This is a genomic window from Tistlia sp. (assembly GCF_040905785.1).
In the GTDB taxonomy this organism is placed as follows: domain Bacteria; phylum Pseudomonadota; class Alphaproteobacteria; order Kiloniellales; family DSM-21159; genus Tistlia.
This window is the reverse complement of the sequence record NZ_JBBDQW010000066.1, coordinates 1-94,632: the sequence shown is the minus strand read 5'-3', so window position 1 is coordinate 94,632 and position 94,632 is coordinate 1. Positions and strand designations below refer to the sequence as shown.

81 protein-coding genes and 1 pseudogene are annotated in these 94,632 nt (G+C 69.4%); 53 read left to right on the top strand and 29 right to left on the bottom strand.

Annotated elements, in window-relative coordinates:
- Positions 1-85: 85 nt before the first annotated feature.
- Positions 86-796, top strand: a complete 711-nt coding sequence (locus tag WD341_RS15240) for an ABC transporter ATP-binding protein (protein ID WP_368426334.1) — start codon at positions 86-88, stop codon at positions 794-796.
- A 21-nt stretch (positions 797-817) separates the two neighbouring features.
- Here the strand turns inward: WD341_RS15240 and WD341_RS15235 are convergent, their stop codons facing one another.
- The 7 genes from WD341_RS15235 to WD341_RS15205 all read right to left on the bottom strand — a co-directional run bounded on the left by WD341_RS15235 (position 818) and on the right by WD341_RS15205 (position 8,662).
- Complete coding sequence (locus tag WD341_RS15235; RefSeq protein ID WP_368426333.1) at positions 818-1,801, bottom strand: winged helix-turn-helix transcriptional regulator; 984 nt, start codon at positions 1,799-1,801, stop codon at positions 818-820.
- On the bottom strand, positions 1,798-3,423 hold the full coding sequence (locus WD341_RS15230) for a long-chain-fatty-acid--CoA ligase (RefSeq protein ID WP_368426332.1): 1,626 nt from the start codon (positions 3,421-3,423) through the stop codon (positions 1,798-1,800). Before WD341_RS15230 ends, WD341_RS15235 begins: the two co-directional genes overlap by 4 nt.
- Before the next feature lie 178 nt (positions 3,424-3,601).
- Positions 3,602-4,411: an enoyl-CoA hydratase/isomerase family protein gene (locus tag WD341_RS15225; protein WP_368426331.1), complete on the bottom strand. Its 810-nt coding sequence runs from the start codon at positions 4,409-4,411 to the stop codon at positions 3,602-3,604.
- Positions 4,412-4,422: 11 nt separating this feature from the next.
- Entirely contained in the window at positions 4,423-5,958 is a 1,536-nt protein-coding gene (locus tag WD341_RS15220) for an AMP-binding protein (protein WP_368426330.1), read from the bottom strand.
- 34 nt (positions 5,959-5,992) lie between these two features.
- Entirely contained in the window at positions 5,993-6,811 is an 819-nt protein-coding gene (locus WD341_RS15215) for an enoyl-CoA hydratase/isomerase family protein (RefSeq protein ID WP_368426329.1), read from the bottom strand.
- Positions 6,812-6,865: 54 nt separating this feature from the next.
- On the bottom strand, positions 6,866-7,627 hold the full coding sequence (locus WD341_RS15210) for a Phenylacetic acid catabolic protein (RefSeq protein ID WP_368426328.1): 762 nt from the start codon (positions 7,625-7,627) through the stop codon (positions 6,866-6,868).
- A gap of 48 nt (positions 7,628-7,675) precedes the next feature.
- Positions 7,676-8,662, bottom strand: a complete 987-nt coding sequence (locus WD341_RS15205; protein WP_368426327.1) for an NADPH:quinone oxidoreductase family protein — start codon at positions 8,660-8,662, stop codon at positions 7,676-7,678.
- 192 nt (positions 8,663-8,854) lie between these two features.
- Between WD341_RS15205 and WD341_RS15200 the strand changes: the two genes are divergently transcribed.
- The 8 genes from WD341_RS15200 to WD341_RS15165 are packed head-to-tail and all read left to right on the top strand — an operon-like array spanning position 8,855 to position 17,692.
- Positions 8,855-11,824, top strand: coding sequence for a molybdopterin cofactor-binding domain-containing protein (locus WD341_RS15200; RefSeq protein WP_368426326.1), 2,970 nt, complete (start codon positions 8,855-8,857; stop codon positions 11,822-11,824).
- Positions 11,821-12,645, top strand: a complete 825-nt coding sequence (locus tag WD341_RS15195) for a xanthine dehydrogenase family protein subunit M (protein ID WP_368426325.1) — start codon at positions 11,821-11,823, stop codon at positions 12,643-12,645. The genes WD341_RS15200 and WD341_RS15195 overlap by 4 nt, the downstream gene beginning before the upstream one ends.
- A complete protein-coding gene (locus tag WD341_RS15190) occupies positions 12,633-13,136 on the top strand; it encodes a (2Fe-2S)-binding protein (protein WP_368426324.1) in 504 nt (167 codons plus the stop codon). Before WD341_RS15195 ends, WD341_RS15190 begins: the two co-directional genes overlap by 13 nt.
- Entirely contained in the window at positions 13,136-14,170 is a 1,035-nt protein-coding gene (locus WD341_RS15185; RefSeq protein ID WP_368426323.1) for an MBL fold metallo-hydrolase, read from the top strand. The genes WD341_RS15190 and WD341_RS15185 overlap by 1 nt, the downstream gene beginning before the upstream one ends.
- On the top strand, positions 14,164-15,396 hold the full coding sequence (locus tag WD341_RS15180; RefSeq protein WP_368426322.1) for an MFS transporter: 1,233 nt from the start codon (positions 14,164-14,166) through the stop codon (positions 15,394-15,396). Before WD341_RS15185 ends, WD341_RS15180 begins: the two co-directional genes overlap by 7 nt.
- Before the next feature lie 7 nt (positions 15,397-15,403).
- Complete coding sequence (locus WD341_RS15175; RefSeq protein ID WP_368426321.1) at positions 15,404-16,363, top strand: alpha/beta fold hydrolase; 960 nt, start codon at positions 15,404-15,406, stop codon at positions 16,361-16,363.
- A gap of 34 nt (positions 16,364-16,397) precedes the next feature.
- Positions 16,398-17,225, top strand: a complete 828-nt coding sequence (locus WD341_RS15170) for an alpha/beta fold hydrolase (RefSeq protein WP_368426320.1) — start codon at positions 16,398-16,400, stop codon at positions 17,223-17,225.
- Positions 17,222-17,692 (top strand): cupin domain-containing protein, encoded by a 471-nt coding sequence (locus WD341_RS15165; protein ID WP_368426319.1) that lies wholly within the window; start codon positions 17,222-17,224, stop codon positions 17,690-17,692. Before WD341_RS15170 ends, WD341_RS15165 begins: the two co-directional genes overlap by 4 nt.
- A gap of 51 nt (positions 17,693-17,743) precedes the next feature.
- Here the strand turns inward: WD341_RS15165 and WD341_RS15160 are convergent, their stop codons facing one another.
- Positions 17,744-20,116 (bottom strand): molybdopterin cofactor-binding domain-containing protein, encoded by a 2,373-nt coding sequence (locus tag WD341_RS15160; protein WP_368426318.1) that lies wholly within the window; start codon positions 20,114-20,116, stop codon positions 17,744-17,746.
- 4 nt (positions 20,117-20,120) lie between these two features.
- Entirely contained in the window at positions 20,121-20,573 is a 453-nt protein-coding gene (locus WD341_RS15155) for a (2Fe-2S)-binding protein (protein WP_368426317.1), read from the bottom strand.
- Between the two features lie 396 nt (positions 20,574-20,969).
- On the opposite strand from WD341_RS15155, the gene WD341_RS15150 reads away from it, so the two are divergent.
- The 9 genes from WD341_RS15150 to WD341_RS15110 all read left to right on the top strand — a co-directional run bounded on the left by WD341_RS15150 (position 20,970) and on the right by WD341_RS15110 (position 30,423).
- Entirely contained in the window at positions 20,970-21,953 is a 984-nt protein-coding gene (locus WD341_RS15150; protein WP_368426316.1) for a TauD/TfdA family dioxygenase, read from the top strand.
- A gap of 319 nt (positions 21,954-22,272) precedes the next feature.
- The gene (locus tag WD341_RS15145) at positions 22,273-23,208 is read left to right on the top strand and encodes a 3-keto-5-aminohexanoate cleavage protein (RefSeq protein ID WP_368426315.1); all 936 of its coding nucleotides are present in this window, start codon (positions 22,273-22,275) and stop codon (positions 23,206-23,208) included.
- Positions 23,209-23,286: 78 nt separating this feature from the next.
- Positions 23,287-24,219 (top strand): amidohydrolase, encoded by a 933-nt coding sequence (locus WD341_RS15140; RefSeq protein WP_368426314.1) that lies wholly within the window; start codon positions 23,287-23,289, stop codon positions 24,217-24,219.
- A 13-nt stretch (positions 24,220-24,232) separates the two neighbouring features.
- Entirely contained in the window at positions 24,233-25,549 is a 1,317-nt protein-coding gene (locus tag WD341_RS15135) for a nitrate/nitrite transporter (protein ID WP_368426313.1), read from the top strand.
- Positions 25,550-25,710: 161 nt separating this feature from the next.
- The gene (locus WD341_RS15130; RefSeq protein WP_368426312.1) at positions 25,711-26,790 is read left to right on the top strand and encodes a C4-dicarboxylate ABC transporter substrate-binding protein; all 1,080 of its coding nucleotides are present in this window, start codon (positions 25,711-25,713) and stop codon (positions 26,788-26,790) included.
- Between the two features lie 97 nt (positions 26,791-26,887).
- Complete coding sequence (locus WD341_RS15125; RefSeq protein ID WP_368426311.1) at positions 26,888-27,436, top strand: TRAP transporter small permease subunit; 549 nt, start codon at positions 26,888-26,890, stop codon at positions 27,434-27,436.
- Positions 27,437-27,440: 4 nt separating this feature from the next.
- Positions 27,441-28,517 carry a TRAP transporter substrate-binding protein DctP gene (gene dctP, locus WD341_RS15120; protein WP_368426310.1) on the top strand — a complete coding sequence of 359 codons (1,077 nt, stop codon included), beginning with the start codon at positions 27,441-27,443 and terminating at the stop codon, positions 28,515-28,517.
- 32 nt (positions 28,518-28,549) lie between these two features.
- The gene (locus WD341_RS15115; protein WP_368426309.1) at positions 28,550-29,101 is read left to right on the top strand and encodes a TRAP transporter small permease subunit; all 552 of its coding nucleotides are present in this window, start codon (positions 28,550-28,552) and stop codon (positions 29,099-29,101) included.
- Complete coding sequence (locus WD341_RS15110; RefSeq protein WP_368426308.1) at positions 29,095-30,423, top strand: TRAP transporter large permease subunit; 1,329 nt, start codon at positions 29,095-29,097, stop codon at positions 30,421-30,423. The genes WD341_RS15115 and WD341_RS15110 overlap by 7 nt, the downstream gene beginning before the upstream one ends.
- A 48-nt stretch (positions 30,424-30,471) precedes the next feature.
- On the opposite strand, the gene WD341_RS15105 is transcribed toward WD341_RS15110, so the two are convergent.
- The 6 genes from WD341_RS15105 to WD341_RS15080 all read right to left on the bottom strand — a co-directional run bounded on the left by WD341_RS15105 (position 30,472) and on the right by WD341_RS15080 (position 36,621).
- Positions 30,472-31,440: a cyclase family protein gene (locus WD341_RS15105; RefSeq protein WP_368426307.1), complete on the bottom strand. Its 969-nt coding sequence runs from the start codon at positions 31,438-31,440 to the stop codon at positions 30,472-30,474.
- A gap of 100 nt (positions 31,441-31,540) precedes the next feature.
- Positions 31,541-32,575, bottom strand: a complete 1,035-nt coding sequence (locus tag WD341_RS15100) for a TRAP transporter substrate-binding protein (protein ID WP_368426306.1) — start codon at positions 32,573-32,575, stop codon at positions 31,541-31,543.
- A gap of 19 nt (positions 32,576-32,594) precedes the next feature.
- A complete protein-coding gene (locus WD341_RS15095; protein WP_368426305.1) occupies positions 32,595-33,650 on the bottom strand; it encodes a glutamate cyclase domain-containing protein in 1,056 nt (351 codons plus the stop codon).
- 16 nt (positions 33,651-33,666) lie between these two features.
- Positions 33,667-34,944: a TRAP transporter large permease gene (locus WD341_RS15090; protein WP_368426304.1), complete on the bottom strand. Its 1,278-nt coding sequence runs from the start codon at positions 34,942-34,944 to the stop codon at positions 33,667-33,669.
- Entirely contained in the window at positions 34,941-35,390 is a 450-nt protein-coding gene (locus WD341_RS15085) for a TRAP transporter small permease (RefSeq protein WP_368426303.1), read from the bottom strand. Before WD341_RS15085 ends, WD341_RS15090 begins: the two co-directional genes overlap by 4 nt.
- 154 nt (positions 35,391-35,544) lie before the next feature.
- Complete coding sequence (locus WD341_RS15080; RefSeq protein ID WP_368426302.1) at positions 35,545-36,621, bottom strand: LacI family DNA-binding transcriptional regulator; 1,077 nt, start codon at positions 36,619-36,621, stop codon at positions 35,545-35,547.
- A gap of 301 nt (positions 36,622-36,922) precedes the next feature.
- Between WD341_RS15080 and WD341_RS15075 the strand changes: the two genes are divergently transcribed.
- The 18 genes and pseudogenes from WD341_RS15075 to WD341_RS14990 all read left to right on the top strand — a co-directional run bounded on the left by WD341_RS15075 (position 36,923) and on the right by WD341_RS14990 (position 54,886).
- Positions 36,923-38,095 (top strand): acyl-CoA dehydrogenase family protein, encoded by a 1,173-nt coding sequence (locus WD341_RS15075; protein ID WP_368426301.1) that lies wholly within the window; start codon positions 36,923-36,925, stop codon positions 38,093-38,095.
- The gene (locus WD341_RS15070; RefSeq protein ID WP_368426300.1) at positions 38,092-39,825 is read left to right on the top strand and encodes an FAD-binding protein; all 1,734 of its coding nucleotides are present in this window, start codon (positions 38,092-38,094) and stop codon (positions 39,823-39,825) included. The genes WD341_RS15075 and WD341_RS15070 overlap by 4 nt, the downstream gene beginning before the upstream one ends.
- Positions 39,822-40,595, top strand: a complete 774-nt coding sequence (locus tag WD341_RS15065; protein WP_368426299.1) for an enoyl-CoA hydratase/isomerase family protein — start codon at positions 39,822-39,824, stop codon at positions 40,593-40,595. The genes WD341_RS15070 and WD341_RS15065 overlap by 4 nt, the downstream gene beginning before the upstream one ends.
- A complete protein-coding gene (locus WD341_RS15060; protein ID WP_368426298.1) occupies positions 40,592-41,116 on the top strand; it encodes a TRAP transporter small permease in 525 nt (174 codons plus the stop codon). Before WD341_RS15065 ends, WD341_RS15060 begins: the two co-directional genes overlap by 4 nt.
- Positions 41,116-42,411: a TRAP transporter large permease gene (locus WD341_RS15055; RefSeq protein WP_368426297.1), complete on the top strand. Its 1,296-nt coding sequence runs from the start codon at positions 41,116-41,118 to the stop codon at positions 42,409-42,411. The genes WD341_RS15060 and WD341_RS15055 overlap by 1 nt, the downstream gene beginning before the upstream one ends.
- 61 nt (positions 42,412-42,472) lie before the next feature.
- A complete protein-coding gene (locus tag WD341_RS15050; protein ID WP_368426296.1) occupies positions 42,473-43,477 on the top strand; it encodes a TRAP transporter substrate-binding protein in 1,005 nt (334 codons plus the stop codon).
- 83 nt (positions 43,478-43,560) lie between these two features.
- Positions 43,561-44,568, top strand: coding sequence for a TRAP transporter substrate-binding protein (locus WD341_RS15045; protein WP_368426295.1), 1,008 nt, complete (start codon positions 43,561-43,563; stop codon positions 44,566-44,568).
- A gap of 118 nt (positions 44,569-44,686) precedes the next feature.
- Positions 44,687-46,153, top strand: a pseudogene (locus WD341_RS15040) (CoA-transferase); the annotation flags it as partial.
- Positions 46,153-46,920 (top strand): HpcH/HpaI aldolase/citrate lyase family protein, encoded by a 768-nt coding sequence (locus WD341_RS15035; RefSeq protein WP_368426294.1) that lies wholly within the window; start codon positions 46,153-46,155, stop codon positions 46,918-46,920. The pseudogene WD341_RS15040 and the gene WD341_RS15035, both read left to right, overlap by 1 nt.
- A complete protein-coding gene (locus tag WD341_RS15030; protein WP_368426293.1) occupies positions 46,917-48,530 on the top strand; it encodes an acyl CoA:acetate/3-ketoacid CoA transferase in 1,614 nt (537 codons plus the stop codon). The genes WD341_RS15035 and WD341_RS15030 overlap by 4 nt, the downstream gene beginning before the upstream one ends.
- Positions 48,527-49,021: a MaoC family dehydratase gene (locus WD341_RS15025; protein ID WP_368426292.1), complete on the top strand. Its 495-nt coding sequence runs from the start codon at positions 48,527-48,529 to the stop codon at positions 49,019-49,021. The genes WD341_RS15030 and WD341_RS15025 overlap by 4 nt, the downstream gene beginning before the upstream one ends.
- Positions 49,018-49,788, top strand: a complete 771-nt coding sequence (locus WD341_RS15020; RefSeq protein WP_368426291.1) for an enoyl-CoA hydratase/isomerase family protein — start codon at positions 49,018-49,020, stop codon at positions 49,786-49,788. The genes WD341_RS15025 and WD341_RS15020 overlap by 4 nt, the downstream gene beginning before the upstream one ends.
- Complete coding sequence (locus WD341_RS15015) at positions 49,781-50,731, top strand: 3-hydroxyacyl-CoA dehydrogenase (protein ID WP_368426290.1); 951 nt, start codon at positions 49,781-49,783, stop codon at positions 50,729-50,731. Before WD341_RS15020 ends, WD341_RS15015 begins: the two co-directional genes overlap by 8 nt.
- The gene (locus WD341_RS15010; protein WP_368426289.1) at positions 50,728-51,492 is read left to right on the top strand and encodes an SDR family oxidoreductase; all 765 of its coding nucleotides are present in this window, start codon (positions 50,728-50,730) and stop codon (positions 51,490-51,492) included. Before WD341_RS15015 ends, WD341_RS15010 begins: the two co-directional genes overlap by 4 nt.
- Before the next feature lie 183 nt (positions 51,493-51,675).
- Positions 51,676-52,740 carry a LacI family DNA-binding transcriptional regulator gene (locus WD341_RS15005; protein WP_368426288.1) on the top strand — a complete coding sequence of 355 codons (1,065 nt, stop codon included), beginning with the start codon at positions 51,676-51,678 and terminating at the stop codon, positions 52,738-52,740.
- Positions 52,741-53,049: 309 nt separating this feature from the next.
- Complete coding sequence (locus WD341_RS15000) at positions 53,050-53,760, top strand: hypothetical protein (protein ID WP_368426287.1); 711 nt, start codon at positions 53,050-53,052, stop codon at positions 53,758-53,760.
- A gap of 155 nt (positions 53,761-53,915) precedes the next feature.
- Positions 53,916-54,302, top strand: a complete 387-nt coding sequence (locus tag WD341_RS14995) for a DoxX family protein (RefSeq protein ID WP_368426286.1) — start codon at positions 53,916-53,918, stop codon at positions 54,300-54,302.
- A gap of 140 nt (positions 54,303-54,442) precedes the next feature.
- The gene (locus WD341_RS14990; protein WP_368426285.1) at positions 54,443-54,886 is read left to right on the top strand and encodes a thermonuclease family protein; all 444 of its coding nucleotides are present in this window, start codon (positions 54,443-54,445) and stop codon (positions 54,884-54,886) included.
- 55 nt (positions 54,887-54,941) lie between these two features.
- Here WD341_RS14990 and WD341_RS14985 read toward each other — a convergent pair whose 3' ends face one another.
- From WD341_RS14985 to WD341_RS14970, 4 genes are all read right to left on the bottom strand, one after another.
- The gene (locus tag WD341_RS14985) at positions 54,942-55,706 is read right to left on the bottom strand and encodes an NYN domain-containing protein (protein ID WP_368426284.1); all 765 of its coding nucleotides are present in this window, start codon (positions 55,704-55,706) and stop codon (positions 54,942-54,944) included.
- Positions 55,706-56,104, bottom strand: coding sequence for a TauD/TfdA dioxygenase family protein (locus WD341_RS14980; RefSeq protein WP_368426283.1), 399 nt, complete (start codon positions 56,102-56,104; stop codon positions 55,706-55,708). Before WD341_RS14980 ends, WD341_RS14985 begins: the two co-directional genes overlap by 1 nt.
- Positions 56,059-56,676, bottom strand: a complete 618-nt coding sequence (locus tag WD341_RS14975; RefSeq protein WP_368426282.1) for a TauD/TfdA dioxygenase family protein — start codon at positions 56,674-56,676, stop codon at positions 56,059-56,061. The genes WD341_RS14980 and WD341_RS14975 overlap by 46 nt, the downstream gene beginning before the upstream one ends.
- 186 nt (positions 56,677-56,862) lie before the next feature.
- The gene (locus WD341_RS14970) at positions 56,863-57,699 is read right to left on the bottom strand and encodes a DMT family transporter (RefSeq protein ID WP_368426281.1); all 837 of its coding nucleotides are present in this window, start codon (positions 57,697-57,699) and stop codon (positions 56,863-56,865) included.
- A 1,109-nt stretch (positions 57,700-58,808) separates the two neighbouring features.
- Between WD341_RS14970 and WD341_RS14965 the strand changes: the two genes are divergently transcribed.
- The 7 genes from WD341_RS14965 to WD341_RS14935 all read left to right on the top strand — a co-directional run bounded on the left by WD341_RS14965 (position 58,809) and on the right by WD341_RS14935 (position 71,605).
- Complete coding sequence (locus WD341_RS14965; RefSeq protein ID WP_368426280.1) at positions 58,809-65,231, top strand: tandem-95 repeat protein; 6,423 nt, start codon at positions 58,809-58,811, stop codon at positions 65,229-65,231.
- 165 nt (positions 65,232-65,396) lie between these two features.
- Positions 65,397-66,401 (top strand): methyltransferase domain-containing protein, encoded by a 1,005-nt coding sequence (locus WD341_RS14960; protein WP_368426279.1) that lies wholly within the window; start codon positions 65,397-65,399, stop codon positions 66,399-66,401.
- Between the two features lie 52 nt (positions 66,402-66,453).
- Positions 66,454-67,968: an asparagine synthase-related protein gene (locus WD341_RS14955; RefSeq protein ID WP_368426278.1), complete on the top strand. Its 1,515-nt coding sequence runs from the start codon at positions 66,454-66,456 to the stop codon at positions 67,966-67,968.
- Between the two features lie 87 nt (positions 67,969-68,055).
- Positions 68,056-68,565, top strand: coding sequence for a hypothetical protein (locus WD341_RS14950; protein ID WP_368426277.1), 510 nt, complete (start codon positions 68,056-68,058; stop codon positions 68,563-68,565).
- Positions 68,562-69,017 (top strand): glycosyltransferase, encoded by a 456-nt coding sequence (locus tag WD341_RS14945; protein WP_368426276.1) that lies wholly within the window; start codon positions 68,562-68,564, stop codon positions 69,015-69,017. The genes WD341_RS14950 and WD341_RS14945 overlap by 4 nt, the downstream gene beginning before the upstream one ends.
- Positions 69,018-69,048: 31 nt before the next feature.
- Positions 69,049-70,548 carry a lipopolysaccharide biosynthesis protein gene (locus WD341_RS14940; RefSeq protein ID WP_368426275.1) on the top strand — a complete coding sequence of 500 codons (1,500 nt, stop codon included), beginning with the start codon at positions 69,049-69,051 and terminating at the stop codon, positions 70,546-70,548.
- Positions 70,549-70,567: 19 nt separating this feature from the next.
- Positions 70,568-71,605: a polysaccharide deacetylase family protein gene (locus WD341_RS14935; RefSeq protein WP_368426274.1), complete on the top strand. Its 1,038-nt coding sequence runs from the start codon at positions 70,568-70,570 to the stop codon at positions 71,603-71,605.
- A 33-nt stretch (positions 71,606-71,638) separates the two neighbouring features.
- On the opposite strand, the gene WD341_RS14930 is transcribed toward WD341_RS14935, so the two are convergent.
- Both WD341_RS14930 and WD341_RS14925 read right to left on the bottom strand, forming a co-directional pair.
- The gene (locus WD341_RS14930; RefSeq protein WP_368426273.1) at positions 71,639-72,652 is read right to left on the bottom strand and encodes a class I SAM-dependent methyltransferase; all 1,014 of its coding nucleotides are present in this window, start codon (positions 72,650-72,652) and stop codon (positions 71,639-71,641) included.
- 15 nt (positions 72,653-72,667) lie between these two features.
- Positions 72,668-73,738, bottom strand: a complete 1,071-nt coding sequence (locus WD341_RS14925) for a GNAT family N-acetyltransferase (RefSeq protein WP_368426272.1) — start codon at positions 73,736-73,738, stop codon at positions 72,668-72,670.
- A gap of 224 nt (positions 73,739-73,962) precedes the next feature.
- On the opposite strand from WD341_RS14925, the gene WD341_RS14920 reads away from it, so the two are divergent.
- Entirely contained in the window at positions 73,963-75,363 is a 1,401-nt protein-coding gene (locus tag WD341_RS14920; RefSeq protein WP_368426271.1) for a Coenzyme F420 hydrogenase/dehydrogenase, beta subunit C-terminal domain, read from the top strand.
- A gap of 3 nt (positions 75,364-75,366) precedes the next feature.
- On the opposite strand, the gene WD341_RS14915 is transcribed toward WD341_RS14920, so the two are convergent.
- The gene (locus WD341_RS14915; protein ID WP_368426270.1) at positions 75,367-76,461 is read right to left on the bottom strand and encodes a polysaccharide pyruvyl transferase family protein; all 1,095 of its coding nucleotides are present in this window, start codon (positions 76,459-76,461) and stop codon (positions 75,367-75,369) included.
- A gap of 290 nt (positions 76,462-76,751) precedes the next feature.
- On the opposite strand from WD341_RS14915, the gene WD341_RS14910 reads away from it, so the two are divergent.
- From WD341_RS14910 to WD341_RS14900, 3 genes are all read left to right on the top strand, one after another.
- Positions 76,752-78,140 carry a polysaccharide pyruvyl transferase family protein gene (locus tag WD341_RS14910; protein WP_368426269.1) on the top strand — a complete coding sequence of 463 codons (1,389 nt, stop codon included), beginning with the start codon at positions 76,752-76,754 and terminating at the stop codon, positions 78,138-78,140.
- A gap of 136 nt (positions 78,141-78,276) precedes the next feature.
- A complete protein-coding gene (locus WD341_RS14905; protein ID WP_368426268.1) occupies positions 78,277-79,587 on the top strand; it encodes a putative O-glycosylation ligase, exosortase A system-associated in 1,311 nt (436 codons plus the stop codon).
- Between the two features lie 43 nt (positions 79,588-79,630).
- Complete coding sequence (locus tag WD341_RS14900; RefSeq protein ID WP_368426267.1) at positions 79,631-79,825, top strand: hypothetical protein; 195 nt, start codon at positions 79,631-79,633, stop codon at positions 79,823-79,825.
- Between the two features lie 142 nt (positions 79,826-79,967).
- On the opposite strand, the gene WD341_RS14895 is transcribed toward WD341_RS14900, so the two are convergent.
- Complete coding sequence (locus WD341_RS14895) at positions 79,968-81,143, bottom strand: adenylate/guanylate cyclase domain-containing protein (protein WP_368426266.1); 1,176 nt, start codon at positions 81,141-81,143, stop codon at positions 79,968-79,970.
- 157 nt (positions 81,144-81,300) lie between these two features.
- Here WD341_RS14895 and WD341_RS14890 point away from each other — a divergent pair, with 157 nt between their 5' ends.
- Both WD341_RS14890 and WD341_RS14885 read left to right on the top strand, forming a co-directional pair.
- On the top strand, positions 81,301-81,954 hold the full coding sequence (locus WD341_RS14890) for a hypothetical protein (protein WP_368426265.1): 654 nt from the start codon (positions 81,301-81,303) through the stop codon (positions 81,952-81,954).
- 168 nt (positions 81,955-82,122) lie between these two features.
- On the top strand, positions 82,123-82,329 hold the full coding sequence (locus tag WD341_RS14885; protein ID WP_368426264.1) for a hypothetical protein: 207 nt from the start codon (positions 82,123-82,125) through the stop codon (positions 82,327-82,329).
- A gap of 472 nt (positions 82,330-82,801) precedes the next feature.
- Here the strand turns inward: WD341_RS14885 and WD341_RS14880 are convergent, their stop codons facing one another.
- Together WD341_RS14880 and WD341_RS14875 are read right to left on the bottom strand one after the other, a co-directional pair.
- Entirely contained in the window at positions 82,802-83,536 is a 735-nt protein-coding gene (locus WD341_RS14880; protein ID WP_368426263.1) for a hypothetical protein, read from the bottom strand.
- A gap of 694 nt (positions 83,537-84,230) precedes the next feature.
- Positions 84,231-85,040, bottom strand: coding sequence for a class I SAM-dependent methyltransferase (locus tag WD341_RS14875; protein ID WP_368426262.1), 810 nt, complete (start codon positions 85,038-85,040; stop codon positions 84,231-84,233).
- Between the two features lie 447 nt (positions 85,041-85,487).
- Between WD341_RS14875 and WD341_RS14870 the strand changes: the two genes are divergently transcribed.
- Positions 85,488-86,534, top strand: coding sequence for a PEP-CTERM sorting domain-containing protein (locus WD341_RS14870; protein ID WP_368426261.1), 1,047 nt, complete (start codon positions 85,488-85,490; stop codon positions 86,532-86,534).
- A 1,596-nt stretch (positions 86,535-88,130) separates the two neighbouring features.
- On the opposite strand, the gene WD341_RS14865 is transcribed toward WD341_RS14870, so the two are convergent.
- The gene (locus WD341_RS14865) at positions 88,131-88,889 is read right to left on the bottom strand and encodes a hypothetical protein (RefSeq protein ID WP_368426260.1); all 759 of its coding nucleotides are present in this window, start codon (positions 88,887-88,889) and stop codon (positions 88,131-88,133) included.
- A 469-nt stretch (positions 88,890-89,358) separates the two neighbouring features.
- On the opposite strand from WD341_RS14865, the gene WD341_RS14860 reads away from it, so the two are divergent.
- From WD341_RS14860 to WD341_RS14850, 3 genes are all read left to right on the top strand, one after another.
- Entirely contained in the window at positions 89,359-90,198 is an 840-nt protein-coding gene (locus WD341_RS14860; protein ID WP_368426259.1) for a PEP-CTERM sorting domain-containing protein, read from the top strand.
- Positions 90,199-90,918: 720 nt separating this feature from the next.
- Complete coding sequence (locus WD341_RS14855; RefSeq protein WP_368426258.1) at positions 90,919-91,632, top strand: hypothetical protein; 714 nt, start codon at positions 90,919-90,921, stop codon at positions 91,630-91,632.
- Between the two features lie 28 nt (positions 91,633-91,660).
- A complete protein-coding gene (locus tag WD341_RS14850) occupies positions 91,661-91,903 on the top strand; it encodes a hypothetical protein (protein WP_368426257.1) in 243 nt (80 codons plus the stop codon).
- A 177-nt stretch (positions 91,904-92,080) separates the two neighbouring features.
- Here WD341_RS14850 and WD341_RS14845 read toward each other — a convergent pair whose 3' ends face one another.
- From WD341_RS14845 to WD341_RS14835, 3 genes are all read right to left on the bottom strand, one after another.
- Complete coding sequence (locus WD341_RS14845) at positions 92,081-93,580, bottom strand: hypothetical protein (RefSeq protein ID WP_368426256.1); 1,500 nt, start codon at positions 93,578-93,580, stop codon at positions 92,081-92,083.
- Positions 93,559-94,029: a hypothetical protein gene (locus WD341_RS14840; protein ID WP_368426255.1), complete on the bottom strand. Its 471-nt coding sequence runs from the start codon at positions 94,027-94,029 to the stop codon at positions 93,559-93,561. The genes WD341_RS14845 and WD341_RS14840 overlap by 22 nt, the downstream gene beginning before the upstream one ends.
- An 88-nt stretch (positions 94,030-94,117) precedes the next feature.
- On the bottom strand, positions 94,118-94,498 hold the full coding sequence (locus WD341_RS14835; protein WP_368426254.1) for a hypothetical protein: 381 nt from the start codon (positions 94,496-94,498) through the stop codon (positions 94,118-94,120).
- Positions 94,499-94,632: the final 134 nt, after the last annotated feature.

Sequence of the window (94,632 nt, the reverse complement as noted above, 5' to 3'; positions counted from 1 at the left end):
CTTCGGCTACGCTCTTCAGGCTTCTCCTGGCGGATCGAGCCCGCCAGGAGCGATGCCGACCCCTTCCAGAAATCCAGGCTAGACCATGCTCAGGCTCACGGGCGTCCACACCCACTACGGGCTCAGCCACATCCTGCAGGGCGTCGACCTGACCGTCGGCGACGGCGAGGCGGTCGCGCTCTTCGGCCGCAACGGCGTCGGCAAGACCACGATCATCAAGACCATCGCCGGCTGGGTGAAGCCGACCAGCGGCGAGATCGAGTTCGAGGGCCGGCAGATCGGCGGCTGGCCGTCCGAGCGCATCGCGCGCGCCGGCATCGGCCTGGTGCCGGAGGACCGGCGGATCTTCCCCGGTCTGACCGTCGAGGAGAACCTCAACCTCGGCTTCCTGCAGTGCGTGCGCCGGCCGAGCGGGGCAGCGCGCCGCGAAGCCCTGCAGGAGGTCTACGCCAACTTCCCCCGCTTGGCCGAGCGGCGGCGGCAGAACGGCACCTCGCTGTCGGGCGGCGAGCAGCAGATGCTGTCCTTCGCCCGTGTGCTGCTCGGCAAGCCGCGGCTGCTGCTGGTCGACGAGCCGACCGAGGGCCTGGCGCCCATGATCGTCTCCGAGATCATGGCCAGCCTGGCCGCCCTCAAGCAGCAGAACATCTCGATCCTGCTGGTCGAGCAGAACGTCGAAGCGGCGCTGAAGCTGGTCAGCCGCTTCTACACGGTCGAGCGCGGCCGCCTCGTCTTCGAAGGCGACGCGGCCGACCCCGCCGACCGCGAGCGCGCCTTCGAGGCCTTCGCCGTCTAGCTCGACAGTCTGGCTCTGCTGTCAGGCGAGGGTGCCGGCTGCGGTGCGGTAGCCGGTGTCGCCGACGCCGACCTCCTCCTCGCAGGCCCCGCAGACCAGGGCCGGGACCAGGCGCTGGCCACAGGGGGCGTGGGCGACCAGGAGCGGCGGGCCGCCGCCCTCGGACAGGTGCTCTTCGCCGTAGCGCATCAGCATCAGGATGCTGGGATAGAGGTCGCGGCCCATCCGCGTCATTCGGTACTCGTGGCGCTCCGGCCGGCTCGAGTAGAGTTGCCGCTCGAAGATGCCCATCTCGACGAGCCGTTGCAGGCGGTTCGCCAGTACGTTGGTGGCGACGCCCAGATGGCCCAGCATGGCGTCGAAGCGGCGCACGCCGAAGAAGGCTTCGCGGATCAGCAGGAAGGCCCAGCGGTCGCCGACCACCGTCAGGGCGCGGGCGACGTTGTCGACCCGGCCGCGCAAGAAGTTGTCGGCGCGCGCCGAACGTCGCATGGCGGGCGGCGTCGAGGCGCTGCAGCCGTTGGCACCGGGGCCGAGGCGGTAGCTCGCCTGGCGCGCGTCGAAGGGCTGCCGGCAGGCGCGGCAGACGATCCGCAGGTCGCTCGCGGGGCCGCAGCCCCGGTGCCAGACCTGCACCGGAGGCTCGCGGTCCGCCGAGAGCCAGCGGTCGCCCCACTGCATCAGGGCGATCATCGAGGGGAACAGCATGGCCCCCTTGCGGGTCAGGCGGTACTCGAAGCGCGGGGGCGCGGTCCGGTAGGGAACGCGCCGCAGGACGCCCTCGGCGACGAGGTGCGTCAGGCGCGAGGCCAGGGTGCCGCGCGAGACGTCGAGCGCGCCGCGGAAGCCCTCGTAGTGGCGCACGCCGAAGAAGGCCTCGCGCACCACCAGGAAGGTCCAGGGGTCGGCGAAGACGTCGAGGGTCCGGGTCACCGAGCAGCCGGCCAGCGGCAGGTAGGGCCCGCGGCCGTGCTGCGGCGAAGCCTGGCCGGGGCCGGCCGTCACATCTCGACGGCGCGCTGGCGCAACTGGAACTTCTGGATCTTGCCGGTGGCGGTCTTCGGCAGCGGCCCGAAGACGACGCTGGTCGGGCACTTGTAGTGCGCCATGCTCTGCCGGCAGAAGTCGATGATCTCCTTCTCGCTGCAGGCCTCGCCGTCCCTGAGGGTCACGAAGGCGCAGGGCGTCTCCTCCCACAGCGGGTGCGGCTTGGCGACGACGGCGGCCTCCAGGACCTTAGGGTGGCGGTAGATCACGTACTCGACCTCGACCGAGGAGATGTTCTCGCCGCCGGAGATGATGACGTCCTTGGAGCGGTCGCGGATCTGCAGGTAGCCGTCGGGCTGCATCACGGCCAGGTCGCCGGTGTGGAACCAGCCGCTGGCGAAGGCCTTCTCCGTCGCCTCGGGGTTCTTCAGGTAGCCGCGCATGACGCTGGAGCCCCTGACCAGCACCTCGCCCATGGTGGTGCCGTCCCAGGGTACCGGCTCCAGGCTCTCGGGATCGGCGACCCTCAGCGCGGCGAACTGCGGATAGCTGACGCCCTGGCGCGCCATGCGCTCGGCGACCTCGGCGGTGGTCAGATCGGGCCAGTCGTCCTGCGGCTGGCAGATGGCGACGCAGCCGGTGCACTCGGTCAGCCCGTAGGCGTGGATCACGTCGAAGCCGAGCGCGGTCATCTTCTCGAGTACCGTGGGCGGCGGCGATGAGCCGGCGGTCATCACCTGGACAGTCTGCGTGAAGGACCCGCGCCCCGGCGCGGCTGCGTTGATCAGCATGGTCAGGACCACGGGCGCGGCGCACATGTTGGTCACGCGCTCGCGCTCGATCAGCTCGAAGATCGTCTCCGGCACGACCTTGCGCAGCATCACGTGGGTGCCGGCCAGGGCGGTGATCGTGTAGGGGAAGCACCAGCCGTAGGAATGGAACATCGGCAGGGTCCAGAGGTAGACCGGGAACTTCGGCAGGGTCCAGACCGCGATCTGCCCGAAGGAGGAGATGAAGGCGCCGCGGTGGTGGTAGACGACGCCCTTGGGGTCGCCGGTCGTCCCCGAGGTGTAGCTGAGCGCGATCGGGTCCCATTCGTCTTCCGGCCGGATCCAGGCGGCCTCGGCCTCGGCGTCGCCCTCGGCGAGCAGCGCCTCGTACTCGATCTCGCCGATGCGCTCGCCGCCGACCGCGGCCGGGTCCTCGATGTCGACGACGAGCAGGTCCCGGCCGAGCAGCGCCAGCGCCGCCTTGACCTGGGGTGCCAGCTCCGTGTCCGCGATCACCGCCCTGGCCTCGCCGTGGTCGAGGATGAAGGCGATGGCCTCGGCGTCGAGCCTGAGGTTGACCGGATTGATCACGGCGCCGGCCATGGGGATGCCGTAGTGGGCTTCCAGGGCCTCGGGCACGTTGGGGGCGATGAGGGCGACCACGTCGCCCCGGCCGATGCCGCGCTTGCGCAGGGCCGACGCCAGCCGGCAGCAGCGCCGGTAGAGGTCGGCGTAGCTGCAGCGCCGGCCGTTGTAGACCACGGCCGTGCGTTCCGGAAAGCTGCGCGCCGTCGTTTCCAGGAACTGGATCGGCGAGAGCGGCACGAAGTTGCAGTCCCGCTTATGCAAGCCCTTGCTGAATTTCGCCATGCCCGGCGCCGACATACGCCTCCCTCCCTACTCGATCGCGATTCTCTGAGCCGCGGTTCTCTCGGCCGCGGTTTTTCAGTCTTTTAAAGCAAGTCACTGAGTATGGTGCGGCCCCGCGCGACGCGTCAAGCCGCCCGCAGTGCCGCCTCGGGCAGGGGCACCCGGCCGGCTCGGCGCGTCATTCTCCCCGGAAGACGGGCTTGCGCTTCTCCTTGAAGGCGGCAACACCCTCGGCGAAGTCGGCGGAGCCGCGCAGCCGCCCGTAGGCCTGGCCCTCGAGCTCGATGGCGACCTGCAGCGGCGCGTCCTCGGCGCTGTTGAGGACCTCCTTGATGGTGCGCTGCGCCAGGGGCGAGAAGCCGCGCAGCTCCTCGACCAGACTGACCACGGCCTGGTCGAGCCGGGCGTCGGCCACGGCCTCGGCCGCGATGCCCCAGGCGACGGCCTGGGCGGCAGGGACCCGGCGCGCGCGCATCACCATGTCCTTGGTCCGGGCCAGGCCGATCATCTTGACCAGCCGTGCCGACCCGCCCGAGCCCGGGATCATGCCAAGGCGCATCTCGGGCAGGCCGACCTGCGCGGACTCGGCGAGCAGGCGGAAGTCGCAGGCCAGCGACAGCTCGAAGCCGACGCCGAAGCAGTAGCCGTGGATCGCGGCGATCACGGGCTTCTTGCAGCGCGCCGGTGCGGCGACGTTCCAGGCCAGGCGGCTGACGTGCTCCGGCGACTTCGCCAGGAAGCCGGGGATGTCGCCGCCGCTGGAGAAATGCTCGCCCTCGCCGCGCAGGACGACGACCCGGACGCGCGCGTCGCGGTCCAACTCGTCGAAGACCGCGGCGAGCTGCTCGCGCTGGGTCATCGAGACGATGTTGAGCGGCGGCCGGTCGAGCACGATGTCGGCACGCTCGGCGGCGGCGTCGATCTCGACGCGGAAGCCATCCAGCTCGGCCAGCAGGCCGGGGCGGCTGGAGGGAAACGACTGCTCCATGGACAGACCTTTCATTCCTTCTGGTAGTCGCCGGCGACCAGCAGGCGCCGCAGGATCTTGCCGACCGGCGACTTGGGAATCGCCTGGACGAAGACGTAGGCGCGGGGCCGCTTGAAGTCGGCGAGGCCGCTGCCGCGGCAGAAGCTGTCGAGCTCCTCGCCGCCGACCGGGCGGGCGCGCCGGACGAAGGCCGTGACCTGCTGGCCCCAGCGCTCGTGGGGCAGGCCGGCGACGGCGACCTCCTCGACCGCCGGGTGCAGCGAGAGCGCCGACTCGACCTCGAGCGGGAAGACGTTCTCGCCGCCGGTGATGATCATGTCGTCGACCCGGCCGGTGACGAAGAGGTCGCCGTCGCGGTCGCGGTAGCCCGTGTCCCCGGTGAAGTACCAGCCGCGGCTGATCGACTTGGCGTCGGCGTCGGGCCGCTGCCAGTAGCCCTCGAAGGCCTCGTCGCTGAGCAGGTCCGCGGCGATCTGGCCCTCCTCGCCGGGGGCGGCGCGCGCCTCGGGGTCGTCGCTGCCCAGGCGAATCACCCGGACCCGCTGGTTCAGGCCCGGCTTGCCGGCGGAGCCGGGCTTGGCGGCGGCATCGGGATCGATGGTAAAGGTGTAGATCTCCGAAGAGCCGTAGTGGTTGACGAAGAGCTCCGGCCGGAAGGCCTCGACGAGGCGGCGCAGCAGGCCCTCGGTCATGGCCGCGCCGGCGAAGCCGAGCTTGCGCACCGAGCCGACCTCGCTGTCGGCGAAGGCCGGATGGTGCACCAGGTCGTGGTAGAGCGTCGGCACCAGGTAGAGGTTGGTCAGCCGCTCCCCGGCGATGACCTCCAGGGCGCGCCCGGCATCGAAGCGGGGCAGGCAGCAGAACAGGCCGTTGACGAGCGACATGGCCAGCAGGGAGCGCACCCCCATGGTGTGATAGAGCGGCATGACGCCGAGGGTCCGCTCGCCGGGGCCGTAGCGGTTCTGCGCGACGTGGGCCAGCGCGGCCGCCCGCTCCACGCGGTGGCGCCGCGGCACGCCCTTCGGCCGGCCCGTGGTGCCGGAGGTGTAGAGCATGAGCGAGAGGTCCTCGGCCGCGGCCCGGGGCTCGGGCGGAGGCGCCGAGCCCTCGCCGAGCAGGCTCTCGAAGGCGAGCGTGCCCGCGGGCACCGCCCCGGGCTCGCAGCCGACGGCGACGCGCGGCACCCTGCCGGCGGCGGCGGAGCGGGCGACCGCCTCGAGCGCGGCACCGTCGAAGACCAGGGCTCTGGCGCCGCTGTCCTGCAGGAAGAAGTCCAGCTCCTCGGGCTTGACCCGCCAGTTGACCGGCGTCACGACGAGGCCGAGGAACTGGCAGGCCCAGTGCAGGGTCGCCGCCTCCCAGCGGTTCTGCAGCGCGGTCAGCAAAAAGTCGCCGCGCTCCAGGCCGAGCCCCTGCAGCGCCTCGGCGGTCGCGCCGATGCGGCCGAGCCACTGGGCGTAGCTGAGCCGCAGCGGGCCATCGAGTATCGCCGTCGCCTCGCCGTCGCGCTCCACCGAGGCGAGGAAGCTGGTGCCGAGGTCGAGCATCGTCCCTGTCCCCCCGACGCGCCGAGCGGGCGCCTCAGCGTCCGGTATAGCTCGGCTTGCGCTTCTCGCGGAATGCCCTGACGCCTTCCTTGTGGTCCTCGGTCAGGATCAGCGTGCTCTGGGCCATCCGTTCGAGCACGCGGCCGGAGGCGAGGTCCAGGCTCTGGCAGGCGTTCAGCACCTGCTTGGCGACGCCCATCGCCTGGGGCGCCTTGGCGACCAGCTTGGCGGCAAGGGCGCGCGCGGCCTCCTGCAGCTGCTGGGGCGGCACGACGCGGGTGATCAGGCCGACCTGCCTGGCCTGCTCGCAGTCCAGAAACTCGCCGGCCATGACCAGCTCCTTGGCCCAGCTGACGCCGACCAGCTGGATCAGCCGCGAGCAGCCGCCGGAGCCCGGAATCAGGTTGATGTTGGCCTCGGTGAAGCCGAAGCGGGTGCCTTCGGCGGCGATGCGGAAATCGCAGGCCATGGCCAGCTCCAGGCCGCCGCAGGCGCAGATGCCGTGGACGGCCGCGATCACCGGCTTCTCGACCCGCTCGATCATGTCGAAGAAGTCGTGGATCCAGCGGTACTCGACGCGGAAGTCGGGCGAGCGCCAGTCCTCCTCGAAGAAGCTCAGGTCGGCGCCAGCGCCGAAGGCGCGCTCGCCGGCGCCGAAGAAGATCACCGCCCGAATCTCCGGGTCCCGCTCGATGCGCCATTCCAGCGCCATGAAGTCCCGGCGCATGGTCTCGTCGAAGGTGTTCAGCCGTTCCGGCCGGTTGAGCGTGACTTCCAGCACACCGTCGCGCTGCTCGACCAGGAGCGACTGGAAGCGGTAGTGCTCTGCGAGCACCTCGAGGGGTGAGGACATGTCCGCGAAGACTCCTTCTCTATCGGTGGCCGGCTCTATTGGCGGTCGGTGGCTTCAGGGCTGGGTCTCGAGGATGCGGCGGGTGCTGTCCTTGAGCACGACGCCCTGCTGCTCGAAGGCCGAGATCGGTGGGAAGCGCAGGCCCGAGCCGGCCATGAAGCCCTTCATCTCCTCGAGATAGCGGTTGATCACCTGCTCGGTCGAATGGCGCTTCAGGCCGTGGGCCAGGCAGAATTCGTTGTCGGCGCCGTCGGGGCGGCCGAAGGCGCGCTTGAGGGTGACCGGCAGCAGGCCGTCGAAGACCTTCTGGAACTCGGCGAGCTGGGCCGGGTCCTTGGCGAAGGCCCGCAGGTTCTCGACGCCGTTCTCGTAGTGCTCCTCCTCGTCGTCGAGCACGACGCCCATCGAGCTCGCCCAGGGGGCGTAGCTGGACTTGCGGTACTCCATGATCTGGTGGCTGCCGGCGCGGTCGACGGTGAAGTTGAAGACCGCGATGTGCAGCCAGTTGTCGAGGTCGATGCTCCAGAACTGGGCGGCGGCCGGGCGGCCGGCGATGATCGCGTCGGGGTCCTCGCCCAGGTCCTTCATCAGGCCGCAGAGGATCTGGCTGTGCTGCGCCTCCTCCAGCGCGAATTCCGCGGCCATGAACTTCTCCGGCCAGGTCGGGGCGGCGCCGATCGAGCGGCCGAAGACCTCGGCCGTCGCGGTCTCGGCGTAGAGCTGGCGGGTCATCAGGCGGACCAGCATGTCGCGGTAGCCGTCCTTGGCCTCGGACGGGCTGGCGACGGTCGTGGCGGAACCGGTTTCGACGTTCATGGCAACCTCTCCTTGCTCGGCGACCTCTTCGGTCGGATGGCTCGCGGGCTAGAAGGTGATGACGACCTTGCCCACGACCTCGCGCTTCTCCACGGCGGCCAGGGCTTCGCGCGCCTGCCCGAGGGAGAAGCGGCGCATGATGTTCGGCTTCAGCTTGCCCTCGCGCCACAGGCGCACGACCTCCTCCTGCGCCCGGACGACGACCTCGGGGCGGCTGTCGAGGTAGCCGTTGATGGTCGAGCCCAGCACCGCGATGTTCTTGAGCAGCAGGTAGTTCGTGCGCACGGTCGGGATGTTGCCGCCGGCGAAGCCGATGACGACCGCGCGGCCCCCGAAGGCGAGGGCGCGCAGGCTGGCCTCGAAGACCTCGCCGCCGATCATGTCGAGCACCAGGTCGAGGCCGCGGCCGCCGAGCTTCCCGGCGACCTGGCTGCGCAAGGCGTCCTTGAGGTCCGGCACGCTCAGGTCGACGACATGGCGGGCGCCGGCGGCTTCGACCGTCGCGGCCTTGGCCGGCGTCGTCAGTCCGGCCAGGACCTCGGCGCCGAGCGCCGCGGCCAGCTCGACCGCCGCCATGCCGACGCCGCCGGAGGCGCCGTTGACCAGCACCGCCTCGCCGGCCTGCAGGCGCCCGCGCTCGACCAGGCCCAGCCAGGCGGTCTGGTAGACGAGGCCCATGGCCGCCGCCGTCTCGAAGTCCATGTCGTCGGGAATCGCGAAGACGGCCCTCTCGGGCGCCACGACCTGCTCGGCGAAGCCGCCGCTGTCGACCTGGACGAGCACGCGCTCGCCGGGCTTCACCCGGGTCACGCCGGCGCCGACGGCGGCGACAGTGCCGGCCGCCTCCTTGCCCAGGACGAAGGGCGGGGTGGGGCGGATCTGGTACTTGCCGTCCAGCATCAGGATGTCGGGGAAGTTGACGCTGCTGGCGCCGACCTGGACCAGGACCTCGCCGTCTCCGGGCGTGGGCGCCTCGACCTCGCCGATGCCGATCGAGTCGCGATTGTTCAGCTCTCCGACGACCACCGCGCGCATGGCTCTCCCCTCCGACTGTGCTGACTCAAGTCAGTTCGATTGTGCAAGTGACTACAGCAAGCTGACGTCGGCGGCAAGGCTTGATTCTAAAGTTCGATTATGCAAGCTACTATCCCGATAGAAGAAGCAAAAGGCGACGGACCTGCCGCCGGGGCGCGGCCGGGCGCAACTCGCCGAACGGACAGGGAGCGAATGGCGCAGGCGGTCGGCGAGAGCATGCTGCGAGTCGAGGACCCGGCGCTCCTGACCGGCACCGCGCGCTTTGCCGACGACCTGCCGGTCGCCGCCGGCACCCTCTACGCCGTGGTCGTGCGCAGTTCCGAGGCCCATGCCGAGATCCTGACCCTCGACACCGCCGAGGCGCTGGCGATGCCGGGCGTCGAGGCGGTCATCACCGGCGAAGAGGTCGCCCGCATCTCGGACCCGCTGCTGGCCGCGGTGAAGCGGCCGGAGGGCTACTGCCTGGCGATCGGCCGCCTGCGCTACGTCGGCGAGCCGCTGGCCATCGTGGTCGCGCGCAGCCGCTACGAGGCCGAGGACGCCGCCGAGCTGGTCCGGCTCGAGACGCGGCCGCTGCCGCCGCTGCTCGATCCGGTCGCCGCCGCCGAGGAGGGGGCCGCCGCCATCCACCCCGAGGTCGGCAGCAACGTCGTCCACGACCGCCGCTTCCGCTACGGCGATCCCGAGGCGGTGCTGGGCGCGGCCGACCGCGTGATCGAGATGACGGTCGACTACCCGCGCGTCCTGCCCTGTCCCATCGAGGGCTACGTCGTGGTCGCCGACTACCGCGCCGGCGACGGCATCTACGACGTGCTGGCGAACTTCCAGGGCCCCTACGGCCTGCACACGGTGATGGCCAGGGCCTTGCGCGTGCCGGGCAACCGGCTGCGCCTGCGCACGCCGCCCTGCTCGGGCGGCAGCTTCGGCGCCAAGCTCGCGATCTTCACCAACATCGTCATGATGTGCCTGGCCTCGCGCGTCACCGGCAAGCCGGTGAAGTGGGTCGAGGACCGGCTCGAGCACCTTGTCGCCTCCGGCTCGGGACCGAACCGTGTCACCCGCCTGCGCGCGGCGGTGACCGGGGAGGGCGTCGTCGAGGCGCTGGAGCTCGACCAGCTGGAGGATTACGGCGCCTGGATGCGCGCGCCGATGCCGGGCCCGCTCTACCGCATGCACGGCGCCTCCAGCGGCGCCTACCGGCTCCGCCACCTGGCGATCCGCAACCGCGTCGTGCTGACCAACAAGGTGCCGGCGAGCCTGGTGCGCGGCTTCGGCGGGCCGCAGCTCTACTTCGCGCTGGAACGGCTGATGCAGCGCATCGCCGTCGAGCTGGCGCTGGATCCGCTCGAGGTGGTCCGGCGCAACCTGATCCCCGCCGGCTCCTTCCCCTACCGCGCGCCTGCCGGGGCGCTCTACGATTCCGGCGACTACCAGGCCGCGGTCGAGCGCGCCGTCGAGGAGGGCGGGCTGGCGGAGCTGCGCCGCCGCCGCGTGGAGGCGCGCGCCGCCGGCCGGCTCTACGGCATCGGCTTCGCCGCCGTGGTCGAGCCGGGCATGTCGAACATGGGCTACCTCAGCACGCTGCTGAGCCCCGAGCAGCGCGCCCGCTCGGGGCCCAAGGATGGCGCCATCGCCTCGGCCACTGTCGAGATCGACGCCACCGGCTCGGTCTCCGTGACCGCCGACTCGGTGCCCCAGGGCCAGGGCCACCGCACCGTGCTGGCGCAGATCGTCGGGGAGGTCCTGGGCCTGCCGCCCGAGGATATCGCCGTCGCGGCCGAGCACGACACCGGCCGCGAGGCCTGGTCGGTCGCCGCCGGCAACTACTCGTCGCGCTTCGCCGGCGCCACGGCCAGCGCCGCGCACCTCGCCGCGACCCGGCTGCGCGACCGCATGGCGCGCCTGGCCAGCCAGAAGCTCAACGCCGAGCCGGAGCAGCTGGTCTTCGAGGGCGGCCGGATCTTCGCGCGCGGCAATCCCGACAACGCCGCCGCCTTCTACCGCGTCGCCGGCTCGCTGCACTGGTCGCCGGGCTCGCTGCCGGAGGGCATGCCGCCGAGCCTGCGCGAGACCGCCCACTGGTCGCCGCCCGAGCTGGCGCCGCCGACCGAGGCCGACGAGATCAACACCTCGCTCACCTACGGCTTCGTCTTCGACTTCTGCGGCGTCGAGATCGACCGCTCGACCGGCCGCCTGACGATCGACCGCTACGTCACCATGCACGACGCCGGGCGGCTGCTGCATCCGGCGATCGCCGAGGGGCAGATCGTCGGCTCCTACGTCCAGGCACTGGGCGCCAGCCTCTACGAGGATTACGCCTACGGCAGCGACGGCAGCCTGCTCGCCGGCACCTTCGCCGACTACCTGCTGCCGACCGCGCCCGAGGTGCGCGATCCCCTGGTCCTGCACCTGGAGACGCCCTCGCCCTTCACGCGGCTCGGCGCCAAGGGCCTGGGCGAGGGCAACAACATGAGTACGCCGGTCTGCATCGCCAACGCGGTCGCCGACGCGCTCGACCTCGCCGAGGTCCGCCTGCCGATCACCGAGGACCGCATCAACGCCTGGCTCTCCGGCGCCGAGCCGCCGCGCCCCGAGCGGCCGGGCGCCGCCGCCCGCGCCACGCCGGAACGCCGGGCCCGGCCGGCCGCCCTGTCCGGGCGAAACAGCTACCTCATCGCCGCCGACCGGGCAGCGGTCTGGAAGCGGCTCCTGGATCCCGACGCCCTGGCCGCCGTGATTCCCGGCTGCCGGCGCTTCGAGCAGCAGGGCGAGCGGCGCTACCTGGCCGAGGCGGTGGTGCGGGTCGGGCCGATCCGCGGCGCCTTCACGGCGCGGCTCGAGCTGTGCGACCTCGAAGAGCCGGAGTCCCTGCGCATCCTCGGCGAGGCGCAGGGCGCCCTGGGCGCGGCGCGGGGCGAGGGCCGGCTCCTGCTGGTCGAGGAGGGCGCCGGCACGCGCATCGACTACCAGTACGACATCGACCTCTCCGGCAAGATCTCCTCGGTTGGCTCGCGCCTTCTGGAAGGCGCGTCCGGCCTGCTGATCCGGCAGTTCCTCGCCGGCTTCGCGCGCCAGCTGGAGACGGCGGAGGGACCGGGCGCGGCGCCGGCCGGCCGCTCGCCCTGGAGACGGCTGCTGGCGCGCCTGGGGCTCGGCCGATGAAGCCGCCGGCCTTCGACTACTGTCGTCCGGACGACCTGGAGGAGGTGCTGGAGCTGCTCGCGCGCCACGGCGAGGAGGCCAGCCTGCTGGCCGGCGGCCAGTCCCTGGTGGCGATGCTGAACCTGCGGCTGACGCGGCCCCGGGTGCTGATCGACATCTCGCGCCTGGAGCCGCTGCGCCGCCTGGAGCGCCGCGGCGGCGCGCTGGAGGTCGGCGCCGGCGTCACCCAGGCGGCCCTGGCCGAATCCCTTCGGGACAGCGAGGATTCGCCCCTGCTGAAGCTGGCGCTGCCCTGGGTCGGCCACTATCAGACCCGCAGCCGCGGCACGATCTGCGGCTCGCTCGCCCACGCCGATCCCAGCGCCGAGCTGCCGCTGTGCCTGGCCGCCCTGGGCGGCAGCCTGCGCCTCGGGAGCGCGCGCGGCGAGCGCGAGCTGAGCGCCGAGGACTTCCAGCTCGGGCCGCTGACCACGGCGCGCGCGCCGGACGAGATGATCCTGGCGGCGCGCTTTCCGCTGCCGCGGCCGGGGCAGGGCGTCGCCTTCCGCGAGATCGCGCGGCGCCACGGCGACTTCGCCATCGTCGCCCTGGCGGCCATCGCCGAGGGCGAGGAGATCCGCCTGGCGGTCGCCGGGGTCGCCGACCGGCCGGCGGTCCGCGGCTGGCACCACGAGGAGGCGACGCTCGAGGAGGCGCTCAACGCCTTCGCCTGGGACCTGGAGGGCTACGACGACATGCACGCCAGCGCGCGCTACCGCCGCGACCTCGTGCGGCGGCTCGGACGCAGCGTCATCGAGGAGGCACGGGCATGCCGATCCTGAAGGCTGGCAGCAAAAGCGAGATCGGCTTCCACCTCAACGGCCGGGCCGTGATCGGCAGCGCCGAGCCGCGCATGCTGCTGAGCGACTTCCTGCGCCACGAGATCGGCGCCTACGGCACCCATGTCGGCTGCGAGCATGGCGTCTGCGGCGCCTGCACCGTGCAGATCGACGGGCAGCCGCAGCGCGCCTGCCTGACCCTGGCGGTGCAGGTCGAGGGCCGCAGCGTCGAGACGGTCGAGGGGCTGGCCGGGCCGGAGGGCCGGCTCTCCGTCCTGCAGGAGGCCTTCCGCGCCAACTTCGCCGTGCAGTGCGGCTACTGCACCGCCGGCATCCTGATGTCGGTGGAGGCCTTCCTGCGCGACTGCCCGGAGCCAACGGAAGAGCAGATCCGCGACCTGCTGTCCGGGCACCTCTGTCGCTGCACCGGCTACACCAATATCGTGTGCGCCGTGAAGGCGGCCGCGGCCGCCGCGGCAGCGGAGAAAACCTGATGGACGCCCCGATCAAGCTCGACTACCCGATCGCCGACTACCCTGCGGTCGACGACGCGACCGAGGTCGCGCCCGGCGTCTACTGGCTGTCGACGGTGCTGCCCTTCCGCCTGCGCCAGATCAACATCTGGCTGCTGAAGGACGGCGAGGGCTGGACCATCGTCGACTGCGGCTACGCCCGCGAGGACGTGCGCGCGCACTGGCGGGCGGTCTGGCAGCGCTACCTGGGCGGCCGCCCAGTCACGCGGCTGGTCGTCACGCACTTCCACCCCGACCACCTGGGCAACAGCCGCTGGATTTGCGACACCTGGGGCCTGCAGCCCTGCATGACCGAGAGCGAGTGGCTGCACGGCCAGCTCGCCGTGCTCGATCTCCATACCGACAGCGTCGGCCAGCGGCTGCGCTTCTACGCCGCCCACGGCCTGGACGAGGCCCGCCTGGCGCGCTTCCGCGACGAGGTCGTGCCCTATTCCGACGGCGTCGAGGTGCCGGAGTCCTACAGCCGCATCGCCGAGGGCGACCGGCTGGAGATCGACGGCTTCGAGTGGCGGGTCATCGTCGGTCACGGCCACGCGCCCGAGCACGCCAGCCTCTATTGCGAGGAGCGCGCGCTCCTGATCGCCGGCGACCAGGTGCTGCCGCAGATCTCGCCGAACATCAGCGTCTGGCCGCCTGAGCCGGACGCCGACCCGCTGCAGGGTTACTTCGAGACGATCGGCCGGCTGCGCGCTGCGGTACGGCCCGACACCCTGGTGCTGCCCTCGCACCGCAAACCCTTCTACGGCATCCATCCCCGGCTCGACGAGCTGGAGCGCCACCACCGCGAGCGGCTGGAGGCGACGCTGGCGGCGGTCGGCGAGGGCGAGACCTCGGCCGGGGCGGTGGCGAACACGCTGTTCCCGCAGGATCTCGACGGCCACCAGATCGGCTTCGCCATGAACGAGACCCTGGCGCACCTGAACTATCTGATGCATGCAGGGCGCCTGGCGCGGCGCCGCGACGCCGAGGGCCGCTTCTGGTTCCGGCGATGCTGAAGGGGCAGGCCAGGGGCGTCGGCGGGCTGCCGGCCGGGGCGCTGCTGACGCTGCTGTGCGGCGGCGCGATCCTGACCCTGGCGGTCGGCATCCGCCAGGGCTTCGGCGTCTTCCTGGTGCCGATCTCCGCGACCTTCGGCTGGGAGCGGGAGGTCTTCGGCTTGGCGGTCGCGATCCAGAACCTGGTGTGGGGCGTCTTCCAGCCCTTCTTCAGCATCGCCGCCGACCGCTACGGCGCGCGCCGGGTCGTCTTCGCCGCGACCCTGCTCTACGGCGTCGGCCTGTGGCTGCTGTCGGTCGCCGGCAGCGAGGCCGTCTTCTACCTCAGCGCCGGGGTGCTGCTCGGCCTGGCGCTGTCGGGCACCGGCTTCGTCATCATCATGGGTGCCGTCGGCCGCGCCTTCCCGGACCGCAACCGCGGCCTCGCGCTCGGCGTCACCGGCGCCATGGGCTCGCTCGGGCAGTTCGCCATGCTGCCGATCGGGCAGGTCCTGATCGCCGATCTCGGCTGGCGCGGCGCGGCGAGCGCGCTCGCGGTGCTCGCCATGGGCTGCGCGCTGCTCGCCCTCGGCATGGGCAAGGCTCCGGTGCGCGGCGACGTCGCCTCGAGCTACGCCGCCATCGGCACCGCGATCCGCGCGGCCGGGCGGCACCGGGGCTTCTTGCTGCTCAACCTCGGCTTCTTCGTCTGCGGCTTCCAGATCACCTTCATCATCGGGCACCTGCCGGCCTACCTGCAGGACGAAGGCCTCAGCCCCTCGGCCGCGGCGGTCGCGGTTGGGCTGATCGGCCTGTTCAACATCGCCGGCTCGCTGCTGTGGGGCGGGCTCGGCGACTGCTGGCCCAAGAAGTACCTGCTGTCGCTCATCTACCTCGGCCGCGCGGTGCTGATCGTGGCCCTGGTCGCGCTGCCGCCCTCGGTCGAGCTGGCCTACCTCTTCACCGCCGGCATGGGCGTGCTCTGGCTCGGCACGATCCCGCTGACCGGCGGGCTGGTCGCCGACATCTTCGGCGCGCGCTACCTGACCTCCCTGTTCGGCCTGGTCTTCTTCGGCCATCAGGTCGGCGCCTTCCTCGGCGTCTGGCTCGGCGGCCTCGCCTACGACCACTACGGCAGCTACGACGCGATCTGGTGGATCGGCGCGGCTCTGAGCCTGGTCGCGGCAGCACTCCACGTGCCGATCGACGACCGGCCGCTGCAGCGCCAGGCGGCGGCGACCGCATGAGGACCCCATGAAGCAGGACGACACGACAGGCGGACCGGGAGGCTCCGAGAGGGCAGGGGGCGCCTCGCCGCCGGCGCCCCGCGAGACCCTGGAGCTCATCATGGACGACGGCGCGGCGATCCGGGTGCGCTGCCACGGCAGCCCGCGGAGCCCGCGGCTCTACGTCAGTCACGGCAACGGCTTCGCGGTCGACGGCTACCTGCCGTTCTGGGGGCCGCTCGCCGAGCGCTACGAGGTCGTCGCCTTCGACATGCGCAATCACGGCCGCAACCCGCCGGCCGGGGCCGACGGCCACCACTATCCGCAGATGGCCCGCGACCTGGCGCAGGTCGTCGCCGGCGTCGAGGCGGCGCTGGGCGCCCGCCCGAGGGTCGGCGTCTTCCATTCGATGTCGGCGCGCGCCGCCATGAAGCAGGCGGTGCAGGGGAGCGCCCCCTGGGACGCGCTGCTGCTCTACGACCCGCCGAACGTGCCGCCCCGCGAGCATCCGCTCTACGAGCCGATGCGCGCCTTCGAGCTCAGGCTCGTCGAGTTCGCCCTGAACCGGCCGGAGCGCTTCGCCGCGCCGGAGGAGCTTGCCCGCAGCTACGCCGAGAGCCGCGCCCACCGCTCCTGGGTCGGCGACTCCCACACGCTGATGGCGCAGGCGCTGCTGCGCAGGGACGCCGCGCGCGGCGACTGGGTCCTGTCCTGCCCGCGCGAGTACGAGGCGGCCATCTACCTGGCGGCCCTGACCCTCGACCTCTGGCCCGCGGCGTCGGCCCTCGGCTGCCCGACCCTGCTGGTCGGCGCCGACCCGGAGCGCCAGGGCGGGCCGCCCACGGGCCGGACCAACCAGGCGCTCGCCGCCGAGCAGGGCTACCGCTACGAGGCGGTGCGCGAGACCGGTCACCTGCTGCAGATCGAGCGGCCCGAGGAATGCCGCCGGCTGCTGCAAGAATTTCTCGGGGGCCTCGGGATTGCCTAGCGGCCTTGTCTACGACGGGAAGGAGACAGCGGACATGATGGTCACGGTCGGCGACACCGACTTCCACTGCCGGGTCGAGGGTCCGGAGGGCGCGCCCTGGATCACGCTCTCCCACGCCCTGGCCAACAACCTGACGCTCTGGGACGAGGTCGCGGCGCGCCTGAAGGACCGCTACCGGGTGCTGCGCTACGACCAGCGCGGCCACGGCCTGACGCGGGCGGTGCCGGGGCCCTACAGCTTCGACCAGCTGGTCGGCGACGTCGTCGGCCTGTGGGATGCCCTCGGGGTCGAGCGCAGCCACTGGGTCGGACTCTCGATCGGCGGCATGATCGGCTACGGCCTCGCGATCGCGCACCCGGGGCGCCTGCTGTCCCTGGTCGCCTGCGACTCGCGCCCCGACGCGCCGCCGGACTACGCCGACTACTTCCAGTACCGGATCGACAGCGCCCGCGAGAAGGGCATGGCCGGCCTGGCGCAGCCGACGGTCGAGCGCTGGTTCACGCCGGAGAGCGTCGCCGCCGAGCTGCCGGTGCTCGAGCGGGTGCGCGAGATGATCCGCACCACCGACCCCGTCGGCCACGAAGGCTGCTGCCGGGCGCTCAAGACCCTGGCCTTCGGGCCGCGACTGCACCGCATCAGGACGCCGACGCTGATCCTCGGCGGCGAGCGCGACAAGGGCGCGCCGCCCGAGGCGCTGGCCGCGGCGGCGGCGAAGATACCCGGCGCCGAGCACGCCGTCATCCCCGGCGCCGGGCACCTCACGGTCCTGGAAAACCCCGAGGCGACGCTGGCGGTGATCGAGCGCTTCCTCGCGGCCCGGGCTCAAGAGGCCGAGACAACGCAAGAAGGAGAGACAGGATGAGCGAGCAGACCTACCAGGAGCGCGTCACGATCGACGGCAAGAACGTCGTGATCTCCCATGACCGCCCGCCGGTGCAGAACGCTGGCATTCTGGAGCGCGCCGAGATCTTCCGGCTGATCAACATCTTCTCGGAGCAGTTCACCCCCAGCAACCTGGACAAGGCCGACGGCACGCCGCTGCGCCTCTACAGCTCGGACCACGTCAAGATCGACGTCTCCAAGCGGCGCAAGCACGACATGTCCTTCTGGCACCGCAACGTCGATGCCCACGAGATCATCTTCTGCGTCCAGGGTGCGCTGCGCTGGGAGACCGAGATGGGAGTCAAGACCATGCACGCCGGGGACATGCTGATGATCCCGCGCGGCATCGCCCATCGCTCGCTGCTTTGCGAGGACTCGACCGACGACAACGTCCTGCTCGAGCTCAAGATCTCCGACGAGCTGACCTACGTCGGCGAGCCGAAGTAGCGCAGGAGGCGGAGCCCCGCCGGCGGCTCCGCCTACCGCCCTCGCTTCGCCTCAGTCGACCGTTGCCCCGAACGGCAGGTCCCGCAGGCGCTTGCCGGTCGCCGCGAAGATCGCATTGCCGAGCGCCGGCGCGAAGGGTGGCACGCCCGGCTCGCCGACCCCGCTGGCGTGGACCGAGAAGGGCTGCGGGACGATGTGGACGCCGACCTTCTCCGGGTAGCTGCTCATGCCCGCCATCTCGTAGTCGAAGAAGTTGGACTGCTCGACGCGCCCCTCGGCGTAGGTGATGGCCGAGTGCAGGGCGAGGGTCATGCCCATGACGGCGGCACCCTGGATCTGCGACTCGACCCGCTCGGGGTTGGCGCAGAAGCCGCAGTCGATGGCGGTGTGCACCTCCGGCACCGAGATGGCGCCGTCCGCGCTCACCTTCACGCGCACCACCGTCGCGACGTAGGAGACGAAGCTGCGGTGGGCGGCGATGCCCAGCCCCTCGCCCTCGGGCAGGCTGCGGCCCCAGCCGGCCTTCTCGGCGGCCAGCTCGACGACGCCGCGCAGTCGCCCGGTGTCGATCGGGAACTCCTCGTAGGGCTCGCCGTAGTTCCAGAAGTCCTCCGGCATGCCCGCCGCCTTGGGGTTGATGACCCGGGCGGGGCCGATCAGCTCCAGCAGCATGTCCTTCGGATCGCGGCCGAGCTCGTGGGCCAGCTCGCCGACGAAGGACTGCACCGCGAAGGCGCGCGGCACATTGGAGACCGCCCGGAACCAGCCGATGCGCGTGTGAGCCATCGCCTGGCCGTTCTCGCAGGCGATGTTGGCGATGTCGAAGGGCATGTCGACGAGGCCCATGCCCTGCTCGATCGGGAACTGGTAGCCGGAGTCCGGCGCGAAGGTCGAGAGGATCGACGGCGCGACCGAGCGGTGGCGCCAGCCGGTCACCCGGTCCTCGGCGTCGAGCGCCGCCTCGATGCGCTCCACCGAGGCGGTATGGTAGAATCCGTGCCGGACGTCGTCCTCGCGGCTCCATTGCAGCTTGACCGGGGCGCCGACCGCCTTGGAGACGAGCGCTGCCTCGAGCACGTAGTCGCACTTCGACTTCCGGCCGAAGCCGCCGCCGAGCAGCGTCACATGAACGGTCACCGCCTCGATCGGCAGGTGGAGCAGGGCCGCGAGGTCCTCGCGGGTCCCGTAGGGGCTCTGCACCGGCGCCCAGACCTCGGCCTTGTCGGCGGTGACGTGGGCGACCGCCACCGGCGGCTCCATCGGGGTGTGGATCATGTGCGGCTGGTAGTACTCGGCCGAGACGACCCTGGCGGCCGCGGCGAAGGTGGCATCGGGGTCGCCCTGCTTGCGCAGCGGCTTGCCCGGCCGCTTCGCCGTCTCCGACATCTCGGCCCGGAAGGCGGCGCTGTCGTAGCCGCCGTGCGGGCCGTCGTCCCATTCGATCTGAAGCGCCTCGCGGCCCTGCAGGGCGGTCCAGGTGTTGTCCGCGACGACGGCGATGCCGCCGAGCGGAGCGAACTTGGCCGGGGGCAGCGAGCCCTCGATCTCGACGACGCCTGAAACGCCCGGGACCTGCAGGGTCTGCGCGGCGTCGAAGCTCTTGACCGTGCCGCCGACCACCGGCGGGCGCGCGACGACCGCGTACTTCATGCCGGGCAGCTGCACGTCGGCGCCGTAGACGGCCTTGCCCGTGGTGATGTCGTGGAGGTCGACCATGCCGACCTCGCCCTTGCCGATGTAGCGGAAGTCGGCCTCCTCCTTGAAGGCCAGGCTGTCCAGGGCCGGAACCGGGTGGGCCATCGCGGCCTTGGCGAGGGCGCCGTAGCCGAGACGCCTGCTCGAGTCGCCGAGGTGGACGACCTCGTGGTTCTCGGCCTTGACCTGGCCGGGATCGACGCCCCACTCCTCGGCCGCCGCCGCTTCGAGCATCGTCCGCATGGCGGCGCCGCACTGGCGCATCGGCTGCAGGAAGTGGCGCAGGCTGCGCGAGCCGTCGGTGTCCTGGTTGCCGTACCGCGGCTCGTCGCCGGGCGCCTGCACGACCTTCACGCGGGACCAGTCGGCTTCCATCTCGTCGGCGACGACCATCGGCAGGCTGGTGCGCGAGCCGGTGCCCATCTCGGCGCGGTGGGCGACGATCGTCACCGTGCCGTCCTCGGCGATGGCGACGAAGACGTGGGGGTCGGCGACGGTGCCGTGGGGCATGGCGTCGCCGCCGGTCGGATAGGTCTGCATGGCTTCGGCCGGCAGCACCCTGAGGGCGACGGCGAAGGCGCCGGCGAGGCCGGTCAGCTGCAGGAAGCGGCGACGGTCGATCTTCTCCAGGCTGCCGGACAGGGCGGCGAGGGGGGCGGACGTCCCGTGGACTTCGGATGTGCCGGCGCGCGCGCGCGCGGACAGGTCCTGGTTCAGATATCCCAGCATGGCCCTAGGCTCCCTCGACCACTTGGCGGACCGCGGCGTGGATGCGCTGGTAGCAGCCGCAGCGACAGATGTTTCCGGACATGGCCTCGGTGATCTCGCCGTCGTCGGCGGCCGGGTTCATGGCGACCAGGGCGGCCGCCTGCATGATCTGGCCGGTCTGGCAGAAGCCGCACTGCGGGACGTTGAGCGTCCGCCAGGCCTGCTGCACCGGATGCTCGCCCGCCGGGTCGAGGCCCTCGATCGTCACCACGGCCTTGTCGCTGGCGTCGGCCAGGGTGATCAGGCAGGACTGCACGGCCTCGCCCTCGAGGTGAACGGTGCAGGCGCCGCACAGGCCGACGCCGCAGCCGTACTTGGCGCCGGTCAGGCCGAGGGTGTCGCGCAGGTACCACAGCAGCGGCATCGAGGGGTCGCCCTCGTGGCTCCGCGCCTCGCCGTTTACGGTAAGGTTGATCATCGTCGGTTCTCCCTGCTTGGCCGCGCCGTTGACCGGCACCGGCCGCGTGGCCTTCGAGGCCGCTTCGTCACCTCGCCCACTTCCGCGGGCGATCGGGGCGCCGGCGGGCAGGCTCTACTGCTTGGACAAAAGATCCGTCGGACACAGCAATCTCGGACGCATGGATCGTGGTCGGCGAGGGTCGCGGAGCCGGGCGGCGACGCGCCTCTGCCGTTCCCAGGCGCCACGAGGACGCCGGCGCGTAGTTTACCACACTTTTTGCGCTTATCACCCCCGTCCCGCGGGAGGCTCGAACCTTGCGGGAGCCAGGCGCGCGGGCCTCGCCGCCTTGCCCCGCCCTCCGGCGACACCCTAGGATCGGCGCCCCTGTGATCGGCAAGGCCACGAGACACGACGATGCACGTTCAGCCCCTGATCGAAGACCAGCCGATGCCGATGCTCGCGGCCCCCGAGGCCGGCGCCGAGCACACGGCCGAGGCGGCGGCGCGCTGGGCGGCGGCCCACGCCGCGGCGATCGAGGCGCTGGTGAGCCGGGTCGGCGCGCTGGTGATCCGCGGCTTCGCGATCGACAGCCCCGCCGCCTTCCGGGCGGTCTGCCAGGCGATCCGCCCGGACCTGCGCAACTACGCCGGGGGCGATTCGCCGCGCACCAGCCTTGCCGAGCAGGTCTACACCTCGACCGAGTATCCGGCCGGGCTGGAGGTGCTGCTGCACAACGAGCTGTCCTACGCCGGCTGGTCGCCCAGCCGTGTCTTCTTCGGCTGCCTCGAGCCGGCGCGCTCCGGCGGCGAGACCCACCTCGCCGACGGCCGCCGGATCTACGACGCCCTGCCGGCGGCGCTGCGCGAGCGCTTCGAGAGCCGCGGCATCGTCTATCTCCAGCACCTCTGGGACGCCGAGGGCGCGCCCGGCATCGGCAAGAGCTGGCAGGAGACCTTCGAGAGCCGTGACCGGCGCGCGGTGGAGCGCTACCTCGAAGGCGCCGGCATGGGCTACGAATGGACCGACTTCGGCCTGCGCACCCGCGCGCGCCACGCGGCAGTGCTGAGGCATGCCGTGACCGGCGAGCGCTGCTGGCACAACCAGGCCGACCAGTGGCACCGCGCCTTGGGCGGCGTGAAGGTCTCCTTCGGCGCCAGGGACGATCCGCGCTGCGACCCCGCGACCGCCGGCGAGGCGACCCTGGGCAACCATGTCGTCTTCGGCGACGGCGGCGAGATCGATCCGGCCGAGCTGGAGACGGTGCAGGCCGTGACGCGCAGCTGCGAGGTGCTGTTCCCCTGGCAGGCCGGCGACGTCATGGTCGTCGACAACGTCCTGGCCATGCACGGCCGCAAGCCCTTCGCCGGCCCGCGCCGGGTCGTGGTGGCGATGGCCTGAAGGGCAGCGTCGCCTGGCGTGCCAGGCCAGTCTCGCGGGTGACGTTGCCCGATTCCTGGGATGCTCGTCCTCCCCTCCTGAACGCTGCCGTCCAATTGCATCCGTCGAGGCAGGCGTGATAAAGGAGTTACGCAATCGATTGCGCAACTCTGCGAGGCGCTATGGCCGGCCGCTTCACCTCCGGGCCAGACACGAGAGTGACGGCGGCCGCCTGGACGGGCGCCGGAACCGACTACGCGGGCAGACGCCCTGCGTCCGCGGTGCCTTCGGGACGCTCGGGGCAATCGGCAACTCAACGGCTGGAAGGCTAGACGGACCCATGGCGGCAAAACGCAAAATCATCATCACCTGTGCGGTAACGGGCTCGATCCACACGCCCTCAATGTCCCCTCATCTGCCGGTGACGCCGGACGAGATCGCCGAGGCCGGCATCGCCGCGGCCGAGGCCGGGGCCGCCGTGCTGCACCTGCATGCACGCGACCCGAAGGACGGCCGCCCCTCTCAGGACCCCGAACTCTTCCGGCGCTTTCTGCCACGCATCAAGCAATCCTGCGACGCGGTGGTGAACATCACCACCGGCGGCAGCCCGAGCATGAGCGTCGAGGAGCGCCTGCAGCCGGCCCTGCAGTGCAAGCCGGAGATCGCCTCTCTCAACATGGGGTCGATGAACTTCGGACTGTTCCCCATGCTCGATCGCTTCAAGGACCTGAAGCACGACTGGGAGCGCCAGCATCTGGAGAACAGCCGCGACCTGGTGTTCAAGAACACCTACCAGGACATCGAGTACATCCTGCGTTCCTGCGCCGATAACGGCACGCGCTTCGAGTGCGAATGCTACGACACGGCGCACCTGTACAATCTCGCCTACTTCCTCGACGCCGGCCTGATCCAGCCGCCGATCTTCGTGCAGACGGTCTTCGGCATCCTCGGCGGCATCGGCGGCCATCCCGAGGACGTCATGCACATGAAGCGCACGGCCGACCGGCTGTTCGGAGAGGAGGGCTATGTCTGGTCCGTCCTCGGTGCCGGGCGCAACCAGATGACGGTTGCGGCAATGGCGGCGGCGCGCGGCGGCAACGTCCGCGTCGGCCTGGAGGACTCGCTGTGGGGCGGCCCGGGCCGCCTGGCGGAGTCCAACGCCGAACAGGTCGCCAAGGTGCGCACGCTGCTCGACAGCCTGTCGCTCGAGGTTGCGACGCCGGCCGAGGCGCGGGCGCTGCTGCAGCTCAAGGGCGGCGACCAGGTCGGGTTCTGAGGTCCGGCCGCTCGAGGCTGGGCAATGAGCAGGAGCGAGCCGGCATCGAGCCGCGCCGTGGCCGCAAGGGAGAGAAATATGTCCGAGACGACGCAGGCGGTGGTTGACGACGGCATCGACAAGATCGATCCGCACCATCACATCTGGGACCTTCAGCGCAACTACCACCCCTGGCTGATCGACCCCAATCCGCCGCGCCGCGTCTACGGCGATTCGACGCCGCTGCGCCACGACTACCTGATCGGCGACTACCTCGCCGATGCGGCAAACCAGAGGATCGTCAAGTCTGTCTACCTGCAATGCGGCTGGGACCCGAGCGACCCGGTCGCCGAGACCCGCTACGTGCAGGAGGTCTCCGACGCCCATCCCCAGGGCTTCCCGCACGCCGTCGTCGCGCACGCCGACCTCGACGCCGACGACGTCGAGACGCTGCTGAAGGGGCACTGCCAGTTCCCGCTCATGCGCGGCGTCCGCATGCTGCTGAATTGGCACGAGACGCCTCATTATCGCTGGTCGGCGCGGCCAGACTACATGAGCGATCCCAAGTGGCTGCGCGGCTACGAGCTGCTCGGCAAGTACGGCTTGTCCTTCGACTGCCAGCTCTATCCGCACCAGATGCCGGAAGCCGCCGCCGTCGCGGCCCGCTTCCCTGAGGTGCCGATGATCGTCAACCACACCGGCATGCCGGTCGACCGCGACGCCGCCGGCGTCCAGCGCTGGCGCGACGGCATGACGGCGCTGGCCAGCCACCGGCATGTGGCGGTCAAGATCTCCGGCCTCGGCATGGTCGACCACCATTGGACCGAGGAGTCGATCCGGCCCTTCGTGCGCGACACGATCGAGATTTTCGGCGCCGACCGGACGATGTTCGCCAGCAACTTCCCGGTCGACAAGCTCAAGGGCAGCTTCGACCGGCACTACGAGGCCTTCAAGTCGATCGTCGGCGACCTGCCGCTGGCCGATCGACGCAAGCTCTTTCACGACACCGCGCAGCGCGTGTACCGGCTCTAGGCCGGGCGGGAGCGTGAGCGGGCGGACCCCCCAACCGGGATCGGCGCCGGGGTCGGGACCCGCATCGGGGCCGCGCGGCGAGCTGGCGTTCTGGATCACGGTCTTCCTGCCGTTCTCGGCGGGCGCCTTCCTGTCGAACCTGTTCCGCTCGGTCAACGCGGTGATCGCGCCCGACCTCAGCGCCGCCCTCGGCCTCGGGCCGGCCGCCCTCGGCTTTGTCACCGCCGCCTACTTCGTCACCTTCGCCGGCTTCCAGATCCCGCTCGGCATCCTGCTCGATCGCTTCGGTCCGCGCGCGGCGCAGGCCGCGCTGCTGCCGTTGGCGGCGCTCGGCGCGGCCGTCTTCGCGCTGGGCGACGACATCGTCACCCTGGCGATCGGTCGCGGCCTGATCGGCCTGGGCGTCTGCGGCGCCGTGCTCGCCTCGCTGAAGGCGATCACGCTCTGGTATCCGCCGTCGCGCCTGGCCTTCGCCAACGGCGTCTTCATGGCGGCGGGCAGCGCCGGCGCGCTGGCCGCGACGACGCCGGTCGAATGGGCGCTGACGATGACCGACTGGCGCGGCGTCTACGGCGCCCTGGCGCTCGCGGTGCTCGGCTCTGCGCTCTGGGTGTGGATCGCCGTGCCGCGCGGTGGCCGCAGCGCGCCGGGGGCGGGGGCCCCGACCATGGGCGCCGCGCTCGGCGCGGTCTACGGCAGCCGCTTCTTCTGGCGCATCGCCCCGGTCTGCGCGATCAGCTGTGCCGCCAACCTCGCGCTTCAGGGGCTGTGGGCGGGACCCTGGCTGAGCGATGTCGCCGCTCTGGATCGCCCGGCCGTCGCAGTCCATCTGCTGGCGCTGGGGGCCGCCCTGACCCTCGGCTTCGCCGTCATGGGGCTGCTCGCCGACCTGCTCGGCCGGATCGGCGTGCCGACCCTGGCGGTCATCGCCGGCGGCCTGCTGGTCAACCAGGCCGCCCAGCTCGGGCTGGCCCTCGAGGCGGTGGAGCTGGCCCTGCCGCTATGGATCCTGGTCGGCCTGTTCGGCCAGTTCGGCTCGCTCGGCTTCGCGGTGCTGGCCCGGCACTTCCCACCCTGGCTTGCCGGCCGCGGCCTGACCGGGCTCAGCTTCATGATCTTCTTCGGCGCCTTCCTGCTGCAGTACGGCGTCGGCGCGCTGATCGAGGGCTGGGCGCCGACTCCGGCGGCGGGCGCGGGCTATCCCCGGGCAGCCTACCAGGCCGCCCTGTTCGGGCTGCTGGCGCTGCAGGTCCTGGCCCTGATCTGGGCGGTCCTGCCGCGGCGCCGCGACCAGCGCCGAGGACCGGGCGGCACCGCGGGCAGGTGTTAGAACGCAATCGATTGCGTTAGGCATTGACGGCCTATTGCAGGGCCCCTTAGCATGGAGAACAGTGAAGCCTGCGGGGTCTTCGGGAATGCAGGCGCAATCGTTTGCGTTCCCGGATCCGCGAATCAAGGCCGCGTCAGACGGCCGCAACGGGAGAGCGATCCATGCGAGACACCCTGTTCGGACTTGCCGGAGGGCTGCTGCTGTGCGGCGCCCTGACGGCCGGCGCCCAGGCGGAGGACACGATCCGCTGGCGGATGACCACCATCGTTCCCGAGACCTCGAACTTCTATCAGCTGTTCGCCCTGCCGCTGGTCAAGCGGGTCGAGGAGCTGACGGACGGCCGGGTCGTGATCGAGCCTTATCCGGCCGGTATCATCGCGCCGTCCTTCGAGGCTCACGACGCGGTGCTCGACGGCACCGCCGACGCGGTCCAGGCGCCGCCGATCCACCTCGTCAACCGCGACCCCGCGAACGCGCTGGTCGGCACGATCCCCGGCGGCATGGGGCCGGACGCGCTGATGCACTGGATGTACCAGGGCGGCGGCAAGGAGCTGCTCGCCGAGTTCCGGCGGGAGACCCTGGGCCTGCACTCGATCCCGGCCGGCCTCGGCGGCAGCGAGCTCCTCGCGCATGCCCACAAGCCGATCCGCACGGCCGAAGACCTGAAGGGCGTCAAGTTCCGCACCGCCGGGGCCTTCGCCGAGATTCTGAGCGAGCACTTCGACGCAGCGACGACGGTCGTGCCGGGCTCCGAGGTCTACGCCATGATGGAGCGCAAGGCGATCGATGCCACGGAGTGGTCCGGACCGTCCGAGAACCGGGTCGCGGGGCTGCAGGAAACCGCCAAGTACATCATGTACCCGGGCTCGCAGACCAACGCCTTCTTCATGGAGTTCGCGGTCAAGCAGGAGACCTGGGATGCGCTGCCCGAGGACCTGCAGACCAAGATCGAGGCGGCCGCGCAGCTCGCCACCATGGACACGCTGCTGGCCTTCGACGCCCGCGACATGGAGGCCTGGGCCGAGCTCAAGAAGGGCCGCAACGAGATCGTCCGGATCGACGACTCCCTGATCCAGGACATCCGCGAGGCGGGACGCACCTGGGCCTATGCCAAGGCCGAGGAGCAGGAGGCCGCGGGCAACCCCTGGATGGGCCGGATCGCCGACTCCTACTACGCCTTCTATGACAACTGGCTCGAGAACGCCGAATTCCGGGCCATCGACGTCAAGAGCGCGGACTGATCCCGGGGCCGTGCCGGGGCTGACCTGCCGCACGGCGCGGCGGGTACGGATCCCGGCCGGCACCCGCGGCCTTCACGATCCCCGGGAAACCTGCCCCATGATCGCCAGGGTCATCGGCTTCTGCGACGGCATCTCGAAGGCGCTGCTGCGCGTCGCGGTGCTGCTGCTCGTCGCGCTGATCGGGGTGACCACCTACGAGGTGGTCTCCCGCTACGCCTTCTCGGCGCCTACCGTCTGGGGCTTCGACGTCATCTACCTGCTGAACGGCGCGCTGCTCGCCCTCGGCGTCTCCCACGCGCTCCTGGCGAACGAGCACGTGCGCATCGACGTGCTCTCGAGCCGCCTGCCCAAGGGCCTGCAGCGCGGCGTCGGCGCGGCCTTCTATATCCTGCTTTTCCTGCCAGCCGTCGGCCTGCTGACGCAGGTCGCGATCGAGGCGACCTGGCACGCCTATGCGACCGCCGACCGCGTCCTCAGCAGCGCCTGGCGACCCTACAAGTGGCCCTTTTTCCTGCCCCTGGCCATCGGCCTGGCGGCGCTTTGGCTGCAGAGCCTGGCGGAGACGCTGCGGCTCCTGCTCGGCATCGAATCGGGCGCCTGCCGCCGACCCGACACGCCAAGCCCGACAACCCTTCACTGGAGATGACATCATGTTGACGAACCGCGTAAAGGCGCCGCTGGCCGCCCTTGTCCTGCTCGGCTTCGGCGCCTCGGGCGCCGCCGCCCAGGAAACCATCAAGTGGAAGATGAACACCTGGGTCCCGGAGACCTCGGCGCTCTACCAGCTCTTCGCGCTGCCGCTGGTGAAGCGGGTCAGCGAGCTGACCGACGGCCGGCTCGAGATCACGCCCTACCCGGAAGGCGTCATCGCCCCCTCGCTCAAGGCCCACGAGGCCGTGATGGACGGCACCGCGGACGCCGTGCAGGCGCCGCCGATCCTGCTCTATGGACGCGATCCGGCGAACGCGATGTTCTCGGTCTGGCCCGGCGGCATGGGCCCCGACGCGCTCTATCACTGGATGTACCAGGGCGGCGGCAAGGAGCTGCTCGCCGAGTTCCGCGCCGAGATGGGCCTCCACTCGATCCCTTCCGGCCTCGGCGGCAGCGAGCTGCTCGGCCACAGCCACGTGCCGATCCAGACCGCCGAAGATCTGAAGGGCATCAAGTTCCGCACCCTCGGCGCCTTCGCCACCCTGCTCGAGCGCTACTTCGAGGCGACGCCCACCGTGGTGCCGGGCTCCGAGGTCTACGCCATGATGGAGCGCAAGGCGATCGACGCCGCCGAGTGGTCGGGACCGGCCGAGAACATGATCTCGGGCCTGCACGAGACCGCGAAGTACGTCATCTACCCGGGGCCGCAGACCAACGCCTTCTTCATGGAGTTCGCGGTCAAGCAGGAGACCTGGGACGCGCTGCCCGAGGATCTGCAGACCAAGGTCGAAGCGGCCGCGCAGCTCGCCACCATGGACACGCTGCTGGCCTTCGACGCCCGCGACATGGAGGCCTGGGCCGAGCTCAAGAAGGGCCGGAACGAGATCCTGCGCCTCGACGACGAGCTGATCGCCAAGTTCCGCGAATCCGGTCGTGCGCTGGCCTTCGAGGTCGCGAAGGAGCAGAGCGAGAAGGGTAGCGACTGGATGCAGCGCACCGCCGATTCCTACTATGCCTTCTACGACAACTGGCTCGAGAACGCCGAATTCCGCGCGATCGACGTCCAGGCGAAGTGACCGACGGGCGACCCGGAGGAGCGCGGGCGGGGATGCTGGCGAAGCCGCTGGCGGCGGTCGACGCCCTGTCGACCCTGCTCCTCCGGATCTCCCTGCTGCTGCTCGCGGCCCTGGTCGCGGTCAACGCCGTCGAGGTGGTGGCCCGCTACCTGCTGTCGGAGCCGACGATCTGGGCCTACGACCTGGCGACCCTGCTCAACGGTGCGCTGTTCATGCTCGGGCTCGCCTACACCCTGCGGGTCGGCGGCCATGTCCGCATCGACGTCTTCGCGGCGCGCCTGCCGGCCAGGCTGCAGCGCGGCCTCGTGGCCGGCTTCCTCCTGCTGTTCCTGCTGCCCTGCCTGGGCTTGATGGCGTCGGTCGCGGTCGAGCAGGCGCTGGCCGCCCTGGCCAGCGGCGAGCGGCTGCTGTCCGCCTGGGAGCCGCCGCTGTGGCCGGGCTACCTGGCGATCGCCGTCGGCCTGACGGCGCTGCTGCTGCAGACCCTGGCGACCGCGCTGCGCAGCCTGACGGAAGACCGCGATCCCCTTGCGCCCCGCGGCGCCGCCTCGCCGCCGACCGAGGACGTCCCTGACCGATGCTAGACCACTGGCTTCCAGCGCTGATGTTCCCGGCCCTCTTCCTGCTGGTGTTCCTCGGCATCCCCGTCGCCTTCAGCCTGATCGTGATCGCGATGGTGTTCGGCTATGCCTTCTTCGGCGACATGATCGGCGTCCAGGCCTTCCGCTTCCTCGACAGCGTCGCCTCGACCTACATCCTGGCGGCGATTCCCCTGTTCATCTTCATGGGCGCGATGCTGGAGCGCTCCGGCATCGCCGAGCGGCTGTACCGCACGATGCGGCTATGGCTCGGCGGTCTGCCGGGCGGCCTCGGGCTGGCGACCATCGCGATGTGCGCGATCTTCGCCGCCGGCACCGGGATCGTCGGCGCCGTCGAAGCCCTGGTCGGCCTGATGGCGATCCCGGCGATGATGAAGATGAACTACGACAAGGGCCTGATCACCGGCACGATCTGCGCCGGCGGATCGCTCGGCACGATCATCCCGCCCTCGATCGTCGCGGTCATCTACGCCAACGCCGCCCAGATCTCGATCGGCAAGGCGATGGCCGGAATCATCCTGCCCGGCCTGCTGATGGTCCTGCTGTTTCTCGGCTACATCCTGATTCGCTGCCTGATCCAGCCCTCGGCGGGGCCGCCGATCAGCGCCGACGAGGAGGGCGGCCGACCGCCGATGCGCAAGCTGCTGGTGATGACCGCCGAGGCGCTGCTGCCGGCGCTGCTGCTGGTGCTCGCCGTGGTCGGCTCGATCCTGGCGGGCATCGCCTCGCCGACCGAGGCCGCCGGCCTCGGCGCCGTCGGCACCGTCGTCCTGGCGATCGCCTACCGCACCTTCACCTTCAAAATCCTGATCGAGGCGCTGAAGCAGACCATCAGCATCAACGCCATGATAATGCTGATCGTCGTCGGCGGCACGATGTTCACGAGCATCTTCCGCGCCAACGGCGGCGCCCGCATGGTCGAATCGCTGGTCGGCGCCATCGATCCCTCGCCGGCCGGCCTCATCGTGCTGCTGCTGGTGATCGTCTTCCTGCTGGGGTGCGTGCTCGAGTGGGTCTCGGTCGTGCTGATCTGCGTGCCGATCTTCGTGCCGCTGCTGCGCATGGCCGGCGTCGACCCGCTGTGGTTCGGCATCATGATGATCGTGGTGATCCAGACGTCCTACCTGACGCCGCCGATGGCCCCCGCGATCTTCTATCTCAGAGCCATATCGCCGCCGGAGATCACCTACGCCGACATGTACCGCGGCGTCGTGCCCTTCGTGATCTGCCAGCTGGTCGTGCTGCTGGCCGTCGCCCTGATCCCCGGCCTGGCGACCTGGCTGCCGGAACAGCTGGTCGGCTTCTGACGGGGGAGCGCCTGCGGCCGGGGCGCCCGGCCCAGGCCGCCCGACCCGCTACTTCAGGGCGATCGGATTGACCGGCGAGCCGACCGCGCCGGTGAAGGGCAGCGGCTGGGCAACGAACAGGAACTCCCAGCAACCGTCAGCGGCGCAATCGGCGGCGAGCGCGTCGAGGGCGAAGATCTCGCCGACGGTCAGGCCCATGTTGGGGATCGCGACCCAATGCCAGGGCCTGCGGAGGCGCTCGGTCGCCTCGGGCCGGACCTCGACGCCGAAGGTGTCGGTCGCGACCGCGGCGAGCTCTCGCTCGTGGATCCAGTCGAGGGTGTCGAAGGCCAGGCCCGGCGCCGGCCCGCCGGCGTAGAAGCCCCAGTCGCCGCCGTCCAGGCGCGCCTGGAGCTGGCCGGTGCGGACCAGCAGGAAGTCGGCGCGGCCGACCTCGACGCCCTGCTCGGCGGCGGTCAGCTCGAGCTCCTCGGCGGTGATGCCGTAGCCGTCGGGCAAGGTCGCGACGTCGTGCCAGCGCGCGACGTCGAGAAGCACGCCGCGCCCGCAGACGCGGTCGCGAATCTCCTGGATGCCGCAGCGCGCCGCGCCGTTCGAATCGACCTGCCGGATGTCGTAGCCGTTGTACATCTGGTCGTCGTAGAAGACGTGGCTCAAGGCGTCCCACTGGGTGCCGCCCTGCAGGGGCATGATCACCGCGTCGTCGGCGTAGCGCAGGCCGTCCTTGTCCTGCAGTCCGGCGTAGGCGTCGACGCCGGACTGGATCATGTAGTGAATCGGGTTGAAGCGGCCCTTGCGACCGAACTGGGGCCCCCGCCCGTCGAAGGGCAGGGCCAGCGAGAAGCTGCGGCCGCGGCGCACCAGCCCGGCCGCGCGCACGATGTCCTCGGGCGTGACATGGTTGAGCGTGCCGACCTCGTCCTCCTCGCCCCAGCGTCCCCAGTTGCGCAGCTCCAGGCACTTGGCCCGGACCTCCGCTTCGCTCAGCCGGTCCGCCGGCCGCGCCACGTCTCGCATATCGATCCTTCCCTCGCGCATCTTCCTCGACGACGAACGACAGCCCGCCGCCGGTGCCCCCCCCCCCCCCCCCCCGAAGCTCACCTGGCCGCCCCCCGGATCAGAGGCCTTCGCCGATCGCCTCGATCTTGTCGAAGATCTCCTTGCCGCCGACCTGGTCGTAGAACTGCGGGTAGATCTGCTTGGCGATCTCCTGGAAGGGGCCGATCTCCGGGTGGGTTACGGTCTTGCCTTGCGCCTTCCACTCGGCCTCGATCTTCTCGCTGTAGGCTTGGTCGGCCGCGCGCTGCTCGACGCGCGCCGACTTCTCGGCGGCGGCGATGGCGCCGCGCAGGTCCTCGGGCAGGCTCTGCCACCAGGCCTCCGACACCGTGAAGGGGAACAGCAGCACGACGTGGTCCGTCACGGCGGCGTAGTCGAGCACTTCGATGTGCTTGAACTCGAGCTGCGCCGGCAGGCTGCCGTCGATGCCGTCGATCGTGCCCTGCTGCAGTGCCGTGTAGACCTCGTTGATCGACATCGGCACCGGCGTCGCGCCGAGAGCCTTGTAGAGCGCGATGAAGGGCGGCGACTCCATGGTGCGGATCTTCAGGCCCTCGTAGTCGGACGGCTTCTCGATGGCGCGCACCGAGTTGGAGGTGTTGCGCGTGCCGATGGTCCACCAGCCGAGGACGCGGAAGCCCTTCTCCAGCATCTTCTCGTTGAACCATTCGCCGACCTCGCCGTCGACCACGCGGAAGGCGTGCTCGGGGCTCTTGAAGAGGAACGGCAGGTTGAAGAGGTCGGCCTCGGGCACGAAGGCGCTGAGCGGTCCGGTCGTCGCCAGCACGCCGTCGAGCGTGCCCAGCTGCAGGGCCTCGTAGAGCTGCCGCTCGCCCTTGCCGAGCGTGCCCTTGTGGACGGTCAGCTCGAAGCGGTCCGGGTAGGCGCCTTCGAGCTCCTGCTTCATCAGGTCGGTGCCGACGTAGACACTCGAGGTGTCCGCCACCACGGCTGCAATCCGCATCTCGACCAGGTCGGCCGCGAGGGGCCGCCCGGGCAGGGCGGCGCCGAGCAGGGCGGCGGTGCCGAGCGCGCTGGCCCACAGCAGCTCACGGCGGGAACAGCCGCTTCGCATCTTCGAGGTCCTGTTCATCGTCAATCCTCCCGTCTGGTTATGTGGTGCCTGTCGCGGCACCTTCGCGCCCTTCGATAAGCGGGGTGGAGAAGGGCGAGGGGTTGCGCGCCGAGCGGGCGCGATAGGCCTCCTGCAGCAGGGTCGCGAGGGCGGCATGCACGGCCGCGCCGATGCCGTCGGCACCTGGCTCGGCGCGCCCCGACATCCCATCGACGCCGCCGGCCGCGACCGCGGTCTCGGCGAGCGCAAGCTCCAGCTCGGCGCTGTGCAGCAGCTCGGGCTGCTCGAGCAGCGCGGCGAGGCAGGCGACGAGGCCGTAGGCGCCCCAGTTCGAGACGGTCGCCGGCAGCACCAAGCTGCTGGGCGTGGTGTCCGCGGCGAGCGCGCCGCGCGGCAGGATCGCCGCGACGATGTCGGTGACCGGCCCGAAGCCGAGCTCGTTGCCGCGGTCGCCGATGCCGATCGAGGCGATGCCGCGCCGTCTGCAGGCCGTCATCAGCGGCACGGCCTTGCCGATGCCGTCGCTGAGGTCGGTGCCGTTGACCATGCAGTAGCGGCCCTCGGCGTTGGCGCCGTTGCGCTCGATCGACACCACGGCCCGAACGTCGAGTCCTTCCAGGGTGTGCTCGGCCCAGGCCGCGGCCTCGGCCTCGCCCGTCGGAATCGCCAGGACCGCCGCCGCGGGCCGGTGGCCGGCGCCGGCTGCCAGTGCCTCGGGCGCGACGACCTGGAGGCCGGCGCGGCGCAGCAGCGCCGCCAGCAGGCCCGCCAGCTCGGCCTCGCAGGCGACCGCGACCGGCCGCTCCAGGCCGAAGGCCAGCGCGCGCGCCAGCACCGCGGCACCGAGCGGCCCGTCGGTCTCGCCGTAGGGATGGTGGCCGGGCAGGATCAGGCCGGTCGCGATCAGCGCGCTGCCGCCGTCGTTCAGGCGCTCGGCGAGCAGCCTGGCTCCCTGAAGCGACAGCGGTCCGCCGCCCTGGCGCTCGCGTGTCCGCTCGAACAGAGGCCCGATCACGCCGTAGGACAGCAGGTCGCAGGAGATCAGCGCGTCGACGTTGAGGCCGATCTGATGGAGCAGCGCTTCGCTGGCCATGGCGTTCCTCCCCCGCCTACTCGAAGGCCAGGCCGGGCAGCCACAGCGTCAGGCCGGGCACCAGGTTGACCAGGACCAGCAGGCCGAGCAGGGCCAGCAGCATCGGCCAGGCGGCGCGCACGTAGCGCTCGACGCTGACGTTGCCGATGGCGCAGGTCACGAACATGCCGAGGCCGACCGGAGGGGTCAGCAGCCCGATCGCCAGGTTGAGCGTCATGATCACGCCGAACTGGACCGGGTCGATGCCGAACTGGGCGAGCGCCGGGACCAGGATCGGGGTCAGCAGCACCAGCACCGCCGTCACCTCGAGCACGCAGCCGAGCAGGATCAGCAGGACGTTCGTCAGGAGCAGGAACAGCAGGGCGCCGCCACCCAGCACAGCGAAGAACTCGGTGACCAGCGCGCCCGCCTGCATCAGCGCCAGCGCGAACTGCAGGATGCCGGCGGCGGCGATGGTCAGCATCACCGTGCCGAGCACCATGATCGATTCGCGCAGCGCGAAAACGATCGTCCGGCGGTTGAGGGTCCGGTAGACCAGCAGCCCGATCAGCAGCACGTAGACGACCGCCACGGCGCCCGCCTCGGTGGGTGTGAAGGCGCCGGCGACGATGCCGCCGATGACCAGCACCGGCAGCGTCAGGTCGAGCAGCCCCAGGCGCAGGGCGCGCACCATGACGCGCAGCGGCGCGCGCGCGGTGTCGCTGCCGTAGCCCTTGGCGCGGGCGGTGAAGTAGGCGACGGCCATCAGGAACAGACCGAACAGCACGCCCGGTATGGCGCCGGCCAGGAACAGCTGCCCGACCGAGACATTGCCGAGGTGGCCGTAGATGATCAGCATGATGCTCGGCGGAATGATCGGCCCGATCGCCCCGGCGGCGGCCGAAAGCGCCACGGCGAAGCCGGCGTCGTAGCGGTCCTCCTTCATCGCCGGGATCATGACGCTGCCGAGCGCCGCCGCGTCGGCGGTGCCCGAGCCGGAAACGCCGGCCATCAGCATGCCGGCCATGATCATCGCGTGGGCCAGGCCGCCGCGAATGTGGCCGATCAGGCTGCGTGCCATCGCGACGAGCCGGCCGGTGACACCGGCCGCGTTCATCAGGAAGCCGGCGAGGACGAAGAAGGGGACGGCGAGCAGGGGGAAGGAATCGAGGCTGTCGACGAGCTGCTGGGGCGCGACCATCATGCTGATCCGCGGCTCGAAGCTCAGGTAGACGAGACCGACTCCGATCATGCTGAAGGCGATTGGAACGCCGAGCAGCAGCAGCAGAAAGAATCCCCCGAACAGCAGCGTCACGGCAGCGTCTCCGAGTGGCGGGCGGCGTCGTCCCGCGGCCGGACCAGATCGCGCAGCAGGTAGAAGGAGATCAGGGCGAAGGAGACCGGCACGCTGGCGTAGACCGCGCTCATCGGCACGCCGAGTGCCGGCGACGTCTGGCTGTCGAAGAAGAGCGTCAGGCGGACGCCGTAAAAGCAGACGGTGACACTGGCCAGAAGGCAGAGCAGTGCAATCGCTTGCGTCCCGTAACGACCGAACCGTCGGGACAGAAGCTCGACCTTGAAATGCTGCCGATGTCGCGCCGCGACCACCGCTGCAATAAAGGACGTCCAGACGAGCAGAAACCGGGCGAGCTCTTCTGTCCAGGTCAGGCCGAGGTTCAATAGAAACCGGTCCAGTACACCGATAACGGTGACCACGATCAAACCCACAAGAAGGCCCATCGCGGCCCAGTCGATGATCATTGCCCAGTCTCCTCCCCGTGAGGAACGGCTCGTTCGCGCGAGCTCGTGATTCGGCACATTATTCGCGGAGGCAGGCCAGCCGGTCAACAGGTATGCGCAATCGGTTGCGCGATTCGCCACGCGGAGGCGTCGCGAGGGCGGCCCGGGGCCGGATTCAGCCGGGGCGTGTCGTGCCGCGCTCCTTGATCGAGCCGGCGACGTAGACCGTTTCCGGCAGCAGGGCCGGCTCCCGGATGCGCGCGGTGATCAGGTCGACCGCCCGCTCCAGCAGCACGCCCATCGGCTGCGCCACGGTGGTCAGGTCGTAGGGCCGCCAGGAGGCGGCGCGAATGTCGTCGAAGCCGACGACCTGGACCTGCCGCGGCACCGCGACGCGCTTCCGGCGCAGCGCGTCGAGCACGCCGAAGGCCATGATGTCGTTGGCGCAGAACACGCCGTCGGGCCGCGGGTCCGCCTCGGCGATCGCCAGGCCGGCGCGGAAGCCGCCCTCGATCGTGTAGTCGCCGTCCAGGCGCAGCCCCAGCGACAGGCCGCAGGCGCGCAGCCCCTCGAGGAAGCCGCGTTCCCGGTCGCGGCTGGTCGAGGCGTCGGCATGGCCGGCGACGAAGGCCGGCCGCCGCACGCCGCGCGCCGCCAGAAGGCGCGCGACCTCGGCGCCGCCGCCCTCGTTGTCGCAGAGCGCGGCGCAGCCGTGGCGGTGCGCCGGCACCCTGTTGATCATCACCGTCGGCAACCGGTGCTGGGCAAGGATGTCGCTCGCTTTCGAGGACAGCGCGACGGAGGCGATCAGGCAGGCGTCGAGCTGGTACTGCAGCAGCATCGGCACGACTTCGGCGACGTCCCGGCCGGTCGGCACGTGGAACAGCATGAGCTGGATCTCGCGCTCGCCGAGCAGCTCGAGCAGAAGGTCGAGCTGCTCCGAATAGAAGGGGTTGGTCAGCTCGCCCATGATGAAGGCGACGACGTTGCTGCGCCGCGTGATCAGGCTGCGCGCGATGGCGTTCGGGCGATAGCCGAGGCGGTCGGCGAGGGCGACGATTCGCTCGCGCGTCGCGACCGAGATGCTCGGGTCGTTCTTCAGCGCGCGGGACACCGTCGAGGGGGCGACTCCCGCGAGCGCCGAGATCGTACTGGCCGTCGGCCGCAGGGCGCTGTCGTCGAGGGTGGCCGGGCCCCCGGACTTGCGCGACTTGCTCCGGGGCTTCTTCAGGGGGCGGGCGTCATTGCCCATAGGATCACCTCCTCACGGCAGCAATCGTCGACGGCAAGGGAGCGCACGCGATTGCGTTCTCAAGTCCGCTGTGCGCAGGCCGACATCGACAACGGCAATTCAGGCTGTGTAGCGCGTTCCTGCGGGCTGCGCGACAGAAACTACGCTTTGTGCGAAGCGCGGAATTGACAGCTGCCGTTTCCCTGGGGCATCCTGCACGCAATCGGTTGCGTAACGCGGTCGGTTTTTTTGGCGATTCACCGCTGCCGAGCGAGTCGGCTGCAGCGGCAAGCGGCGAAAAGCCCGTCACGAGGGAGGATGCATGCCGATCCGGCTTCCTGAAGAGATCGTCCAGTTGCGCGAAACCGTGCGCCGCTTTGTCGCCGACGAGGTCGAGCCGCGCGCCAACGAGATCGACGCGACCAACCAGGTCCCCGAGGCGATCCTCGACAAGGCCCGGGAGCTCGGCTTGTTCGGTCTGTCGATCCCGGAGGAATACGGCGGCATCGGCGAGAGCGAGCTGGCCTCCTCGGTCGCGCTGGAGGCGATGAGCCACGGCCCCGGCGGCGTCACCTTCTACGTTGCGCCGAGCGCCCCCGCGGCGGCGATCCGCTTCGCCGGCACGGACGAGCAGAAGCAGCGCTATCTCCCGGACCTCGCCTCCGGCACCCGCTTCGCCGCCTTCTGCCTCAGCGAGGCCGGCGCCGGCTCCGATGCCGCCGGCATCAAGACCCGGGCCGTGCGCAAGGACGGCAAGTGGGTGATCAACGGCACCAAGCTGTGGATCAGCCGTGCCGCCACCGCCGGCGTGTTCCTGGTGTCCGCCGTCACCGACCCCGAGAAGCGCGGCAAGGGCGGCATCACCGTTTTCCTGCTCGACAAGCGCAAGGGCATCAACGTCGGCAAGCCCGATCGGCAGATGGGCGGCCGTGGCTCGGGCAGCGCGGAGGTGAACTTCGACGACTGCATCGCCGAGGACCACGAGATCCTGGGCGAGGTCGGCGACGGCTTCGGCAGCCTGAAGTTCATCCTCGGCCGCGCCCGCCTGTGGGCCGCGGCGCGCGCCGTGGGCGCGATCTCGCGCGCCGCCGAGCTCAGCATCGAGCACGCCGGGACCCGCGAACAGTTCGGGCAGAAGCTCGCCGAGTTCCAGCTGGTCAAGGAGAAGATCGCCAACATGGCGGCCGACCTCTACAGCGCCCGCCTGCACGTCTACCAGGCGGCGATGCTGTTCGACGAAGGCATCGATCCGGCCCAGGAGTGTGCCTACGCCAAGCTGTTCTGCAGCGAGGCGGCCTTCCGGGCGGCGGACAACTGCGTGCAGCTGCACGGCGCCATGGGTGTCGCCCAGGGTTTCCCGGTCGAGCGGCTGTACCGCGACGTGCGGGCCTACCGGATCCTCGACGGCACCTCCGACATCCAGCGCCTGATGATCGCCAGTCGCGTCGTCAAGCAGGGCCTCGGCATCAATCTGGCACCGGGAGGCGTGGCATGAACTTCGACGTCGCCGAACGACTGAAGACGGACGTCCTGGTGATCGGTGCCGGCGGCGCCGGTCTGCGCGCGGCCTACGAGGCCAAGGCGGCCGGGGCCAAGACGTTGCTGGTCAACAAGGGGCGCATCGGCGTGTCCGGAGCGACGGCGGTCGGGCTCGCCTCCTCGGCCGGTTTCGCGATCCCCGACGGCGCCGGCGATCCCGAGGATTCGCCCGACGTCCACTACGACGACATCATCACCGCGGCCCAGGGCTGCGCCGACCCGGCGCTGGTCCGCATCCTGGTCGACGAGGCGATCCGCGCCGGGGAGGACATGGACCGCTGGAACGTCGAGTTCATCCAGGACCCGAAGACCGGCAAGGCGCTGATCGCCCAGGGCGACTTCGCTTCCCGTCCGCGCAACCGCAAGATCTACCATCACGGCAAGCCGGTGTCGGACGCGCTCAAGCGGCAATGCGAGGAGATCGGCGTCGATTTTCTCGAGCGCGCCATGGTGCTGGCACTGCTGGTTGGCGAGGACGGCGTCGGCGGCGCGCTGGTGCTCGGCCAGGACGGGCGGCTGACGGTCGTCGAGGCCGGCGCCACGGTCGTCACCACCGGTGGCGCCGGGCAGCTGTTCCGCTACAGCCTGATGCCGCCTGACATCACCGGCGACGGCTATGCGCTCGGCTACCGCGCCGGCGCGCGCATGGCGAACATGGAGTTCATGCAGGCCGGCTTCGGCACCATCAAGCCGGCGCTCAACATCGTCATGTCCTGGTACTGGGCGGTGATGCCGAAGCTGCTCGACCGCAACGGACAGGACATCATCGGCCCACACCTGCCGCAGGGCGTGAGCGCCGAGCAGGCGATGACCGACAAGTCGAAGCACTATCCCTTCAGCGCCTCCGACCATTCGCAGTGGATCGAGGTCGCCGCCAAGCGCGGCATCGAGGAGGGCGTGGCGACCGACGAGGAGGGCTTCCGGCTCGACCTGCGCGAAATCGACTCGAGCCGGCTCAGCGCCGCCGGCTTCCAGCATCTCTGGAAGGTCTCGCGCGAATGGCTGCTGCGCAAGAACATGGACATCGAGAAGGAGCCCCTGCACGTCGGCCTGTTCGGCCACGCCATCAATGGCGGCCTGATCATCGACGCTCACGGCCAGTCCTCCGTGCCCGGCCTCCTGGCCGCCGGCGAGGCTGCGGCGGGCCCCTACGGCGCCGATCGGCTGGGCGGCAACATGCTGCTCAACTGCCAGGTCTTCGGCCGGCGCGCCGGCGAGCAGGCGGCGCGGATTGCGGGCGAGCGGCGTCGTGCGCCCGAGGAGGCCACGGTCGAAGCCGAGCTGACGGCCCTGCGCCAGCGGGTCGAGAAGGGCACGGCACCGATCCGCGAGGCTCACGACACGATCAAGCGGACCATGTCGAAGAACGCCCTGGTGGTTCGCAACGAAGCCGGGCTCAGCGAGGCCGAGCAGGTGCTGCGCGAGGTCGGAGATCGGCTGCGCGCCGGCCACTACCAGGCCGGCTCGGTCAAGGAGGTCTTCCGCCTCTACGAGGCCGAGAACCTGGTCGACGTCGGCCTGATGATGGTCGGCGCAGCGATTCTGCGCCGCGAGACGCGCGGTAGCCACTATCGCGACGACGCCCCGACGGTCGATCCTGCCTGGGACCGCTCGATCCTGGTCACGGTCGGCGACGAGGGGCCGGTGTTCGCGCCCCACAGCCTGGGCTCGGACGGCACGGGATGAGCGGCAAGCTCGAGGTCGAACGGCGCGGCGCGGTGGCGGTTCTCGAGCTGGCCCGGCCGGAGGTGCTGAACGCCCTCGACGGCGAGCTGGCCGCCGCCCTGACGGCGGCGGTGCGAGAGCTGGAGTCGGACGGCGAGACCCGGGTGCTGGTGCTCTGCGGTCGCGGCGAGCGCGCCTTCTGCGCCGGGGCCGACCTGAAGCAGATGCGCGGACTCGAAGGCGCTGCGCTGCGCCGCTTCATCGAGAAGACCTGGGAGCCGCTCGAGGCGCTGGCGCTGTCGCCCCTGGTGTCGATCGCCGCCCTGCACGGTCACGTGCTGGGCGGCGGCGCCGAGCTCGCGCTGGCCTGCGACCTTCGTGTCGCGGCGGCGGACATGCGCTTCGGCTTTCCCGAGATGGTGCTCGGCAGCCTGCCCGGGTCGAGCGGGATGCAGCGCCTGCCGGAGCTCGTCGGGCGGGCCAAGGCGCTGGAGCTGGTCGCTCTCGGCACCCGGCTCGACGGCGAGGCGGCGCTCGGGCTCAATCTGATCAACCGGCTGGCGGAGCCGGGCGTGCCGGCGCGCGAGGCGGCCCTGGCGCTGGCCGAGGCCGTCGCCGAACGACCGGCGGAATCGCTGCGCTACGCCAAGGTGGCGATGCGGCTTGGCGGCCGCCCCGAGGTCGCCGCCGCCTTCCACGGCCTGGTCAGCTCGGTGCGCCAGGCCGATCCCGGCTACCGCGGCCGGACCCAGCCCTTCCAGGGCGGCGGGCCGGAGCGAGGGTCTCGATGACCGTTCTGAAGAAGCTGCTGGACGCTGTCGAGGCGGTCCTCAAGGTCGTCACCCTGGGCTTCTACGTCGCGGTGGTGGTGGTCGTCGTCTTCCAGGTGCTCAACCGCTTCTGGCTGCACCTGCCGATCGTCTGGACCTCGGACCTCGCGATCATCTGCTTCATCTGGCTCGGGTTTCTCACCGCGGCTCGCGCGGTGCGAAACCACGGGCATTTCCGCATGGCACTCACCCTCGACCTGGTCGGCGACGGGCTGGTGCGTCGCCTGCTCGAGCTGCTGGCCATAGGCGTCGGTCTCGCGCTGTTCGGCCTGCTGACGGTCAAGGGCTACGACATGGCGGTGCGCGGCCTCAGGGAGGTCTCGCCGGGCCTGCAGGTCCCCATGATCTGGGCCTATCTCGCCCTGCCGGTCTCGGCCGCCCTGGCGCTGCTGTTCTACGCCGAGAAGCTGCTCGACGAGCTGAGCGGGCGCGCCCGCGAACAGCGCGCCCGCCAGTCCATCGAAGACGAGGAGGCGATCTAGTGGACCCGACCGTCCTGATCTTCGTGTCGATGGCCGCGCTGCTGCTGCTGGGCGTGCCGGTGGCGCTGGCGCTCGGCGGCTCCGCCTTGATCGTCATCGTCGGCGCCGGCCTGCCGCTGTCGATTTTCGTGCAGCGCGCCTACCAGTCCCTGGACAGCTTCGTGCTCCTGGCCGTGCCCTTCTTCCTGCTGGTCGGCCTGCTGATGAACGCCGCCGGCATCAGCGGGCGCATGCTCGAGTTCGCCAGCGCCATGTTCGGAAAGTCGCGCGGCGCCCTGGCCAAGGTCAACATCGTCGTCTCTATGCTGTTCGCCGGACTGTCCGGCTCCTCGGTCGCAGACGTCGCGGGCATGGGCTCCGTTTTGATCCCGGCGATGATCCGGGACGGCTACCCGCGGAACTTCGCCGTGGCCGTCACGGCCGCCTCCTCGACCATCGGCATCATCATCCCACCCAGCATCTTCATGGTCGTCTACGGCGCCGTCGGCGACGTCTCGATCGGCGCCCTGTTCCTGGCCGGCGCCGTGCCCGGCGCGCTGATCGGCGTATCGCAGCTCGTGTTCTGCCACTACCTGTCCCGGCGCGGCGGTCACCCGGTCGGCGAGCCCTTCAAGCTGCGCCGGCTGGCCCGGGCGGCGCAGCGCGGCATCCTGCCGTTCGGCGTCACGGTCGTGATCATCGGCGGCATCGTCGGCGGCATCTTCACGGCGACCGAGGCCGCGGCGGTGGCGGTGGTCTACACCCTGCTCCTCGCCGCGTTCTACGGCACGCTGCGGGTGGGGCCGATCCTCGCGGCCTTCGACGGGGCGGCGCGCCACCTCGGACCGACCCTGCTCTGCGTCGCCATGGGCAGCGTCTTCGCCTGGGTGCTCGCCTTCCTGCAGGTGCCTGCCGACGTGCAGCAACTGGTCACCGACATGGATCCCTCGCCGACCTGGGTGCTGCTCTTCATCATGGTGCTCTTCGTCGTCGTCGGCACCTTCGAGAGCGGCGTCGCCTCGATCATCATCTTCCTGCCGATCGTGCAGCCGATGGCTGAGGCGGCCGGCCTCGACCAGGTCCATGTCGGCGTCATCGTCTGCATGACTCTGGCGCTCGGCCTCGTAACCCCGCCCTACGGGCTTTGCCTGTTCATCGCGGCCAAGATCGGCGGCATCTCGGTGGAGAAGGCCTTCGTCTCGGTGCTGCCCTGGATCAGCCTGTTCTTGTTCGTGGACGTGCTCTGCGTCGTCTTCCCTGACCTCGTGCTGTTCCTGCCGCGCCTGCTGGTTCCGCAGTTCATGGCCGGGGGCTGAGCGTGGTCCCACACCTGGCGAAGAAGCTTACAGAACCAAACCAATGGGAGAGGAAACGCCGATGAACCGCATTTTCGCCCTGGGCCTCGGCCTGAGTCTTGCGCTCGCCGCCGTGGCGCTGCCGCTGGCCGCCGAGGCGCAAGTCACGCTCAAGATGGCCTCCAACGCGCACCGCGCCGACCCGCCGAAGGTCGGCGACCAGATCGCCTTCGAGTGGCTGGCGGAGGAGCTGGAGAAGCGTACCGACGGCGCGGTGGCCCTCGAGATCTACTGGGGCGGGTCGCTCGGCGCCGAGGCCCAGCTGCACCAGTCGCTGGCGACGGGCGTCATCGACGTCCTGCCGAACTCCGGCTCCAATCTAGCGAACCTGGTCCCCGAGATCGGGCTGCTGAGCACCAGCTACCTGTTCCGGGACTTCGACCACTACAGGGCGGTGGTCAACGACCCCGCCTTCTTCGGACGCCTGCAGGAGATCGTGCGCGACCATGAGCTCGGCTCCCAACTGGTCGGCATGGGCGCGACCGGATCTCGAAACCTCTACAACCGCCAGCGCGAGGTGAGGAGCCCGGAGGACGCCGCCGGCATGAAGATGCGGGTGATGTCGAGCCCGATCGAGTTCCGCGTCTGGCAGGGCCTCGGCATGCTGCCGACCAACCTGCCTTCGACCGAGATCTACATGTCGCTGCAGACCGGCGTCGTCGACGCTTCGGAAAGCAGCATCCCCTTCATCGTCTCCAACAAGTACTACGAGGTCGCCCCCTACATCACGCTGACCAACCACCAGATCAGCACGCACCTCTACCTGATGAACGACGCGACGATCGCCGCCCTGCCGGACGAGCATCGCGAGACGGTGCTGGCGCTGTTCCGCGAAGCCGGCAACAGGCAGATCGACGCGACCAAGCGGTTGAGCAGCGAGATGCTCGAGCAGCTGCGCGGCAATCCCAACGTCACGATCACCGACGTCGATACCCAGCCGTTCGCCGACAAGCTCACGTCGCTGCAGGACGACGTCGCCGAGGAGCTGGGGGTCGACGACCTGCTGACGGTTATCCGGGCCCACTGAATCCCGGATTTCGCGCTCCGCCGGTGGCCAAAGGTCGCCGCCGGCTCTTGCACCACTGACGAGTTGAAAACGGGAGGAACGACATGACCGCTCTTCGATACGGACTGAAGCTGCTGACGCCGCTGATCGGCCTCGCCAGCCTTGCCACCGTCGCCCACGCCGAGGTCAGCCTGAGGATCGCGAGCGAGGAGATCTTCGCGGACCCGCCGAAGGTGGCGGCGCAGACGGCCCTCGAATACCTCGACCGGCGGCTGCCGGAAGTCACGGACGGTGAGGTCCAGGTCGACCTCTATCCCAACGCCGCCCTGGGCAGCGAGAAGGAGCTGATCCGTTCCGTCGGCCAGGGAACGGTCGACGCCACCGTCATGTCGCCGGGCAATGCCGCCGGCATGATCCCCGAGGTCCAGTTGTTCAGCGCGAGCTATCTCTTCAACAGCTACGATCACGTCCGCCGCGTCATCGAGGACGACGCCTTCTTCGAGGCGATGCAGAAGGTGGTCGCCGACAAGGAGGCCGGCTTCCAGCTCGTCGGCATCGGCATCACCGGCACGCGCAACTTCTACAACCGCGAGCGGGTCGTCGACAGCATGGAGGCGCTCGAGGGCCTGAAGATGCGGGTCATGTCGAGCCCGACCGAGTTCAAGGTCTGGAGCACGCTCGGCACGCTGCCGACCAACATCCCGGCGCCGGAAATCTACACCTCGATCCAGACCGGCGTCGTCGACGCGGGCGAGAGCAGCCTGCCCGCGATCGCCGGCAACAAGTACTACGAGGTGGCGCCGAACATCACGCTCACCCACCACCAGTTCAACCTGCACCTCCTGCTGTTGGGCGACGCTGCGCTGGCGCGGATTCCCGAGGAGCACCGCGAGGCGGTCCTGCGGACCTTCCGAGAGGCCGGCATCGAGGAGATCGAGGCCGCGATCGAGCTCAGCGAGAAGGTCCTGAAGTCCCTGCGCGAGCAGCCCGGCGTCACCGTCACTAAGGTCGACACCAAGCCCTTCGCCGACAAGCTGCGCAGCGTGCAGGACGAGGTCGCCGAGGACCTGGGCGTCGAGCACCTGCTCCAGATGATCCGCTCCAAGGAGTAGGCGCGGACGCGATGCAGCAGCCCTCGGCAAGACAGATGGACAAGGTGCTGCCGGTGGAGGAGGCCGTCGGCCGCCTCCACCCCCCCCCCCCCCCCCCCCCCCCGCCGGCGCCACCCTCGGCGTCGGCGGTGCCGGCGGCGTGCAGGAGCCCGATCTTCTGATCGAGGCGCTGGCCCGCCGCTACCGGGAAACCGGGGCGCCGGGTGGGCTCACCGAATTCCACCCGATCCGCACCGGCGAGCTCGACGGACGCGGCACCAGCCTGTTCGGGGCCGAGGGCTTCGTGCGCCGGATGATCGGCGGCTCCTTCTGGCCGGTCGGCACGCCGGAGCTGGTGCGGCGCATTCTCGACAACGAGATCGAAGCCTACAATTTCTCGATCGGGATCATGTATGCCCTCCTGGAGGCGGCGGCGGCCGGGCGGCCGGGCGTGCTGACGTCGGTCGGACTGGAGACTTTCGTCGATCCCCGCCAGGACGGCGGCGGCCTCAACCAGGCGTCGCGCGAGCCGCTGGTCGAGCTGGTGGAGGTCGGCGGCCAGGAGCTGCTGTTCTACCGCACGGTGCCGCTCGACGTGGCCTTCATCCGCGGCACCACGGCCGATCCCGACGGCAACCTGACGATGGAGGAGGAGCCGGCGCTGATCGGCAACCTGCTGCTCGCACAGGCCGCGCGGGCCAACGGCGGCAAGGTGATCGCCCAGGTCAAGCGGCTGGCCGAGCGCGGCAGCCTCGACCCGCACCGCGTCCGCGTCCCCGGGTGCCTGGTCGATGCCGTCGTGGTCAATCCGAAGCAGCGGCAGATCACGCACGTCGACTACGACCCGACCCTGGTCGGCGCCGAGCAGCTGCCGCTGGACCGCGTGCCGCGTCCGACCATGGACGACGCCAAGGTGGTGATGCGCCGTGCCCTGCTGCAGGCGCAGCCGCGCGAGGTGCTGGCGATCGGCTTCGGCCTGCCCGGCTACCTGCCGGCGATCGCGGTGGAGGAGGGGGTGCTCGATCAGGTGACCTTCACCATCGAGCACGGCGTCATCGGCGGCATCAACGGCTATGCCTGCGGCGGCCGCACCTTCCCCTGCGCGCACAATCCCTCGGCGATCATCGACGCCGCCGACCAGCTGCGCTTCTACGCCGGCGGCGGCATCGACGTCGCCTATCTCGGCATCGGCGAGGTCGACAGCGAGGGCAACGTCAACGTCAGCCGTTTCGGCGACCGCATCCCGGGCGCCGGCGGCTTCATCGAGATGACCCAGGGCATCCGCCGCATCGTCTTCTGCACGCGCCTCGGCGAGCGCGGCCGCCGCAAGTTCGTGTCCCGGGTCGAGCAGGTCACCTTCAGCGGGCGGCGGGCCCGGCGGGAGGGACAGGAGATCCTCTACGTCACGGAGCGCGCGGTCTTCCGGCTCGCCGGGGACGGCCTGGAGCTGATCGAGATCGCCCCCGGGCTCGACCCGCGGCGCGACGTGCTCGAAACCATCGGTGCCGAGGCGCGCGTCGCCTCCGACCTTCGCGAAATGCCTGCCGCCTGTTTCGCCGACGGGCTGATGGGGCTCGGTGAAATCTGGCAAGGAGAGAAGCGGTAATGGACAAAACCCTCAAGCAGCGCCTGCAGGCGGACGAACCCCTGGTCGGCTGCTTCGTCATGCTGCCGTCGCCGGGCGTGGTCGAGATGTGCGGCTATGCCGGCTTCGACTTCGTGATCCTGGACCAGGAGCACGGCGCGGCCGGTACGGAGTCCCTGGAGAACCAGATCCGCGCCGCCGAGGCGAGCGGCGTCTCGGCGCTCGTTCGGATTCCCGAGGCCTCGCCCTCGATGGCGCAGCACGCCCTGGACGCCGGCGCGGAAGGCCTGCTGGTGCCGCACATCACCTCGGCCGAGGTCGCCCGTCAGATCGTCGCCGCCGCTCACTACCCGCCGCAGGGCGCGCGCGGCATGGCAACGACGAGCCGCGCCGGGCGGCACGGCACGGTCACGGTCGACGACCACCTGAAGCGCAGCCTCGAGCGGACCCTCGTGATGCTGCAGATCGAGGACCGCGCCGTGCTGCCGGACGTCGAGGAGATCGCCGGCATGGACGGCGTCGATGCGCTGTTCATCGGTCCCGCCGACCTTTCCGTCTCGCTCGGCCACCCGGGCAACCCGGGGCATCCCGAGGTCGCGGCCGAGATCGACCGCATCGTCGCCACGGCGAAGCGCGTCGGGCGCGCCAAGGTCGCGACCTTCGCCCGCAACGAGGCGAACGCCGAGTCCTGGCGCAAGGACCGCGGCGTCGAGGTGCTCTGCCTCTCGACGACCGCGATCTTCGTCGACGCGCTCAAGGCGCTCTCGGGGGCGCTGGTCCGCCGATGAGCAAGCGACGCGACATCGAGGCGGCGATCGCCGGGATCGCAGACGGCGCGACCCTGGTGATCGGCGGCACGGGCGTGGCGCAGGAGCCCGACCTGCTGCTCGAGGCGCTGGAGCGGCGCTTCCTGGAGACCGGCCACCCGCGCGATCTCACCGTCGTGACGCCGATGCTGCCCGGCGACCGGCCCGGCGAGGGCGGCATGAACTGCTTCGCCCACGAGGGCATGCTGAAGCGCATCATCGGCGCCTCCTTCAGCCGGGCGCGCCATCCGCGGCTGCTCGAGATGATCCGAGAGGAGCGCTGCGAGGGCTACGTCGTCGGCATGGGGCTGATGATGCAGCTGCTGACCGCGATCGGCTCCGGCAAGCCCGGCGTCTTCACCCGCGTCGGCCTCGGCTCCTTCATGGACCCGCGCGACCAGGGCGGCCGCATGAACGAGCGCTCGAGCGGGCCGCCGGTCCGCCTTGAGACCATCGACGGCGTCGAGTACCTCTTCTACCCGGCCTTCCCGATCGACGTCGCCCTGGTGCGCGGCACGACCGCCGACGAGAACGGCTACGTCTCGATGGAGGAGGAGCCCAACACCCTCGGCATGGTCGAGCTGGCGCTCGCCGCCAAGGGATCGGGCGGTCGGGTCATCGCCCAGGTCAAGCGGCTCGCCCGCGCCCGCAGCCTCGACCCGCGCACGGTGCGGATTCCGGGCCCGCTGGTCGACGAGGTCGTGGTCCATCCAACGCAGCGCCAGGTGTCAGCCGCGATGGCCGACCCGCTGGCCGGATGGAATCCCTTCCTGGCCGGCGCGCTCAAGGCGCCGCTCGACGGCTTCCCGCCGGTCGAGCCGGGCGCGACCCGTGCGATCCTGCGCCGGGCGGCGCTCGAGCTGCGGCGCGGAGACGTCGTCAACCTGGGCGCTGGCGTCGCCACCCACCTGCCGCGGATCGCGCTCGAGGAGGGGCAGCTCGACGAGGTCGTCTTCACCAACGAGCACGGCATCTTCGGCGGCCTGATGGGAACGGCGCTGGGCGGCTCCTTCGTGCCGGCGCTGAACGCCGAGGCGATCATGGATTCCGGCTTCCAATTCAACTTCTACGACGGCGGCGGCCTCGACATCACCTTCCTCGGCATCGGCCAGGCCGACGCCGCGGGCAACCTCAACGTCAGCCGCTTCGGCGCGGAGATCAATGGCCCGGGCGGCTTCAACAACATCACGGAGCGGACGCCGCGCATCGTGTTCTGCGGCAGCCTGACCGCCGGCGGCCTCCAGGTCGCGGTCGAGGACGGGCGGCTGCGCGTCGTCAAGGAGGGCAAGTTCCGCAAGTTCGTGCCCGCCGTCGAGCAGATCACCTTCAACGCGGCGCGCGGCCGGGACAAGGGCCAGCGCGTCCTCTACGTCACGGAGCGCGCGGTCTTCGAGCTCCGCGAACAGGGCCTGGTGCTGGTCGAGCTGGCGCCCGGGATTGACCTCGACACCCAGGTTCGTCCGCACGTCGAGTTTCCGCTCGAGGTCGCGGCGGACCTGCGGGAAATGCCGGCGGCGGTCTTTTCGGAGGGGCCGCTCGGCCTCGCCGAGAGCCTCGACCGGGACAGCAAGAGAGAAGGAGACGAGACGTGACTGCACAGACCCAACAGGTCGGGCAGCCCGAGCCGGTGGTGCTCGGCTGCTGGTTCGAGGACTTCGTCGAGAACGAAGAACGCCTGACCCCGGGACGGACCGTGACGGAGGCGGACATCGCCGGCTTCGCCGGCCTGACCGGCGATTACAGCCAGGTCCACACCGACGAGGAGTTCTGCAAGAAGACCGAGTTCGGCACCCGCATCGCCCACGGGCTGTTCGGCCTTTCGGTCGCCCAGGGCCTGATGTGGCGGACCAACTACACCCAGGGCACCGGCGTCGCCTCGCTCGGCTGGGACAAGTGGAGCTTCAAGGGCCCGATCAAGATCGGCGACACTCTGCGCGTGCGCTGGAAGCTGACGGAAAAGCGCGAGAGCGGCAGCAAGCCGGGGATGGGCATCATCCGCGAGTGGTGCCAGCTGGTGAACCAGCGGGGCGAGGTCGTCCAGGAAGGCGAGCACATCACCCTGATCCGGCGGCGCCCGAAATGAGCGACTATCGCTATCTCGAGATCGGCCGCGACGGCCCTGTCGCGATCCTGAAGCTGAACCGGCCGGAGGTGCTCAATGCCTGCAACCCGGCGACCCACCGGGAGATCCAGGCGGCGCTCGAGGAGCTCGAGCTCGAGGAAGCCGTCAAGGTGATCATCCTGACGGGCGCCGGGCGGGCCTTCTGCTCGGGCTCCGACCTGCGCGAGGTCGGCAAGTTCGAGGGCGAGGAGGCCAAGCGCTACATCCGGCTCGACTTCTCGACCAAGAACCGCATCGCGACCTGCAGCAAGCCGGTGATCGGCGCCCTGCACGGTCACGTCGCCGGCGGCGGCTTCGAGATGGCGCTGGCCTGCGACCTGCGTTTCGTCGCCGAGGACGTCCTGTTCTCGCTGCCGGAGATCAAGCTCGGCACGATCCCGGGGTCGGGCGGACTGCAGCGCCTGCCGCAGATCGTCGGCCTCGGCATCGCCAAGGAATGGGCAATGACCGGACGGCGGATCGGCGCCGAGGAGGCCTTCCGCCGGGGCCTAGCCAATGCGGTGCACCCGAACGACCGGCTGCTCGAGGAGACCCTGGTCTTCGCGAAGGACCTGGCCGAGCGCAGCGGGCTCGCGCTGGCGCTTGCCAAGGTGGCGCTCGATCCGGCGCCGCCGGCGGCCGACGGCATGATCGGCTTCTACCACCGGCTGGCCTCCCAGGCGTGCCACGACGACCCGGTCTACAAGCAGCAGGCCGGCAGCTACACCAAGAAGGGCGGCGATGACTGAGGGTGCAGCCGAGGCGACTGCGCGGGTCGCGGTGGTCGGAGCCGGGCTGATCGGCCGCAGCTGGGCCGTAGTCTTCGCGCGCGCCGGGCACCAGGTCCGGCTCTTCGACCAGGACGGCGCCCGGGTCCGCGAGGCGCTCGACTGGATCGGCTCGACCCTCGCCGAGATGCAGGGGGTCGACCTGCTCGGGGACGCCGCGGCTACGGCCGCCCGGGTCGCGGGCGCGGACACCCTGGCCGAGGCCGTCGCCGGCGCGGCCTGGGTGCAGGAGTGCACGCTCGAGCGGATCGAAGAGAAACGCGCCGTCTTCGCCGAGCTGGACCGTGCGGCCCCGCCCGAGGCGGTGCTTGCCAGCTCCTCGTCCGGACTTGTGCCCTCGGGCTTCACCGAGGCGCTGGCCGGGCGGCACCGCTGCCTGCTGGCCCACCCGATCAACCCGCCGCACCTCGTGCCGCTGGTCGAGATCGTCGGTGCGCCCTGGACCGGGGAAGCGGTGATCGAAAGGGCGATGCGCTTCCAGGCCGCGGCCGGGCAGAAGCCGATCCGCGTCGGCGAGATCGCCGGGTTCGTCGTCAACCGCCTGCAGGGGGCGCTCCTGGACGAGGCCTTCCGCCTCGTCGAGCAGGGGCACGCGAGTCCTGACGATGTCGACCGGGCCATGGTGCACGGCCTGGCGCAGCGCTGGTCCTTCATCGGCCCGTTCGAAACCATCGACCTCAACGCCCCGGCCGGCGTCGAGGACTACGCCGCGCGCTACGGCACCATGTACTTTGAGATGCATCGGGAGCGGGGCGCACCCAAGCCCTGGGACCCCTCGGCGGTCGAGCGTGTCGCCGCCGCGCGCCGCGCGTCGCTGCCGCTGGAGCGGCTGCCCGAGCGCCAGGCCTGGCGGGACAGCGCGCTGATGCGGCGGACCGCGGCGCGCGCACCGGAGGGCTCGTGAGCGCTACGGCCTCCGGCCGCCCTGTGCTGCTGGTGACCGGCGCAAGCCGGGGCATCGGCGCGGCCACGGCGCGACTCGCCGGCGAGCGCGGCTATGACGTCTGCGTCAACTACAACAGTTCCCGGCAAGCCGCCGAGGCGGTCGCCGATGACGTCCGCAGCGCTGGTGGCCGGGCGGTCGCCGTGCAGGCCGACGTCGCCTGCGAGGACGCCCTGCTGCGCCTCTTCGAGACGGTGGACCGGGAGCTGGGGCCGCTCCGCGCCCTGGTCAACAACGCCGGCACGACGGGCCAGGCGGGGCGCCTCGAGTCGCTGGCCGCAGAGACGCTGCAGCGGGTGCTCGCCCTCAACGTCACGGCCACCGTCCTGGCCTCCCGGGAGGCCGTGCGGCGGATGTCGCGGTCGCACGGCGGCGCAGGCGGGGCGATCGTCAACGTCTCCTCCCGGGCTGCGACACTCGGCGGGGCCGGCGAGTGGCTGCACTACGCTGCCTCCAAGGGCGCGGTCGAAAGCTTCACGCTGGGCCTCGCAAGAGAGGTCGCCGCCGAAGGCGTCCGCGTCAATGCCGTGAGCCCAGGCCTGATCGAGACCGAGATTCATGCCGCGGCCGGCGGCGGCGACCGCCTGTCCCGGCTTGTCGTCGACGTGCCGCAGGCGCGGGTCGGTACTGCCGAGGAGGTCGCCCGGGCGATTCTTTGGCTGCTTGGCGGGGAATCGAGTTATGTAGCGGGGGCCTCCCTGCCAGTCGCCGGCGGCCGGTGAACGCGGCTCGGCGGGCCCGCGAAGCTGCGCTCCGGGCGCGTGAAGTCAGTCGGTCGACCGGGGATGGCGGCGTCGGCCCCCTGCCGCATCGCGTGCATTTTCGGCGGTGAGTTTCTATTCTGATCGTGCCCCGGCGACCCTGCCGCGGGCAGACACGCCGGATGATCGAGGACCAGAAGCACGATGAACATTCGCCGCTCGCCGACGGCCAGTATGATCTCGGAGCGGGCGGGCGTCTCGAAGTCGACGGTCTCCAGGGCGCTCAAGGGGCACCCGAGCATTCCGAAGTCGACCCGCGACCGGGTCCTGGCGATCGCCCGAGAGCTGGGCTACGAGCCGAATGCCATGGCGCGAAGCCTTGTGACCCTGCGCAGCGGCGTCATCGGCTACGTCATCGGCGAGATCGAAAACCCCTTCTACCAGGAGCATCTCGAGCGCCTGACCAAGATCACGGCCGAGCGCGACATGCAGCTCATGCTGTTCCAGGTGGCGCGCGACGGCGACCTTGCCGACGTCGTGCCGAGCATGGCGCGCTACCGCCTGGAGGGCTGCATCGTCATCGCGTCGGTGCCCACCTCGCGCGAAGCGATCGACGCCTGCGCGCGCTACTCGATACCGGTCGTCCTGCTAAACCGTGTCGTGCGAGACGGCGCCGCCTCCTCGGTGCTCTGCAACAGCCGCGCCGGCGCGCAGGAGATCGCCCGCTTCCTGGTCGAGGGCGGCCACCAGCGCATCGCCTTCCTGCGCGGGCGGCCAGGCTCGGTCGTCAGCGAGGACCGGGAGCTCGGCTTCAGGGAAGGGCTGGCCGCCGCCGGAGCACCGCTGTTCGCCGAGCAGACCGGGCACTTCCGGTTCGAGGCGGCCTATCAGGCTGCGGTCGAGCTGCTGCGGCGGACGCCGCGGCCGGATGCGATCTTCGCCGCCAGCGACCTCATGGCCTTCGGCGTCCTCGACGCGATGCGCGACCTCGGGCTCAAGGCGCCCGACGACGTCTCCGTCGTCGGCTTCGACGACATCCGGGCGGCATCCTGGCCGGCCTATCGTCTGACGACCTTTGCGCAGCCGGCGGCGGCCATGCTGGAGCGCGCGGTCGACCTGCTGGCGGCGCGGGCCGGCGCCGTCGACCGGCCGCCGGAGTCGATATTCATCAGCGGCGCCCTCCGCGTCCGGCGCTCGGCGCGCCTGCCGGCCTCCTACCGCGAGGAAGGCCGCGAGACCTCCGGCGACATAGCGGCGGCGCTTCCCTAGAGGTTGCCGCGGCGAAAGGGCGATTGAGGCCAGCTGGCCGGCCGGGCACGGTCCGGCGCTGCTTCGCGCTGTCGGCTGGCTGTACGTTCCGGTGCCGGAGTGTCGGAAAACCTGATAGCGGGCGGATGCCGCGCTCGGGCCGCAAGGTGGCCTGAACGGCCGCTTCCGGCAATCTCGGTTCGCTGGCGCAGTTCTTGCTCGATCGCTGCCGGGCCGCGCGAGGTCCGCTCGGGCGGCGCCGAACCAACGGGACCGGCGGCCGGGTCGGACTGCGGCCGGGCGGCCGGTCGTGGAGAAGGCGACAGCGCAATGGTCGAAGAAAGGACACCGCACCGCTCACCCGACGTCACCGGACGCCCCCCTGCCAGGTACCGCCTGCTCGCAGCCTGCCTTTGCCTCGCCGGCGCCCTCCTGGCTGCGCCGGAGGCCCGGGCCGTAGTCTCGACGTCCGGGATCATCGAGATCGACGACGGCCTCGACCGCAGCACGACCGACATACAGTACTTCGACATCTCGGCCCCGGCTATCGACGCCGACTTCCTGATCAGCGTCGTCTCTCCCACGCCCACGGACTCCATCGCGGCGGCGCTCTTCGGCCTGACCCCGGGCGGCGACTTCTCGCCGCTCATCGAGATCGAGGGCGGTGCCCCGGGTCTCGACAGCTTCGTGATGACCAACAGCCTGGGGGTCGGCAGCTACGCCTTCGTCGTCGGGCTCTTCGAACTTTCGCTCGGCGAGTACCCGCCGTTCCAGACCGACCCCAACACGCCGACGGGGATCGCCTCGATCGAGTATGAGATCAGCATCACCGGCTTCGACGACAGGGTGACCTTCACCTGTCGGCGCGAAGGCAATCTCGACGGCAGCGAGACCTTCCAGGCCTTCGTGCCCGGCGCCTTCTGCCCGCCGCCGCCGACGGTCGTCGACGAACCCGCCGCGGCCCTTTTACTGCTCGCCGGCCTGGCGGGCCTCGGTGGCCTCCTTCTGGTCCGGGGCCGCCGCGCCGCGCAAGCGACGTAGCCCGCACAGGCTCACAGGTCGCCGGTCGGCAGAGCAGGCTGGCTTCCGTCGACCTGCTGGCATACTGATCCGGGGGGCGATCCGCGATCGGCAGGCCCCTCGCCGGCCGATCGTTCGATGCCGCTGCCTTGCCACGCACGGAAAAAGGAGATCCCATGACCTTTCTCGTCCCCTGGACGGCGCAGCTTCTGTCGGTTCTGCGCATCATGTCCGGCTTGCTGCTGCTGCAGCACGGCACGACCAAGTACCTGGGCTTTCCCGAAGGTCCGATGAACGACGTGGCGCCCTTCACGATGAGCGGCGTGGCAGGCATGCTGGAGCTGGTCGGCGGCCTTCTCCTGATCGTCGGTCTCTTCACCCGGCCGGTCGCCTTCATCCTCTCCGGCATGACGGCGGTCGCCTATTTCTATGCCCACGCCGGGCGGAGCTTCTTTCCGATTCTCAACGGCGGCGAGCTCGCGGCGCTCTACTGCTTCGTCTTCCTCTACCTGGCAGCGGCCGGCGGCGGCGCCTGGGGCCTCGACCGGCTCCGCCACCGGTAGCAGGGCGCGCAGGCTCGGCATCCCGGCGGCGGCCTTAGCGAGCAGGATCCGCCGGCGCCGCTCATACTTTCCAAACCATTGGTCTCCATGCTCGTGCAGTGGTTCGTACGAGCAAGCCCAGCTTCCGCGCGATTCTTGTCGTGGCCTTTTGCCTGGGGGGAGGGGGGGCGGCGCTGCTCGATCAGTTCTACGCCGACCCGGCTACGCTGCCGCCGGCCGGCGGCGGCGACGTCCTGCAGGGCCGGGTGACGCAGGTCCGCGACGGCGATACCATCGAGGTCCGCGGCGTCGCGGTGCGCCTGGAGGGGCTGCACGCTCCCGAGCTCGACGACCTCGGCGGTCTCGCCGCCCAGCGCTTCATGGAGCGGCACGCTTTCGGCCAGACGGTCCGCTGCGACCTTTCCGGCGACAGCTCCTACGACAGAATGATCGGCGTCTGCTTCTCGGCGGGGGCGGACATCGCCGACGCCCTGGTGCTGGCCGGCCTCGGCAGGGACTGTCCGCGCTACAGCGGCGGGCGCTACCGGTCCCTCGAGACGACGGAGGGCCGGCTCCTCGAGTTGCCGGGGTACTGTTTGAGATAGCGCCCCCTGCCGACCGTCGCGCCGGCGCCTTGCGCGCCGTCACGACAAGGGCAGGTCAGGCGGCGCCGCGTGCCTTGCGGGTGCGCTTCGCCCGGATCGCGATCTGCTTGTCGGGCGACCGCCTGGTCTCGAAGGCACCGCTCTTCTCGACCAGCGTGCTGAGCTTGGCGTGCCCGAAGCTGCGCGGGTCGAAATCGGGCGCGATGTTGCCGATGCGGCTGCCGACGGCGCTGAGCGGGGTCCAGCCCTCCTCGTCCTCGGCCCCGGCCATGGCCTTCAGGATCACCGGCACGGCCTTGCTGGCGGGCTCCTTCCTCTGGTCCGGCGCCGGCGCGGCCGCCTTGCCCGAGGCGGCGACGGCGGTCGCCGGCGGCTCGACGAGGTTCTCGACGTAGATGAAGCGGGTGCAGGCGTTGCGGAAGGCCTCCGGCGTCTTGCGCTCGCCGAAGCCGTAGACGGCCAGCCCGTCCTCGCGGAGCCGCTGCGCCAGGCGGGTGAAGTCGCTGTCGGAGCTGACCAGGCAGAAGCCGTCGAGCCGGCCCTTGTACATCAGGTCCATGGCGTCGATGACCAGGGCGATATCGGCGGCGTTCTTGCCGGTGGTGTTGCTGCGCTGCTGATGCTGGAGGATGGCCAGCGACTGCACGGCGCCGTCCCAGCCGCCGAGGCGGCCGCCGGAGAAGTCGCCGTAGATCCGCCGCACGTTCGCCTCGCCGAGCGCGGCGATCTCGTCGAAGATCGCGGCGGCGTAGCGGGCGCTGGTGTTGTCGGCGTCGATCAGCACCGCCAGGCTGCGGCTCTCGCCCGTCGCATCCGCCATCAACCTTGCCCTCCACTGGCCTCGAGGTTCGGCTTGCCCTTGACGCTGATGCGATGCAGCAGGCGGGAGTCTTTCGGGCCGGTCGCCGGCTCGATCAGGCTGGCCGAGTGTAGGGTCGCCCAATTGTCCCAGATCACCAGGTCGCCGGCCGCGTAGGGGTTGGCGTAGCGGTAGCGCTCCTGCGTCGCGTGCTGCTTCAGCTCGTCGAGCAGCCCCAAGGCTGCCTCATCCTCCATCCCGACGATGCCGAAGGAGCTGCCGGCCACGGCATAGAGCGCCTTGCGCCCGGTCGCCGGGTGGGGCAGCACGAGCGGGTGATAGACGTTCCTGACCTGCCGCTTCTGCTCCTCGGTCAGCGGCGTCGCCGAGGTGCGCGAGCCCTCGGTCTGGAAGGACATCGACCGCCAGCTCCGCATGTCAGCGGCGTCGCCGAGGTGCGCGAGCCCTCGGTCGGATCGGAGCGGTTGCCGTAGTGGTGCAGGACCTGCAGCCCCTCGAGCTCGGCCTTCCGGTCCGCCGGCAGGTCGTCGTAGGCGGCGACCATGTCGCAGAACAGCGTCTCGCCGCCCCGCTCCGGCACCTGCAGGGCGTGGACCAGGGTCGCGCTCGCCGGTTCCGCCTCGTAGGACATGTCGGTGTGCCAGTAGGCGGCGCCGTCGTAGATGCCGATCGGCCGCCCGTCCCGGAACAGGTTGGACAGCAGCAGGATCTCGGGGCAGTCGGGATGGCGCAGCTCGGTCTTGATGTGCGGCTGCGGGCGGCCGAGGCGCCGGGCGAAGCGGACGAACTGCTCGGGCGTCAGGCGCTGGTCGCGGAGCGTGACGACGCCGTGGGCGTAGAGCGCGTCCAGCACCCGGCGCAGCGTCGCCGGATCGTCGTCCGCCACTTGCAGGCCGCAGAGCTGAACGCCGAACGTCCTGCGTTCCGATCTCCTGCGGCCCGCCTCGGCGGGTTCCTCGCGCGCGAACATGACAGCCTCCTCAGGCAGCCTTTCCCCGCGCTCATGGTAGAGGAAGCGCGCCGGGGAGTCCGGGAAGAAGAGGGCTCGCAGCGGCTGAAACCGTCTTGCGCTACCCTACGCGGCGCCGGCCGGGTCTGCCGGAGGCTGGCACCCGTTTCGACGTCGGCAGGGGGCGCTCGCGGTCCCTCGAGGAAGCTACCGCGGGCGTCGGGCCAGGCGGGTCTCGCGGATCACGATGTAGAGGCCGCTGGCGATGATCACGGCGGCGCCCGCGTAGGTCCAGTCGTCGGGAATCTCGCCCCAGACCAGCCAGCCGAGCAGGCTCGCCCAGACCAGCGCCGTGTAGTCGAAGGGTGCCACGATCGCCGCGGGCGCCTGGCGGAATGCCTGGGTGATCAGCATCATGGAAAGCGTCCCGAAGACGGCCTGGGCGAGGAACAGCGGCAGGTGCGGCGCCTGCAGGGGCTGCCAGGCGAAGGGCACGGCCAGGCCGCTGAACAGCAGCGGAAAGAGCACGACGTAGACGGTCATCGTCCAGGCGCCCTCGCGCCGGTCGATCCAGCGCGCGCTGATCATGAAGAGGGCATAGGAGAGCGCCGTGCCGACGACGTAGAGCGAGGCCGGCTGGAATGTCGTGCCGCCGGGCCGCACGATGATCAGCACGCCGAGGAAGCCGACGATCACCGCCGTCCAGCGGCGCCAGCCGACGCTCTCGCGCAGCAGCGGCACCGAGAGGGCGGTGATGAAGATCGGCGCCGCGAAGATCAGCGCCGTCGCCTCCGCCAGCGGCAGTACCGCCAGCCCGGAGAAGAACAGGCCGGCGCCGCCGGTGAGCAGCAGCCCCCTAAAGGCGTGGAGCCTCAGATGCGACGTCCGCAGCGCGCTCCGGCCGCCGAGCGCCAGCACGGTCGCGACGATCATCGGCAGCGCGAAGGCGTTGCGGACGAAGAGGATCTGCAGCGGCGGATAGTGAGCGGTCAGCGCCTTCGCCAGGGCGTCGTTGACGACCAGGCCCGCGACCCCGACGCACATGAGCCCAATCGCCGGGGCGAGCGGGCGGCCGCCCTGCGACGGGTGCCCGTTCACGCCGGCGCCAGGCCGAGCCTGAGCGCCGCCGCGAAGACGATCACCCAGCGATAGCGCGGCTGCGCCGGCTTCCCGCTCATTCCCTCCAGACCCTTCTCGCGTCTCGGCCGGGAGACTACGGGAACGCCGGCTCGGCAAGCACCCCCATCGCGTCATGCCGGGCGCGCGAATATCTCCTGGCTGCGCAATAGGCGGCCGAGGCGGGCTGCAGGCCTCGACCTGCGCTCAGTCGTCTCCGCCGCGGGCGGGGAAGAAGGGACAGCCGCCGCGGCTTTCGGCCGAGGCCGGGTCGGCGGCGCGGGTGCAGGGCGTTGAGCGATCCGGGCGGCGCGTGGGCGCCGAGGCAATGCCAGGGGTTGAAGGACAGGCGATCGCCGAGCGCGTCCTCGTGCCGGCGCGGCTGCAGGAAGAAGTCGAAGCCGATCGGCCCCTGCTCGAGCGCCGCCCGCAAGCGGGCCCGGAAGTCGCGCCCGCTGACGCGCCGGCGCCGGAGCGTAGCGGCATCGGGGGAGGGGGCGTCGCACGATCTCGAGCGGCATTGGTCGGTCCTCGCGCCGGTTAACCGGGACATAGGCGGCAGATCGTACCGGACACAGGGCTAACACGTCCTGGCAGGCGTAGCCGCGGGGAGACGGTCCTGTCGTCGAAGGAGCGTAGGGGAGTGGAGGAGGGCAGGCGGTTCGTACGCGGCCTGTCGGAGGGGCGGCGGCCATCGAGCGCGCAGCTGCGACGCGCGGTCGCGGTCTTGGCGCTGCGCCGCGGCCAATCGTTAACGTCGCTGTCGCTCTCTTGGTTAATGCATAGTATAGATTATGACCACATCGGACCGAAACCCCGTGAAACGGCCCGAAGAAATGTAAGGATCTGTAAATGATTTTGGCGAGAATGCGGTGACAGTGTTTAGAACGCCGCAATTTGGTCGGAAATTCGAACTTTTAAAGATCGCAGATCCTTTCTGGGCTTTCTTATTCGATGCAGTAGTCGTTTTACCGCTGATTAACAGGTGAGGGCCTATTCCAGCTCCAACAGAACCCCCTGTCTAGTTGGAGCCGCCCATGTCCCCCCAGTCCTCTACCGACCGTATTTTGACCCTCGCTGTGCGGCAGACCGTCCAGGGCGACCCGCTCGCCCTGCTTCTGGGCGCCGCCGGGCTCTACCTGCCCGTCGTCGCGAGCGTGTCGGGCGACGAGTCCGGTTCGCTGCAGCTCGTCAGCTTCGAGCTGCCCGAGGATCTCGACCTGTCCCGCCTGCTGCTGATCGTCGCCGGTGGTGACGCCGGCCAGAGCGCGACCGTCGAAGGCCTCTGGCTGGGCGACACGCCGCTCGACGCCGATCAAGTTGGCGCAACGCTGTCCGCCGGGCAGTCGCTCGCGCTGACGCTTCCGGGCTTGGCCCCCTCCGGCCCGACGGCGCCCGAAGGTGCGATCGTCGGCACGGCGGGTGACGACGTGCTGACCGGCACGGCCGGGGACGACGTCCTGTTCGGTGCCGAGGGCGCCGACACGATGATCGGCGGCACCGGCGACGACACCTACTACGTCGATAATGCCGGCGACCGGATCGTCGAGGGCTACGGCGCCGCGACCAACGGCTACGACACGGTGATCAGCACGGTCGACTACGCGCTCGAGGACAGCGCCTGGGTCGAGACGCTGCAGGCGGGCAGCGACGCCGGCCTCAGCCTGACCGGCAACAAGGGCTACAACGTCATCGTCGGCGGGGCCGGCGACGACCGTCTCGACGGTGGCGCCGGCAACGACACGCTGTTCGGCGGGGCTGGCGACGACATCCTGATCGCCGGCGCCGGCAGCGACACGCTGGACGGCGGCGAGGGCAACGACACCGCGCTCTACATCGGCAATGCCTCGGACTACACGGTCACGAAGCTCGCCGACGGCCGGGTCAAGATCACCGGCCCCGGTGCCTACGACTATCTCAGCAACATCGAGGCCCTGCAGTTCGCCGACAAGCGCGTCGAGCTCTCGGAAGGAACCGCGGCGCCGGTCATAGCGGCGGCGGACGACCATGGCGAGCTGCTGGAGGACGGCAGCATCCGTCTCGACCTGCTTGGCAACGACGAGGGACGGGACCTTCTGGTCACCGGCTTCCAGGCGACCACCACCCAGGGCGGCCAGGTCACCTTCAACCAGGACGGCAGCTTCACCTACCGCCCGGCCCAGGACTTTCATGGCACCGACAGCTTCACCTATCAGGTGACCGACAGGAATGGGGCCACGGCAAGCGCCACCGCGACCCTCAACGTCGCCGCCGTCAACGACGCACCGCTCGCCCGGCCCGACGCCTTCGAAGTCGTCCACGGCGAAGCCTTCCATGGCCAGGGGCTGCTCGCCAACGACAGCGATGTCGATGGCGACCCCCTGTCGGTCTCCGACTTCGACGCCGTCTCTGCCGGAGGCGGCACGGTCGAGGTCGCGGCCGACGGCAGCTTCACCTACAAGCCCGCCGACGGCTTCTCCGGCGAGGACAGCTTCACCTACACGCTGGACGACGGGCAGGGCGGCACGGCCATCGGGACCGTCACTCTGACGGTCGCCGCCCCCTCCGGCCCGACGGCACCGGAAGGTGCGATCGTCGGCACGGCGGGTGACGACGTGCTGACCGGCACGGCCGGGGACGACGTCCTGTTCGGTGCCGAGGGCGCCGACACGATGATCGGCGGCACCGGCGACGACACCTACTACGTCGATAATGCCGGCGACCGGATCGTCGAGGGCTACGGCGCCGCGACCAACGGCTACGACACGGTGATCAGCACGGTCGACTACGCGCTCGAGGACAGCGCCTGGGTCGAGACGCTGCAGGCGGGCAGCGACGCCGGCCTCAGCCTGACCGGCAACAAGGGCTACAACGTCATCGTCGGCGGGGCCGGCGACGACCGTCTCGACGGTGGCGCCGGCAACGACACGCTGTTCGGCGGGGCTGGCGACGACATCCTGATCGCCGGCGCCGGCAGCGACACGCTGGACGGCGGCGAGGGCAACGACACCGCGCTCTACATCGGCAATGCCTCGGACTACACGGTCACGAAGCTCGCCGACGGCCGGGTCAAGATCACCGGCCCCGGTGCCTACGACTATCTCAGCAACATCGAGGCCCTGCAGTTCGCCGACAAGCGCGTCGAGCTCGTCCCGGGCACGACGACGCCCCTGGCCCTCGGCGACGACCAGGCCGACCTCCAGGAGGATGGTTCGGTCCGGCTGGACCTGCTGGCCAACGACGAGGGCGAAGACCTGGTCATCACCGGCTTCGACGCGACCTCCGACCAGGGCGGCACGATCCTTCGCAACGAGGACGGCAGCTTCACCTACCGCCCGGCCCAGGACTTTCACGGCACCGACAGCTTCACCTACCAGGTGACCGACAGGAACGGCGCCACGGCAAGCGCCACCGCGACCCTCACCGTCGCCGCCGTCAACGACGCGCCCGAGGCGCAGGACGACCATATCGACACCCAGGAAGACACGACCATTCGTATCGATGTGCTGGCGAACGACCGGGACCCGGACGGCGATGCCTTGACGATTGCCGGCTACGATGCCACCACTGCCCGCGGTGGCAGCGTCATGGTTAACGAGGACGGCAGCTTCAGCTACACGCCGGCTGCCGATTTCAATGGAACCGACAGTTTCGTCTATCAGGTCAAGGACGCGTCCGGTGCGGTCAGCTCGGCGACCGTCACCGTCGTCGTGGCGGCGGTCAACGACGCCCCGGTGGCGCGCGACGACACGATCGAAAGCGAGGAGGACACGAGTGTACGTATCGACGTCTTGGCCAACGACAGCGACGTGGATGGGGATGTCTTGAGGGTCAGCTGGTACCAGTCGATGACCGACAAGGGCGGCTCGGTCGTGCTCCAGGAGGACGGCAGCCTCGTGTACACGCCGGCCTCGAACTTCAGTGGCACGGACAGCTTCGCCTACAAGATCGCCGACGCCAAGGGCGCGATCGGGGCGGCCATGGCGATGATCCTGGTCGCCGCGGTCAACGACCTGCCCGAGGCACAGGCCGACAACTTCGACGTCTCCTACGGCCAGGTCTTCTCGACCAACGGCGTCCTCGACAACGACACGGACGTCGACGGCGACACCCTGGCCGTCGTGGCCTTCGATGCGGTCTCGGCCCACGGCGGCGCGATCGACATGGCCGCGGACGGCAGCTTCAGCTACACGCCGGCCGAGGGCTTCATGGGGGAGGACGTGTTCAGCTACACCGTCGGTGACGGCCAGGGCGGCGCCGCGACCCAGCTGGTCACCCTGAAGGTCGCACCGCCGGCCGGTGCGATCGTCGGCGGCGACGGCGCCGACAGGCTGCAGGGCACTGCGGGCGCCGACATCTTCTTCGGCGGGCCGGGTGCGGACGAGATGATCGGCGGCGCCGGCGACGACACCTACTACGTCGACAATGCCGGCGACCGGATCGTCGAGGGCTACGGCGCCGCGACCAACGGCTACGACACGGTGATCAGCACGGTCGACTACGCGCTCGAGGACAGCGCCTGGGTCGAGACGCTGCAGGCGGGCAGCGACGCCGGCCTCAGCCTGACCGGCAACAAGGGCTACAACGTCATCGTCGGCGGGGCCGGCGACGACCGTCTCGACGGTGGCGCCGGCAACGACACGCTGTTCGGCGGGGCTGGCGACGACATCCTGATCGCCGGCGCCGGCAGCGACACGCTGGACGGCGGCGAGGGCAACGACACCGCGCTCTACGAGGGCAAGGCGGCCGACTACACGGTCAACTACGCCAGCGACGGCAGGGTCGTGGTCAAGGGCGAGGGCACCTACGACTATCTCAGCAACATCGAGAATCTGCAGTTCGCGGATCAGACCTTCGCCCTGGAGAGCGGTGGCGGGACTACCGAGCCACCCGCGCCGGGCGACGGCGATAGCGCGCCGTCGAAGCCGCCGGTGACCAGCCCGCCGCCCAGCGGTCCGACCGCCGGGGTCGTGACCGGCCCGCAGATCGTCCAGGCCCAGGGGGCCGGCGAGATCGTCGGCATGCAGATCGCCAGCCAGTCCGGCCAGGCGGCAGCGGCCCAGACGATGACGATCGGCCAGGTCTTCGCGGCCGGCGACCTGCAGCCCGGCCAGGGACTGGTGGCACGCATCGGCGACGCCGACGTGCCCGTACAGGTCGACGTCAAGGCGCTGAACGACGACGGCTCGGTGCGTCACGCGGTGCTGAGCTTCGAGGCACCGGCCCTGTCGGCCGGCGAAAGCCTGGACGTCATGCTGAAGCAGGGCGCCGCCGCCTCCGGCTCGACGATCGACCCGCTCTCGGCGCTCCAGGCCCAGGGCCACGACCTGAAGCTCGAGGTGAGCGTGCAGGGCGGCAGCCCGGTCGTGCTCGACATGGAGAGCCTGCTCGCCCAGGCGAAGCAGAACGGCACGCTGGAGACCTGGCTGTCCGGCCCCGAGGCGACGGAAGTCCGCTTCTCGGCCGCGATCAACGACAGCCTGGAGGCCCGCTTCGACGTCCGCGTCAACGCCGACGGCTCGGTCCGCTCCAGCGTCACGGTCGCCAACGAGTGGGGCTACAAGGAGGGCGTCACCGCCCAGACCTACGACGCACGGATCCTGGTCAACGGCAGCGAGGCCTTCAAGGTCGACGACCTGAACCACTACGAATGGTCGACCTGGCGCGAGGTCGTGACGACCGAGGCCGATGGCAGCGTCAACCTCGGCGCCGTCGAGCCGGTTCGCGTGCTCCGCGACATGGCCTACATGATCGAGACCGGCGCCCTGCCTCGCGTCGACACCTCGATCGGCATCGAAGCGAGCGTGCTGGCGACCTTTGGCAAGCTGCTCGACACCAAAGACTTCGGCCCGCTCGGCGCGGGCAGCATCTACCAGTACATGCCCGGCACCGGCGACCGCCCGGACATCGGCATGCTGACCGAGTGGGCCATGGCCTACCTCCAGAGCCAGGACCCGCGGGCCGAGGCCCTGATGATGGCCAACGCCGAAATGGCCGGCTCGGTGCCGTGGCACTTCCGGGACGCAGGGACCGGCGAGTACGTCAGCGTCGACGACCATCCGAAGCTGTGGCTCGACAGCCGCGGCGGCTCAAGCAACTACGGCGACGACGCGCCGCCGGTGCTGCTCAAGGGGTCGGGGGGCGGCTTCACGATCGACTCGTCGCACCAGCCCGACCTGTCGTTCCTCGCTTATCTGCTCAGCGGCGACGCCTACCATCTCGAAAACCTGCAGGCGCAGGCGGCTACCAACCTGGCCCGGATTGCGCCTGACTACCGTGATTTCGGAGAGGAGATCATCGGCGCGAGCAATCAGGCGCGCGGCCAGGCTTGGTCGATGCGGACCCTGTCCAACGCGGCCTGGATCTCTCCGGAGGACAGCGAGCTGAAGGAGTACTTCGAGGATCGGCTGCAGAGCCACCTCGACGGTTTGGTGAAGCACTACATCACCGACGGCGCCATGAAAGACACGGGCGAGGTCGAGGGCTGGCTCGAGACGACCTATGGCATTCGGGGAGCCATCGGTCCTTGGCAGAACAACTACTTCGCCACCGTGATGGACATGATCGCCGGGCGGGGCGAAGAAGCGGCGGGCCAAATTCTGCAGTGGCAAGCCAACTTCATCGCGGGCCTTTGGCTGAACGGTGACCAGGGGTACGACCCGCTCTACGCAGCGCCCTACAGCCTGCACGTCTTCGACGGCTCCAGCGGCAACGTGCTCACGGGCGATCGCTTCACCACCTGGGAGGAGCTGTTCCAGCACTCCTACACGGCGGAGGGGCAGGCGGGTGCGGATCTCGAGCTGAAGGACGGGCTGGAGGCCGCCTCGTTCGGCGGGCCCGGCGCGAGCGGCTATGCCGCTCTGGCCCGTGCGGCGCTCGCCGGCTTGGTTACCCAGGGAGTCTGGGAAGGGAGCGAGGCCTTCGGCTTCGCCGTCGAGCACTCGCAGACGGTGGACGGTGATTTCACGCGGACCAGCAAGTTCGCGGTGATGCCCGAGTTCGCCGACGGCTCGACCCTCAAGGCCGCCGACATGCACGTCGGCGGGGCCGGAGCGGACATCATGGTCGGCACGGACGTCAACGAGCTCTATGCCGGCAGCGACGGCGACGACACGATTGAGGGGCACGGCGGCATCGACATGCTCTACGGGGGCCGCGGCAACGACATTCTCCGGGGCGGTGCAGGCGACGACCAGATGTTCGGCGGCGACGGCGACGACGTGCTCGACGGGGGGCCGGGCAACGACCTGATGAAGGGCGGCAAAGGCGCGGACCGCTTCGAATTCTCGGCCGGCAACAGCGGCAACGACATCATCATCGACTTCGATGTCTCCGAGGACCGGATCGGTACGCAGGGCGGCTACAGCCTTTCCTCGGATGCAAGCGGCAACGCCCTGGTGCTCTTCGACGACGGCGGCGAGGTCTTGCTGATCGGAGTCCAACTCGACGAGCTCCAGGGGTCGCACTTCTACGGGATGTAGCTGCCGCATCCGCTGCCTCCCGGGCACCGTGGGCCCGGCGGCCACCGCCGCCGGGCCCATTCTTTTCGTCGGCCTGCGGAACCGATTCTCCGCCCGCGCGCTAGACTTGCACCGACCATGCTTCAGCGGCATGAGGGCGTCGGTTCGTGTTGCAAGGGGGGCGAAGTGGAGCAGGAGACGGCAGTTCTTGCGCCATCGGCGCAGGCGGTGGCGGGTCCGCGCGCGACGGAGTTTTGCTGTCCGCGTTGCGAGGGGCGGCCGCCGCTCGATCGGGTCGATCAGGCGCTCGTTTGCGCGAGTTGCGGGACCCCGTATCCGATCGTCAGGGGCATTCCGGTCCTCATCAACGACGACAACAGCGTTTTCGCCGTCTCCGACTACGAGTCCAGCGAAGTCTATCGGGGCGACGGCTACGGTACATCCACGGACTCGGCGTCGAAGCTGCGAAGCGCCTATCACCGCTTTGCCGGCTTCTTCCTCAATTTCGCGATCAAGCGCCGCCACCTGGATGCCGAGAAGGCCCTGGAGTCGATCACGGCGGAGCTTCCTGACGCACGCATCCTGGTGATCGGTGCGGGCGATGCGATCTACGAAGGCGAAGTCGACTACGTCTACACGGACGTGGCGTTCTCGAGGAACGCGGTCTGCATCTGCGACGCGCACGACCTGCCGTTCGCGGACGCGCACTTCGATGCGGTGGTGGCGGTCGCGGTGATGGAGCACGTTATCGACCCGCCCCGATGCGTTGCGGAGATTCACCGGGTTCTGAAGCCGCGAGGGTACGTCTATGCGGCCACGCCCTTCATGCAGCCGGTCCACATGGGAGCCTACGATTTCACCCGCTACAGCTATCTCGGCCACCGGCGACTGTTCCGGTGGTTCGACGACATCGAGAGCGGTGTCGCCCTCGGTCCCGGCGCCGCCGCCTCCTATGCGCTGCAATACCTGCCTCTCTGCTTCTCCGACAACGGCACCTACCGTCGGATCGTCAGGCTGCTGGCCTTGATCGCCGCCACGCCGCTGAAGCTGCTCGACCATTTCACCTTCAACAAGAAGGCGTCATACGACATGGCCGGAGGCGTGTTCTTCTTCGGCCGAAGGCGGAGCGCGCCGATCTCGGACCGGGAAATGATCCGGAACTACCGGGGCGCCATCAGAAAGGGTGCCTGAGGCGAGACAGCTGGCTCGGTGCCACAGGACCGGCTGGCTCGATGGGGGTGAGATGACGGCGCAGGTCGCGAGCGTTCCCTTTATCTGCGCTAGGCGAGAAGCGCTGGGCATAGGCTTCTCCGGAACGTCGACGGCCCGCTTCGGCCTCGACCTGACCGACGCCTCCGGTCGGCGCAACGGCGTCTTCTGGCGTTGGGAGGCCGAGGGCGACCGGGTGACGCTCGTCAACGACCACCTGGGCATGGCGCCGCTCTTCTACCACTCGGACGAGAGCCGCTTCATGGCTTCGCCCTCGCTGGCGAAGCTGCTCGAGCTGGGCGTACCGCGCGAGCTCGACGCCGAGGCGATCTGCGTCTTCCTCCGCCTCGGCTGGTATCTCGGCGAGGACACGCCCTTCCGCCACGTCAAGGTGCTGCCGCCCGGCGCGACGCTGGTTTGGCAGGCCGGACGACTCTCGCTCGACGCCGGAGAGGTCGTGCGCCGCGAGACGCCGATGACCTACGAGGCCGCGGTCGAGGGCTATGTCGATCTGTTCGGGCAGGCGATCGCGCGGCGCCCGGCGCCGCCCGGGGACTGTCTCGTGCCGCTGAGCGGCGGCGCCGACTCGCGGCACATCCTGCTCGAGCTCTGCCGCCAGGGACGGGCGCCGCGGCACGCCGTCACGGTGGTGCGCTGGCGCACCGAGGGCGACCAGGACTGGGAGTGCGCGGCCCGCCTGGCCGCGGCGGTCGGGGTCGAGCACGTCGCATTGCGGCCCTCGCGCTTCTACGCGCGCGAGGAGCTGCTGAAGAACCGGCTGACCGGCTTCCTCTCGGACGAGCACACCTTCCTCAATCCGATCCGCCGCTTCGCGCTCGGCCGCTTCGGCCATCTCTTCGACGGCATCGGTGGCGACATCCTGTCGGCCGGCCTCTACATCGACCGCGAGGCGACCGAGCTCTGCCGCCGCGGCGAGTTCGAGCGACTTGTTCCGCGGGTGCTGCGCTACGACGGCGGCCTGGACTTCCTGGCGCGCGCGCTGTTCGGCATCGCGCTCGACGTCGAGGCCGTGGCGCGCGAGCGGGTCGCGCGCGACCTCGCCCGTTGGCAGCAGGCGGCCAATCCGCTCGGCCTGTTCTATCTCATGTCCCGCACGCGGCGCGAGGTCGCGAGCGCGCCCTACGGCCTCTTCGCCGCAGTCGGCCAGGTTCACGCCCCCTATCTCGACCGGAACCTCTACGATCACCTGGCCGGGCTGCCGGCCGAGCATCTCTGGGACCACGGTTTTCACCGGGACGTCATCCGCCGCGCGTATCCGGAACAGGCCGATATCCCCTTCGCCGCGGGCGAGGCCAAGCCCTCCGCTGCCCAGAAGGGCTCTGCCGCGATGCAACTCCTCGGCTTCGCGGCCATGCGCTCGCCCTCGGCTACGGCCGGGCTCGCGAGGCTGGTCGCCCGGCAGGTGCGCGGCGGGGACGCCGGGCGATTCAACTGGCGCACCGCCTTCTATCTGTTGCAGCTCGACCGGCTGCGCGCCACGCCAAGGCCCGACGAGCCGAACCGCTGGCCGCTTGCCGAGGCCGGGTGACCGTGGGGCTGGCGAGCGAGGCGGAACGATCGGCCGGCTGATGCGTCATGACTGTTATCGGGGATGTGTGTTCGGGGGTGATGCGGGATGCAGGGTCGCGAAGACGCGAAGAAGAAGGCGTTGGTCCTGCTGACCGGTGGCGGGCACCTGTTCCAGACCCTGCTGCTCGTGCGCAAGATGGCCGGCCGCTTCGACTTCGACTACGCCGTGGTCGGCTGGGGCGGGCCGCCGAGCTTCGAAGGCTTGCCGCCGGGGCAGGTCTACAAGGTCGTCTCGCTCTCGAACTTCTCGCGCAACAGTCGGCTCGGCGACCTCTACGGCCTCTGCCTCGCCTTCGCCCAGTGCGTCCGCATTCTCGCGCGCTCCAGGCCCGACCTCGTCCTCGGGGTCGGCACCAACAACGTCCTGCCGCTGTTCCTGGCGGCCTGGCCGTTCCGCATCAAGCGCGTCTTCGTCGAGAGCATCACGCGGGTCGAGACGCCGTCGCGCACCGCGCGGATCGTCGCCCGCCTCGGCGTCGCGAACCGGCTCTACGTGCAGTGGCCGGGACTGGTCGGCAAGCTGCCCGGCGCCGCCTACAAGGGCAGCGTCCTATGATCTTCGTCACCGTCGGCTCGACGATGCCCTTCGACGAGCTGCTGCAGGAGATCGACCGGCTGGCCGGCGAGGACGCGCTCGGCGAGGAGGTGCTCTGCCAGACCGGGCACTCGGGCTACGAGCCGCGCCACTGCCGATTCTTCCGCTTCGAGAAGGGCCTCGACCGCCATTTCGAGGCGGCGAGCCTGCTGGTCGTGCACGGCGGCACCGGCTCGGTGCTGCAGGCGCTGCTGCTCGGCAAGCCCTTCGTCGCCCTGGCCAACCCTCGATCCGACGGCGACCATCAGGCGGAGTTCCTGGAGCGCCTGTCCGAGCAGACGCCCTTCCTGTGGTCGCGCGACGTCGGCGAGCTTCTGGCGCTGATCGAGCGGGCCCGCGCCGCCCGGCCCGCACCGCTCGCGCTGTCGACCCGCTCGGAGCTGGTCGACGACATGCTTTCCCTGCTGCGCTAGGCACGCGTGGGACCGATCCGGTGAAACCACGATGAGCAGCGACGGCAAGGGCGACGGCCGCTTCGGCGGCAAGACCGCCGAGCAGCAGATGCTGCGCGGCTCGGTCTGGATGATCGGGATGCGCTGGGTGATCCGCGGCATCGGCCTGGTCAGCACGCTGATCCTGGCCCGCCTGCTCGCGCCGGAGGACTTCGGCCTGGTCGCGATGACGCTGGCCGGCATGCAGATCCTGACCATCGTCTTCTCGGAATCGGGCCTTCGGCTGGCGCTGATCCGCCATCGCGACCCCCAGCGGGTGCACTACGACACCGCCTGGACGCTCAACCTGATCATCGCCGCCGGCGTCGCGCTGGCGATCGTCGCGGCGGCTCCCCTTGCCGCCGACTACTTCGACGAGCCGATGATCACCGGGCTGATGCGACTGCTCGCGCTGATGCCGATGATCCAGGCGCTGGAAAGCATCCGCACCGTCGACCTGCAGAAGCACCTGCGCTTCTCCGCCGACTTCCGCTTCAACATCGCGGTGAAGTTGGCCAGCTTCTGCGTCACCGTCGGCCTCGCCGTCTGGCTGCAGGACTACCGCGCGCTGGTCTGGGGCATGCTCTCGGGGTCCGCGGCGCGCGCCCTGATCAGCCATCTCGTCGCGCCGCACCGGCCCCGGCTCTCGCTGGGCCACGCGCGCGAGCTCTTCGGCTTCTCCATGTGGGTGCTGGTCTCCCAGCTCGGCGAGCACGCGACCGATCTTGCCGACCGGCTGATCGCGGGCCGGCTGTTCGGCGCGGAGACGGTCGGCTTCTATCACGTCGCCAGCGAGGTCGCGGTGGCGCCGGCGCGCGAGCTGACGGTCTCGATCGCCCGCGCGCTGCAGCCGGTCTACGCGCGCCTGACCGATGATCCGGCGGAGCTGGGGCGCAAGTACGCCGGCGTGCTGGGCATCATCGCGGCGGTCAGCCTGGCGCCCTCCTTCGGCCTCGCGCTGGTCGCCGATGACGCGGTGGCGCTGGTGCTCGGCGACAGGTGGCTGGCCTCGGCGCCGCTGATCGCCTGGCTGGCGCCGGCCTTCGCGCTGCATTTCCTGACCCGGACGAACTACACCGTGCTGCACGTCCTGGGCTACGCCCGGCGCGCCGCGGTGCTGCGCTGGCCGCTGGTCGCCGGCATCGTCCTGGCGATGTATCTCGGCGGCACGCACTACGGCATCGAGGGCGTGGCGGCCGGCCGCTTGGCCGCGCTGCTGCTGTTCCTGCCCTGGCCCTTCCTGATCACCGGCCGGCTGGTCAGCCTGGGCTTCGGCGACTACCTGGGCGCGCTCTGGCGGCCGCTCGCCGCGAGCGGTGCCATGGCGCTGGCGGTCTGGCTCGGCCACCAGGAGCAGTTTCCGCTGGTCCTGCGGCTGGTCCTCGACGTCGCGCTCGGCGCGCTCGCCTACGTCGCGGCGAGCCTCGTCCTCTGGCGTATCGCCGGCCGGCCCGAGGGCGCCGAGAGCTTCCTGCTGGCGCAGCTGCGAACGCGCCGGGCGGCATCGACATGAACAGGGGAGGGTGACGCCCGTGTCCCTGAAGCGCTCGCTGCGCGCCGGCCTCCACGGCCTCGGCGGCTACGGCCTCTATCACCGGCTGCGCAACCGCGACCGCCTGACCGTCGCGATGTTCCACCGCGTCCTGCCGCAGGCCGACCCGCGCTTCGCCGAGAGCGATCCCGCCTACACGGTCAGCCTGGCGCGCTTCGAGGACTACCTGGACTTCTTCGCGCGGCACTACGCGGTCGTCGACTACGCCGACCTGGCCGGGCGGCGGCCGCTGCCCCCGCGACCGCTGCTGATCACCTTCGACGACGGCTGGGCCGACACCGTCGAGGTCGCGCTGCCCGCCCTGCGCCGGCGCGGCTGGAACGCCCTCGTCTTCGTCGCCGGCTGCGCCGTCGGGCGCGCGCGGCCGTTCTGGCAGGAGGAACTGCTCGGCGCGGTGCGCGGCGGCCGCTTGACGGTGGAGCGCCTGGCCGGCGCGGCCGCGGAGCTGCTGGGCGAGCGCCCACCGCTGCCGCCCGGGGCCGGCGGGCTGGCCGCCGCCCGCAGCGTCGTCGCCAGCCTGGAGCGCCTGAACTGGGCCACGGTCGAAGACTGGGTGCTGGCACTGCCTGAGCTAGCCGGTGGCGGGGGCGCGCCGGCCATGGCCGACGCCGAGAGCCTGCGGGCGGTGGCGGCAACGGGCACGACGATCGGCGCCCACGGCCACAGCCACCGGCCGCTGACCCGCGTAGCGCCGGAGCAGGAGCTGGCCCGCGCCCGGAGCATCCTCGAGCCGATCGCCGCGGCCGGCCCGACCGGCGCGCTCGACAGCTTCTCCTTTCCCCACGGCCTCTACGATGCGGCCGCGGTGGCGGCGGTCCGGCGGGACGGCTACCGCTTCCTCTTCACCAGCGACGCCCACTTGAACGCGGCGGAGCCCGGGACGCTGGAGCAGGGGCTGATCGGGCGCATCGCCGTCGGCGGCGAGACCGCCACCCTGCCGGCACCGGCGCTTCCGGAGGGCAGGCTCTCCTCCTCGGAGCGGGCCAACTGGTTCTTCAACCGGCCGCCGGCGCCGTAGCGGAGGCCGCCGGGGCAGGCCAGCCGCGATCCGCTACCTGCCCGCGCCTGCAGCCTCCTCCGGGCCCTGCGAGACGAAGTAAAGGTACATCTCGCTGCCGTGGGGCTGCTCGCGCCGGTCCCGCCATTCCGCCTCGGCCAGGCGTGTCAACCCGACGTCGAGCAGGGTGGAGGGCCAGCGCAGGACGCCCAGCACCGGCCAGGCGGCCAGGTAGGCGGCGCGCTTGACCGGCCCGAAGCGGCGCCGGTCGGCGCGCCGCAGGCGGCGCCAGAGCGCGCCGGGATGGCGCAGCAGGGCGAGTCCGACAAGGCCGGAGCGGTAGGCGGCGAGGGCGAGCCTGTCGCCGGGGTTGCGACCGCGGGCGACCGGCGTGATCTCCGCGGCGTCGGCCAGGTTCGCGGTCAGCCACCGGACCCCGCCCCACGACTGGTTGGCGTACCAGGCGCGCCGCAGCGCGAAGCCATGCCGCCCCAGGGGCCTGGCCAGGTCGTCGGAGGTGAGGCGGCGCAGGTGGCCGGGATCCTCGAAGAAGAAGCGCCGGCCCTCGCCCTCGATACCGCCCTCGATGCGGGCGACCAGGCGCTGCTCCAGGCTGCCGGGGTTGCCGCAGGGCAGGATGTGGACCATCTCGCCGCCCGGGGCGAGCAGCGCCGCCATCTCCGCGAGCGTCGCCTCCAGGTCGAAGACGTGCTCGATGACGTGGTGCGTGAACAGCAGGTCGAAGCGCGTGCGCGATTCCTGCAGCTCGGCAGTCGTCGCGAAGCGGAGCCCGGGATGCTTCCGGCGCGCGCGCGCCAGCGCCTCGGGGCTGAGGTCGCAGCCCCAGACCTCGAGCTGGGGGAAGCGCCGGCTGATTGCGCCGGCGAACTCGCCCGTGCCGCAGCCGTAGTCGAGCAGGCGCAGGGGCCGGTTGCCGACGGCCTCACCGACGAATTCCAGGACCTTGTCGACCTTGACGCTCTCCCAGCGGTCCATGTAGCCGTCCTGGTAGCGGCGATCGTAGTAGTCGACGAGATCGGTCTCCTGCCGGACCGTGACGACCTGCATTCCCGATTTCCCCCCTCAGGCCCGGGCCAGCGCCTGCAGCGGCGACTGGCGCACCTTCCAGCGCAGGCGCAGCAGGCCCTGGGCGAACTGGCCGCCGAGCGACCGGCGGGACCAGACGCCCTGATAGAGGCGATGCTCGTGGTTGGAGAAGTCTTCCTTCATCTTTGTCTTGCCGGCGCCGCGGTCGATCAGCGCGAGCCCTTCCTCGTCGGCGGCCTCGATGACGCTCAGCAGCAGCAGGCTGCCGGGCGCATGCTTCCTCAGGTCCGGATTGTACACCGGAAACCAGTAGTGCAGCACCTCGCCGCAGCGAAGGCCGTAGTGCGAGGCGACCCAGGTGTCGCCGGCGAACAGCTCCGACAGTAGCGGCATGCAGCTCGCCGTCGGCGCCTCGAGGAAGCGCGAGAGCAGGCGCCTGAAGCCTGCCTCGGGCACCGCGAGCTGGTCGTAGACGCCGGTGCGCCGGTACTGCTCCACCTTGCGGTCGAGCAGGAAGGCGAGGCGCCCTGTTTTGTCGGCGGTATCGAACTCGAAGCGCAGCGGCCCGAAGTCCCGCTCCAGATTGCGCCGGCAGCGGGCGAGGTTCGAGGCGAGCTTCTTCTTTTCTTCGCGGAAGCGCTCGAGGAAGGCGCTCGAGCCGCCTTCGATCCGGATCATCAGGCCCGGTTCCGGGTTGTCGGCGGGAAAGCCCCGGGCGACCTGGCTCTCCGGCAGGTGGCTGTAGAGCAGGCAGTTCGGCCCGGCCCGCGCGGCCGCCTCGTCGATGCCCAGGCGCAGGCCCTCGGACGCGACCAGGCCGAAGTAGTCGGAGAACTCGCCGCCGACCCGCTCGGCGATACCCGCGTTGCCTTGCCAGCCCTGGCGCAGCTGGAACGGCAGGAAGGCCGCCGGCGCGCCGCCCTCGCGCACCACCAGCACCTTCACCTCATTGAGCGCCGCCTCGGTGACGCCCTGCGCGAAGCGGGGGCTGAAGAAGGGCGAGCGCAGCGCGGCGTTGGATCGGCAGGCCTCGTCCCAGGCCTCCCGCTCGTCGGCGGTCAGGTCGGCGATGGAAGCCACCCGGGAGGTGGCATAGGAGCGGTTCATTGGGTCACCGTGTTGATGGGCCGGTATACTCGCAGCGCCCTTGCCGCTCGTCCTCCGCAGGCGTCGTGCGGAACGATACCAGGGGCGCGGCTCTTAGGGTCGGCGTAAAGCCTCTCGTGGTAGGGCTATCGGGAATCACGGCTGCGCTGAGCGCGTGGCACGCTGAAGCGGCTTCGATATCTCCAATACGGTGCACAAGGCTACCCATGTCCGAAGAGAGCACGTTGATCGACCAGGTTATCGGCGGGGGGTACTGCATCGGGTGCGGTGCATGCAAAGCATTCGCACCGGAATCCTTCGAAATGGTTATGAGCGATCTCGGTTGCTGGCAAGCGAGGCGGATTTCAATCGGCGGAAAGGCCGACGCGGTTTGCCCCATGACTGGTGTCGGCGCGGACGAAACGCAGATCGCCGGCCAGAGGTTCAACAGTCTTCCCGACCACCCTGAGATTGGCCGGTACAGAGCGTGCGGCGTCGGGTGGGTTGCTGATGACGAGTCCCGCCTCCGCGGCAGCTCCGGCGGACTCATCACATGGCTGGCCGAACGGCTGCTGGACCAGGGCTTGGTTGATGCTTTTGTCCACGTGAGGCCGGCAAGCGACGCTGGTATCAAGGGTGCACCCCTGTTTCGCTTCCAGATCTCTCGCTCCGTCGAGGAGCTTAGATCGGGATCGAAGTCGCACTACTATCCTGTTGAGATGTCAGAGGTGCTTGAGGAGATCAAGCGCGTGCCGGGCCGCTACGCGATCGCTGCAATCCCCTGCTTCGCGAAGGCCGTGCGGCTCCTCGCTCGACAGGATCCCGACCTCAGCGAGCGAGTGCAGTTCGTTGTCGGTCTCGTTTGCGGGCATCTGAAGAGCCGGTTCTTTGCAGAGCTTCTCGGGTGGCAGGTGGGAGCGGCTCCGGACCGCCTCAACGGCTTCGACTTCAGGTACAAGCTGCCCGGTCAGCCTGCCTCGCGCTATGGCTTCGAGGCGCGATGGCTCGGTGACGACGGTCATCCACAGGTAGCCCGAGCCGCGATGGCCGAGGTCCTGGGCGGCAACTGGGGCCTCGGATTCTTCAAGTACGAAGCCTGCGATTACTGTGACGACGTCTTAGCGGAATGCGCAGATGTCGCCATCGGCGATGCCTGGCTGCCAGGCTATGCCGATGACTACCGCGGAACCAACGTCTTCGTCGTCCGTGATCCCGCTTTGCACCAGCTCATCGAAGCCGGGAATGCTGGCGGACAATTGGAGCTTGAGTCGGTGGGGCCGGAGCTTGTGGCCAAGTCGCAAGCCGGGGGTCTGAGGCACCGCCGCGAAGGGCTGGCGTACCGTCTCGCGCTGAAGGACGCGGCAGGTAAGTGGAGGCCGCGCAAGCGTGTGCCGGCCTCTCTCGATGTCAATAAGAAGCGCAAGAGGATTTACGATCACCGGACGAGCCTGATGCATGAAAGCAAGGCTCTCTTCAGGCTGGCGCGCGAGCGCGGCGACATCCTGGTGTTCAAGAATGGAATTGCGTCGGAGGTCGAAAGGTATCTGACAGCCTACCGGTCCGCGCAGACTGCGCCTCTACCCGTGCGAGCGGTCAGGAGGGCAGCCAGGATTGCGCGCAGGATCCTCGGCCGGGTCGTCGGCTAAGGTCTAAGACGCGGCGAGCAACGATCGCAGCCAGACGGCATTTTCCGCGAACTGGTGTTCGAAGGTGTCGCGCGCGGTCGCGAGGCGCCTTCTCATGGAGTCGAGGCTCTGAAGCGCGAGGTCGACGTTCTCGATGATGTCGCTGTCCTTCCAGTCCATGCCCAATTGGCAGTGCTCAGGCAAGCCGAGCAGATCGAACAGAAGCTTCGTCTTGAAATCATAGGCGAAACTGACCAACGGCGTGCCGGCGCTTGCGCAGAGGATGGCCGAGTGCATCATCTGCGCGATGTGGAGGTCTAGGTCGCCGTATGCCGTGGCGAGCTCACGAGGTGGCAGGTCGACGAGTTCGGCCTCGATCCCGGCGGCGCGCAGCAGGCGATATGCGACCCGTTCCGGTTCCGAGTGCAGGAAGTAGCGGTAGCGCGCGCCGGTCCGTCGCTGAATGCTGGCGAGGGAGCGCGCGTATACTGGAAGATTGCGCTTGAAACTGGACCAGGAGCCGGGTCCGTGCACAGCGAAGTTCAACCCTATGCGGAGCGCTCCTCCGCCTGGCTGCACGCCGTGACGAGGCGGACGCTCGAGCAGAAACGCCGGGTCGATGGAGACCCTGGTCTGGCCACCGGCCTCATTGAGCAGACGCGCTGCAACTGGATCTCTCGTGATTCCCCCCCTCGCCAGGGCGCCGAGGGCGCCGAGCGCGGCGCGAGATTCCGGCGAGGGTGCCAGCTCTCTTCCAGCCATGTGGTCGAGGCGGATATTGACCCCTATGCCGTAAAGGAGCACAGGGCACTGAATTAGTTCGAGCAGTTTTATGTCTCTAATGACCCAGTCGTTCAATGTCTCTGCGCCTGAGAAGTGTAGATACCCACTTCCAGATATGACGAAGAGGTCACTGGCGCGGTTTATTTCATCTATTGCATCGGGATCTAGCGACCCCCATTTGACGAGTTCGAAGTCGATGTTTTCATCTTGAAGTATTTTTGCAAATTGTTCCTCTACAGCAATGGATATAGCGTAATCGCCCTTGTTGGTATTGGCGTGGTCGGATAAGTAGTAATGGTGCCCGCGTAGATTTCCTGATACGGAGTAGCCCAGCACGATTGCGCGCCTGTATGCGCGTCGGAACTGCTTCCTGATTGGGTTTAGACGCAGCGGAGTGTGCGCAAGCTGCCGCGGCTCCGCGCAGTATAATACGACCTTCATCAATTCTCCATCATCGGCCGACGAACATAGCGTGACCCGCCGGCGCGGTTCGCGTGCATTGGAACATATTGCGGGGGCGGCTGCCCCGGAACGATAAATGGGGGGTGGAAGTTGGTCGTCACGAAAGGCTTCCGGGCAGGCACTGGCTCGGGTCGCGCCTGGAGGGGATGGGGGATCCACGGACCATGAAGGAAGCATCGACTGCGCGGCTGCCCGCCGCCGGGTCGCCGCTGCGCGTACTTCGCCGCGGCTCGGGCGCGCTCGCCACGCGGCCGGCTCCGCCGATGGCGTCGAATAAAGTGGATCTCGGTACTCCGTCCAAGCCGTCCCCCATCGTCCTCTACACCCTCGTCCCGAGCGGAGAGGCCCGTCCCCTGATGCGCTCCCCGCAGACGCGGCTGCGGTACGCGCTGGGCAACGCGGTCGATCATGTCGATTGGCGGGTCCGGCGCCGCTTTGCATTCAAGCCATACCGCTTCGAAAGGTTCCGCTGCTCGAACATCGGCGACGCCGCCGTCCGCGCCACCGTGGCGCAGCAGACCACGGCCGGACTCGCTGCCGAGGTTCCTATCGAAGAAATCCAGTGGGGGCGGCTGACCGCGGACCGGATCGCCAGGATCAACGCGGAAGGATCGCCGGTCGTCATCGCCGGGGGCGGCTATCTCGCCGCCGACAGCAGCGGCGAACTCATGCCCTTCGTCGAGCACGACTTCGAACTCTTCGAGCGTCTCGAGGCGCCGCTGGTGTCCTTCGGGATCGGCCTCAACGTGAACCGTGAGCTAGGGTTCGCTTCGGAACGGCCGTCGCTAACGCGCCAGGCCATCGAGCTCTTGGGGCGATTCGCCGACCGCCATGCCCTCATCGCCGTGCGCGATGCTTTCACCTGCGAGAGCCTCGCGCGGGCTTCCGGCCGGGACATTCTGGTCATCCCCGATCCGGTCTTCTTCATGGACCCGGCACCGGCCTTGCGCGGCGCCGCGCGCGCCGCACCCGGCCGGCGACCCGTGGTCGGGCTCAACTTCGCCTTCCACGGCCCGCATGTGGCCGGCAATCTTGCCCGCCACTTCCCGCGGTACCTCTCCATCCTGAAGAAGCTGCGCAACCGCACCGGCTGCCGATTCGTCTACTTCGCCCATTCGGATCCCGAGCGTCTCGTCTACCGCCTGCTGCGCGCCGAAGGGCTGGTGGACGAGCGGGCGGATGCGGACTCGCCGGCCGCTCTGCTGTCGGCCTACGGCCGGGTCGACGTGGTGATCGGGGAAATGATGCACTGCGCGATCATGGCAATGGCCGCCGGCACGCCGGTCGTCTCCGTCGGCTACGATGTCAAGCACCGGGGTCTGTTCGACCTTCTGGGCCTGCCGCACTGGCATCTCGACCCGCTGGCGGAGCCGCTGGAGGTGCTGGAAGAGCGGACCGCGGCCCTGCTGAGCGACTGGTCGGCGGAACGGGCGACGCTGGTCGAGCGCCTTGCCGCACTGGAGCCCTCGTATCGCGCCTTCACGGCCCAGTTCGCCGAGCTGCTGGCGCGCCTCCGGCCGGATGTGTCGTCACAACCGGAGCGGCTATCGTGACGCCCACCGGAAACGAGGCGCGCGTCGGTCGATTCGCTGCTATTCTCCGGCTCCGGCCCCGCGCGATCGCCTCCAGGGGCGAACTCGCGCGAGGGGCGGACGCTCCGCGAGAGTCCAGGATACCGGGTCCAGGCGCATGCGCTCTTTCGTCCTGATTCTCACCATCGGCTGCCTGCTGCCCTCCTGCCTCTTCTATCCGCAGGTCGGCATGCTGGTCTGGGGCTGGCTGACCCTGATGAGCCCGCACCAGGAGGTCTACGGCCTGGCGCAGGCCTTGCAGTTCAACCTAGTCGTCGCCGTCGTGACGCTGCTCGCCTGGCTGGTCTCGGCCGAGCCGAAGGTGCCGCCGGGCTCGGCCGTGCTGTCCGCCTTCATCCTCTTCGTCCTGCTGATGGGCGTCTCGCAGCTGACGGCGGCGCTGCCGGACTATTCCTTCACCTTCTTCGACCGCTTCATTCGGGAGATGGTCTTCATCTTCCTCTGCCTGGCGATGCTGAACAGCAAGGCCCGCATCCACGCGATGCTGTGGATCTACGCCATCTCGATCGGTTACTTCGCCGTCAAGGGCGGCGCCTTCACGCTGGTCTCGGGCGGCGGCTACCATGTCGTTGGCCCGCCCAACAGCATGATCGGCGACAACAACCACATCGGCCTCGCAGTGGTCATGGCGCTGCCGGTCATGAACTACCTGCGCCTGCAGACCGCGAACCGCCCGCTGCGGACCGGTATCGTCCTGGCCATGGTGCTGAGCTTCATATGCGTGCTGGGCACGCAGTCGCGCGGCGCCTTCATCGGCCTCGCCGCCATGGGCCTGGTGCTGATCTGGCGCTCCCGTCACCGGACCCTCAGCCTTGTCGTCATCGCCGCGATGGCCATTCCGATGGTCATGTTCATGCCCGAGACCTGGGTCGAGCGGATGGAGACGATCGGAAGTGCGACCGACGACAATTCCTTCAATGCGCGGGTGCAGGCCTGGTGGATCGCCGTCTACATCGCGCTCGGCGACCCGCTGACGGGTGTCGGCTTCCGCGCCGGCTACATCCAATCCGTCGCCGACATGTTCACCGGCGGCGGCTACGTCGCCCGTGCCCACCACAGCATCTATTTCGAGATCCTCGCCGCGATGGGCTTCCTCGGCCTGGCCGTCTATCTGCTGATCATGTTCCTGACCTGGCGCAACGCGGCCCGGGTCCGGCGCCTGGCGCGCGACAGGCGGGGGCTGGAATGGGCCCACGACCTGGCGTCGATGGCGCAGGCGACGCTGGCCGGCTACATCGTCGCCGGCGCCTCGATGTCGGTCGAGTTCTGGGCCGGCTACTGGCTGTTCGTGCCGATCCTCCTGCATCTGCGCCGCCTGGTGGAGGCGGAGGTCGTGGTCGGCGCGGACGCGCCTTCGACAGCCTTGCGGCGCGGGCCCGCAACGGCCGCCCTGGAGCCCAGGCGATGATGCTCCCGCGAGACCCCGCGATGCTCGAAAGGCGGTCGGAGCCATGGTGACGGGCCTGCTGTTCCTGGGCGCCTGCATCGGCGTGATCGTCGTGGTCTTCTGGATGGTCGCCAACGACAAGCTCCGGCCGGACGAGCCGACCCGCGGCCTGCTGGCGATGCGGGAACCGAAAACCGATGCCGCGCCCGATCCGGGGCCGCAGCCGGGCCGCGAGCGATCGGAACGGTCGCCTCGGTGAGCGGCCCGCCCGCCCTTGCGGGCGGATGCCGCCTGAACAAGCGCTTCCCGGAATTTTCCGTGCGAAGCGCGCCCGGCGAGCGGTCGGCCAGGCGAGCGGTCCGAGACCCGGGCGAGCGTCTCGGGCGGACGCCTGCCCCTGATCACTCGGTCTGGCGCAGGGCGCGCAAGCGATGGATCTCCACCGGCGACGTCACGCCCTTCAAATCGGCCGCACCCAGCGGCTCGGCGTCGACACGCGCCTCCACGTCCTGGTAGGCGCGCTGGCCCAGAAGGATTTCGCCGTCGGCGGCACGATCGCAGAGCCGAGAAGCGACGTTCACGACCCTGCCGACGGCGGTGTAGTCGGCGCGACCCCGGAAGCCGATCAGCCCCAGGGTCGCGTATCCGCTGCCAATCCCGATCCCGAGGCCGATCGACCCGCCGCAGACCGGCCAGGAGGCGCGCAGCGCCTCGAACGCGCTGCGGATGTCGAGGCCCAGGCGCACGGCGTCCAGCACCGGTTCCGCGCAGGGAAGGGGATCGTTGAAGAAGGCCATCAGGCCGTCGCCGGCGCGGAAGCCGATCGTCCCCCGGTGCTCGAGCACGAGCTCGCCGACGCGATCGTGGAAAGCCTGCAGGATTTCGATCACCTCCTCGGGTTCGGCCCTTTCGGCCGCGGCGGTGAAGCTCCGGAGGTCGCAGAAGAGGCAGGCGATGTAGCGCCGATGGGTGTCGAGGACGTGCGTGTCCTTTTCGGCCACGACCAGCTCGGCCACCTGCGGTGCCAGGAACTGCTTCAATCGGCCGAGGCGGTCGATCTCGTGGTCCTGGCTCTCGACCGTTTGCGCCAGGTGGCGGTTGAGGGCCTCGATCTCCTGCGCCTGCCGTCGCACCGTCCGGTTCAGCGTGACCAGGAATGCGTTCTGGTTGAGCAGCGCGGCGATGACGATCAGCACATAGGCCAGGGCCTCCACGCGCGTGTCGTAGTTGAGATAGAGCGTGGCGATCAGCACCGCAGCGCCGGCGCCGCCAAGCGCGATGGGAAGGCTGTTGGCGTGGGTGCGCCGGTCGCGCCAGAGCGCATAGACGGCGAGCAGCGCGAAGCCCCACATGATGACGCCCTGGAGATGGGGATTGATCGGCAAGGCGACGTCAAAGATGGCCCGCGCGAGATTGATGCCGTAGCAGACCGCGAGCGAGACGAGGCTCGCGAACATGGCGAGAGAGCCGAACGGCAGGACGATCCTGAGCTCCGTGGCGTGGTTCGAGTCCGCCGCGGATTCCAGTTGGGCCTGGGCAGGCCGATCGCTGGGTGTGGTTTCCGGCTCTCGCGCCATAGCGCCCTATCCGTCGCCCGTCCTGGGAGCGCCTGCGGCCGCCGCACTCCACCGTCGGGAACCGTTGGCGACCGCGGGATGTCGGCCCCCGCAACCCGCAGCTTCGCGGGGCACCGAGGGTGCGGGGTCGGGTTCGACATTGCAAGGGCGAGGCCCCGTGGAAGCGGTGCAGGCGGTCTTGCGTGTGCACCGCAAAGACGCTGGATCGGGGCTGCATGATCGCCTAAGTTGGGGCTGGGGCTGGTTTTTCTCGGGGGTAGGGGGCGTGAAACCGACATTCCTGATGCTGGTCGGTTGTTTGATTCTGGGCGCCTGCGCGCAGCCGCGCATTTCCTTGACCTACGTGCCGCAGAACACGCAGGAGCTGGAAGGGGCGCTGACCGTGGATGACTTCGGCTATTTCCCGCCGGAGGGCGTGGCGCAGGACGAGATCGAGGAGGCGGCGCTCGGGTCGCTTCATCTGACCGAGCCGGTCGGACGCTTCGTCGCTGTCGCCGTGGCGCAGGAACTGCGCGTGGCAGGCGTCAAGCTGCGCGGGGACTGCCGCCTCACCGGGGAGGTCAATCGCTTTCGGCTGAACTCGCTGGGCTTCAGCAGCGACTACATGACGGACATCCGCTACATCCTCTACGGCTCGGACGGCACGGCGCTGCTCGACAGCACCTACGGGACGAAGTTCAACGCCAGCAAGTTCGTCCCGGCGGAGGTGATCATCGCGAACCTGAACAAGCTGGTTTCGGACAACATCGGCCAGCTGCTCAGGGACCCCGGCTTCAGGCAGGGCCTCGAGGACGAATGCCCCGTCACGTGAGAGCGGCCCGCCCACTCGCGCCGCTGCTCGCCCTCTGTCTGCTAGCGGGCGGCCTGCTCGCGGGCTGCCTGCAGCCGCCGAACGCCAGCACTTACTCCCGCTCGGAGATGGGCCGGGCCGCTCGGCGGCAGCGTACGGACCAACATCATCGGCGCCGTCGGCGGTGCGGTGGCCGGCGGCCTTGTCGGCGCGGTCGCGGAGGCGCAGCTGAGCCGGGCCGGAGCCAAGGAGTTCGTGGTCCGGCAGGACAACGGCCAGACGATCGCCGTTGTCCAGATCGACGACGAGGGGCTGGCGGTCGGCGACCGGGTGCTGATCCTGCGCTCGAACAAGGTCCGGCTGATAGGTGACGGATCGTACCGGAAACATGGGTAGCACCTCTTGGCAGGAGCCGTCCTGGTCCAGCACTGCTCGGACTGCCGACGGCCGCCCCCGCGCTGCTCCCCTGCGCGGTCGCGGCTCGACCAGGATGTCGCCGTGCGAGGGCGTCAGCAGCCGGCGCAAGGGCACCCGAGGCAGTCGGGCTGCTTTACGATGTCGGCGGCGATGCCCCCCCGACGGCGTCCGCTGGTCTTACAGTGGCGCCCCACGGCGCGGGCGGTCTACCGCCCAGCCAGCCGGCTCATGAGGCGACGCCGGGGCGGGCTGCTTCTTGCTTGCATTGGAAGCGCCGACGAAACTGCGAGCTTCGGATTATGAGGGCTGATACCCACAGGACTGGCCGATATTTGACCCTGACATGCGTCAAATGGGGGTACTGAGCTGCTCTTCTTGCGCTGCATCAATGCGTTCCAGCGACGAAGGGGGAGTCCTAGCAACCTTGGGACGCCCCTTCCTCACCGCCAACCTACGCCGAGGTGCCTCGACGCCGCCAAATGGAGCACAACGCCATGCACAGTCCGCACAATAGAACCACGAAAGTCGGGGGTTCAGGGACAACCCTGACCCAATCCACCGCCAGCGCGGACTGTACCTGGTTCCCATTCGCGTTCACAACGGCGAAACCAATCCGGTAGATAGCGGTCTCTGTGATGGGCAAGACAAATCGGCGGTAGCTCGTTTCGGGAAATCTGTCACCGGGCGGAATTGTCAATAACGAGTCAGTGTCGGCGAGTACAAAAACCTCTTCGTCAAAAAATAGCCCAGGCAAGAACTCTCGCGTTATCGAGAAGAGTGCGAAATCTTGAGTGTTTTGAAAGTTGAAGATGCCAAAGTCGAAATCAAACACGAGACGTTTGCCGGCAGGAAGCGCAACCGTCTGGGCAAGCGCAGAACCGCCATCGACGGTTCCTTGCCCGAGCGTATTGAGACGACCTGCTGGAAGCTCAAGGAGTAACTCGAGTTGCTCTCTTGGAACCCGAAGGGAGGGGCTGGCCGTCAATATCGCGGCGCGGTCACCTTCTCGAGGTGGGGATGCTATGTTAAATTGGACTCCTGCCGACACAACTCCCGCAACATCCCAGTTCAGTGGCTTCCCTGAGTTCGGGTCGGCGAGCTCAAAACTCGGATTATTGATGCCAATGATGGCCGAGTTCGCAGGGACCGGATCAATGGCGAGTGTGGCAAAAAGCAGTGCGGGCACGACGAGGCGCCAAACGTGGGCCGCGGCTTGTCGGTTCATAGCATGAGAGGCACTCGCAGTACCGATCGCCTCAATCGCAGATTTTAGTAGGTTCTGGGACCTATGCAGCGTCACTCTGACTGTTGCCGCGGCAAGCAGATTTCGCATCATAGCGCACCTCCCGCACGAGAGAGACGGTGCCAAGCCTGCCATAGCCGACCAAGTACGGCTCGTACCCGTCCTATTTAGTTGCAAATTTACGCAAGCGTCGTGCCAAAGGTTCGTCCCCATCTAGTTCAATAGGTTAACCAAACACCGGTCATTGTAGGCGCGTCCAGTGTGTCAAAGATCCGGACGTTTTGGTATCAGGTGTAATGTAAGGTAGCCGTCCGATGAGGACCGCGGAACGGGCGCTATCGTGACGGCGGAGCTGATCCGGGGCGGCCTTGTCGTGCTGGATCACCTCCCTGAGCCGATCCACGCCGTCCGGCGACCTTGCGCTCCACGAGTCGCCGAAAGCCGCCTGCGAAGGCCCACAGTGCCTTCGCAAGCGTGGGAGTTTGCTAAGATGAGCGACCCCGAGACAAAGTTGACGGATCGTACCGGACGCATGGGACAACATCTCCTGGCAGGCGTGCCTGCCGGGTGTGCCAATCCACGGAGCGCCCGGTCGTGACCCTTCAAAACGCCCAGGACTGGTGAACGCGCGCCGGCGTCAGCCCACGCGCGCCTTCACGGCCCAGGCCCTCGTGCCGAGCGCGATCGCGCCGTCCTCCTGTCGAGGCAGGCTGTCGTACAGGCTCTGCCTCAGACGCTCGCGTGCCTCGGGCGAAAGGCTCGCGCAGTAGCCCGGCGCGGGGCCGGCGCCCAGCGTGAAGGGGCGCCAGTAGTCGTCGAAGTCCCGGAACACCGAAGCGGATTCGATGGCGGTGAGCTCGAGAGCGCCGAGGCCGGCCTGCCGGGCCAAGTCGACAAGGGCCTCGCGGGTGCAGAACGGGAAGCGCCGGTCTTCGGTCAGGTCGCGGGCCATGGGGTCGAGTGCGATGGCCGCGGTCCAGAACGCGCGCATGAACTCGACCCCGCCGCCGGGGTAGTCCCAGACGTAGAAGCCGACCGTGCCGCCTGGGCGGACGATCCGCTTCATCTCGCGCAGCGCCCCAGCCCGGTCGGGGATGAAGTTGATGACCAGCGCCGCAACCGCGACATCCCGGCTGCCCGAGGGCTGGGACGCGAGGCTGCCGGCGTCGCCGACGCGAAACTCCACGCGCGGGTCGTCGACGTTCTGCCGGGCCTTGGCCAGGAAGCCTTCGGAAGGATCGACGGCGACGAGGCTCGCCGGCTCGCACTGCCGGACGACGGCGGCCGTCATGGCCCCGGTGCCGCAGCCAAGCTCCAGCCAGTCCAGGCCGCTCGGCAGGGCCAGCCAGTCGAGGAAGCGGGCCGCGACCGGCCGGCTCCACCGGCCCATGTAGGCGTCATAGCTGTCGCCGGCCGCCCAGGCGTCGTGACGAGAGGTCGTCGCCATCGGAACCTCTGAAGACCGTGGCCTGCGCGACCACGGCCGGATCGGATGATACACCCGTCAGCTCGGACCGCGAAGGGGGGGCGCCTCAGGTGACGAGCGTGAGGTGTGTTTGCGACGGGTCATCCCGGCGACGGGTTGGGCCCGCGTGGCAGGCGTCGGCTCGGTAGCAGAGCCGTAGTCGTGGGTCGGCTGACACCTGTTGCTGCATCCTCGCGTCCCGGCTGGTGGTGAACCGCCTGTCGCGATTATCAAGTAGTCAGCAGGCCTTACATTTTGTCGTCGTGTCAACGCAACAGTGACGGGTGAGCTTACAGCTTCCGTTACGTCATCGCGAGAAGTACCTGCCAAGTATATGAAATGTTGTACCGATCGTGTTTGGCTCGAATCTTGCAAGAAAACACCCTCTTAAGGCACGGTGAATTCAGTCTGTGAGAAGAGGAAATCGCCATGCACAGCAATAAGCTCGGGGTCCTGGTGGTGCTGCCGATCGCCCTTCACGCCGGTAGCGCAGACGCCGCGACGATCCTGCAGGAGATGAACCTCATCACTGCGGCCGAGGCGACGACTTCGGTCCTGACGACCTTGGCCGACTACTCGCTGCTGAACCCGGATGGGATCACCAACGGCGGGGCTGCGATTGGCGCGGGGGGCATCTCCTGGTCCGGCGCCTACAGCGATGCCGGCTGGAGCTACGCCGGAGCGGGCGTCTTCGGGGGGGTGCCCCTCACCATGAACTACACTGGCATCCTGAGCGGCAGCGACGGCACGGACGTGACGGTGTCGTTCGACGGAAGCGGGCTGCTCGGCTCGCAGCCCCTACTGATGAACGGCACCACAACGTGGCTGTTCGATACCGGGGCCGGGGACTATCTGACGATGGAGTTCGCGCAGCAGACGAAGATCGGGACCGACTCGTTCTGGGGCTGGGTGGTCGGCGCGGAGTTCCTAGCCGGCATCGGAGCGGGCGTGGTGAGCGGCTTGATTGCCGGAGGAGCAATCACGCTGGGAACTGGCGGTGCGGGAGCTCCTGCCGGCGTGGCGGCGGGGCTCAAGACCGGCCTGATCGTCGGAGGCGCCGCGACCGTCGGTGCCACGGCCGTCAGCGCCGCCGTCAAGACGACTCTGACACCAGATCCGACGCCGCCACCACCGCCGCCGTCGCCGCCGAGCCAAAGCGATCCCTTTAAACCCAGCAACCAAGGGGTCTTGGTGGCCGACGCCGGCAGTATCTACGCCGACGACCTGGCCAACAGGTACCGCTCGTCCGGCTCCTTCACGACGACGCAACTCAGCGGGCGCACCGTCTCTGTCCCCGAGCCCTCGGGGCTGTCGATGCTGCTCGCGGGGCTGTTTGGCCTCTTGTGCGTCTTGATAGGCTCGCGGCGGAGGGCGCCGGGGCGGCGCCTCATTCCCAAGAGGAGCCAGGACCTCGGGGCCCCGCAGGGCGTAGGTCGCGGAGTGTCTGACCTGGGCGAGCTGCTGGCTGCTCGTTAGTTCCTTGGTAGCGGGGGAGGGACTTGAACCCCCGACACGCGGATTATGATTCCTGCGGGACTTAACGAACGAGCGTCGCAGCAGACACCAAAAGACGTGATGGGATGCCCACGCCGCAGCATCTCCGCCGGCCACTGTCCTGACCTCTATCTCGTCGCCCAGCTTTTCGACCTCATACTCAATGTCCACGTTAAAGATTCCTGCTGGCAGTCGGTTCCTGGCTTGGCAATTGTGCACCGCGACCATGGGCGATGGATTGCCGATCGCCACGCGCTCATCGACATGCATGGCGAGGATCGCGCTGACGCCGGCGTAGGCAGGCTGGAGGAAGGAGTCCGTGGGGATCGAGCCATCGTCGCCTTTCGGGATGGCTCCTCGATAGGGGTGGCCTTGGGACAAGATGTCACCGGACTTCCTGGAGACGGACACGGTGATCGGACCCAGCGCTGAGACCATCTCCACAGCGAACGGGCGTTGAGTGCTGCCGTAGAAGGCGTCGAATGGTGACCCGAGCCGGCTGCTATTGATCGCGATCACGTAGGGGTCGGCCGCGCCGACAATCTCCTTCTCGACATAGCCCGGCTTGCCGCCGCGCTCGTGGCCCTCGAGCTTTCGCCACTTCTCGTGCAATGCGTGCGTCCAGCGTAGCTTGATCTGGTCGTAGGGCGTACTGCGCACGACAGGCTCACCGCTTGGGCCCAGGCAGAGGAGGGCCGGGTCAATCTCTGCCGGCCCCGGTGTTATCGCTTCCACCCAGAAGGTGTGCCCACTCCCCTCGACTCGCAAATCTGGTCCGGCTGCCCCTGAACTAAGGCCATAACCGCAGTCGGCGAAATGTCTCGCCAGCAGCATTTCAGTGAGCCGGTCCTGAAATCTGCGTTCGTCTCCTGCAGTGAGCTCTTGGAACGCATGGGGGTCGGCGAGACCTGCGCTGTCGAAATCGCTCCAGAGTGATCTGATGAACGCTCGAAGGCGCTCGCACCCATCGTCATCTCGAGGGTACAGAGCGCGCAGAAAGCTCTCGAGGCTCGTCTTGCGATCTTTAGGTATCATCGACAATGGCCGCGCCGGTCAGGCGAGTACTCATAGCTTGGATTGCGCTCGTCACGGTAGCGATATGCAACGACCTGGGCAGAGGAAGCCTCAAGGAGTGGCGGGGAGCAGGCGACGGTGGACCTGCCGGCGTCGCGGACCGTCTCGCTTGAGCTGGACGCGCGCCGCCCGCGGCCCAGGCGGCCCGCAGTCAAGGAATCTCTTCTCGTGGGTGAGCGGCCCAAGACATAGGTGACAGTTCGTACCGGACACATGGGTAACACCCCCTGGCAGGCATGCTCGCCAGGAGGTCGTGATGCCGTGAAAGGCGTGATGGGTAGTAAACTAAACTAAACTAAACACCTAGACATGGGGCAGTGTCCGGCCTTCTGACTTCCTGGTCACAAAGGTGCCTGCCCTTAGCTAGCAATCGCATCTCTCTCAGCCTCGGGGCGACCGCGGCGCCCGAAGAGCCGGGCTAGCTGCAGCCGTCCGGCCTCGCGGCAGGCGCCCTTGAGACCGTCCGGCTCGCACCGAAGTGGCGCTGGCGGCGACCCTCCATGGCTATGCCGCCCTCCACCGCGCACGCCCAGCACAAAATGGAAGAGCAGCGAGCCCGGCGAGTAGCAGAAGCACGGTCGGAGGTGCGGGCACCTCAACCCAGCGCATCTTTACCTGGTACTTGAAGCTGCTCTGCACTCTGTCGTCGCCGACGCCGGCGGTGGCGACCGCATCCAGGTTGAGGGTGCCTGTGAGGGAATAGTCCCCATTTGGGATTGAGAACACATTACTCCCAAAGAGAACGCTTTCATTAACGGTTGATGTTCCTTCTGCTCTCCTTAATCCAACTCTAGATGGGAGGCTAGCGACAACAGCATTTGTGTTCGTTCTGACTAGGGTCGCGTTGCTGAAATAACTCGCGCCGCCCGGGTCACTCTCTGTATCCTGGAGAGAGAGGGAGCCGGTCAACTGATCCGCCAGCAGCACAATGAATAGCGGCTTGGATTTGTTGACACTGAACTGGAATGTGAACTCCAAGTCGACGGACGCCGAGTTGCCGCCAAGAAGGTCCTCGAACGCCGTAGCGGTGCCTTGTGCAGTAGCGCTTGTCTCGCCCGAGAGGCCGTCAGGTGCGACGAGATTCGTGAAGGTCAGGGGCGAATAGGACGCGCTTGCGTCGCTGGTGCTCGATGTATTGGAGGTAGTATATCGCCAATTGTCGGTGATGAGGAGTGTTGCGCTTGCTTCCGTCGTGCTCGCTACGACGGTGGTGGCGATCATCGCAGACAAAAAGCCAAGCAGGGCAGCCGACCGCTTCGTCATGGACGGATCCTCCTCCGATATCGCTGGCATCACCAGAGCCGGATTGGCGGGTGCCACCGTCAACTGACCGTACACCTGCAAATATGATGCCAGGAGGCCCTTGGCTGAAAGGTCAATGCAATCAACGGTATCGTCCGTTACGAGCCCAGTGCACGCGTCAAGGGGATTGACGGTCCTGCACCTGGTGTCAAGTCCGCTTGACGGAAGTTGCGACGCCGCGGTCAGGCCGTAGTGGCCGCAGTGGGCACCGATGTCGACGAAGCGGTCGTCCGGCCGGATGGCAGCCTGCGCCGTTGGCAAAGAACTTTGACAGCCTCAGCACGTCGGCTGACGGCAGCGCTGTTGGCGCCGCCTACCACGTTGGAAGTCTTAGAACTTCCTCTCTGGCATGCGGCTTGCGTAGATCTCGGTGCCCAAGTGCTGCTCCTTCTGGCCAGAGCAGTTGCTTGAGGCCGAGAAGGAGAACGTCATGGAACGGATGCGCCCGATCGTTGCGGCACTAGCAGCGGCCGCTTCCCTGATGGTCGCAGCGCCGCTGACTCACGCGGCCGCGATCGGAGCGGTCTATGGCAGCGGCTTCTCCGTCTTTCCCTGGGTAGCGCAGATCGGCACCGATCCCGATGACTACGTCTCCGATCATGATGTTTTCGACTATCTCTCCATGTCGTTCGTGGACGTGGCGGTCACTCAGCACAAGCGCGAGGTCGGTGACGCGACAAGCGGGTCCGAATACTACGGGGAGGTGGGACCGTCGGGTGCAAGCTACCACATCGATGCCTGGTCGATCGTGGACGGTGTCGGGTACGCCGAAAGCAGCATTGCCATTGAGTTCACTCTGGCGATCACGAACGTCAGCGACATCACGATCGGTTTCTACTATTTCAGCACGTTCTACAGCGCCTTTCCGCCTGGCGCATTCGGCCTCTCAGGCGCCTACGTCAATGACGTGGGGCGGGAGATCGCCTTCTTCGAAAGCTCTCTGAGAGACACGTCGGAGCACAGTCCTGACGCCTTTATCGGCGACTTTCATACCTGTCGCACCGATAGCCCTCCCGGCCACTACTATGTCGACGACAGGAACCCGCCGACGCTCTACTGCGCGCCGCAGTCGCCAGACCATAGCGAGCTTTGGATTTACGGTCTTGGCTTGGCACCAGGGGAGTCGCGGTACGTCTCTGGAGAACTCCGCATCACGACCTGGGCGCGGGCCGTGCCCGAGCCCGGCTCATGGTTCATGATGCTGAGCGCGACCGCAGTGGTGCCCATGCTCCTTCTGCGGCGTCGCCGACGGCAGATGCTGGGCGCCTAACATGACGGTTCTCAGCAACCGGTCCTCGATGCGATCGTTCGCTTGGATCATGGTGGCCGCGTTGAAGGCGTCGCTGCTGAGCATGTCCATCGTCTGAGGCACTGTCTCTCTCCTTTTAGGGGTGTGCGACGCATTTCCTGGCCGTGATGTTGACGGCCTGGGCTCGGCCCGGACCGCCGCCTTCTGCGCGCCGGGGATGCCGTACGGCCAGACCAGCAGGTCGGACTTCACCTCGGCGAGGCCATGCACCACCGTGCAATCCTTGGCGCCGGAACTGGCGATCGTCGAGCATAGGTGACAGATCGTACCGGACACATGGGTAACACCTCCTGGCAGGCGTGCTCGCCAGGAGGTCGTGATGCCGTGGAAGGAGTGTTCGGTGATGGACGAGCGCCTGCGGTTCGTGGCGGCGACCCGCTGCCGGGGTCCAGTGCCGGACTGCCGGCGGTCCAGCCGCGCGGACGCGGGCCACGCGGCCGCGGCTCGACCAGGATGTCGCCGTGCGAGGGCGTCAGCAGCCGGCGCAAGGGCACCCGAGGCAGTCGGGCTGCTTTACGATGTCGGCGGCGATGCCCCCCCGACGGCGTCCGCTGGTCTTACAGTGGCGCCCCACGGCGCGGGCGGTCTACCGCCCAGCCAGCCGGCTCATGAGGCGACGCCGGGGCGGCCTGCTTCTTGCTTGCATTGGAAGCGGCACTGCAGTCACCAGGGAGAGAAAGCATGCGGAAGAACCTGTTCCCGGTCTGCGCACCGGTTCTCGCCGTCCTGCTGAGCCCCATCGCGGCCCTGCTCGCGCCGGACGCCGCACGGGCCGCCTACGTCCAGTACGACTCCCGAGCCGCCTTCAACGCCGTGGGGCCGACGATCGCGGTCGACTGGGACGTGTTCGGCCCGGACGGCACGCTGATCTTGACGCCGGACCAGCGCATCGTCAGCGGCCTCACCATCGGCGTCGCCTCCTCACAGGGGCTACTGCAGCGCGCCGACGAAGGCGCCAGCTACACCGGCAGCTTCGCGCCGGGGGATCATCTGCTGACCGACGCGGGCAGCCAGAGCGACACCTTCATCGTGCGCTTCGGCACCCCGGTCAGCGGCTTCGGCGCCCAGATCGACGCGCACTATCAGATCGGCCCCTTTACCGGCTTCGTGGAGCTGTTCTCAGTGACGGACATGCCGCTGTTCACCGCCAACTTCTCCGGGACCTCGAGCAACGCCCAGGACGACTCGGCACCCTTCGTCGGCGTGGTGTCGGAGGTTGCCGACATCAGCTACGCCAGGTTCTTCGTGGACCAGCCGGGCCCGCTGCAGCCCGCGGGCGCCCTGGCCATCAACCGGCTGGACGTGCTGGTGGCCGTCCCGGAGCCGCTCGGGCTCGCGCTCGCGGCCTCGGGACTGGCCGGCATGGCGTGGCTGCGGCGCCGGCGGAGCGTCTGAGCCGCTGGCGCGGCCATCCTGCAGGAGGATGCGTGATCAGGCGGTCCCGGCATTGCATGATTGGCTCTACGAGAGCGTTCATGGCGCGCTTCCTGCTAACATGCGACGACCTGCTTTAGGGTCGCTCGCCGGGATGGAGGCGTTCGTGGTCAAGCGCGCGGGTGTTATCGGCTTTCTCATCGCATCGGCCTGCCTGCCGGCGGCCGTCGCCCGCGATCTCGCCGGCGAGGTCGTTGAGCGGCCCGGTGGTCAGCATGGCGCGGCAGTGTAGCGGACGGCGCGCGGGGGTCCAGGGTGTAGCATCGCACGTTGCGCGCGGGATGCCCGCAGTCGTGGTCGGGGGTGCGCTGCCCTACGATGGCTCAGGGCCCCATCCCGGCGCTATGCGCGGGCGGGCGGTGCTGCGCGAACAGCGGTCGCGGGCGAAGCGTCAAGCAGCGGCGCGCGATCACTTCGCCAGCCATGTGTGGGCACCCTCGCGGATGAGCGCGTGAGTGACGCTAAGTCCACAGTAGCCTGCCATCGTCTCCGCGATCGGTGACTTGAAGCCGGCTTCTTGCGGTCGGCAGAGGCGCTCGATGTCCGCCGACCAGGTCGCGCGGGCCTGGGCAGCGCCGGTAAGGTCGGCGCGGCCGGCGTCGGCGAGGGCGTCGAGAACGGCAACGGAGCGCTGGAGAAGGGGAAAGCGGCAGACGACCGACCAGATAGCCTGCTGGTCGCCCTCGCAGAGGTCGAGCTCGTCGGCCGCGGCGAGGATATCGGGCGGAAGGCCCTCCCACAGGCGTTCGGCATCGCGGACATAGAGGTCGGAGGCGCCGATTACCGGCCAGGGCAAGCCGAATCCGAGCGCCGACTTCGAGTTGAGGACCAAGCCGCCCCCCTCCTTCAGGAGGCGCGCCATATCCGAGGTGGTGGGTAGATCGCCCGACGGAGTCGCGGTCCAGGTCTCGCCGACGCGCCGCACCTCGCAGGCGACAGTGCCGCGGCCGCCGATGACCTGGGTGATCGTATAGACCGGGCCGCCATCGCCTTCGACGACCGCGACGTCGAACGCCTGGCCGAGGCCGAAACGGAAGAATGCGGCGCCTGGCAGCCAGTCGTCGCGCACGCCGGTGTAGTAGGGCGCGCCGGCCGTCGGGTTTGCCTCCCAGAGCAGCGTGCCGAGCACGAGCGAGCAGCCCTGAAGCGCCTCGATCATGCCGACGTGGGGTGGCGGGCGGATCGCGTCAGCGACGACGAGAATCTCGTTCTCGTAGGCCTCGTGCCAGCGGTCGATGTAGAGAAACTCGCTGGCCCCGACCCGGCCCAGAATTTCGAAGAGCAGGTTCGGCGAGATCTGCCAGGGGCCGGAGCGGCGCTGCAGGTCTTGTATGTTTTCGCGGGTTGGCTTGGCGACGTCGGCCAGCAGCACGGCGGCCTCTGTCTCGAGCAGGGCGGCGGGCACCTTGCCCGGGAGCGAGGGCGCGTGAAGGCCGAGCGTGCCGCCGACGTGCAGTACCCGCGCCGGAGCCGTCAGGACCCCGCGGATCACCATCTGCTGGCCACCGAGAAAGGCGAAGGCGCAGGAGGAAAGGCACTCGTCGCCGGGGCCGACGAAGGTCATCACGCTCGCCTGTGCGATGGCGTCGCCGAGTTTGATCCCGGCCTCGAAATTGCCGCCGGGCGAGTTCATCGAGAGAACGATACTGCCGAACGGATCGGCACCTTGGAGCAACGGGGCCAGCTTGGCGGCATCGCCTTGCTCGATTCTGCCCTCCATGCGGATGTGGCGGAGGGCGGGCAGGCCGGGCTTGTAGCCCGACGCGAAATAGTCGCCGACGGTGCTCTTTGGAAAAGGAGAAACGTAGTCGGTGGCGAAGGCTTCGGCCTCGTAAAACTCGGCGGCCCGGGTCAGGGGCGCCAGAGACGCTGTCAGAAGGACCGCCGCTACGAAAAGGCCGGTTCGCATGTGTAGTTCCTCATTCTGTCGACGCCAAGGCCGAGGTTGCCCAGGTCGTTGATGCGCCGATACTCTTCGATCGCGGCCCCGAACGTGGCGTACAGGCCCCTGGCGTAGGTGGTGAGGTATTGGCAGACGATGTCGCGGCGGCACAGACCGGCCTCGACGCACAGCGCCGCCTCGTCGAGGAAGCGGGTGACCAGCAGAAGCTCGGATAGCTTGGCGCGGGAGGTCGCGCTTTCGGAAAGCATCTCGCCAACCGCGATCTGCGCGATCTGCTTGTCGTTGGGACGCTGACTCTCCGGCGCCGTCCGAAGGCGCGCATTGTAGCTGAAGGCGACGTCGTCCAGCACGCCTCGCGCCCTGGCCACCTCACCGCCGTGAAACCGCTCGATCAGCGCGAGGGACCGTTCGATCTTCGCCGTCCGATCCATGTGGCGCAGTTCGAGCCACAGCAAGAGAAGGCCGAGAAGTCCCACGACTATGCCGGCAAGCTCGGCGCTGGCGCGGAGCGAGCGCCAACTCGGCCGGTCGGTCCAGTGCGGCCTATCCGTCATCCGGGCGGCAGGACGAGAAGTTGAGTGCCACTAGGTCGACCGGTACCGGCCGGGCGACCGCGGAATAGGCGTCCCGCAGGCATTCGAGCTGCTTGCGCGTGAGGACGATGATGTCTTCTCCAGTGCCACCGGCGATGCCGGGCCCGTCGACGCCGGAGCTTGCGATAGACTGCGAGGAGGCGTCGACGCCCGCGTCCTCGCAGCCCGCGACGACGATCAGGAACACGTCGCGGTCGGGCTCCGCGAGATAGGTGTCCGCTCGGGCCCTGAGGCATTCCGCGGCGTCGGCGGCTATGCGGTAGGGCTCTCCCGCCTCGGCAGGGAGGCCGGCGATTGCAAGCGAGGTCGCAAGGACTGCCAGCGAACGCATGGCGGCGACTTTCTGAAGAAGTCGACGCACCTATGATACGGCATGGCAGAGCGGTTTGGCCAGCCCTAGCAATCAGGGGCCACGGCAACGAGTCCAGGTTAACGGGCAGGTGCGTTGAGGATGTCGGTGAGGAA

Coding starts and splice junctions, on each gene's coding strand:
- WD341_RS15230 (WP_368426332.1), bottom strand. CDS start 3,423: ATGGCGAAATTCAGCAAGGGCTTGCATAAGCGGGACTGCAACTTCGTG.
- WD341_RS15140 (WP_368426314.1), top strand. CDS start 23,287: ATGTCCGAGACGACGCAGGCGGTGGTTGACGACGGCATCGACAAGATC.
- WD341_RS15225 (WP_368426331.1), bottom strand. CDS start 4,411: ATGGAGCAGTCGTTTCCCTCCAGCCGCCCCGGCCTGCTGGCCGAGCTG.
- WD341_RS14925 (WP_368426272.1), bottom strand. CDS start 73,738: ATGAACCGCTCCTATGCCACCTCCCGGGTGGCTTCCATCGCCGACCTG.
- WD341_RS14955 (WP_368426278.1), top strand. CDS start 66,454: ATGACGGCGCAGGTCGCGAGCGTTCCCTTTATCTGCGCTAGGCGAGAA.
- WD341_RS15180 (WP_368426322.1), top strand. CDS start 14,164: ATGCTGAAGGGGCAGGCCAGGGGCGTCGGCGGGCTGCCGGCCGGGGCG.
- WD341_RS15070 (WP_368426300.1), top strand. CDS start 38,092: ATGAACTTCGACGTCGCCGAACGACTGAAGACGGACGTCCTGGTGATC.
- WD341_RS15185 (WP_368426323.1), top strand. CDS start 13,136: ATGGACGCCCCGATCAAGCTCGACTACCCGATCGCCGACTACCCTGCG.
- WD341_RS15170 (WP_368426320.1), top strand. CDS start 16,398: ATGATGGTCACGGTCGGCGACACCGACTTCCACTGCCGGGTCGAGGGT.
- WD341_RS15085 (WP_368426303.1), bottom strand. CDS start 35,390: ATGATCATCGACTGGGCCGCGATGGGCCTTCTTGTGGGTTTGATCGTG.
- WD341_RS14940 (WP_368426275.1), top strand. CDS start 69,049: ATGAGCAGCGACGGCAAGGGCGACGGCCGCTTCGGCGGCAAGACCGCC.
- WD341_RS15210 (WP_368426328.1), bottom strand. CDS start 7,627: ATGAACGTCGAAACCGGTTCCGCCACGACCGTCGCCAGCCCGTCCGAG.
- WD341_RS14845 (WP_368426256.1), bottom strand. CDS start 93,580: ATGCGAACCGGCCTTTTCGTAGCGGCGGTCCTTCTGACAGCGTCTCTG.
- WD341_RS15215 (WP_368426329.1), bottom strand. CDS start 6,811: ATGTCCTCACCCCTCGAGGTGCTCGCAGAGCACTACCGCTTCCAGTCG.
- WD341_RS15050 (WP_368426296.1), top strand. CDS start 42,473: ATGAACCGCATTTTCGCCCTGGGCCTCGGCCTGAGTCTTGCGCTCGCC.
- WD341_RS15015 (WP_368426290.1), top strand. CDS start 49,781: ATGACTGAGGGTGCAGCCGAGGCGACTGCGCGGGTCGCGGTGGTCGGA.
- WD341_RS14835 (WP_368426254.1), bottom strand. CDS start 94,498: ATGCGTTCGCTGGCAGTCCTTGCGACCTCGCTTGCAATCGCCGGCCTC.
- WD341_RS14905 (WP_368426268.1), top strand. CDS start 78,277: ATGCGCTCTTTCGTCCTGATTCTCACCATCGGCTGCCTGCTGCCCTCC.
- WD341_RS14910 (WP_368426269.1), top strand. CDS start 76,752: ATGAAGGAAGCATCGACTGCGCGGCTGCCCGCCGCCGGGTCGCCGCTG.
- WD341_RS15115 (WP_368426309.1), top strand. CDS start 28,550: ATGCTGGCGAAGCCGCTGGCGGCGGTCGACGCCCTGTCGACCCTGCTC.
- WD341_RS14850 (WP_368426257.1), top strand. CDS start 91,661: ATGCGTGATCAGGCGGTCCCGGCATTGCATGATTGGCTCTACGAGAGC.
- WD341_RS15195 (WP_368426325.1), top strand. CDS start 11,821: ATGAAGCCGCCGGCCTTCGACTACTGTCGTCCGGACGACCTGGAGGAG.
- WD341_RS14895 (WP_368426266.1), bottom strand. CDS start 81,143: ATGGCGCGAGAGCCGGAAACCACACCCAGCGATCGGCCTGCCCAGGCC.
- WD341_RS14865 (WP_368426260.1), bottom strand. CDS start 88,889: ATGACGAAGCGGTCGGCTGCCCTGCTTGGCTTTTTGTCTGCGATGATC.
- WD341_RS15160 (WP_368426318.1), bottom strand. CDS start 20,116: ATGCTGGGATATCTGAACCAGGACCTGTCCGCGCGCGCGCGCGCCGGC.
- WD341_RS14950 (WP_368426277.1), top strand. CDS start 68,056: ATGCAGGGTCGCGAAGACGCGAAGAAGAAGGCGTTGGTCCTGCTGACC.
- WD341_RS14930 (WP_368426273.1), bottom strand. CDS start 72,652: ATGCAGGTCGTCACGGTCCGGCAGGAGACCGATCTCGTCGACTACTAC.
- WD341_RS15145 (WP_368426315.1), top strand. CDS start 22,273: ATGGCGGCAAAACGCAAAATCATCATCACCTGTGCGGTAACGGGCTCG.
- WD341_RS15080 (WP_368426302.1), bottom strand. CDS start 36,621: ATGGGCAATGACGCCCGCCCCCTGAAGAAGCCCCGGAGCAAGTCGCGC.
- WD341_RS15035 (WP_368426294.1), top strand. CDS start 46,153: ATGGACAAAACCCTCAAGCAGCGCCTGCAGGCGGACGAACCCCTGGTC.
- WD341_RS14870 (WP_368426261.1), top strand. CDS start 85,488: ATGCACAGCAATAAGCTCGGGGTCCTGGTGGTGCTGCCGATCGCCCTT.
- WD341_RS15030 (WP_368426293.1), top strand. CDS start 46,917: ATGAGCAAGCGACGCGACATCGAGGCGGCGATCGCCGGGATCGCAGAC.
- WD341_RS15020 (WP_368426291.1), top strand. CDS start 49,018: ATGAGCGACTATCGCTATCTCGAGATCGGCCGCGACGGCCCTGTCGCG.
- WD341_RS15220 (WP_368426330.1), bottom strand. CDS start 5,958: ATGCTCGACCTCGGCACCAGCTTCCTCGCCTCGGTGGAGCGCGACGGC.
- WD341_RS14900 (WP_368426267.1), top strand. CDS start 79,631: ATGGTGACGGGCCTGCTGTTCCTGGGCGCCTGCATCGGCGTGATCGTC.
- WD341_RS14985 (WP_368426284.1), bottom strand. CDS start 55,706: ATGGCGGATGCGACGGGCGAGAGCCGCAGCCTGGCGGTGCTGATCGAC.
- WD341_RS14945 (WP_368426276.1), top strand. CDS start 68,562: ATGATCTTCGTCACCGTCGGCTCGACGATGCCCTTCGACGAGCTGCTG.
- WD341_RS15190 (WP_368426324.1), top strand. CDS start 12,633: ATGCCGATCCTGAAGGCTGGCAGCAAAAGCGAGATCGGCTTCCACCTC.
- WD341_RS14875 (WP_368426262.1), bottom strand. CDS start 85,040: ATGGCGACGACCTCTCGTCACGACGCCTGGGCGGCCGGCGACAGCTAT.
- WD341_RS15095 (WP_368426305.1), bottom strand. CDS start 33,650: ATGGCCAGCGAAGCGCTGCTCCATCAGATCGGCCTCAACGTCGACGCG.
- WD341_RS15130 (WP_368426312.1), top strand. CDS start 25,711: ATGCGAGACACCCTGTTCGGACTTGCCGGAGGGCTGCTGCTGTGCGGC.
- WD341_RS14855 (WP_368426258.1), top strand. CDS start 90,919: ATGCGGAAGAACCTGTTCCCGGTCTGCGCACCGGTTCTCGCCGTCCTG.
- WD341_RS15125 (WP_368426311.1), top strand. CDS start 26,888: ATGATCGCCAGGGTCATCGGCTTCTGCGACGGCATCTCGAAGGCGCTG.
- WD341_RS15060 (WP_368426298.1), top strand. CDS start 40,592: ATGACCGTTCTGAAGAAGCTGCTGGACGCTGTCGAGGCGGTCCTCAAG.
- WD341_RS14965 (WP_368426280.1), top strand. CDS start 58,809: ATGTCCCCCCAGTCCTCTACCGACCGTATTTTGACCCTCGCTGTGCGG.
- WD341_RS15150 (WP_368426316.1), top strand. CDS start 20,970: ATGCACGTTCAGCCCCTGATCGAAGACCAGCCGATGCCGATGCTCGCG.
- WD341_RS15075 (WP_368426301.1), top strand. CDS start 36,923: ATGCCGATCCGGCTTCCTGAAGAGATCGTCCAGTTGCGCGAAACCGTG.
- WD341_RS15155 (WP_368426317.1), bottom strand. CDS start 20,573: ATGATCAACCTTACCGTAAACGGCGAGGCGCGGAGCCACGAGGGCGAC.
- WD341_RS15065 (WP_368426299.1), top strand. CDS start 39,822: ATGAGCGGCAAGCTCGAGGTCGAACGGCGCGGCGCGGTGGCGGTTCTC.
- WD341_RS14980 (WP_368426283.1), bottom strand. CDS start 56,104: ATGTCCTTCCAGACCGAGGGCTCGCGCACCTCGGCGACGCCGCTGACC.
- WD341_RS15105 (WP_368426307.1), bottom strand. CDS start 31,440: ATGCGAGACGTGGCGCGGCCGGCGGACCGGCTGAGCGAAGCGGAGGTC.
- dctP (WP_368426310.1), top strand. CDS start 27,441: ATGTTGACGAACCGCGTAAAGGCGCCGCTGGCCGCCCTTGTCCTGCTC.
- WD341_RS14970 (WP_368426281.1), bottom strand. CDS start 57,699: ATGTGCGTCGGGGTCGCGGGCCTGGTCGTCAACGACGCCCTGGCGAAG.
- WD341_RS15045 (WP_368426295.1), top strand. CDS start 43,561: ATGACCGCTCTTCGATACGGACTGAAGCTGCTGACGCCGCTGATCGGC.
- WD341_RS15100 (WP_368426306.1), bottom strand. CDS start 32,575: ATGAACAGGACCTCGAAGATGCGAAGCGGCTGTTCCCGCCGTGAGCTG.
- WD341_RS15240 (WP_368426334.1), top strand. CDS start 86: ATGCTCAGGCTCACGGGCGTCCACACCCACTACGGGCTCAGCCACATC.
- WD341_RS15205 (WP_368426327.1), bottom strand. CDS start 8,662: ATGCGCGCGGTGGTCGTCGGAGAGCTGAACAATCGCGACTCGATCGGC.
- WD341_RS15000 (WP_368426287.1), top strand. CDS start 53,050: ATGGTCGAAGAAAGGACACCGCACCGCTCACCCGACGTCACCGGACGC.
- WD341_RS14860 (WP_368426259.1), top strand. CDS start 89,359: ATGGAACGGATGCGCCCGATCGTTGCGGCACTAGCAGCGGCCGCTTCC.
- WD341_RS15175 (WP_368426321.1), top strand. CDS start 15,404: ATGAAGCAGGACGACACGACAGGCGGACCGGGAGGCTCCGAGAGGGCA.
- WD341_RS15005 (WP_368426288.1), top strand. CDS start 51,676: ATGAACATTCGCCGCTCGCCGACGGCCAGTATGATCTCGGAGCGGGCG.
- WD341_RS14975 (WP_368426282.1), bottom strand. CDS start 56,676: ATGTTCGCGCGCGAGGAACCCGCCGAGGCGGGCCGCAGGAGATCGGAA.
- WD341_RS15110 (WP_368426308.1), top strand. CDS start 29,095: ATGCTAGACCACTGGCTTCCAGCGCTGATGTTCCCGGCCCTCTTCCTG.
- WD341_RS15165 (WP_368426319.1), top strand. CDS start 17,222: ATGAGCGAGCAGACCTACCAGGAGCGCGTCACGATCGACGGCAAGAAC.
- WD341_RS15200 (WP_368426326.1), top strand. CDS start 8,855: ATGGCGCAGGCGGTCGGCGAGAGCATGCTGCGAGTCGAGGACCCGGCG.
- WD341_RS14995 (WP_368426286.1), top strand. CDS start 53,916: ATGACCTTTCTCGTCCCCTGGACGGCGCAGCTTCTGTCGGTTCTGCGC.